At 66.0% G+C, this 114504-nt stretch carries 103 protein-coding genes, 1 pseudogene and 1 riboswitch (1 of these 105 only partly in view); of the genes and pseudogenes, 54 read left to right on the forward strand and 50 right to left on the reverse strand.

Going from position 1 to position 114504, the window contains the following annotated elements; all coding sequences use genetic code 11:
- A pseudogene (locus tag AC0KUR_RS14005) lies at positions 1-456 on the forward strand (helix-turn-helix domain-containing protein); the annotation flags it as partial.
- Positions 457-616: 160 nt separating this feature from the next.
- Here AC0KUR_RS14005 and AC0KUR_RS14010 read toward each other — a convergent pair.
- Positions 617-1486: a LysR family transcriptional regulator gene (locus AC0KUR_RS14010; protein ID WP_069704763.1), complete on the reverse strand. Its 870-nt coding sequence runs from the start codon at positions 1484-1486 to the stop codon at positions 617-619.
- Between the two features lie 138 nt (positions 1487-1624).
- Between AC0KUR_RS14010 and AC0KUR_RS14015 the strand changes: the two genes are divergently transcribed.
- Both AC0KUR_RS14015 and AC0KUR_RS14020 read left to right on the forward strand, forming a co-directional pair.
- Positions 1625-2371, forward strand: coding sequence for a glucose 1-dehydrogenase (locus tag AC0KUR_RS14015; RefSeq protein WP_226252153.1), 747 nt, complete (start codon positions 1625-1627; stop codon positions 2369-2371).
- Positions 2372-2513: 142 nt separating this feature from the next.
- Positions 2514-3344: an oxidoreductase gene (locus AC0KUR_RS14020; RefSeq protein WP_473376053.1), complete on the forward strand. Its 831-nt coding sequence runs from the start codon at positions 2514-2516 to the stop codon at positions 3342-3344.
- Positions 3345-3468: 124 nt separating this feature from the next.
- Here the strand turns inward: AC0KUR_RS14020 and AC0KUR_RS14025 are convergent, their stop codons facing one another.
- The 6 genes from AC0KUR_RS14025 to AC0KUR_RS14050 all read right to left on the reverse strand — a co-directional run bounded on the left by AC0KUR_RS14025 (position 3469) and on the right by AC0KUR_RS14050 (position 8457).
- The gene (locus AC0KUR_RS14025; RefSeq protein WP_473376054.1) at positions 3469-4083 is read right to left on the reverse strand and encodes a hypothetical protein; all 615 of its coding nucleotides are present in this window, start codon (positions 4081-4083) and stop codon (positions 3469-3471) included.
- A gap of 63 nt (positions 4084-4146) precedes the next feature.
- The gene (locus tag AC0KUR_RS14030; RefSeq protein ID WP_034191378.1) at positions 4147-4938 is read right to left on the reverse strand and encodes a molybdopterin-dependent oxidoreductase; all 792 of its coding nucleotides are present in this window, start codon (positions 4936-4938) and stop codon (positions 4147-4149) included.
- A 2-nt stretch (positions 4939-4940) separates the two neighbouring features.
- Positions 4941-5534: a cytochrome b/b6 domain-containing protein gene (locus AC0KUR_RS14035; protein WP_049031686.1), complete on the reverse strand. Its 594-nt coding sequence runs from the start codon at positions 5532-5534 to the stop codon at positions 4941-4943.
- 187 nt (positions 5535-5721) lie between these two features.
- Entirely contained in the window at positions 5722-5916 is a 195-nt protein-coding gene (locus tag AC0KUR_RS14040; RefSeq protein WP_473376055.1) for a hypothetical protein, read from the reverse strand.
- Positions 5917-6208: 292 nt separating this feature from the next.
- Positions 6209-6754, reverse strand: a complete 546-nt coding sequence (locus tag AC0KUR_RS14045) for a thioesterase family protein (RefSeq protein ID WP_473376056.1) — start codon at positions 6752-6754, stop codon at positions 6209-6211.
- Between the two features lie 218 nt (positions 6755-6972).
- Complete coding sequence (locus AC0KUR_RS14050) at positions 6973-8457, reverse strand: HD domain-containing phosphohydrolase (protein WP_473376147.1); 1485 nt, start codon at positions 8455-8457, stop codon at positions 6973-6975.
- 200 nt (positions 8458-8657) lie between these two features.
- Here AC0KUR_RS14050 and AC0KUR_RS14055 point away from each other — a divergent pair, with 200 nt between their 5' ends.
- The 8 genes from AC0KUR_RS14055 (at position 8658) to AC0KUR_RS14090 (ending at position 16888) form a co-directional block, all read left to right on the forward strand.
- Positions 8658-9254, forward strand: coding sequence for a helix-turn-helix domain-containing protein (locus AC0KUR_RS14055; protein WP_049029470.1), 597 nt, complete (start codon positions 8658-8660; stop codon positions 9252-9254).
- A gap of 49 nt (positions 9255-9303) precedes the next feature.
- On the forward strand, positions 9304-10785 hold the full coding sequence (locus AC0KUR_RS14060) for an MFS transporter (RefSeq protein WP_059556539.1): 1482 nt from the start codon (positions 9304-9306) through the stop codon (positions 10783-10785).
- Positions 10786-10835: 50 nt separating this feature from the next.
- Complete coding sequence (locus AC0KUR_RS14065) at positions 10836-11144, forward strand: EthD family reductase (protein ID WP_069704757.1); 309 nt, start codon at positions 10836-10838, stop codon at positions 11142-11144.
- Between the two features lie 131 nt (positions 11145-11275).
- Positions 11276-11554, forward strand: coding sequence for a hypothetical protein (locus AC0KUR_RS14070; RefSeq protein WP_473376057.1), 279 nt, complete (start codon positions 11276-11278; stop codon positions 11552-11554).
- A gap of 191 nt (positions 11555-11745) precedes the next feature.
- Entirely contained in the window at positions 11746-12321 is a 576-nt protein-coding gene (locus AC0KUR_RS14075; RefSeq protein WP_343727129.1) for a DUF308 domain-containing protein, read from the forward strand.
- 810 nt (positions 12322-13131) lie between these two features.
- Positions 13132-14547: a sugar porter family MFS transporter gene (locus AC0KUR_RS14080; RefSeq protein WP_473376058.1), complete on the forward strand. Its 1416-nt coding sequence runs from the start codon at positions 13132-13134 to the stop codon at positions 14545-14547.
- Between the two features lie 55 nt (positions 14548-14602).
- Positions 14603-15331 carry an HAD family hydrolase gene (locus AC0KUR_RS14085; RefSeq protein ID WP_124669314.1) on the forward strand — a complete coding sequence of 243 codons (729 nt, stop codon included), beginning with the start codon at positions 14603-14605 and terminating at the stop codon, positions 15329-15331.
- A 24-nt stretch (positions 15332-15355) separates the two neighbouring features.
- Positions 15356-16888: a mannitol dehydrogenase family protein gene (locus AC0KUR_RS14090; protein ID WP_473376059.1), complete on the forward strand. Its 1533-nt coding sequence runs from the start codon at positions 15356-15358 to the stop codon at positions 16886-16888.
- Positions 16889-17017: 129 nt separating this feature from the next.
- Here AC0KUR_RS14090 and AC0KUR_RS14095 read toward each other — a convergent pair whose 3' ends face one another.
- A complete protein-coding gene (locus tag AC0KUR_RS14095) occupies positions 17018-18979 on the reverse strand; it encodes an FUSC family protein (RefSeq protein WP_473376060.1) in 1962 nt (653 codons plus the stop codon).
- Between the two features lie 100 nt (positions 18980-19079).
- Positions 19080-20177, reverse strand: a complete 1098-nt coding sequence (locus tag AC0KUR_RS14100; RefSeq protein ID WP_049029464.1) for a branched-chain amino acid aminotransferase — start codon at positions 20175-20177, stop codon at positions 19080-19082.
- 183 nt (positions 20178-20360) lie between these two features.
- On the opposite strand from AC0KUR_RS14100, the gene AC0KUR_RS14105 reads away from it, so the two are divergent.
- Positions 20361-20819, forward strand: a complete 459-nt coding sequence (locus tag AC0KUR_RS14105) for an Lrp/AsnC family transcriptional regulator (RefSeq protein ID WP_034191669.1) — start codon at positions 20361-20363, stop codon at positions 20817-20819.
- 301 nt (positions 20820-21120) lie between these two features.
- On the opposite strand, the gene AC0KUR_RS14110 is transcribed toward AC0KUR_RS14105, so the two are convergent.
- The 7 genes from AC0KUR_RS14110 to AC0KUR_RS14140 form a co-directional block, all read right to left on the reverse strand.
- Positions 21121-22269 carry a porin gene (locus AC0KUR_RS14110; RefSeq protein WP_034191366.1) on the reverse strand — a complete coding sequence of 383 codons (1149 nt, stop codon included), beginning with the start codon at positions 22267-22269 and terminating at the stop codon, positions 21121-21123.
- Between the two features lie 389 nt (positions 22270-22658).
- Positions 22659-23426 carry a class II aldolase/adducin family protein gene (locus tag AC0KUR_RS14115; RefSeq protein ID WP_034191365.1) on the reverse strand — a complete coding sequence of 256 codons (768 nt, stop codon included), beginning with the start codon at positions 23424-23426 and terminating at the stop codon, positions 22659-22661.
- Positions 23427-23465: 39 nt separating this feature from the next.
- Positions 23466-24512 (reverse strand): ketopantoate reductase family protein, encoded by a 1047-nt coding sequence (locus tag AC0KUR_RS14120; protein ID WP_175027514.1) that lies wholly within the window; start codon positions 24510-24512, stop codon positions 23466-23468.
- A gap of 1 nt (position 24513) precedes the next feature.
- On the reverse strand, positions 24514-25236 hold the full coding sequence (locus tag AC0KUR_RS14125) for an ABC transporter ATP-binding protein (RefSeq protein WP_034191364.1): 723 nt from the start codon (positions 25234-25236) through the stop codon (positions 24514-24516).
- Positions 25237-27045, reverse strand: coding sequence for a branched-chain amino acid ABC transporter ATP-binding protein/permease (locus tag AC0KUR_RS14130; RefSeq protein WP_226252161.1), 1809 nt, complete (start codon positions 27043-27045; stop codon positions 25237-25239).
- Entirely contained in the window at positions 27042-28079 is a 1038-nt protein-coding gene (locus tag AC0KUR_RS14135) for a branched-chain amino acid ABC transporter permease (protein WP_034191362.1), read from the reverse strand. Before AC0KUR_RS14135 ends, AC0KUR_RS14130 begins: the two co-directional genes overlap by 4 nt.
- Before the next feature lie 19 nt (positions 28080-28098).
- Positions 28099-29250, reverse strand: coding sequence for an ABC transporter substrate-binding protein (locus tag AC0KUR_RS14140; RefSeq protein WP_473376061.1), 1152 nt, complete (start codon positions 29248-29250; stop codon positions 28099-28101).
- 814 nt (positions 29251-30064) lie between these two features.
- Between AC0KUR_RS14140 and AC0KUR_RS14145 the strand changes: the two genes are divergently transcribed.
- Together AC0KUR_RS14145 and AC0KUR_RS14150 are read left to right on the forward strand one after the other, a co-directional pair.
- Positions 30065-31159, forward strand: a complete 1095-nt coding sequence (locus tag AC0KUR_RS14145) for a porin (protein ID WP_473376062.1) — start codon at positions 30065-30067, stop codon at positions 31157-31159.
- Between the two features lie 108 nt (positions 31160-31267).
- Positions 31268-31912: a response regulator transcription factor gene (locus AC0KUR_RS14150; protein ID WP_034191359.1), complete on the forward strand. Its 645-nt coding sequence runs from the start codon at positions 31268-31270 to the stop codon at positions 31910-31912.
- A gap of 71 nt (positions 31913-31983) precedes the next feature.
- Here AC0KUR_RS14150 and AC0KUR_RS14155 read toward each other — a convergent pair whose 3' ends face one another.
- The gene (locus AC0KUR_RS14155) at positions 31984-33156 is read right to left on the reverse strand and encodes an alpha-hydroxy acid oxidase (protein ID WP_124669308.1); all 1173 of its coding nucleotides are present in this window, start codon (positions 33154-33156) and stop codon (positions 31984-31986) included.
- A 64-nt stretch (positions 33157-33220) separates the two neighbouring features.
- Entirely contained in the window at positions 33221-34720 is a 1500-nt protein-coding gene (locus AC0KUR_RS14160; protein ID WP_049032811.1) for a sensor histidine kinase, read from the reverse strand.
- Positions 34721-35294: 574 nt separating this feature from the next.
- Between AC0KUR_RS14160 and AC0KUR_RS14165 the strand changes: the two genes are divergently transcribed.
- Both AC0KUR_RS14165 and dctA read left to right on the forward strand, forming a co-directional pair.
- On the forward strand, positions 35295-36218 hold the full coding sequence (locus tag AC0KUR_RS14165) for a LysR family transcriptional regulator (protein WP_034191665.1): 924 nt from the start codon (positions 35295-35297) through the stop codon (positions 36216-36218).
- Positions 36219-36248: 30 nt separating this feature from the next.
- Positions 36249-37565 (forward strand): C4-dicarboxylate transporter DctA, encoded by a 1317-nt coding sequence (dctA, locus tag AC0KUR_RS14170; RefSeq protein WP_473376063.1) that lies wholly within the window; start codon positions 36249-36251, stop codon positions 37563-37565.
- Positions 37566-37605: 40 nt separating this feature from the next.
- On the opposite strand, the gene AC0KUR_RS14175 is transcribed toward dctA, so the two are convergent.
- The 3 genes from AC0KUR_RS14175 to AC0KUR_RS14185 all read right to left on the reverse strand — a co-directional run bounded on the left by AC0KUR_RS14175 (position 37606) and on the right by AC0KUR_RS14185 (position 40891).
- Positions 37606-38388: a substrate-binding domain-containing protein gene (locus AC0KUR_RS14175; RefSeq protein WP_034191663.1), complete on the reverse strand. Its 783-nt coding sequence runs from the start codon at positions 38386-38388 to the stop codon at positions 37606-37608.
- 52 nt (positions 38389-38440) lie between these two features.
- On the reverse strand, positions 38441-39736 hold the full coding sequence (gene tcuC / locus AC0KUR_RS14180; RefSeq protein ID WP_034191358.1) for an MFS transporter: 1296 nt from the start codon (positions 39734-39736) through the stop codon (positions 38441-38443).
- A gap of 255 nt (positions 39737-39991) precedes the next feature.
- Positions 39992-40891: a LysR family transcriptional regulator gene (locus tag AC0KUR_RS14185; protein WP_034191357.1), complete on the reverse strand. Its 900-nt coding sequence runs from the start codon at positions 40889-40891 to the stop codon at positions 39992-39994.
- Between the two features lie 111 nt (positions 40892-41002).
- Between AC0KUR_RS14185 and AC0KUR_RS14190 the strand changes: the two genes are divergently transcribed.
- The 3 genes from AC0KUR_RS14190 to AC0KUR_RS14200 all read left to right on the forward strand — a co-directional run bounded on the left by AC0KUR_RS14190 (position 41003) and on the right by AC0KUR_RS14200 (position 42926).
- A complete protein-coding gene (locus tag AC0KUR_RS14190) occupies positions 41003-41866 on the forward strand; it encodes an SDR family oxidoreductase (RefSeq protein ID WP_473376064.1) in 864 nt (287 codons plus the stop codon).
- Between the two features lie 244 nt (positions 41867-42110).
- The gene (locus AC0KUR_RS14195; RefSeq protein ID WP_034191355.1) at positions 42111-42425 is read left to right on the forward strand and encodes a hypothetical protein; all 315 of its coding nucleotides are present in this window, start codon (positions 42111-42113) and stop codon (positions 42423-42425) included.
- Positions 42426-42779: 354 nt separating this feature from the next.
- Complete coding sequence (locus AC0KUR_RS14200; RefSeq protein WP_473376065.1) at positions 42780-42926, forward strand: hypothetical protein; 147 nt, start codon at positions 42780-42782, stop codon at positions 42924-42926.
- Between the two features lie 31 nt (positions 42927-42957).
- Here the strand turns inward: AC0KUR_RS14200 and AC0KUR_RS14205 are convergent, their stop codons facing one another.
- The gene (locus tag AC0KUR_RS14205; protein WP_080288006.1) at positions 42958-43245 is read right to left on the reverse strand and encodes a hypothetical protein; all 288 of its coding nucleotides are present in this window, start codon (positions 43243-43245) and stop codon (positions 42958-42960) included.
- 738 nt (positions 43246-43983) lie between these two features.
- Between AC0KUR_RS14205 and AC0KUR_RS14210 the strand changes: the two genes are divergently transcribed.
- Positions 43984-44295, forward strand: a complete 312-nt coding sequence (locus tag AC0KUR_RS14210; RefSeq protein ID WP_034191353.1) for a hypothetical protein — start codon at positions 43984-43986, stop codon at positions 44293-44295.
- 231 nt (positions 44296-44526) lie between these two features.
- Here AC0KUR_RS14210 and AC0KUR_RS14215 read toward each other — a convergent pair whose 3' ends face one another.
- On the reverse strand, positions 44527-45234 hold the full coding sequence (locus AC0KUR_RS14215; protein ID WP_226252167.1) for a hypothetical protein: 708 nt from the start codon (positions 45232-45234) through the stop codon (positions 44527-44529).
- Between the two features lie 507 nt (positions 45235-45741).
- On the opposite strand from AC0KUR_RS14215, the gene AC0KUR_RS14220 reads away from it, so the two are divergent.
- The 4 genes from AC0KUR_RS14220 (at position 45742) to pal (ending at position 49116) form a co-directional block, all read left to right on the forward strand.
- A complete protein-coding gene (locus tag AC0KUR_RS14220; protein WP_083286486.1) occupies positions 45742-46233 on the forward strand; it encodes a DUF6597 domain-containing transcriptional factor in 492 nt (163 codons plus the stop codon).
- 32 nt (positions 46234-46265) lie between these two features.
- A complete protein-coding gene (locus AC0KUR_RS14225) occupies positions 46266-46844 on the forward strand; it encodes a hypothetical protein (protein ID WP_473376066.1) in 579 nt (192 codons plus the stop codon).
- Positions 46845-47083: 239 nt separating this feature from the next.
- Positions 47084-48295, forward strand: coding sequence for a porin (locus AC0KUR_RS14230; protein WP_082744611.1), 1212 nt, complete (start codon positions 47084-47086; stop codon positions 48293-48295).
- Between the two features lie 329 nt (positions 48296-48624).
- On the forward strand, positions 48625-49116 hold the full coding sequence (gene pal, locus AC0KUR_RS14235; protein ID WP_034191351.1) for a peptidoglycan-associated lipoprotein Pal: 492 nt from the start codon (positions 48625-48627) through the stop codon (positions 49114-49116).
- Positions 49117-49263: 147 nt separating this feature from the next.
- Here pal and AC0KUR_RS14240 read toward each other — a convergent pair whose 3' ends face one another.
- Positions 49264-49878 (reverse strand): hypothetical protein, encoded by a 615-nt coding sequence (locus AC0KUR_RS14240; protein WP_473376067.1) that lies wholly within the window; start codon positions 49876-49878, stop codon positions 49264-49266.
- Between the two features lie 65 nt (positions 49879-49943).
- Between AC0KUR_RS14240 and AC0KUR_RS14245 the strand changes: the two genes are divergently transcribed.
- The gene (locus AC0KUR_RS14245; RefSeq protein WP_034191349.1) at positions 49944-50099 is read left to right on the forward strand and encodes a hypothetical protein; all 156 of its coding nucleotides are present in this window, start codon (positions 49944-49946) and stop codon (positions 50097-50099) included.
- Between the two features lie 85 nt (positions 50100-50184).
- Here AC0KUR_RS14245 and AC0KUR_RS14250 read toward each other — a convergent pair whose 3' ends face one another.
- Genes AC0KUR_RS14250 through AC0KUR_RS14260 form a run of 3 tightly spaced genes read right to left on the reverse strand, consistent with a single transcriptional unit; the run spans position 50185 to position 55021 of the window.
- Complete coding sequence (locus AC0KUR_RS14250) at positions 50185-51444, reverse strand: cytochrome c (protein ID WP_069704749.1); 1260 nt, start codon at positions 51442-51444, stop codon at positions 50185-50187.
- Entirely contained in the window at positions 51441-52145 is a 705-nt protein-coding gene (locus AC0KUR_RS14255; protein WP_473376068.1) for a (2Fe-2S)-binding protein, read from the reverse strand. The genes AC0KUR_RS14250 and AC0KUR_RS14255 overlap by 4 nt, the downstream gene beginning before the upstream one ends.
- Complete coding sequence (locus AC0KUR_RS14260; RefSeq protein WP_473376069.1) at positions 52142-55021, reverse strand: xanthine dehydrogenase family protein molybdopterin-binding subunit; 2880 nt, start codon at positions 55019-55021, stop codon at positions 52142-52144. Before AC0KUR_RS14260 ends, AC0KUR_RS14255 begins: the two co-directional genes overlap by 4 nt.
- Positions 55022-55491: 470 nt before the next feature.
- Between AC0KUR_RS14260 and AC0KUR_RS14265 the strand changes: the two genes are divergently transcribed.
- Together AC0KUR_RS14265 and AC0KUR_RS14270 are read left to right on the forward strand one after the other, a co-directional pair.
- Entirely contained in the window at positions 55492-57039 is a 1548-nt protein-coding gene (locus AC0KUR_RS14265) for a sensor domain-containing diguanylate cyclase (RefSeq protein WP_034191345.1), read from the forward strand.
- Positions 57040-57302: 263 nt separating this feature from the next.
- Positions 57303-57578 (forward strand): hypothetical protein, encoded by a 276-nt coding sequence (locus tag AC0KUR_RS14270; RefSeq protein ID WP_034191344.1) that lies wholly within the window; start codon positions 57303-57305, stop codon positions 57576-57578.
- A 208-nt stretch (positions 57579-57786) separates the two neighbouring features.
- On the opposite strand, the gene AC0KUR_RS14275 is transcribed toward AC0KUR_RS14270, so the two are convergent.
- Positions 57787-58842 carry an aldo/keto reductase gene (locus AC0KUR_RS14275; RefSeq protein ID WP_034191343.1) on the reverse strand — a complete coding sequence of 352 codons (1056 nt, stop codon included), beginning with the start codon at positions 58840-58842 and terminating at the stop codon, positions 57787-57789.
- Between the two features lie 81 nt (positions 58843-58923).
- A complete protein-coding gene (locus AC0KUR_RS14280; RefSeq protein ID WP_034191342.1) occupies positions 58924-59505 on the reverse strand; it encodes a flavodoxin family protein in 582 nt (193 codons plus the stop codon).
- A 118-nt stretch (positions 59506-59623) separates the two neighbouring features.
- On the opposite strand from AC0KUR_RS14280, the gene AC0KUR_RS14285 reads away from it, so the two are divergent.
- Together AC0KUR_RS14285 and AC0KUR_RS14290 are read left to right on the forward strand one after the other, a co-directional pair.
- Complete coding sequence (locus AC0KUR_RS14285) at positions 59624-60529, forward strand: LysR family transcriptional regulator (RefSeq protein WP_034191341.1); 906 nt, start codon at positions 59624-59626, stop codon at positions 60527-60529.
- Positions 60530-60606: 77 nt separating this feature from the next.
- Positions 60607-61641: a succinylglutamate desuccinylase/aspartoacylase family protein gene (locus tag AC0KUR_RS14290; protein ID WP_034191340.1), complete on the forward strand. Its 1035-nt coding sequence runs from the start codon at positions 60607-60609 to the stop codon at positions 61639-61641.
- 117 nt (positions 61642-61758) lie between these two features.
- Here AC0KUR_RS14290 and AC0KUR_RS14295 read toward each other — a convergent pair whose 3' ends face one another.
- From AC0KUR_RS14295 to AC0KUR_RS14305, 3 genes are all read right to left on the reverse strand, one after another.
- Complete coding sequence (locus AC0KUR_RS14295; RefSeq protein WP_124609849.1) at positions 61759-62697, reverse strand: PLP-dependent cysteine synthase family protein; 939 nt, start codon at positions 62695-62697, stop codon at positions 61759-61761.
- 47 nt (positions 62698-62744) lie between these two features.
- Positions 62745-63152 (reverse strand): MAPEG family protein, encoded by a 408-nt coding sequence (locus tag AC0KUR_RS14300; RefSeq protein WP_124609827.1) that lies wholly within the window; start codon positions 63150-63152, stop codon positions 62745-62747.
- Positions 63153-63485: 333 nt separating this feature from the next.
- The gene (locus AC0KUR_RS14305) at positions 63486-64457 is read right to left on the reverse strand and encodes a GlxA family transcriptional regulator (protein ID WP_473376070.1); all 972 of its coding nucleotides are present in this window, start codon (positions 64455-64457) and stop codon (positions 63486-63488) included.
- 112 nt (positions 64458-64569) lie between these two features.
- On the opposite strand from AC0KUR_RS14305, the gene AC0KUR_RS14310 reads away from it, so the two are divergent.
- The 3 genes from AC0KUR_RS14310 (at position 64570) to AC0KUR_RS14320 (ending at position 67266) form a co-directional block, all read left to right on the forward strand.
- On the forward strand, positions 64570-65286 hold the full coding sequence (locus tag AC0KUR_RS14310; RefSeq protein ID WP_034191336.1) for a GNAT family N-acetyltransferase: 717 nt from the start codon (positions 64570-64572) through the stop codon (positions 65284-65286).
- Positions 65287-65307: 21 nt separating this feature from the next.
- On the forward strand, positions 65308-66186 hold the full coding sequence (locus tag AC0KUR_RS14315; RefSeq protein WP_185732937.1) for an SDR family oxidoreductase: 879 nt from the start codon (positions 65308-65310) through the stop codon (positions 66184-66186).
- Positions 66187-66342: 156 nt separating this feature from the next.
- Entirely contained in the window at positions 66343-67266 is a 924-nt protein-coding gene (locus AC0KUR_RS14320) for a recombination-associated protein RdgC (protein WP_049030612.1), read from the forward strand.
- A 96-nt stretch (positions 67267-67362) separates the two neighbouring features.
- Here AC0KUR_RS14320 and AC0KUR_RS14325 read toward each other — a convergent pair whose 3' ends face one another.
- Positions 67363-68433 (reverse strand): hypothetical protein, encoded by a 1071-nt coding sequence (locus AC0KUR_RS14325; protein ID WP_473376071.1) that lies wholly within the window; start codon positions 68431-68433, stop codon positions 67363-67365.
- Positions 68434-68689: 256 nt separating this feature from the next.
- Positions 68690-69091, reverse strand: coding sequence for a hypothetical protein (locus AC0KUR_RS14330; protein ID WP_049030614.1), 402 nt, complete (start codon positions 69089-69091; stop codon positions 68690-68692).
- 528 nt (positions 69092-69619) lie between these two features.
- Here AC0KUR_RS14330 and AC0KUR_RS14335 point away from each other — a divergent pair.
- Genes AC0KUR_RS14335 through AC0KUR_RS14360 form a run of 6 tightly spaced genes read left to right on the forward strand, consistent with a single transcriptional unit; the run spans position 69620 to position 76471 of the window.
- The gene (locus AC0KUR_RS14335; protein ID WP_034191332.1) at positions 69620-70180 is read left to right on the forward strand and encodes a GNAT family N-acetyltransferase; all 561 of its coding nucleotides are present in this window, start codon (positions 69620-69622) and stop codon (positions 70178-70180) included.
- A gap of 58 nt (positions 70181-70238) precedes the next feature.
- Positions 70239-71186: an ABC transporter substrate-binding protein gene (locus AC0KUR_RS14340; protein ID WP_473376072.1), complete on the forward strand. Its 948-nt coding sequence runs from the start codon at positions 70239-70241 to the stop codon at positions 71184-71186.
- A gap of 52 nt (positions 71187-71238) precedes the next feature.
- Positions 71239-72288, forward strand: a complete 1050-nt coding sequence (locus AC0KUR_RS14345) for an LLM class flavin-dependent oxidoreductase (RefSeq protein ID WP_473376073.1) — start codon at positions 71239-71241, stop codon at positions 72286-72288.
- Between the two features lie 7 nt (positions 72289-72295).
- The gene (locus tag AC0KUR_RS14350) at positions 72296-73648 is read left to right on the forward strand and encodes an LLM class flavin-dependent oxidoreductase (protein ID WP_034191329.1); all 1353 of its coding nucleotides are present in this window, start codon (positions 72296-72298) and stop codon (positions 73646-73648) included.
- Between the two features lie 59 nt (positions 73649-73707).
- On the forward strand, positions 73708-75504 hold the full coding sequence (locus AC0KUR_RS14355) for an amino acid ABC transporter permease/ATP-binding protein (protein ID WP_082744612.1): 1797 nt from the start codon (positions 73708-73710) through the stop codon (positions 75502-75504).
- A gap of 34 nt (positions 75505-75538) precedes the next feature.
- The gene (locus AC0KUR_RS14360) at positions 75539-76471 is read left to right on the forward strand and encodes an ABC transporter substrate-binding protein (RefSeq protein WP_059556561.1); all 933 of its coding nucleotides are present in this window, start codon (positions 75539-75541) and stop codon (positions 76469-76471) included.
- A 70-nt stretch (positions 76472-76541) separates the two neighbouring features.
- Here AC0KUR_RS14360 and AC0KUR_RS14365 read toward each other — a convergent pair whose 3' ends face one another.
- Both AC0KUR_RS14365 and AC0KUR_RS14370 read right to left on the reverse strand, forming a co-directional pair.
- Entirely contained in the window at positions 76542-77636 is a 1095-nt protein-coding gene (locus AC0KUR_RS14365; RefSeq protein WP_473376074.1) for an LLM class flavin-dependent oxidoreductase, read from the reverse strand.
- 61 nt (positions 77637-77697) lie between these two features.
- Complete coding sequence (locus AC0KUR_RS14370; RefSeq protein WP_034191326.1) at positions 77698-78645, reverse strand: ABC transporter substrate-binding protein; 948 nt, start codon at positions 78643-78645, stop codon at positions 77698-77700.
- A 333-nt stretch (positions 78646-78978) separates the two neighbouring features.
- On the opposite strand from AC0KUR_RS14370, the gene AC0KUR_RS14375 reads away from it, so the two are divergent.
- The 3 genes from AC0KUR_RS14375 (at position 78979) to AC0KUR_RS14385 (ending at position 82225) form a co-directional block, all read left to right on the forward strand.
- Positions 78979-79896, forward strand: a complete 918-nt coding sequence (locus AC0KUR_RS14375) for an alpha/beta hydrolase family protein (protein WP_069704738.1) — start codon at positions 78979-78981, stop codon at positions 79894-79896.
- On the forward strand, positions 79893-80324 hold the full coding sequence (locus AC0KUR_RS14380) for a MarR family winged helix-turn-helix transcriptional regulator (RefSeq protein WP_034191324.1): 432 nt from the start codon (positions 79893-79895) through the stop codon (positions 80322-80324). The genes AC0KUR_RS14375 and AC0KUR_RS14380 overlap by 4 nt, the downstream gene beginning before the upstream one ends.
- Positions 80325-80779: 455 nt before the next feature.
- Entirely contained in the window at positions 80780-82225 is a 1446-nt protein-coding gene (locus AC0KUR_RS14385; RefSeq protein WP_069704737.1) for a sialidase family protein, read from the forward strand.
- A gap of 69 nt (positions 82226-82294) precedes the next feature.
- On the opposite strand, the gene adhP is transcribed toward AC0KUR_RS14385, so the two are convergent.
- A complete protein-coding gene (adhP, locus tag AC0KUR_RS14390; RefSeq protein ID WP_059556564.1) occupies positions 82295-83323 on the reverse strand; it encodes an alcohol dehydrogenase AdhP in 1029 nt (342 codons plus the stop codon).
- Between the two features lie 401 nt (positions 83324-83724).
- Here adhP and AC0KUR_RS14395 point away from each other — a divergent pair, with 401 nt between their 5' ends.
- The 3 genes from AC0KUR_RS14395 to otsA all read left to right on the forward strand — a co-directional run bounded on the left by AC0KUR_RS14395 (position 83725) and on the right by otsA (position 89709).
- Positions 83725-85803, forward strand: coding sequence for a TonB-dependent receptor (locus tag AC0KUR_RS14395; protein WP_226227486.1), 2079 nt, complete (start codon positions 83725-83727; stop codon positions 85801-85803).
- Between the two features lie 459 nt (positions 85804-86262).
- Positions 86263-87882 (forward strand): methyl-accepting chemotaxis protein, encoded by a 1620-nt coding sequence (locus tag AC0KUR_RS14400; RefSeq protein ID WP_473376075.1) that lies wholly within the window; start codon positions 86263-86265, stop codon positions 87880-87882.
- Between the two features lie 420 nt (positions 87883-88302).
- The gene (gene otsA / locus AC0KUR_RS14405) at positions 88303-89709 is read left to right on the forward strand and encodes an alpha,alpha-trehalose-phosphate synthase (UDP-forming) (RefSeq protein WP_034191319.1); all 1407 of its coding nucleotides are present in this window, start codon (positions 88303-88305) and stop codon (positions 89707-89709) included.
- 15 nt (positions 89710-89724) lie between these two features.
- Here the strand turns inward: otsA and AC0KUR_RS14410 are convergent, their stop codons facing one another.
- Both AC0KUR_RS14410 and ftsH read right to left on the reverse strand, forming a co-directional pair.
- Entirely contained in the window at positions 89725-90192 is a 468-nt protein-coding gene (locus AC0KUR_RS14410) for an OsmC family protein (protein WP_301740963.1), read from the reverse strand.
- 85 nt (positions 90193-90277) lie between these two features.
- Positions 90278-92251 (reverse strand): ATP-dependent zinc metalloprotease FtsH, encoded by a 1974-nt coding sequence (gene ftsH, locus AC0KUR_RS14415; protein ID WP_226227483.1) that lies wholly within the window; start codon positions 92249-92251, stop codon positions 90278-90280.
- Positions 92252-92730: 479 nt separating this feature from the next.
- Between ftsH and AC0KUR_RS14420 the strand changes: the two genes are divergently transcribed.
- A complete protein-coding gene (locus tag AC0KUR_RS14420) occupies positions 92731-94395 on the forward strand; it encodes an acid phosphatase (RefSeq protein WP_069704732.1) in 1665 nt (554 codons plus the stop codon).
- 287 nt (positions 94396-94682) lie between these two features.
- On the opposite strand, the gene AC0KUR_RS14425 is transcribed toward AC0KUR_RS14420, so the two are convergent.
- From AC0KUR_RS14425 to AC0KUR_RS14435, 3 genes are all read right to left on the reverse strand, one after another.
- A complete protein-coding gene (locus AC0KUR_RS14425; RefSeq protein ID WP_059556571.1) occupies positions 94683-96548 on the reverse strand; it encodes a phosphoenolpyruvate carboxykinase (GTP) in 1866 nt (621 codons plus the stop codon).
- Between the two features lie 620 nt (positions 96549-97168).
- The gene (locus AC0KUR_RS14430) at positions 97169-97336 is read right to left on the reverse strand and encodes a hypothetical protein (RefSeq protein WP_226193956.1); all 168 of its coding nucleotides are present in this window, start codon (positions 97334-97336) and stop codon (positions 97169-97171) included.
- Positions 97337-97491: 155 nt separating this feature from the next.
- Positions 97492-99078 carry an isocitrate lyase gene (locus AC0KUR_RS14435; RefSeq protein WP_034191313.1) on the reverse strand — a complete coding sequence of 529 codons (1587 nt, stop codon included), beginning with the start codon at positions 99076-99078 and terminating at the stop codon, positions 97492-97494.
- 404 nt (positions 99079-99482) lie between these two features.
- Here AC0KUR_RS14435 and AC0KUR_RS14440 point away from each other — a divergent pair, with 404 nt between their 5' ends.
- The 8 genes from AC0KUR_RS14440 to AC0KUR_RS14475 all read left to right on the forward strand — a co-directional run bounded on the left by AC0KUR_RS14440 (position 99483) and on the right by AC0KUR_RS14475 (position 106930).
- On the forward strand, positions 99483-100004 hold the full coding sequence (locus AC0KUR_RS14440) for a YbaK/prolyl-tRNA synthetase associated domain-containing protein (RefSeq protein WP_049034883.1): 522 nt from the start codon (positions 99483-99485) through the stop codon (positions 100002-100004).
- Positions 100001-100639, forward strand: coding sequence for a helix-turn-helix transcriptional regulator (locus tag AC0KUR_RS14445; RefSeq protein ID WP_049034881.1), 639 nt, complete (start codon positions 100001-100003; stop codon positions 100637-100639). Before AC0KUR_RS14440 ends, AC0KUR_RS14445 begins: the two co-directional genes overlap by 4 nt.
- Before the next feature lie 50 nt (positions 100640-100689).
- Complete coding sequence (locus AC0KUR_RS14450) at positions 100690-101664, forward strand: threo-3-hydroxy-L-aspartate ammonia-lyase (RefSeq protein WP_473376076.1); 975 nt, start codon at positions 100690-100692, stop codon at positions 101662-101664.
- Positions 101665-101792: 128 nt separating this feature from the next.
- On the forward strand, positions 101793-102041 hold the full coding sequence (locus tag AC0KUR_RS14455; RefSeq protein WP_034191309.1) for a hypothetical protein: 249 nt from the start codon (positions 101793-101795) through the stop codon (positions 102039-102041).
- Positions 102042-102457: 416 nt separating this feature from the next.
- Positions 102458-102650: riboswitch (cobalamin riboswitch) on the forward strand.
- A 215-nt stretch (positions 102651-102865) separates the two neighbouring features.
- Positions 102866-104794 carry a TonB-dependent receptor domain-containing protein gene (locus AC0KUR_RS14460; RefSeq protein ID WP_473376077.1) on the forward strand — a complete coding sequence of 643 codons (1929 nt, stop codon included), beginning with the start codon at positions 102866-102868 and terminating at the stop codon, positions 104792-104794.
- Positions 104795-104924: 130 nt separating this feature from the next.
- Positions 104925-105497, forward strand: a complete 573-nt coding sequence (locus tag AC0KUR_RS14465) for a TetR/AcrR family transcriptional regulator (protein WP_473376078.1) — start codon at positions 104925-104927, stop codon at positions 105495-105497.
- 22 nt (positions 105498-105519) lie between these two features.
- Positions 105520-106515, forward strand: a complete 996-nt coding sequence (locus AC0KUR_RS14470) for an alpha/beta hydrolase (protein ID WP_473376079.1) — start codon at positions 105520-105522, stop codon at positions 106513-106515.
- A gap of 7 nt (positions 106516-106522) precedes the next feature.
- Entirely contained in the window at positions 106523-106930 is a 408-nt protein-coding gene (locus tag AC0KUR_RS14475; protein ID WP_473376080.1) for a DUF6331 family protein, read from the forward strand.
- Here the strand turns inward: AC0KUR_RS14475 and AC0KUR_RS14480 are convergent.
- Positions 106927-107559, reverse strand: coding sequence for a LysE family translocator (locus tag AC0KUR_RS14480; RefSeq protein ID WP_034191304.1), 633 nt, complete (start codon positions 107557-107559; stop codon positions 106927-106929). The two genes, AC0KUR_RS14475 and AC0KUR_RS14480, sit on opposite strands and share 4 nt — an antisense overlap.
- A gap of 114 nt (positions 107560-107673) precedes the next feature.
- Here AC0KUR_RS14480 and AC0KUR_RS14485 point away from each other — a divergent pair, with 114 nt between their 5' ends.
- Complete coding sequence (locus AC0KUR_RS14485; RefSeq protein WP_034191303.1) at positions 107674-108135, forward strand: Lrp/AsnC family transcriptional regulator; 462 nt, start codon at positions 107674-107676, stop codon at positions 108133-108135.
- Between the two features lie 120 nt (positions 108136-108255).
- Here the strand turns inward: AC0KUR_RS14485 and AC0KUR_RS14490 are convergent, their stop codons facing one another.
- The 7 genes from AC0KUR_RS14490 to AC0KUR_RS14520 all read right to left on the reverse strand — a co-directional run.
- Positions 108256-109557 carry a collagen-like triple helix repeat-containing protein gene (locus tag AC0KUR_RS14490; RefSeq protein WP_473376081.1) on the reverse strand — a complete coding sequence of 434 codons (1302 nt, stop codon included), beginning with the start codon at positions 109555-109557 and terminating at the stop codon, positions 108256-108258.
- Between the two features lie 280 nt (positions 109558-109837).
- Positions 109838-110185: a copper-binding protein gene (locus AC0KUR_RS14495; protein WP_124669953.1), complete on the reverse strand. Its 348-nt coding sequence runs from the start codon at positions 110183-110185 to the stop codon at positions 109838-109840.
- 85 nt (positions 110186-110270) lie between these two features.
- Entirely contained in the window at positions 110271-111062 is a 792-nt protein-coding gene (locus tag AC0KUR_RS14500; protein WP_034191299.1) for a DUF2182 domain-containing protein, read from the reverse strand.
- Positions 111059-111703: a DUF1326 domain-containing protein gene (locus AC0KUR_RS14505; RefSeq protein ID WP_049036321.1), complete on the reverse strand. Its 645-nt coding sequence runs from the start codon at positions 111701-111703 to the stop codon at positions 111059-111061. The genes AC0KUR_RS14500 and AC0KUR_RS14505 overlap by 4 nt, the downstream gene beginning before the upstream one ends.
- A 167-nt stretch (positions 111704-111870) precedes the next feature.
- Positions 111871-112170, reverse strand: coding sequence for a hypothetical protein (locus tag AC0KUR_RS14510; RefSeq protein ID WP_473376082.1), 300 nt, complete (start codon positions 112168-112170; stop codon positions 111871-111873).
- 216 nt (positions 112171-112386) lie between these two features.
- A complete protein-coding gene (locus tag AC0KUR_RS14515) occupies positions 112387-112635 on the reverse strand; it encodes a hypothetical protein (protein WP_049036319.1) in 249 nt (82 codons plus the stop codon).
- 424 nt (positions 112636-113059) lie between these two features.
- A protein-coding gene (locus AC0KUR_RS14520; RefSeq protein WP_080287998.1) for an efflux transporter outer membrane subunit crosses the window boundary here: on the reverse strand, positions 113060-114504 show its 3' portion. It continues 25 nt past the right edge of the window; only the last 1445 of its 1470 coding nucleotides appear in the window; its start codon lies beyond the right edge, outside the window; its stop codon occupies positions 113060-113062.

A 114504-nucleotide genomic window follows, 5' to 3' on the forward strand; every position in this document is an offset into this window, starting at 1 on the left:
ACGGAGCGGATCACGATGACGATGCGCGAGCTGGACCGATTCAAGGTCATTCAGGACGTGGCGGATGGCAAGCTCAAGCCGTGGCGTGCAGCGGAACGGCTGGAACTGACGACCCGGCAGATTCGCCGGCTGGTCGCCCGACTTCGGGAACATGGCGCGGCGGGTTTGGTATCGGGACACCGATCGAAGCCCGGCAACCGTCGGCTGGACCCAGGAGCCGCCGACCGGGCGCTATCGGTCATCCGTGATCGCCACGCCGATTTCGGACCGACACTGGCTTGCGAGAAGCGCTGGGAATGTCACGGCATTCGGCTGGCCAAGGAGACGGTCCGGAAGCTGATGACGGAGGCTGGCTTGTGGATTCCGCGCCGGCAGCGGCCGCCGAAGGTTTATCAGCCGAGAGCGCGTCGGGCGTGTCTGGGTGAACTGAGCCACGCCGTTTCAGGCGGCAGACATGGATGCCGCAATTCTGCAGGTTACATCTCGAGCGGAATCGAACCAGCGGTCCGCCAAGGCCCGTGGATAAACGCAAGCGCCCTGCTGCTTCAGGCTCGGTGCTTCAACGCTGAATGACGCAAAGGCCGATGAAACATGCGACATCTGTATTGAGTTGGCGCTACGACATCTGAATCCGGGATTCGCTCAGCATCGTATCGGCGATATCGAGCATCGCGCGCAAGCGATCCATATGCCGAAGGTCATGGTGATAACCCACCCATATGTCTCTGGACGGTGGCGGCTCCGGCGTTTCGATGCGCAGCAGTGCCGATGTCGCGTCGCCCAGCGGCCGTGGCAGGACCGCCATGCCCATGCCTGCCCCACACATCCTGGCCTGAACGGCGCGGCTCGTGCTGGTGAAGACACGCCGCGACCGAGGGAACCTGTCGAGCAGCCAGGCGACATCGGGGAAGTGAGATTGCGCCGTGTTCATCACGATCAACCCCACCGAAGCAGGATCATGCCGCAACGCACGTACGGTTTCGGCCGTGCCGTAAAGACCGTACGGAACGCTCATCAGGCGGCGCTGAACGATGTCCGGTTCGGTGAAAGGAACGATCCGGAAGGCCAGGTCGGCCTCGCGGCGTGACAGGCTCAGCAATCGGTAACTCGCGATCACTTCCGGCACCACGGCCGGATGACGGCGCGCCAGTTCCGCCAGAACCGGCGCGAGAACGTAGCCGGCGAACCACTCCGCGCATGATATACGCAAGATGCCTTCGAGGCGGTCTTGATTACCGGCCAGACGCCGTTCCATGGCCAGCGCCGCGTTTTCCATGGCTTCGGCCAGGCTCAGCACGGTATCCCCGGCGTCCGTGAGCACGAGCCCATCCGCGGTCCTGCGAAACAACGCCTGCCCGGCTTCATCCTCGAGTGCCTTGATCCGGCGGCCGATCGTCGGATGGCTCACGCCCAGGCTTCGGGCTGCCGCACCGAAAGATCCGCCCCGCTTGACCGCCAGAAAGACCCGGACATCACTCCATTCCATTGCGATGGATCGTCGTTCAAAAATGTACGCCAAATATACAAGAACGACCATTCACAAACAATTGTGTGAGCCTCACGATGGTGACTTTCATCAACCGAACCGCCCCGCCGGGGGCCAACGTCTGCGGAGCGTGAAGTCATGGACAAGTTGAAGGGCAAGGTCGCGATCGTGACGGGAGCATCGAAAGGAATCGGCGCAGGCATCGCGCGCCAGCTGGCGGCCGACGGTGCACAGGTCGTCGTCAACTACGCATCCAGCGCGAGCGGTGCCGAAAAGGTCGTCGCGGACATTCAGGCCGCCGGTGGGCAGGCATTGGCGGTGCGCGCCGACGTGACGAACAAGACGGAGGTCGAGGCGCTCGTCAACGTAGCCGTCGACCATTTCGGACGGTTGGATATCGTGGTGAATAACGCCGGCGTCTATCAGTTCGCCAGAATCGAGGAGACCACCGAGGCGTGCTACCGCGAGCAATTCGACATCAACGTTCTCGGCCCGCTGCTGGTCGTCGGGGCCGCGGCGCCGCATCTCGGCAAAGGCGGCAGCATCGTCAACATCGGTTCCAACGTGACGCGCGTCCTGCCGGCCGAAAGTGCCATCTACAGCGGCACGAAAGGCGCCATCGACGCCATCACCGGCGTGCTCTCGCGGGAGCTCGGCCCGCGCGGCATCCGGGTCAATGCCGTGAACCCCGGCCTGGTGGAAACGGAGGGCACCCATGCTGCCGCAGTGATCGGCTCGGACTTCGAAACATGGAACGCGGACCAGACACCGCTTGGCCGTATCGGCCAGGTGCGGGACATCGCGCCGATCGTTTCGTTTCTCGCGTCGGACGACTCGGGGTGGATGACGGGCGAGATCGTCCTTGCGTCGGGCGGCATGCGCTGACGCGGCCTGCTCGCGGGCATGCACGCCGTGCGCAACAGACATGAGCGCTTCCACGGGAAACATGTCGGTTCCGCATCGGCGCGCATGTTGGCATGCCCCGTCGAGCGAATCGAACCACAGCATCGAATGAAAGGAGAAACGCATGAACAAAACCTGGTTGATCACCGGCTGCTCCGGCGGCTTCGGCCTGCATCTCGCACGCATGGCGGCCGCGCGCGGCGACCACGTGGTGGCAACGGCGCGTGCGCCGGAAACGCTACGCGATCTCGCTCGGCATTACCCGGACACGCTGCGTGTTGCAGCGTTGGACGTGACGAAGCCGGAGACGATACAAGCGGCCATTGCCTTCACTGCCGAAACGTTCGGCAGGTTGGACGTGCTGGTCAATAACGCCGGGCATGGATTCATGGGGGCGATCGAAGAAGGCACCCCGGAGGAATACCGGCCGTTATTCGATGTGAACGTCTTCGGACTCGTCGAGACGACGCGTGCGGCATTGCCGCTGATGCGACGCACCGGAGGCGGCAGGATCGTAAACCTGTCGTCCGGTGCCGGTATCGCCGGTTCGGGTGGCCGCGGCTATTACAACGCGACGAAGTTTGCGGTCGAAGGCCTGTCGGAGGCACTCGCGCAGGAAGTCGAACCGATGGGCATTCGCGTGATCATCGTCGAGCCGGGTCCGTTTCGAACCGAATTCCTGGGGCGCTCGATCGCGGTCGCCAGGCAGCAGATCAGCGACTATGCGGCAACCGCCGGCTCCGCGCGCAGCTACCGCGACAGCAACGACGGACATCAGGCAGGCGATCCTGCCAAAGCCGCCGCGGTAATGATTCAGGCAATCGACTCGGACGATCCGCCCTTGCACCTGCCGATCGGGCCGAACGCTCATGCCATTGCGGAGCGCAAGCTGACGGCGTTCCGCCAGGACATCGACGCGTGGCGTGCGCTGTCCATCGCAACCGACTTCGATTGATGGCGCCGGGCCGACGTGATGGTCGGCCCGAACACGGAATCGCGGACGCGTCGCCCGGTCCTCGCACATCGGTTCGATCGGGTTGCACGCCGGCGAACGACGTGTCGCCCGCCGGGCGGCCGGCTTACATCGGAGGTGCGACGCCATCCTTCTCGACCACGATCTGGCGTCCGTCGTAGGCCCCGTCCTTGCCCGGCGTGGCCACGACGAAGATCTTCTTGCCCGTCGACAAATCGGCGCGCGTCGCCGGGACGAGCGTCACGACCGGTGCGTCGGGCGGCACCGTGATCGTGTTGCTGCCGCCCTTGTACGACAGCTTGAGATCGCGCCCGCTCGTGCCTTGAACGACCGTATCGACACTGGCGTTCGTCATCGTGCTGTTCGCGGCGAGATCCCATGCATAGTGGCCTTCACCCATGCCGCGCGCGGCTTCGGGGAACACGAGCACTTCCTTCGCGATCAACTTGCCGTTCTCGCCCGGCATGGCCGCCGCGCCGACATAGGAACCGGGTTTGATATCGGAAAGCTGAATCGCCTTCACCGCGTTCACGTTAGCCGACGGTGCGACATTGATGAGCACGGTCTCGCCGCTGCGGCGGTGTACCTTCAGGCTGCTGCCGGAAAACGAGACGATGTCGCCGCGAATGCGCTCGGGCTTGCTCGCAGCGGATTGCGCGAGCGCACTGCCGGCCAGCGTGGCCGCGACGACGGAAGCGACGAATTTGAGTCGAATGGACATGAATGCTCCTTTGAAGAGGTTGCGATCGAGAATGTCACCGGCGCGATATCCAGGGCCAAGGGCTCAGGAACCGCCAAACCAGTTGTATCCCTGGTTTTCCCAATAACCGCCCGGGAATGCGTTGGTCACCGTGATGGCGACGATATGTTTGGGATTCTTGTATCCGAGCTTGGTCGGCATGCGCAGCTTCATCGGGAAGCCGTACTTCGCCGGCAAGACGCTGCCGTCATAGGTGAGCGTCAGCAGCGTTTGCGGATGGAGCGCAGTCGGCATGTCGATGCTCGTCCAGTAGTTGTCGGCGCAATGCAGCGCGACGTACTTCGCGGTGGTGTCGGCGCCGGCGCGCAACAGGAAGTCCGAAAATCGCACGCCGCCCCACTTCCCGATCGCGCTCCACCCTTCGATGCAGATATGCCGCGTGACCTGGCTTTCCTGCGGCAGCGCACGGAGTTCGTCGAGCGTCCACGCACGCTTGCCTTTGACCAGTCCGCCGACCTGGAGCCGATATCTCGCCGCATCCACGTCCGGCACCTGATCGATGTCGTAATACGCATTGAACGGGAAAGGCCGCGCGATCATCGACTCCGGATACGTCGGCGCAAGCTTGCGCGGATCGAACAGCAACGCCTGCACGTCGTCGTTGAACGACGACACGCGGCGCAGCATCGTGTTCACTGACTGGTCGTCGGTCAGCTCGCAGCCGGAAAGCAGCATCAGTCCGCCGAGCGTGAGGATTCGCTTGCCGAACAGGCGGCGTTGCGTCGACTGGAGTGCGTTGCGCGCATCCTTGACGATCGCATCCGCATCGAGCTGCGAGACGCGATCGGCGTGAGGGGAACGTTTTGGCTCATGCATGATCAGCGCCCTCGAATCATCGTCAGCAGTGAGCGCGGAACGAGCGCGACCATCACGATGTGAACGGCAAAAAAACCGACGATCACGCTCATGGCGACGAAATGAACGACGCGCGCGTTGTCGAATCCACCCATCAATGTCCGCAGGACCGGGAACTGCACCGGTTTCCAGATAGCGAGCCCCGACAGCACGAGCAGCCCGATATCGAGGAGCACGCCGAGATACGCGAACTTCTGCACGGCGTTGTACCGTGCCGGATCGTCATGACCCAGCTTTCCGCGCAGCGCGGCGGCGAGGTCGGAAAAGACCGCCCGCATGCCGAGCGGCAGCAGCTTCCTGCGCAACCGCCCGGTTGCAATGCCGAGCACGAGATAGGCGAACAGATTGCCGGCCAGGATCCACATCGCCGCGAAGTGCCACAGGAGCGCACCGCCCAGCCAGCCGCCAAGCGTGATGGAAGGCGGAAACGTAACCGTCCTGAAAATCGGCGATGCGTTGTAGACCTGCCAGCCGCTCAGGCACAGGGCGATGACTGCGGCGGCATTGAGCCAGTGGAAAAGACGAACCCACAGCGGATGAATCGTCGAGCGCTTCAAAGCGAACTTCCTCGTAACCTTGCGGATGGTGCGCGGGCCATGCCGTGGTGACATGGGCGTGACGAGAAGGATCGCAATTGCCGCGACGCGCCGGTATCGGTCGAACGACCGACCCCGGTCGGACTCCTGCCGAGCCGATGTACAGGCGGCCGGCCGGAACAACGGCGGCAGGCCGCCGAGGGACGCGTCAGCGAGGGCCGACCAGCCGCAGGTACGCTTCGACGTCGAGCACGCTCAGCCCCTCGCGCGCATTGAAGGTGGCGGATTTATCCCGCCACATGCCGTCACCGTGCCCGAAAGCGACCCGATAGCGCGCCATCACGTCGTCGGGGGCGGCGGCCAGGTCGGCGTTCAGTGTGTCGAGACTCCATGCCGTCTTCACGAAGACGCGGCCGGTGACCCGCTCGACGGGCTCAGCCAGGCGGCGCCGGCACCTGGACGCCTTTGTTGACGCTCCGGGGTTCGTGAGCAGGACCCGGATGGTCAGCTTGTCCGCGTCTTTGGGGGCGTGGCGGTCACCCTCGTGTCCCAGCTGCCGAGCGCATGCACCGCGTCGCGACCGAACTGCCCTGCCCCCCCGGGACGATCATGTCGTCGGCCACGCCGACCGCCATACTGCCGGCGCCGACGAAGGCCATGGCGACCGCTGACAGCATGTCCGCGCCCGCGGTGCGTCAGGTCTGCAGGACCGATTCCGCACGCACCGTCATCCCGCCCTCGGCCCGGCTCCATTGCACGACCCATTCGGGCAGATCGGGCGATGGCTGGGTCACGCCGATCCGCGCCAGTAGTTCGTCGGTCGGCACGGTGCCGCCGCCGCGCTTCAGGAACCGCGCTCGCACGACGCCGAGCGCGACCTCGGTCTCGCCACGCCTGAACCCCTGCTCCAGAAACACATGCTTTTCGTCCCAACCGATCACACGCGTCGTGACGTCGTAACGCTCCCACAAATGCAGCGATCGATGAAATCGTATCGTCTCGAGCGTGACGACGGGATACCACTTTTGCGCATTGACGCGCGGCCACACGCGCGAGCGCAGCAACAGATCGACCCGCCCCAGATCGAGAATGGCGAAGTAGCGGCCATTCGTCATGTGGCGCAGCACATCGAGGTCATTGGGCCACACGCGGAACGGCGTGACGCAGGTGTCGAGGACATGCAGTCGCCGACGTCGCCGGCTCAGCAGGAACGTAACGCACAAACGCAACAGTAGATTCATGAATGGTGGGGGTTGACGGTGCCGTGGCAGCGCACGCGTCGCGGCATTCGTACCGAAGGGGAAGCCATCGAAGCGCCCCAGATTACGCGACGACCCATGCCACGCGTATCGGTCGAGCGACCGATACGGACCGCGTGACTGCCCGGCGCTGGCGGCCCGCTCGCGCGACGGCGACATCGCCGAATCACGATACGTTGCGACCGGGCAAGGCTCTATCGCTACAGCAGCCCCATCGCCGACGCCTTGAGTGTGGCTGCCGCGCGCGTCGAGCAATCGAGCTTGCGAAACATGCTTTCGACGTGGGTGCGCACGGTGCTCGGGCTCATCGCGAGCGCGCGCGCGGCTTCCTTGTTGCTCGCGCCGCGCGAGATCACGCGCAGCACGTCCATCTCCCGCGCCGACAGCCGCGCCCCCTGCGTGGCGCGTTTCGCGAACCGTCCGCCCGTGGGTGCCGGCTCCACGATCGCATCGACCGCTTCGTTGCTCAACCGGCCGCGCTCGACCTCTTCGCGCAACACCTGCCTGGCGGCTTCGGCCGACAGCGCGTCGCGCCAGGGCCGTGGCGAACGCAGCGCCACCCACGCTACCGAGGCGGCCAGCACACGCGCCTCGAGCGTCAACGCACGGCCGGCTGCCCCGCGGAAGTATCCCGATCCGTCCTGCCGCTCGTAAGCGTGGGAAGCGAGCTCGGCGGCCTCGGCGAGGGCCCCGGTTTGCCTGCCGGCGCGCGCCGTCCAGTACGGCACCAGCCGAATCTTTTCCCACGCGCTGGCCGGCAGCGTCTCGCGCTGATTCCACACCGCGTTGGGGACGGCGGCACGGCCTATACCGTGAATCAACGCAGCCTGGTAGACGCGCGCCTGCGCCGTTCGATCGAGTGCAAGCCGCTCGCAGCTTGCCGCCGCGGTCGTCGCGACCGCACGCGAAAAGCCCGTCATCCAGGGCAACTTGAGATCGATCACATCGGCGATCAGTTCGGCCGAGGTCATCCGTTGCATGTCGGGCGTGATCAGCGCGGCGTCGAAATCGTCGAGCGTCGCACGCCCGACCTCCTCCAGCCAGCCGCTTGCGTTCCTGACGGCCGTTCCGACGAGATGGGCCGGATATCGACTGTCGGAACGCTGCTCGATGAGCTCGAGCGCCCGCTCGATGCCATAGGTACGACCGAAAACCTCCAGGTCGCCCGCCAGCGCGACCACAAACACGGGCATCGGCACCGCGTCGCGAGCCATGTTCGCGGGAAACCCCGCGCCATCCCACGTTTCGAAGATGTGACGGAGCGACGTTGCCGTCATGCCGGACAGGCCCGACATGCTCGCAATCTCTCCCGATACCTCGCAGTGAGTCTGCGCGAGCGGCAACATGACGGACGCTGCGCCACCCAGCGCCTCCAGCGGCGCCGCCCAGTCGGATCGTCCCTCGAGCATCGCCAGCCTGATCGCGATGTCGTCGCCGAACACGTCGGCGAAGCCCGCCGCGTTCGCGGTGCAGCCCGACCAGCGCAGCAGCGCCACCTCGCGCACCGTATCGCAAGTCTGCGAATCGAGCCCGGCCGCGCGCGCGAGTCGCGCCGCCAGCCATCCGGTGCGCAATGAATGGTCGGTCGGCTGTCCCATGCTGAGGTCGCCGACGAACGCGAGCGCTCTTACCGAATCGAACACCCGCAGCGTGTTCTGGTTTGCATCGACGTCGAACGTGGGCATGGACACGGAAAATCGTGGAGATCACCGCAGATCATACGCGAGGCCTACGATGCGATGTACGCGGCGCTTCGCCCCCCGCGACGGTGCGCAGCGTCCGCGTGAACAGGCGCCCTGCCGTTACATGCACATTGACATCGGAACCGATCGGTCCATATAATGAAGGCCACTTTCAAGCACCGCATCATTTGCGATACTGACCGATGGCAAATCCGGCTGGCGTGGGCCGCCCCCGCGAATTCGAACTTGGCGATGCCGCGCGCGACGCGATGGAGGTTTTCTGGGACCACGGCTATGAAGGCGCGTCCCTGCCCGACCTGATGGCCGGCACCGGCTTGTCGCGCGGCAGTCTTTACAAGGCATTCGGCGACAAGAAGGCGCTGCTGCTGGCGGCGCTCGACCTGTACATGGCCGACGGGCTCAAGGCGACCGCGGACATCCTGTCGCAACCCGGCCCCGTGAAGGATGCGATTCGCGACTCGCTGCTGCGCTATGCGCACCTGTCCGTCGGCGAGGCGGGCCGGCGGGGGTGCCTCGCGGTCGCGATGACCACCGAACTGGCCGCGCGCGACGCGGATGTCGCGGAGCGCACGGGGCGCATGTTCCGGCGCCTGCAGCAGCTCTATGCGGGCGCGATCGTCCGCGGCCAGGCGAGCGGCGAGATCGCCGAGCAGGACGAACAGGTGTTGGCGCGTCTGCTCGTCTGCCAGATCGAAGGCATGCGCGTGCTGGGGAAAACCGGCGTACCCGAGCGCGACATGCTCGCGCTGGTCGACCGCACGATGCGCCTCCTTGACTGAATTTTTTTACCCAATTTGGAACCAATCGGTTCCGTATGGAGAGCCGTTGATGTCACAAAATGATCCCGTCTCGCCCGACCCGCGTCGCTGGGCGATGTTTTCGGTCCTGCTCGTCGGCGCGTTCCTGCCGCCGCTGGACTTCTTCATCATCAATGTCGCGCTGCCGTCGATCCGCGCGGAGCTGGGCGCCTCGTCGTCGGCCGAGCAACTCGTCATTTCGTCGTATGCCGGACTGTACGCGGTGACGCTGATCACCGGCGGGCGGTTGGGCGACCTGTTCGGCCGCGGTCGCATGTTCTTTCTCGGGTTGATCGGATTTGCGACGGCCTCGATGCTGTGCGGCCTCGCCAGCTCGCCGTGGACGCTCATCGTCGGTCGCGCATTGCAGGGCGTGACGGCCGCGATCATGGCGCCGCAGGCACTCGCCTCGATCCAGGCGATCTTCCCGGAAGCGGAGAAGCCGCTCGCGCTCAGCCTGTATGGCGCGGTGTTCGGCCTCGCCGCCGTGGTCGGGCAGGCGCTGGGCGGGATCCTGATCTCGCTGAACCTGCTGAACCTGGGTTGGCGCACGATCTTCCTCGTCAATCTGCCGCTGGCGATTCTGGTCGTGCTGTTCGGGATTCCGCTGTTGAAGGAAACGCGCGCGCAGCATGCGCGCAAGCTCGACCTCGGCGGCACCGCGCTGTCGATGCTGACGCTGGGCGCGCTGATCGTGCCGCTGATCGAGGGACGCGAAGCAGGCTGGCCCGTCTGGGCATGGGTGTCGCTGCTCGCGGTGCCGGCCCTCGCCGCGTGCTTCTGGCGCTACGAGCGCCGGCTGGGCAGCCGCGGCGGCGCACCGCTGCTCGATCCGGCCGCGCTGCGCGCGCCAGGGCTGGGACGGGCATTGCTGATCGCGCTGCTGCTGTATGCGATCGGTGGGTTTTTCCTGCTGTTTTCGGTGTATCTGCAAAACGCGTTGCACGTCGACGCGCTGAGCGCGGGCCTCGTGTTCTTGCCGTTCGGCGTGGGGTTCCTGCTCGGGCCATTGTCGACGCCTTTCTGCACACGTGTCATCGGCGCTTACGTCAATCCGTTCGGCATGGGGCTGGAGGTCGTCGGGCTCGTCGGCCTCGCGTGGTTGATCGATGCCACGCCGATCGGGATGCCGCTCGCGTCGGTCCCGCTCGCCGCCGCGCTGTTCGTCATCGGTTTCGGACAGGGGCTCGCGCTGCCCACGCTGATGCGCATGGTGACCGGGCGCGTCGCACCGGCGCTTTCCGGCATGATCGCCGGCATTGCCAGTTCGACGCTGCAGGTCAGCACGTCGCTCAGCGTCGCGATCATCGGCGGAATTTTCTATACGGTCCTCGGCACGCGCCAGGATCCGGCGGCCATTGCGCACGCGTTCATCGTCGCGCTTCTCTCGATTTCGTTGTTCCTCGCCGCCGGCGCCGCGCTGGGCATCTCGCTCGCCCGCGCGCCCGCCGCGCCGACCTCGGTGCGGGCGGCCGTCCGGCCGGGCTTCGGCCCTGAACGCAATCGGCCGTAGTCGCCCGTCTCGACATTCATCGTTGCATCAGTCCGACCTGGAGAGGCCTCATGTATTTCGTCGTTTCCTATCGCCGAGCCGCGGGCACCCGGTTCGATGTTCGCTACTACGTCGAGCAACACATTCCGCTGGTGGAAAAATCCTGGAAACGGTACGGGCTCGAATATGTCGATGCCTTCTTCCCCTCGAGAGAGGACAGCGAACTGATCGTCGTGGCGATGTGCCGCTTCGCGGATCGGGCCGCGCTGGACGCCGCGTTCGCGTCGGCGGAGGCGGCGGACGTCATGGCCGACATCGACGCGTTCACCGATATCGCGCCCGATCGGCACATCACGGATGTCGTCTCGTACGCGCAGTAACGGCGGTTGCGCGCCGCCATGCGTCAGTTCTGGCCGGCTCCATCGGTTATTTGTCCGATGGCCCCCGCGAACGGCCGGATGCCAGGATAGGCAACCGTCACGCGAGTGACCGAACCGTGAGGACGGCCGCCATGTCGGAACGTCAGCGCTTCATCGTTGCATTGGCGAGCGGCCTGCCCCGGGCGCTCGGCGTATTTGCCGTGCTGTCGGGGGTGCTGCGGATCGGCATCGCCGTGGCGCGCCGGCGAGATGCCGATACGTCATGGCGAACGATCTCGGCCGGCGCGCTGCTTTCCTGCGAAGCGATGGGTGCCGTCTACTTTGCGATCGCGGCGCTGGGCGACCGATGGGCGGACGCCGGCGCGCCTGCGCCAGATCGCCCGGCACGGGAGAACGACGGGCCGACCTGAACGGCACAACCGTCATTGTCGATACGCGAGATACCCTGCATCGGCCTGGGCAACCGCCGGACCTTCACCATCGGACATCCGACCGATAGCGGCAGCCCCCGACGATTGAGATACTCGGCGCATTGGAGATCCGGTCAGCTGCGCCCCTGCCCGCCGACCGGAGCGATGATTCGATATACAAAGGAGTGCAAATGGTTAACAGCCGCCCCGAATTCCATGCTCCAGCCGACGGTCGATGGCTGAAACGGTACTACTTTTCCAGGGCGATATTCTCGCTGATCTGGGTCGCGCTGGCATTTTCCGTCGGGCGGCAGAGCGCGGCCTGCGCAGCGATCCTGTTGGTCGTTTATCCGGCCTGGGACGCACTCGCCAATTTCGTCGACCTGGCTCGCAGCGGCGGGACGGCAGCAAATCGTACGCAGGCGGTCAACGTCGCGATCAGCGCCGTCGCGACCCTGGCGGTATTAGCGGCGTTGAATGCTGGCATGCACGCGGTACTCACGGTGTTCGGCATCTGGGCCATTCTCTCCGGTGCGCTTCAGCTCGGCACCGCCGTGCGTCGTTGGAAGCAAGTCGGCGCGCAGTGGGTGATGGTCCTGAGCGGTGCGCAATCAGCGCTGGCCGGTTTGTTCTTCATTGTCCAAAGCCACGCATCCATGCCGCCCGCGATCGTGAAGATCGCAGGCTACGCGGCGATCGGCGCCCTCTATTTCCTGATATCGGCCGTTTGGCTGCAGGTGCGGCGGATGCAGCGCAGCAAGTCGTGAGCACCGGATAAATCTCCGTGCACCCGCGGCGCCCTCCCATGCTCAACGCATGGATCAGCGGCGTCTGGAATGACCTCGGAGGCGCCGCGCGCGGATCGGTGCGATCAGATCCGCGAAGGTGGCGGTATCGACGGCCGCGAGCCGGGCAACGAGAAATGTGCCGCCCCGACTTTCACCCGCAACTTGCCGCCAGATTGCGGGCATGTGGCCAACATGATTTCGTAGACTTGATCTTTTGCTCCGTTTCTGGATAATTGTTCATGACTCGGGCGACAAGCTCCTTGTAGATTTCGCCACGAGACCCTAGCCCGCCAGCCTCTCTCGGCTGGCATCCCCTTTTTCGGCACCTCATTGTTGGGGCCGCCGAAATACCCTCACGACTCCAGCCGGCAACGGCGGAATCGTTCGCCTGCCACGCAGGCCGTGAAGCGCCAGAGGAGACACTGGCGCCTTGCTCCAAAGTGCGGCTCCAGATCGTGCTCAACCAGAGGAATCGTCACGCCCTCGATCCAAACCGGTTTGGATGGGCCGCGAACGGTTTCCACACTCGGTGACCGACATGACCAGGCAATCCCCCCGGGTACAAACCGGAAGTCCACCCTATCGGCTCGTTCCATTTGCCCGACGCGGCGGCATGCCGCCCGGCCACGTCCACGCGCTCACCTGAGCGTCCGTCTGCGCCGTCCTGCTCCGCGACTTCAATGAAGCGTTGCCACTCGTGCGGCGGCGCCTTTTACCGGAGCGGGCGCATGTCGTCACGTTACGCGTTCGTTCAACCCGCGCGACGCACGCATTACAAGGAAAACCGTCATGGCTTCTGATTCTGCCTTCCCCGGCACACCCGCGGCCCGCCCCCGGCCCACCCCGTCCGCCTACATGCGTACCGTCGCATCGATCGCGGCGATCGCCGGCGGGCTCTACGGATACGACACCGGCATCATTTCGGGCGCCCTGCCCCTCATCGCGCGTGAGTTCGAGCTCGACTACCGCGCTCAAGAGCTCGTCGCCGCGGCGATCCTGCTCGGCGCAGTGATCGGTGCACTGGCCGGCACCCGCATGTCGGCCGCACTCGGACGCCGCAAGACCATCACGATCGTCTCGGCGATCTATGCGGCCGGCGTGCTGGCTGCCGCACTATCGCCCGACGTGTGGTCCCTTGCCGCATCGCGGCTCGTGCTCGGATTCGCGGTCGGCGGCTCGACGCAGATCGTGCCGACCTACATCGCGGAGCTCGCGGAGCCGGACAAGCGAGGTCGCCTGGTGACCTACTTCAACGTATCGATCGGCATCGGCATCCTGCTCGCGGCATTGATCGGCGTCGCAGGCAACGACCTGTTTCCTTGGCGGGCGATGATCGGCATCGCCGTCGTCCCGTCGGTGATCCTGATGTATGGCATGACCAGACTGCCGCGCAGCCCGCGTTGGCTCGTCGAGCAGGATCGCATCGCCGACGCGCATGGCGAGTTGTCGAAGGTTCGGGAATCTCAAGCAGCCGTCCGGCACGAGATTGCCGATATCCGGGATGTGGTCGAGCGACAACAGCACGGCGCAACATCGGGCTGGCGCACGATGCGCGAGCCCTGGGTACGCCCCGCCCTCGTTGCCGGCCTCGGCGTCGCCGCGTTCACCCAGCTCAGCGGCATCGAGATGATGATCTATTACACGCCGACGTTCCTGCGCGACGCGGGATTCGGGGCGTCGGCATCGCTCTGGGCCGCACTCGGCGTCGCGGTCACCTATCTCGTGATGACCTTCATCGGCAAGCTGATCGTCGACCATGTCGGCCGCCGCACGCTCAGCCTCGCGACGCTGCCCGTCGCGGCAGCCAGCCTTGTCCTGCTTGGCTGCCTGCTGCGCGGCGACGTCGTTTCGCCCATGCAGCAACTGTGGATCGTCGCGTGCCTGATCGCGTTCATGGTGTTCAACGCCGGCGGTATCCAGGTGATCGGCTGGCTGACGGGCGCGGAAATCTATCCCGTCGCGATTCGCAACCAGGCCACCGGCGCGCACGCCGCGATGCTGTGGGGCTCGAACCTGCTGCTGACCGGAACTGCGCTGACCGTGACCAAATGGCTCGGTGTCGGCGGCGCGATGTGGGCATACGCGGGTCTCAACGCGCTCGCATGGGTGTTCATCTACTTGATGGTGCCGGAAACGCGCGGTCGCAGTCTCGAGGACATCGAGCGCGCATTGAAGCGCGGAACCTTCGGACCGCGCCATTCATGATCGACCCCAGTCAAGACAGTCGCATCGATCCCGTCCTCCCATCACGGAAACCGACATGAACGAACTCACTGCCACTCGTCGACTTTCGGACTATGCGCTCATCAGCGATTGCGATGGCGTGCTCGTCAACAGCGAGGCAATCGCCGAACACATCATCGTGACTCGCCTCGAGCACCGGTGGGCGCTCGCCGGCCTTCGCGACGTCGTGCGCCCCATGCTCGGCATGCGCGCCGAGCAACTGCTGCGCGCCGTCGCAACCATCGTCGATCGGCCTCTCGACGACGACACGGTCGAGGCGATTCGCATGGACGTCCACGCAAGCGCGGTGAATGCGCCGGCCATCGACGGCGTGCGCGACGCATTCGACGCCATTCCGCTCGTCAAGGCGTGCGCGAGCAACAGCGATCTTTCCTACGTGCGCAGCGTGGTCGACCGGATCGGCCTGGCCGACATTTTCGGCGAACGATTGTTGACGGCCGACCAGGTGCCCTCGCCGAAGCCCGCCCCCGATGTCTATTTGGCCGCCGCCGTTCGCATGCACGTCGCGCCCGAACGCTGCATCGTCATCGAAGACAGCGCGACGGGTACCGCAGCCGCGATCGCCGCCGGCATGACCGTACTCGGTTTCGTGGGCGCCGCGCATGCGGCACGAACGCAAACGGACAAATTGCGCGCTGCAGGTGCGTCCGTCGTTTTCGACGACATGGCCGCGCTGCCGTCCCTCGTCGAACGCTGGCTGCAACAGATGCACGAAGCGACGCCCGATTTGAGCGTGCGCGCCTGACCTCCCTCGACCAGGAAACACCCCATGATCATGAATGACAACGCTTCCACGCTGGAGCGCGAGGATGCCGCGCTCCAGCCACTCTCCCATGCCACCATCGGACGGGCCGCGCCGCACGTCGCCGTTCCTGGATACGATCATCATCGCCTGACGGCGGGCATCGCGCATATCGGTGTCGGCAATTTCCACCGCGCACATCAGGCGCGCTACATCGACCATTTGCTGCATCTGCCCGGTCACGAAAACTGGGCAATATGCGGAATCGGGCTGGGTAACAGCCGGTCCTCGATCGCAAAGGCCGATGCGCTCCGCGCACAGGATTGCCTCTATACGCTGACGGAGTTCTCGAGCGACGGCACGACAACCGTGCGCGTCATCGGTGCCATGATCGAGTATCTGCACGCACCGAGCGATCCCGAGGCGGTACTGGCCAGGCTTGCCGATCCAGCGATCCGGATCGTATCGCTGACGATCACGGAAGGTGGTTACAACCTCGACGAGACGACCGGCGCATTTCGGTTCGATGCGCCCGACGTCGCATACGATCTCCTGGGTGGGCCACCCCGTACCGCGTTCGGGTTTATCGTCGAAGCGCTCAGACGGCGCCGTGCCGCGAACGTACTGCCCTTCACCGTGATGTCCTGCGACAATCTGCGCGGTAACGGCGATACCGCACGACGCGCGGTGCTCGATTTCGCGCGTGCGGTCGACGTCGATCTCGCTGCCTGGATCGAGCGTTACGTCGCGTTCCCGAACAGCATGGTCGATCGGATCGCGCCGCAGGTGACGGACGCGGTTCGCCTGCGCGCCAACCGGTCGTCAGGCATTGACGATACGGCGCCCGTCGTTGCCGAAACGTTCTCGCAATGGGTGGTCGAGGACAGTTTCAGCGCTGGACGCCCTGCATTCGACGCCGCGGGTGTCGAATTGCGCGACGACGTCCATGCGTACGAGGCAATGAAGGGGCGCATGCTGAACGCTTCCCACATGTTGCTCGCTTATCCGGCGATTCTGTTGGGACATCGCTTCGTCCATGACGCAATGGCTGATCGCGATCTCGCCGCGCTGCTCGACACCTTCCTTACCCGGGACGTCGGCCCGATCCTCACGCTGCCGCACGGCGTGTCCGCGCGCGCCTATGCTCAAGATACGCTCGCGCGCTTCCGCAACGCCGCACTGGGCGACCAGTTGCTGCGCGTCGCGCACGACGGCACATCGAAAATCCCGGTGTTTCATGAAAAGACCATCGGGGCACTGATCGCGCGCAACGGCGACATGCGCCGTGAAGCACTGCTGCTGGCTTGCTTTCAGCATTACCTGAAGGGTATCGACGATCTCGGCCATCCGTTCGCCGTCAGCGAACCGCGGTTCGATGCAGCGGATCTCGATCGCGTGCGAAGCTGCGATCCGCTCGCGATCCTCAACTCGAAGCCGTTCGCCGCACTGGGCCTCGATGCCCACGCGAGATTCATCGAGCCATTCCGCACGATGCAGGCCGCCGTGGCACGAGGCAGGACTCGCGACGCGATCCGGCTGGCGCTCGATCCGGATGCTTGAACGACGTATCGCTACCGGAACATCGGTCGCGCGAATGCTCCCGTCCGGGCAATGCGCTGGACGATCGTCCGAATGACCTGCGGATAGCGGGTACCGCCGACGGCCTGTCGGCGGCCCGCCCCGGCGAGATCAGCCGGTTCCGGCCGCACCCGCACTCGCGTCGGCGAGCAAGGGGGGAGTGATGCGAGAGCCGCAGTTGTCCCGACCATCGTTCCTTGCCCGGCTCTTTCCGAACAGCGCGTCCTCGAATACCCGATTGAGTTCGATCAACTTCGCGTCGAGCCGGGCCAGGTCCCGCTGGGGCGGTAACGGATGATCACCGGACATTGAGAGCGGCCCGTGCGCGACGTGCGCGGCCGCATCGAGTCGAATCGAGCCGCTGCGATCCAGATCGCGCATCAACGCATCGATTCGCGTAACGATGACCGCGCGCGCATGCCGCTCGAATGCGACCACCGGGTCATCGGCATCAACAGGCAGGCGTGTCGCTACGATTCGGCCATACAGCCAGCAGTAGCGCAGCGTGTCCGACAACCGTCGCGCATCGCCGGATACACGGCGCATGCGCCACGCGGCCAGCGGCCTGATGGCCAGGCGCACCTCGTGAAAACGGCGATCGGCCGCGCGCGTCTGCGCCGCCCCCGGCCGCGTGCCGTCGTCGCGTTCGTGCACGAGTTCGCGCAGCGCCGCCAACAGGCTGTGCGAGCGCGTCGCAATGTGGCGCGACGCCGCCAGCGGCATCACCAGCATCGCCGCCGCGAGCGACACCGCACAGCCGATCAACACCTCGCCGATACGCAGTTCGGCAAGCGGGCCGATCTCGAACCCCAGTTGCGCATAGACGAGGCCGATCAGCACCGTGAGGAAAAAAACGCCGCGCCCATATGCATGCAGGATGTGGTACGCCCAGGCAAACACACAAACGCCCATTACGATGACCACGAGTGCATTCGCATGATGAATGGCACCAACGACGAGTACGCTCGCGAGCGCGCCGGCGAGCGTACCGGCGACACGTTGCGCGCCGCGATAGATCGTGTCCGCGCACGAATACGTGCCAAAGAACACGACGAATGTGCTGAGCACCGCCCACATCCACCGCTCCGACGACAGCGTCTCGCCGATCAACATCGCGGCGAACGCAGCCGCCGCGGCGCGGATCGCCGGCAACCATGCGAGCGTGCGCCATCCGGCGATCCACGGAACCACGGGCGCGCGCTGCGGCGTCACCGGCGGACGTGTGACGGTCATGCGCGCCACCACTTCGCCGGCTACGGTATCGAAGCGAGCAATCGCGGCGCGTAGCGCCGCGGCGGCAACGTCGGTCCGATCGTGGTTCAGCACGCGTCGAGCCGCCGCGATCTCCAATGCGACGAGCGCGGCGTGCAACGCGTGCGCGTCGCCTTCATCGAGTGTCGATGCGTGATGCTCGAGTGCGATGGCGGCCTCGTTCAGCGCCAGTAAATGCGCCATCGCGTCCAATGCGCCGGCGGCCGGCACGTCACTCCGTGCGATGCATGCCGCTTGCAGCGATACCGAGCGCGCGATGAGCCGGGGCGTGCGCGCCGCATGCATCGGCAACAGCGTCCGGCAGACGAATACGACACTCGCGAGGCCTGCGATCGACATCACCAGCATGCGGCCGACCTGCGGCGCGATCGGATGCAGATAGAGACCGAGGTAGTACATGGCAATCGCCAGGAACGCGCATCCGATCGTGCGCGGCCCCCGGGTCTGGCACAGCATCGAACAGAACAGGACGAACACGAAAACCGCCTTGCCAACGGCTGGCCAAGCGCTCACGAAGGCGGCCGCGGCGAAACTCGCGCAGGCGACGCCGTACTGCCATGCAAGCGATTCGTACCAGTCCAGCCGATGAGCGTCACGCAGGAAAAGCGGTGCGATCATCGCAAAAAGTATTCCAACGGCGCCGGTGGTGATCGCAAAACCGAGGTGAAGCGCCAGTGCAATGCCGAACGCGCCGGCGAGCAAGCTTGCCAGCGCGGCGCGCACACCGCCCAGCAGCCGATGAAGACCGGGGTCGACAATAAACAGGCGGTCAATGGCACGCGACAACGAAACAGCTGACATGATCGAAGAATTCCAAGAGGCAGCGCGGCTGCTTCCGGCCGAACGCCGGCCGCGGCTTTCATGACGGCCCTCGCGAGTCGTGAGGGCCGCGTTGCCGAACTCAAAACACGCGGTCCACCCAGCCGTGGCGGTCGGCTTCGCGCCCGTTCTGGATATCGAGCAGCGCCGCCTTCAGGCGCAATGTGACCGGCCCCGCGCCACCATCGCCGATCGTGAAGTCGTACGCACGGCCCTTCACCCGGCCGATCGCCGTCACGGCCGCCGCCGTGCCGCATGCGAACGCCTCGACCAGACGGCCGCTGCGTGCATCCGCCTGCCATTGCTCGATCGTGTAGCCCTCCTCCCGCACCGTGTAATTCATATCCCGGGCCAGCGTGATCAACGACGCGCGCGTGATGCCTGGCAGAATCGTCCCGTTCAGCGGCGGCGTCTGGATCGACCCGTCGTCGAACACGAAGAACACGTTCATCCCCCCCAGTTCCTCGATCCAGCGGCGTTCGACCGCATCCAGAAACACCACCTGCTCGCAGCCTTCGCGGATCGCCTCCGCCTGGGCAGCCAGGCTGGCTGCATAGTTGCCGCCGCATTTCGCGTCGCCCGTGCCGCCCGGTGCCGCCCGCGTGTAGTGTTCCGACACCCACAGCGTCACGCCCGACGCGCCGCTCTTGAAGTACGCGCCGACCGGCGTCGCGATCACGCAGTACAGGTACTCGGGCGACGGCTTCACGCCGAGCACCGCCTCCGTCGCGATCATGAACGGACGCAAATACAGGGCCGCCCCGTCGAACGCCGGAATCCAGTCACGATCGGCCCGGACCAGCGCGCGTACCGATTCGACGAACATCGCCTCCGGCAACGGTGCCATCGAGAGCCGTTCGGCCGAATGGCGAAAGCGCCGCGCATTCGCATCGGGACGGAATAAGGCCGCGCCGCCGTCCGGCAACCGGTAGGCCTTCAAGCCCTCGAAAATTTCTTGCGCGTAGTGCAGCACGAGCGTCGCCGGATCGAATCGAAACGACTCGCGCGGCCCGATTTTCGCGTGATGCCACCCTTGTTCCGCCGAGTACCGGATCGTCACCATGTGGTCCGTGAAGACCCGGCCGAAACCGGGATTGTCGAGCAGCGCGGTGCGCTCGGCGGCCTCGACAGGGTGAGGATTTCTTTCGAATTCGAAGTCCTGGACAGGACTGGCGCTCATCTTTTGCTCCTTGATCGGCAGCGGGACCGTTCCGGCTGCTACGGACAAAAATTTATCGTAGAAAAAATAATTTCCGGTTGCGTGTTCGACCTAAGATGAAACCGGTTTGGCAATTCAATGCTTCAAAAGTCGAGCATTCAGGCATCGTGTGCCTCAATCGAACAAGCTGGGTCAATGGCCGTGATCGAACTGGACGAAATGGACCGTCGCATTCTGAGAGTGCTTCAGGAAGATGGGCGAATCCAGAATGTGGAACTGGCGCAGAAGGTGGGCTTGTCGCCGTCGCCGTGCCTGCGTCGAGTCAAGCAGCTGGAACAGGCCGGCGTCATCGAGCGCTACTCGGCGCTGCTCGACGCATCGAAGATCGGTGCGGGGCTGACTGTCTTCGTCCGCATCTGGCTGACAAGCCAGGACGCGAAAACCGTCGACCATTTCACCGAGGTGGTCCAACGTCTTCCACAGGTTCTCGAATGCCACTTGATGGCGGGCGATTGCGATTGCCTGCTGCGCGTCGTGACCGCCAATATCGACGCCTATCGGAAATTCCAGATCGACCACCTGACCCGGATCGACGGCGTGCAGAGCGTGAAAACCGAGATTCCGATGCAGAAGATCAAGCAGACTTCCGTGCTGCCGCTTTGATCGCGCACGCCGCTGCGAAAGTGAATCGGTACCGCCCCGGGCCGGCAGTGCATGGAGATCCACGAAAGCGACGATCGATGGGGCGCGTCATGGCGAGGTCTTGGCCCGTGATGCGGACACCGTCAGGCAGTTTCGCGCGCGATGCGGCACGCGGCGGTTGGCGGTGTATCGCCGACGACAGCGGGTCGGTAACCCGCCGCAGCAAGATCGGTCGGTTCCTGTCGAACCGGGACTCGTGTCGGCGATTGAGGGGTGAGATGGGGGGCGCGGAGGCTGCATGACTCCGCGAACGGCATTGGTGTCAGAAATGATGCAGCAGCGCGATACGCGCGACATATTGATTCGGGCCTGACGAGATATCGGCGGCGCCCGGAATGTACGCGTAGTCGAAGTCGGTTCCGGTGTGCGCGTTCATCGCATGCTGATAGACGCCCTCCACAAATACCGATGTGCGTTTCGACAAGTCGTAATTCAACTTCGTGCTCAGTTGATGCCACTTCGGATTGAACGCGCCGACCGTCGACGCGACGCGGGCCTGAGTGTACGTATATGCCGCGCCGATGTAGAACGCGGTCGTGAAGTGATAGAGGCCGTTCACCTCGAAGTTGTCGAACTTCCACGATTTCCACGCACCGCCCGCCGGCTGCGTCGTACCGGTGAAATACGCGTTCGAAGTCGGATCGTAGACGTCGACGTGCGAATACGTGAATCCCACCAGCGCGTTCGAGAACGCATAATTCACGCCGATGCCGATGTTCTGCTGCGACGATGCGTCGAACGTATTGTCGCCGGTGATCGCGCCGGTCGAATCGGCATTGCTTGCGTGATTGATCTTCAAATACGACGCGCCGACCGTCAGCCCGCCCTGCTGGTATTGCAGCGCGGCGCCATACAGGCGGTTGTTCGCGAAGCCACCCGCCTGATTGCTGAATCCGTACATCGCCTCCGCGGTGACGCCGTGCCACACCGGCGACACGTACTTGACCGCGTTATTCACGCGAAACGAGTAGTCGGTGTTGTCGTTGTCGTACGGATGCGAGAACAGGTAGCCGGTCCAGTTGCCGTTGGCGGTGAGCGGCGAGAAGATGTCGACGCTCGGATCGTACTGGCGACCGAACGTCAGGGTGCCGTACCGATCCGACGCGATGCCGACGAAGGCTTGGCGGCCGAATTCCCGACCGCCTTGGTTCATTTTGCCGGTGTTGACGTCGAAACCGCTTTCGAGCGTGAAAATCGCTTGGTAGCCTCCGCCAAGATCTTCCGTGCCCTTGATACCCCAGCGGCTGCCGTAGTCATAGCCGCTTTGCAATTGCACGGTTCCGTGGCCGCGTGCGTTGCTCGTGTAGTTGATACCGTCCTCGATCTTGCCGTAGAGCGTCACGCTGCTCTGCGCATGCGCGGTGGCAGCAAGCAAGGTGGCGGGTGCGATGATCCCCCAACGCATTCTCATGACGATTTACCCCCAGGTCTTTCGTTTTCCGGTCGTAACGCTTCCGCGCTCCGTATGTGCCGCGTCGAGGCTGCTCGGCGATGCGACGGGCGCAGTGTAATGAGCCGATTTTTTTCTGTTAGCCCCTCGCGGTGGGAAGGTGCTCTCCAGAATGGGGGATATTTGTCGGCGCGAAATAGGGCTAGCGGGCTGGTGGAAAGTGGACCGGCCCCCGCCACGACAGCCGTGATCTCGTGAGAAGTGCGTCATCTATCAACCGCATACGATGCGTAGCCAGCCGCCGCGGAGACCCGAAGCGGCGGTGCGCCCGCAGCTGGCTCGAACGAGCGCTTGCCGCGGCCGCGCCACTTTCCGTGCGACCGCCTCGTTCTGCCGGCAACGCCTTGCCGTCACCTCCGTGGACCGTGCCGCATCTTCCTCACCATCGCATCGAACAGCTTGATCGCGAACCGGTCATGGCGGATCAACTGCGCCGCAAGCTCCGAACAGCGCGCCTTGATCGCATCCGCCAGCTGCACATCGCTGCCGCGCAGCGCAGCGGCCTGGCATTGAATTTCAGCGGCACGCTGCGCCGTCCACAGCAGCATGAAGGTTCCCGGAATGTCCTTCTCGCAAACGGCGATACCGTGATTACGCAGCACGAGCACATGTTTGTCGCCGAGGCTCGCGAGCATCCGTGTCTTCTCGTCAGCAAACAGCGTGATCCCTTCAAACGTGTGATAGGCCACCCGCCCGAACAGCTGCGCGCCGTAGAAGTCGTCGTGGCGAAAGCCCTCTTCCTTCAGGGCGATCGCCGAAATCGGCGTCGTATGGGTGTGGACGATGCAATGCACATCCTCCCGTGCGCCATGGATCGCACTGTGCAGCGCGAACCCGGCGGGATTGCCCGGATACGGTGATGGATCGATCAGATGCCCCTCGTGGTCGACCTTCAGCAAGTTCTCCGGCGTCACTTCGTAGTAGTTCAAACCGAATGGATTGACGAGGTAATGTGCATCTTCGCCCGGCAACCGCGCCGAGATATGGTTGAAGATCATTTCCGTCCAGCCCATGTAATCGATCAGATGATAGAACTCCGTCAGCTGAACACGCAGCGCCCATTCTGCGTCGGCAATGTGGCTCGGTTTTTGAATATCTGAAAGGGTGGCATATGTCATGACTATTCCCGTTTGAAATGCCCTTCTGTCGTACATGCTTTAACGAAGCGTGCGCTGCGTCGTTCGATAACGCGTGAGCGCGAGAATCGCGCGGGTAGTCGGCATTGGAATGCCATACCGGTCGGCAAGCTCGACCACGGCATCGCCAATCGCCGCCAGTTCCAGACGCTGTCCCTTCTCGTAGTCCTGCAGCATCGATGTGCGGAATGCCCCCATCTTTTCCCCCTGGACGAGAAATGCGTCCTGATTCAGCGCGATGCGTGCGCCGTAGCGCTCGGCCACGCTGATCACCTCGCCCATCATGTCGACCACCACCTCGCGCAATTCCGCTGCGCCATAAATGTCCTGCAAGGTCCCACCGGTGATGACGGAGAGCGGATTGGACGAGAGATTGGCAACCAGCTTGGTCCATACGTCATCGCGAATGCGCCCGCTGGCGCGCGTATCGATGCCCGCGTCCGAGAGCAGCGCACAGACTTGCTCCAGGCGCACGCTCGGACGGTTGTCCAGTTCGCCGAGAATCATCCGGTGCGGATTGGTTGCGACAACGCGCCCGGGTTCGCGCACTTCGGCGGTGATATACACGACGCACCCAAGGATCTGCCGTGACGGCAGCATCGCGGCAAGGCTGCCGTCCGGGTCCACCGCGCGTACCGATTCGTAGTCGGGGCCACTGCCGGCGCTTCCGTGCTCACGACCGCCCTCGCCGCCGAAATACCACCACGGCACCCCGTTCACCGCCGGAACGACTACCGTCTCCTTTCCGAGCATGGGCTTGATGGACGTCAGCAAACCCGGTAACGCGTGCGCCTTCGCACAAACGAATACGATGTCCTGTCTATCGAAATCGTCGGCTCGATCGCTGGCGGGGACATTCACCCGGATCGAACCGGACAGATCATCCAGTTCGATCCCTCGTCGGCGGATGGCCCCGAGTGTCGCGCCCCGCGCAAACACGCTGACCGCCCGACCACTGGCGGCAAGCCGTGCCGCCAGGGTGCTGCCGATCGCGCCGGCACCCGCCACGCAGATCTTCGTGCCCGATGGATTGCTGCCTCGACGGCCTTGTTCTTCCTTCCGCTCCATCTCAAGATAATCCCAGGTAAACGTCGACGATCCGCGAGTCCCGGGCGATCTCGTCCGCCGGTCCCTCCATCGTCAACGTGCCGGTTTCAAGCACGTACGCGTAGTCCGCGACTTTCAGCGCGGCACGTGCGTTCTGCTCGATCAGCAGGATCGACACGCCGCGCTCACGCAGCGCCGCGACAATACGGAACATTTCGCGCACGATCAGCGGCGCCAGCCCCAGACTCGGCTCGTCGAGCATCAGCAGCCTGGGCCGCGCCATCAACGCGCGTCCGACCGCAAGCATCTGGCGCTCGCCGCCGGACAGCGTGCCCGCGGCCTGGTTGCGACGCTGCCGCAAGCGAGGAAACAGGTCGTAGACCTCCTGCATCGTCTGCGGGTGATCGCGATGGCCTTGGCGAATCCGGCTGAATGCGCCTAGCAACAGGTTGTCCTCCACCGGCATTTCGGCAAACAACTCGCGCTTTTCGGGCACGAGATTCATCCCGGCCGCGACCCTGTCCTCGATCGGCGCATGCGGGTGATGACCGCCGCAGAATGCGATCTCGCCGTCCGACGGCAGCACACCCATGAGTGCCGACAGCAACGTGGTCTTGCCTGCGCCGTTCGGTCCGATCACGGTCACGATCTGCCCTTCGCCCACCCGCAGGCTGACGTCCGACAGCGCGCGCACCTTGCCATATGAGGCCGACAGATTGCGTACCTCCAGCAGTTCTCCGGCCATTCACTCCTCCCCGCCCAGATAGGCCTCAAGTACCGCTGGATGCTTTTGCACCTCGGCCGGCAGACCTTCGGCGATCTTCTTGCCAAAATCCATCACCACCACGCGATCGACCAGATTCATCACGAAGTCCATGTCGTGCTCGACCAGCAGAATCGCGAGGCCCTCTTCGCGCAGCTTGTTCAGCAACTCGGCGAGATCGCGCTTCTCCTGATAGCGCAAGCCGGCCGCGGGCTCGTCGAGCAACAGCAGGCAAGGATCGGACGCGAGTGCCCTGGCGATTTCCAGTACGCGTTGCTGTCCAAGAGCCAGCGATCCGGCTTCCTCGTTCAGATAGGCCCCAAGCCCGACGCGGTGGATCTGCCGTGCGGCTTCGGCAAGCAAACTGCGCTCTTCGTCGCGTTCGCACCGGAACGCGGCGCGCAGTTCGCCACTGCTTCCGCGCAGGTGCGCACCCAGCGCGACGTTGTCAAGCACGCTCATCCGGCTCAGCAACCGCACATGCTGAAACGTGCGACTCATCCCGCGCTGCGCGATCTTTCTCGAACCGATGCCGGTGATGCGTTCGCCGCGAAACACGACCTCGCCGGAGGTCGGCGTATCGACGCCGGAGATCTGATTGAACATCGTGCTCTTGCCCGCGCCGTTCGGCCCCAACAACGCAACAATCTCCGCTGCGCGCACGTTCAGGCTGACGGCATCGTTCGCCACCAGACCACCAAATCGGCGCGTGACCTCACGCACTTCCAGCAGGACGTCACGCCTCGGCGGCATGGCGCGCTTCGGCAACGCCGCGGCATTTGCATCCACACGGGCGCGCTTGCGGCTCGCATTTCGGCCGAGCATCGACAGCCGGCGCGCGAACAGCGGCCACAAACCGCCCCGCGCGTAATGCAGCAGGAACACCATGCCGAAGCCGAACACGATGATCTCGAAGTTGCCCGTTTCGCCGAGCAGCTTCGGCAGGATGTCCTGCAACCACTGCTTGGCGATGGTGAATACACCCGCCCCCAGCAGCGCACCCCACACTTGTCCCGCACCGCCGATAACGGCCATGAACACGTAGTCGATCCCCATCTGGATGCCGAACGGCACCGGGTTCACGAACTGCTGCATATGCGCATAGAGCCAACCGGACGCGCTCGCCTGCAATGCCGCGATGACGAAGATCACCATGCGCGCCCGCGCCGTATTCACCCCCATCGCTTCAGCCATAACCGTGCCGCCCTTGAGCGCCCGTATCGCACGGCCCGCGCGTGAATCGAGCAGATTGCCGGTACAGACGATCGCCACCAGCAGGAACAGCCAGATCAGGTAGTACATCCGGGCGCCGTCGCGCAGGCTGACGCCCGCCAGCGTCACCGGCGGAATATCGGCGATGCCCGTATTGCCGCCCAATCCGCCGATCGCGCCGAACGCGAAATAGAGACTCAGGCCCCATGCGATCGTCCCGAGCGGCAGGAAGTGGCCCGACAGGCGCAAAGTCAACGCACCGATCAGGCACGCGGCCACCAGCGTCAACACCAACCCCGCCACGAGCGTCAACCACGGCGATGTGCCCAGCCAGCCGATCCATGCCGGCAGCGTCGCGGCATGCGCGGTCAACACCGCGGTGGTGTAGGCGCCGATACCGACGAAGGCCGCCTGGCCGAAGCTGGTCATGCCGCCGACGCCCGTCAACAGCACGAGGCCGAGCGTCACGAGCGCGTACAACGCGATGTAGTTGAACAGCGTCACGTAGAACGGCGGCAGCACGACCGGGACAACCGCCAGCAACACCAGTGCACAAATGAAGATGCGGCGAGGCGTCATTCTTCCTCCTCAACAGGATGACTCTTCAGGGAGCGCCACAGGAGCACCGGGATGAGCAGCGTAAAAACGATGATCTCCTTGTAGGGGCTAGCCCAGAATGCCGAGAATGATTCAATCAGTCCCACCACGAACGCCCCTGCCGCCGCGACGGGATAGCTGACGAGCCCGCCGATGATCGAGCCGACGAAACCTTTCAGACTGATCAGAAAGCCCGAGTCGAAATACAGTGTTGTCAGTGGCGCAATCAGAATCCCGGACAGCACGCCGATTAGCGCGGCGATGAAAAACGTCGCCTTGCCCGCGAATACCGGCGAAATACCCATCAGCCGGGCACCGACCCGGTTGAACGCGACTGCACGCAACGCCTTGCCGTAAACGGTGCGTTCGAATGCCTGCCTCATCACGATCATCAGCAGTACGGACGTCGAAATGATCAGCAATGCCTGGCTGCTCAGGTTGATGGCGCCGAGCTGCAACGGCACGTCGACGAACGGCGTAATGCGCGCCCCCTCCGGGCCGAAGATCAGCAAACCCAAACCCACCAGCGCCATATGCACCGAAATCGACACGATCATCAGCACCAACACCGACGATCCAGCAAGCGGTTGATAGAACAGCCGATACAACTGGGGGCCGAGCGGCACGATCAGCGCAAAGGTCAGCAGGGCCTGCAGCGAGACAGGGAGTTGAGCCACCGGCAACACATGCACCAAGGCAGCGAGCACGCACGCATAAGCGAGCTTCGCGCCCCCGGTGGCGGACAGGCGAAGCACGCCGGTGCGCCGATAGCGCTCGGCGAGGTCCGCCGCCACTTCGGCCAACGAGAAAGCGACCAGCAACCACACGACGAGCAGTGACTTGCCCGACTGCATCGCGGCCATCGTCAATGCGCCGTAGACCACGAATTCACCCTGAGGGATGAACAGCACCCGGGTGACACTGAATACCAGCAGGATCGACAACGCCAGCAACGCATAAATTGCACCGTTGGTGAAGCCGTCCTGACCTAGGATCAAAACTATCTGAGCGTTCATCGGGACGTCTGGCTTTCGCTTATTTGATGAGCGCCCAATTGCCGTTCTTGACGGTAATCAGCACGCGGCCGCGATCGTCGAAACCGCTGTGATCGACGGAACTCATGTTGTAGACGCCCTGCGTGCCGACCAGATCGCGGGTCTGCTCGAGTGCGTCTCGCAATGCGCCGCGAAACGCAGGCGTACCGGGGCGCCCCGCCTTTTTTTCCGCGATCGGCACCGCACGTTCGAGCAGGAGGCCCGCATCGTAGACGTTCGCGCCGAAGGTGGCGGGCTTCGTGCCGTTCAGCTTCTGATAGGCATCGATGTAGGTGGTCGCGACTTTCTTCGACGGATTGCTATCGGGTATCTCGGGCAGCACGAGCATGAGACTCGCAGCCAGCACCGTGCCCTCGACCTTGCGGCCGCCAAGCTTCAGAAAATCCGGCAACGCCGCGCCGTGCGTCTGATAAAACCTGCCCTTGTAGCCGAGGTCGTACAGCGTCGATTCCGGTAGTACGCTCGCGCCGCCGGGTGCCGCGATCAGCACCGCATCCGGATGGCTCGCCATCACCTTGAGCGCCTGCCCCGTTACCGAACTGTCGGCGCGCTGATAGCGTTCATTCGCGGTAATCTGAATCCCGTGAGTCTTCGCGAGGCCCGAGAACACCCGATACCAGTTCTCGCCATAGGGGTCGTTCAAGCCGATGAAAGCCACGGTTTTTACACCGGTCCTGACCATATGGTCGACCAGCGCCTGAGCAATCAGGTCATCGTTTTGCGTGGTCTTGAACACCCACTTTTTCTGCTCGTTCATAGGCAGAACCACCGCGGCGGTCCCGACCGGGGCCAACATCGGCGTGCCGGATTCGGCGGCGAACTGGATCACCCCCATCGCGTTGGGTGAGCCGGTCGGTCCGATGATCGCGTCGACCTTGTTTTCGGAGATGAGCTTCTTGAAGTTGGTCACCGACGCGGTGGGGTCGCTCGCGTCATCCAGCGAAATATAGTCGACGCTCAGATCGCCGATTTTCTTCGGCAACAGCGGCACCGTATTTTTCTGCGGAATGCCGACAAGTGCCGTCGGCCCCGTCGACGAAGTAACCACACCGATCTTGAGCTGCGCGTGAGCCGGCAGCCAACAGGCGGCTAGTGCGACGAGCGCCACCGTCGAAATCTTCTTCAACAACATTGCAAACTCCCGAGGACAGGTTAGCGAACACCAGTGAGTTAATCGAGGATCGGCCATTCATTCGGTTCGACGGATTCGCGCACGCATCGCAGTCGATGAAACTGTCGGCCGTCGCAGTTCAGTGCGCCGGCGTCTTCTCGAGCCTTGATGTCGAGCGCATCGACGCACAACGTTCCGTTAACCGCAAACACGCCATGCCTGCCGCTTGATCGGTTCAGGCACACCAGCAATGTCGGCGGCGATTCAGGCGTGGGTGCTTTGCATCGCCTTATCGGACAAAGCCGAGCGGCACGCATCGGATGAGCCGACTCGTTAAACCGTGAAGGCAGTCTAAGAGAACTCTTTTTTGACGGTAACCCAACAAAACCACCTGACGACCTAGGAAAATCTTTAGTCGGCCGCCGAGTCGAAAACGGGTTCGTGTAATGAATCGACGGGTTCCACACTCCGTCGCTGCCACTGTCACACCGGCGAAGAATTCAGTAAAAACCTAAAGATTCTGCTGCTGCGATACGTGCATCCCTTGGCTTACCGCCAAAAAAGCGATCACCTAGACTGCGCTCGTCGTCGGGATATTTCAGCGTGCCGAAGTCGGTACCGGCGGCGCCTACCCCATCGCCCCAGCCTTCCTGCGCCTGGCATGGCCCAGCGAATTCACTGCGGCATGGTCGTTTTCTCGAAGGACACGATCGCCGGTCTTTTGGAAAGGGCTCCACCTTCCTTACCAATATGGACTACGAATCATGTCGTCGAATACCGGCTTCCAAAAACGACGAGACACGTAACGGACCTTCACTCCAGGGGAACCAACAGCATGACCAAGCGAATCATTCTCACCTCTGCATTGACGTTGTGCGCAACGCCAGTCCTTGCTCAATCGAGCATTACCCTGTATGGCCGGATCGACACGTCGATCGAATATTCGAACTTCGGTCCCAATCACGCAGTCCACATGGGCAGCGGCGACATAGCCGCCACCTCATGGGGACTCAAGGGCGTCGAAGACCTCGGGGGAGGACTGCGTGCCATTTTCAAGCTCGAGAATGGATTCAACTCCTTCAACGGCGTTGGCGGGCAGAACGGCGCACTGTTCGGCCGCGAATCGTGGGTCGGTCTCGCGGGATCGTTCGGCGCGTTTCAGGCCGGCGTCAACTACACCCCGATTCACACGATCCTCGTCACGTATTCGCTGCCCGCGTACGGCGCGGGCCTGGGCTGGGGCAATGCGGCCGACAATTTCGTCTACGGCCCTTCACTGCGCGTGAGTAACTCGTTGCGCTATGTATCGCCGCGCATCGGCGGGTTCGTCGTTCGTGCACTGGTGGCCAGAGGCAACAACGGCGCGTCGAACGGCGCCCCGGCGTCGCTTGGCGACACCTACAGCGGGGGCGTCAACTACGTGTACAACAATTTGTCTGTAGATATCGGCTATCAGCTTCAACGCTTCAGCCCGGTCAAGACGCTCACCGCGAGTAGCCCGGTGGAAGGCGGCAATTACGCACTGGCCGGCGTGTCGTACAACTTCGGCTTCGTAAAACCCGCCTTCGTTTTTGTGAGGCACCGCGGCGGCCAGGACGTTCCCAACATGGCCGGTTCGACCTACGCGAATCCGCATTCCGATTTTTTCGAAGCAAGCGCCGAAGTACCGATCAGCATCGGCAAACTACTGCTCAGCTACGGCCACTATCGCAAGATCGCCAATAGCGATGGCAACGCGGATTCGTTCGGTATCCGTTACGACTATCCGTTGTCGAAGCGCACCATCGTCTATGCCGGCGCCGCCGAGGTTCGCAACGGCGACGCCGCGGCGTTCTCGCTGAACAATGCGGGCGGTCCCGCTGCGCTCGCCGCCCCCAAGCCGGGCCAGAATTCGAACTCGGTCGTGATCGGCATGTTGCACTTGTTCTAGACGCGGAATCGCTCACCGAAATTTTTTTTGAACCGCTACGATGACAGCTGACCGGCTCGATGTTTCGGGGCGGCCAGCTATTCTCATTGCAGCGAACCGAAGCACGATATGGATGCACCGACTCAGCTCCCCCTTGTGTACGTCGTCGATGACGACGAGGATATGCGTACGTCGCTTTCCTGGCTGCTCGCCTCGGTGAAGATTCAAACCCGCTGCTTTCAGGGGCCAGTGGAATTCCTGGAACAGTTCGATCCTGGCGTACCGGGTTGCCTGGTGCTGGACGTGCGCATGCCTGGGGTCAGCGGCTTCGATCTGCAAGCGGAACTCAACCGTCGAGGTGTTTCGCTGCCGATCATTTTCGTTTCGGGTCATGGCGATATCCCGATGTCGGTACGTGCCCTGCAGAACGGCGCGATCGATTTCGTCGAGAAGCCCTACAACTCGCAACAGATGCTCGACCGCATCCAGAACGCGATGAAAATCGCCAGCGAAACGCATCGCGCGAATCAGCACCTCCAGGCGCTGATCCAGCGCATCCGAGCGCTTACGCCGCGTGAGCAGGAAGTACTGAATGGCGTGATCGAAGGAAAAGCGAGCAAGCTGATTGCGCGCGAGCTGGGTATCAGCGCCAAAACCGTCGACGTCTATCGCGCGAGCATCAAGGAGAAACTCGGCGCGACCTCATTTGCGAGCCTGCTCAAGGACGTAATCGAGGCGCGGCACGCAATGGCCGCGCCCCACCCGCGTGGCTAGCCTTCACGGGCAGACATTCAGCCGGCCACTTCGACCGATCAGCCTGCCCTGAATGGGCGCGCGGCCGGGCGTCACGCCGCACGCAGAAATTGCGGACCTAACGCCTCGATCGAGGGACAACCAAGCTGTCCCAGCGTACGGTCGATTTCGGCGCCCAGCAAGGATAGCGCATGCAGCGCACCCTGCTCTCCGCCCGCCGCGACCCCGTAAAGCACCGGTCGGCCGATCATCACCGCATGCGCACCAAGTGCGAGTGCCTTCACCACATCGGTACCGCGGCGAAAACCGCTATCCACGATCACCGTTGCTCGTCCCGCGCAGACGCGAACGATCTCGGCGAGCACGTCGATCGACGGCACGGTGCCGTCGAGCTGACGACCGCCGTGATTGGAAACGACCAAACCCTCCGCACCCGCCTGAATTGCGCGGGTGGCATCGTCGGCATCCAACACGCCCTTGACGATCAGCGTGCCCTTCCAGCGTTCGCGCAGCCATGCCACATCGTCCCACGTGATCGAAGCATCCATCTGGCTCGCCATATAGCCCATGCCGCTACGCACGCTTTGCTGACCGGCCGGCAGATATTCGGCAAGGTTTGCAAACGTCGGCGCACCGTTCGGCATCAGCACATTCCCGATCCAGCGCGGGTGGCACAGCGCATCGACCCGATTGCGCCAGTTCAATTTCATCGGTGCACGAAACGGCCGCTGCGCCCATTCCCGATTGCCGAGATGGGTCGCGTCCGTGGTCAGGACCAGCGTGTCGCAACCTGCCTGAGCCGCCCGATACATCAATCCCGAGGTTACCGCGCGATCCTTCAGCATGTAGAGCTGCATCCAGACGCGTCCGCCCGCATCGCGCGCCAGTTCGTCGACGCGCCGGTTCGACACCGTGCTGAGCGTGAACGGGATGCCCGTCCGCGCCGCGGCCCGAGCGAGCGACAGATCCGCGTGACGGTGGTAGATGCCGTTGAAACCGGTAGGCGCGACGATCAACGGCAACGCGACGCGCTTGCCGAACAGCGTGCTCGACAGGTCCCGCCGCTGGGTGTCGACGAGTGTCTTCGGCACGAAGCGCCAGCGCTCGAATGCGCTTCGGTTGGCTCGCATCGTCACCTCGTCCTCTGCGCCGCCATCCAGATATTCGAACGCGAAATTCGGCAGCCTGCGCCGAGCCAGCATCCGGAGTTCCTCGACATTGCAGGCATGGTTATATTGAGTCGGAACGGACAGACGTCTTTTCATCGGTGTTCGAGGCATGGATCAGGTGTGAACGAATTGCGGCGGTTAACTCGCGGCCATCCGTGAGTCATCCATTCGGCGCTTCCAGCGGAAGCGTGAAGCAGAAAGACGTGCCGCGGCCCGGATTGGCTTCGGCCCAGACATCGCCGCCATGCCTGGAAACGATGTTCTTGCAGAGCGAGAGCCCGATACCGTTACCCCCGAGCTTCGACGTGAAGAAGCCATCGAATACCTTCTCATGCTGGCCGAGATCGATTCCGACACCGGTATCCGACACGCGCAACACTGCGCGACCGTGCTCCGAACAGGTCCCGATGGTCAGGAAACGCGATGTCTCGGGCACGTCGAGCATGGCCTCGACCGCATTGAAGGCGAAATTGAGGATCACCTGCCCGATCAGAATCTTTTCACAGCGGACCCGTATCGGGCGATCGCTAAGCGCGAATTCGAACGCCACGCCAACCTCACGCGCCTTCAGGGCGATGAAATACTCGACATCGTGCACGATGTCGTTCAGGTCGATCGCCTCTTCAACCTGCTCGAGCTTCACGACGTAATCACGCACGCTCTTGATGATGACCGATGCGCGCTCGACCTGCTTGAGCACGCTCTCCAGCCCCCACATCACTTCGTCCGGCGTAACGGGCGACTCGTTGAGTCGCATCATGCCGCCCTCGAGAAAATTGCGCGCCGACGCAAGTGGCTGACTGAGTTCGTGCGAGAGCGTCATCGCCATCTCCCCCATCGCGTTGTAGCGTGCGAGGTATTCGAGCTTGCGTTCGCTTGCCCGACGCATTTCCTCCGCCTCGACTTGAGGCGTGACATCGCGAAAATGCAGCAGGATGCCGGTCAGATCGTCTTCCAGTTCGACGTGGCGGCAAAATGCGTCATGCCAGCGCAGCGATCCATCACCATTTCTGATCCGGTAGCGAAACGAAGTCGGCTCGTGATGCAGCTCCGCCTCGGCGAGCTGGGCAAGCACGACCCGCCGCGACGCGCCATCGCATAACGCGGTGAAATCGATCAGCGTCGACGCATCGGCCTGCAAGCCAAGCAGCCGGCATGACGACTCGCTCAGATATTTGATCTCGCCGTTTGCCGACAACACTGCAATCCCTTCGCTCAGGTCGTGCATGAACTCCCTGAGGCGGGTCTCGAATCGCTTCAGGTCCTTCTTGATCCGCTCCTCGGCGGCGATATCCCTGAACTGGACCATCAGCACGTCGCGATCGTGCAGCTTGACGCATGTCGCTACCGCTTCCGACAGGATCTCCGTGCCGTCTTTCGCGCGATAACACCACTCGATGATGCTCTCGCCGTTCTCCGCTGCATCCTTTAGCCACTGCAAGCCGATCTCGTGTCGGTATTTCTCCGCGTTGCGGCTCATATCGGGCGCCTTGAGCGGTCGCAATTCTTCGACGGTGAAGCCCAGTGCATTGCATGCGGCGGCGTTGGCCCAAAGAATGGCCTTGGTCTTTGCGTCGTGCAGGATCATGCACGTCTTCAGCGATTGAAGAAGCGCAAGGCGATCGGCATCCAGCAGTTCGAATCCGGAGGACGTTTCCATTCGCTCAGCCCCAACGATGAAGTGTGAAGGCCGTGCAACGAAGGCCTGACCAAAGCTTAGCGCATCGTCAATTTTGACTCATAGGGTTGAAATGGGGTCTCGCGCCAAAGGTTTCTTTATCGGGTCGGCCTCAAGAGCCGGCATTTTCCAACCAAGACCGGGACGAAAATTGGGCTGGTCGGTCCGGCCTCCCCCCGTTCTTCCAGGCACACCGGCCAAGCTGCTGTAATCCTCGGAGGGAAAAACGAGCGGAACAAGAAGGCACGCTCGGAGGTTTCGGGCGCCCATGGCATCGCACCCAATCATCTGAAACGTCCGTTTTCAGCCGCTGCACCGAATCGGAAATGGGTTGCAGACGCTTCACTGATGGCACGCTGGCGGCGCGGCCGATGCGAAAGCTCTGCCTGGGCGAAAGCGACACGGGACATCGGGAAGCGCCTCAAGGAAGATCGGTTCGCGGCGCGGCCGGGCAGAACGCCGCGCCGCGTTATCGTTGCCGCGTGGACAGCGGGACACGCATGGCGCGAGCGGAATCATGCACAATGCTCGCCATTAGCGTGGTGGAGACTTGTGCGTGGCGATCAACTTCGATTTAACCGACTTGCAGGCATTTCGCGCCGTCGTGGAAACGGGCAGCTTCCGAAAGGCCGCGGACGCCGTCAGTATTTCCCAGCCGGCCCTGAGCCGCCGGATCGACAAGCTCGAGGAAGCGCTCGGCGTGCGGCTCTTCGAGCGCACCACGCGCAGCGTCTCGCTCACCACCGTCGGTCGCGTGTTCGCGCAGAGTGCCGAACAACTGCTGGACGACCTCGATGCCGCGCTGCTCGGCATTCGCGACGTGTCATCGAGCCGCCTGGGTCATGTGACGATCGCCTGTGTGCCGTCGGTCGCCTACTACTTCCTGCCCGCCGTCATCGCGCGCTATCATCAGCGCTTTCCGCGCATCAGGGTGAAACTGCTCGATGCAAGCGCCAACGAGGTGCTCGGGGCCGTCATCAGCGGCGAGGCGGATTTCGGCGTGAGTTTCATCGGCAGCCAGGAGGCGGAGATCGAGTTCAAGGTGTTGCTCCAGGAGCGGTTCGTTGCCGCCTGTCGCCGCGACCACCCGCTCGCTCGCAAGAAGCGCGTGACCTGGAGCGAGCTTTACGAGCACGATTATGTGTCGGTCGACAAGACTTCCGGCAACCGTCTGCTGCTGGACCAGGCGCTGGCTGCCGTCGCGCCGCGCACGCCGAGCGTCTGCGAGACACGCCACGTGACGACCCTGCTCGGCTTGATCGAAGCCGGGCTCGGCGTCGCCGCAGTGCCTTCGATGGCGATGCCCGGGCATGACCACCCTATACTCACGAGCGTGCCGCTCGTCGAACCGGTCGTCAAACGACGCGTGGGCATCGTCAAGCGGCGCGGACGCCCCCTCACGCCGGCCGCCGAGGCATTCCATCAGATGGTCATCGAGGCCAGGCGTGGCGGTATCGCCAGCAGCGGCGCATCGGCATAACGACCACAGAGAGACACGAAGGAACGGATGGTGAGGTTGGCCAGACTGCTTGGATCGCTTTACGTGCAGGTTCTGCTCGCGATGTTGCTCGGCATCGGCATCGGTCACGCATGGCCGGCGGCGGGCGCGATGCTCAAGCCCCTCAGCGATGCATTCGTCGGCCTGGTGAAGATGACCATCGCCCCGATCGTCTTTTGCACGATCGTCTCGGGCATCACGTCGCTGGCGGACGGGAAGGCCATCGGCCGCACGATCGTGCGGGCGCTGGCGCTCTTCTATCTGTTGACCGCCGCCGCGCTCGCGTTCGGGCTCGTCACCGCATACGTGCTGCAACCGGGCGCCGGCATGCACATCGATGTCCACCACCTGGACGCGAGCATCCTCGCTCCGTATGCGAAGCATGCGGAGCCGCGCGACCTCGTGGCGTTCGGACTCGGCATGATTCCGGACACGATGCTCGGCGCGTTTGCCAAAGGCGAAGTGTTGCCGGTGCTGCTGCTGTCGCTGTTGTTCGGTTTCTCGCTGAATGCGCATCCGCGGGCCGGTCGGCCCGTGCTTGCGCTGATCGACGGTGTCGCCCAGGTCGTCTTTCGCGTGCTCGGGATGATCATGCGGCTCGCGCCGCTCGGCGCATTCGGCGCGATGGCGTTCACGGTCGGCCGATTCGGCATCGGGTCGGTCGGCTCGCTTGCGAAGCTGATGGCGTCCTTCTACGTGGCCTGCGTGCTGTTCGTCGTGCTGGTGCTCGCACCGCTCGCGCGACTGCACGGTTTCGCGCTGTGGCGGCTTCTGCGCTACATGCGCGAAGAGTTGCTCATCGTCCTCGCGACATCGTCCACGGAGCCGGTCCTGCCGCGTCTGATCGTCAAGCTGGAAGCGCTCGGCTGCGACAAAGGCGTCGTGGGACTCGTGCTGCCGGCGGGTTATTCGTTCAATCTGGACGGTACGGCGATCTATCTGACGCTCGCGGCATTGTTCATCGCGCAAGCGTGCGACGTGCCCCTCTCCGCGTCGCAGATCGCGACGATGCTCGCGATCATGCTGCTTACCTCCAAGGGAGCAGCCGGCGTATCCGGCAGCGGGCTCGTCGCGCTGGTCGCGACGCTCGCCGTCATGCCCGACCTGCCCGTCGCCGGCGTCGCGCTGCTGGTCGGCATCGATCGCTTCATGTCCGAGGCGCGAGCGCTGACGAGCGTGATCAGCAATGCCTGCGCGGTGATCTTCGTATCGTCGTGGGAAGGCGCGTGCGATCGGACACGCCTGGCGCAGCGGCTCGCCATGGCCGGGCCGGCCTCCCCTGGCGGGCCCGATCAAAACACGGCCACGCCAGATGCCGGCCGGCGGTGACGGGAAGGCGGTCTGACGCAGGCCTTCCCGCCGATCGGGCTCAATGAGCGGATGCGGAATCCAGCCCGGTCGATTTCACGTCGGCCTGCACGTCGGGCGACGCAAGATAGTCCAGCAGCGCCTTCGCTTCCTTCGGATGCTGCGCACCGACGGGGATGCCGGCAGCGAAGCGCGTGACCGACTGCAGCGATTCGGGAATCTTGCCGACGAAGGTCGCACCGGGGACGGGCAGCAGCTCGCTGACCTGCTGGAAGCCGATTTCATAGTCGCCGTTCGCGACGACCGACGCCACCGGAATCCGCGGGATCATCTTCGCCTTCGACTTCACCTGCTCCTCGATGCCGAGCTTCTTGAACAGTTCGCGTTCGATATACACGCCGCTCGCGCTGTCCGAATAGGCGATCGACTTCGCGTGCAGCAGCACCTGCTTGAGACCTTCTGCGGTGCTGATGTCCGGCTTTGCCGCGCCGTCGCGCACCACCATGCCGATGCGCGAGTCGGCCAGCTCGACGCGGGAGCCGGGGATGACCTTCCCTTGCTTGATCAGTTCGTCCAGCGCGTAGCCGACCATGATGACGGCGTCGGCCGGCTCGCCGCGCGCGAGCCGGTTCGGAATCGCCTGGGGCGCCTGGCCCATCGACGGGCCGAGCGCGGTGTCGAGCGTATTGCCGGTCGCGGCCGCGAAACGGGGGCCGAGCAGTTTGTAGGCGGCGGTGAAGCCACCCGAGCTCATCACGTGGAGCTCGGCCGCCTGTACGTTGGCAGCAAACGCCGAGGCGGCGACAAGCGCGGTGACGCAAAATTTCAGGAGCGGATTTCTCATGGTCGTGGTCATGCGAATTCGTGTGTGAGTGAAGTTCCGGATGGGCCGGACATCAATGCGCCGGCGTGAGCGTCGCCGTGCGGTGACGATAGAGCGCGAAAGTCGCAAGCAGCGCGCACACCGCGGCGAAGCTCATCCAGTAGCCCGGCGCGGCCTTGTCGCCAGTCATGTGGATGAGCGCGGTCGAGATGGCCGGCGTGAAGCCGCCGAATACGGCCGTCGCAAGGCTGTAGGCGAGCGAGAAGCCCGCGACGCGCACCTGCACCGGCATCACTTCGGTGAGCGCGACGACCATCGCACCGTTGTAGATCCCGTACATGAACGAGAGCCAGAGCAGGACGAGCAGCATGTTGACGAACGACGGCGCGTGAGCCAGCAGCGAGAGCGCCGGGTAGGCGGTCACGACGGTGAGCATCGTCATGCCGACCAGCAGCGGACGGCGGCCGATCCGGTCGGACAGCGCACCGCCGATCGGCAGCCATACGAAATTCGACACACCGACGCAAAGCGTCACAAGCAGGCTGTCGGCGGTGCTCAGATGCAGCACCGTCTTGCCGAAGGTCGGCGCGTACACCGTGATCAGGTAGAAGCTCGTGGTGGTCATCGCGACCAGCATCATGCCGGCGATCACGATGCCCCAGTTCTGGACCAGCGTACCGAACACTTCCTTCATGCCCGGACGATGCTTGCGAGCCTTGAACTCCTGGGTTTCCTCCAGGTTGCGGCGCAGCATGAAGATGAACGGGACGATCATGCAGCCGACGAAGAACGGCACGCGCCATCCCCACGATGCGATCGCCGATGCGCTCAGCCACTGGTTGAGCGCGAAGCCCAGGCCCGCCGCGACGACGATCGCGACCTGCTGGCTGGCCGACTGCCAGCTCGTGAAGAAGCCCTTGCGGCCGGGCGTTGCCAGCTCGGCGAGATAGACCGATACGCCGCCCAGCTCGGCACCCGCGGAGAAGCCCTGCAGCAGCCGCCCGATCAGCACGAGCGCGGGCGCCAGCAGGCCGATCGTCGCGTAGCCCGGCACGAACGCGATCAAGATGGTGCCGCTCGCCATGATCGACAGCGTGACGATCAGGCCCTTGCGGCGGCCGACCTCGTCGATGTACGCGCCCAGCACGATGGCGCCCAGCGGCCGCATCAGGAAGCCGGCGCCGAACACGGCGAAGGTCATCATCAACGACGCGAACTCGCTTTGCGCGGGAAAGAAGACATTGGCGATCTGCGTGGCGTAAAAGCCGAACAGGAAGAAGTCGAACTGCTCGAGAAAATTGCCGGCCGTGACGCGAAAGATCGCAGCGGCCTTCGAACGTTCGGCCGGAAGGCTGGACGAGGGGTGCATCTGGGTGTCTCCTGAAAAACCTGAAATACGCGGGAGGGGATGGTGGATTGTCGTTTTGTCGAATGTTCGCCCGGCATCGATCAAACGATAAGTGCGATTTTTGGAAGGATTGATGCAACAAGGTTATCAATCGGCGTGGCCTCGCCGGTTTCGGTCAGCGCCTGTCCGCCGAACGTCGCGCCGCACGGAGGCGGGACGTCACGATCCCTCGCTCGCCTCGTGCGGCAAGGCGTGCGAGCCGAGGCCGGCGCCGTTTCACCGCGCCGGTTCGGTATAGGCAGCCAGTTCTTCCGGCTTTCCGGACGGGAACGCATCCTTCAGGTGATCGAGAAATGCGGAAACGCGGACGCTCAGCAATCGCCGGGACGGATACAGCGCCCACAGCGCGATTTCGGGGCCCGGTACGTCGCCCCAGCTGACGAGCGTGCCGGCGGCCAGATCGCCGCTCACGAGCGATACCGGGAGGCAAGCCGCGCCCAGTCCCAGACGCACCGTGTCGCGCACCATGACCAGCGACGACAGCCGGGCCACGGGCTCGATCGCGATGCGTGATGCTCCGGCGGGCCCCGTGACGTCCCATGCGGTGCGCCGGCCGTCGCCCCCGCGCACGACGGCCGGTACGGGTGCCTCGCCGGTGGGCCGCGCCAGCTCGGGCCTCGCGACGACGACGAGCCGGTCGCGCAGGAACACGCGCCCGATCAGGCTTTCGTCGGGGTCCGGGTTCACGCGGATCACGAGGTCGTACCCTTCCTCGATCATGTCGACGGGCCGGTCTTCCGTCGTCACCTCGAGCCGGATCTCCGGGTATTTCAGCGCGAACGTCGCCACCAGCTTCCCCATCGCGAACTGGGAAAAAAGCATCGGCGCGCTGATGCGCAGCCGGCCGCGCGGCCGCTCGCTCCCCGACGCAATCGCCGACGCGCTGTCCGCGAGCTCCGCGAGCAGCGTGCCCGTCCGCTCGTAGAGCGCGCGCCCTTCCTGCGTGAGCTTCACGCCGCGCGAGCCGCGCTCGAACAGGCGCAGCGACAGACTGTTCTCCAGCTCCGCGACGCGGCGCGACAGCGTCGCCTTCGGGCGCCCCGCCACCCGCGCGGCTTCGCCGAAGCTGCCATGACGGGCGACGAGATTGAAATCGGCGAGCGCAAGGAGGTCCATGTGTTCCACCAGTGAGACGATACGTCTATTTACCACACCTTCCGGATCGTTTGTGGATCACCTACCTTACGTGGGCAGGTCAACCCAACCGAAATTCCAGGAGCGAACATCATGACCATTCTCGTAACCGGCGCCACCGGCCGTGTGGGCCGCCAGGTCGTCCGTCAACTCGTCGATCGCGGCGTCGACGTGCGCGTGCTGGTACGCGATCCGTCCCGAGCCGACTTCCCCGCCGCGGTAACCGTCGCGCAGGGCGACATGCTCGACATCGACGCGCTTCGCACGGCCTTCTCCGGCGTACGCACGCTGTTTCTGCTCAACGGCGTGGCGGGCGACGAATTCACACAGGCGCTGATCGCGCTGAACCTCGCGCGCGAATCGGGGATCGAGCGCGTCGTCTATCTGTCCGTCCTGCACGCCGACCGTTTCGTGAACGTGCCGCACTTCGCGGTGAAATCCGGCGCCGAGCGGATGATCGAGCAGATGGGCTTCAGCGCGACGATCCTGCGGCCGGCGTATTTCATGGATAACGAATCGATGGTCAAGGACGTGATCGTCGAGCACGGCATCTACCCGATCCCGATCGGCAGCAAGGGCCTCGCGATGGTCGACGTGCGCGACATCGCGGAAGTGGCGGCACTCGAACTGATCCGCCGCCACGACGCGCCCGGCAAGCTGCCGGTCGAGACGCTCAACCTGGTCGGGCCGGACACGCTGACGGGCCCGCAACTGGCGGCCGTCTGGTCGGACACGCTCGGCCGCCCGATTGCCTATGGCGGCGACGATCCCTCGCCGTTCGAACACAACTTCGCGCAGTTCATGCCGAAATGGATGGCCTACGAAATGCGGCTGATGGCCGAGCGGTACGTCAGCGACGGCATGGTGCCGGAAGCAGGCGATGTCGAGCGGCTGACCGCGATCCTCGGCCGCCCGCTGCGGACGTATCGCGACTTCGCGGCAGCCCTCGTCCGCTGAGCGCGATACCGGGCCTTCAAGCTCCGTGCGGCCGTGCGAGCTGTTGCACGCGGGGAACCGGTCGCCGTGCCGGGCCGGTTCCCCGCGACCGCCATGCTGTCGGCGCCTCGGCAGCGGGCCGCCTCGTCAGAAATCGCCTCTGCCGGACTGCCTCGCGGCACCCGCGGCCATCGCACGACATGACCGATCTTCGCCGGATCGTCGCGCGGCGTTAGAATAGCGCCCCTTCTCATGGGAGACGACAATGTCCTGGTTCGTTTACGAAGTGCCCGAATATCACGAAGACGCTGCGCGCGTCGAGCCCTTCAGCGATCTGCGCAGCCGTGTGCTGGAAGTCGGTGGCTTCCCCATGGCGGACGAACTGGAAAGCGTGCGCGAGAACGCCGCGGCGACAGCGGACACGCCCGAGCGTCCCCTGCGGACGCCGGAAAATCCGCAGGTCTTTCCGATTCCCTACGCCGAATCCATGATCCTGGTCGGGTTCATCTTCGATCTGAAACGCGAATTCCGGCAACTGGTCGTGTCGCCCGTCGAAATGCCCTGGCTGAAAGACGCCTAAAAGGCGGCCGGCGCGGAAACCGACGGGAGCGTCTTGTCTGCTCTGGCGCCCGGCCCGTCCGGATATCCAGCCAATGTTGCCGAATACCGCGCGTTGGGACGGGCGGCTTGCTCGTTGGCCTGAATCGACGTGCGATCGCGATGCCCGAAGACACCGGCGGAAGCGCCGGACGCGTACCCGAAATCAGTTCGACGATTGAGTGAGGCGATGACCGTTTGAATCCGCCCGGTACACCCGTCAAGGCTTCCGGTCGCTACTCGGGCAAGCGGCCATTACCTGTAGCACGAACCGTCGACGCGGTTGCCGCGGCAATGCCGCCGTGGGCAGTTTGTTAGCACTCCGAAGATCGGGCGCATGAACCGACGCGTCTATCGCGCGCGTGACGCAGCGCGTTCCGGTGTGTTCGACTACATCGAGCGCATCCGCCATCCGCACCGTCGACGGTCGACGCCGAACTTCGTCAGCCCGGCTCAGTTCGAGCGACGTATGACGGGCGAGTGAACCCGTCCGGGAGAACGGGGGAAGACCGCTTTCAGAAATCGACGACCGAAGCCCCGCTCACCTTCCCGTCGATGATGTCCTTGCCTTGCTGTCGTGCCGCACGCCTTGCCACTCCGAAATCGGAGAACGTGTGTGGCTGGTTCAGCCGGAAAACGCGGCTTGCGGGGGAGCTTGCTATCGAGGACGGACGGCATATGCGCACCGCAATGTCATACCCTTCGGCATAACGCGAATGCCTGTCGAAGCGGATGAACGTGCGGGCGAAGACAAGAGGATGAAGTTCGTACCCCTTGTAGAGAAGAAGCGGATATGTCGGCATGTTGGTGACTCCACAAGGGGAGACCCACTATACACGGAACAGGTAGCGCAGGGTGACGCAGATTTTCGAAGCGCGCCGACTGCAGGTACCCGCGCCCGCCGCGCGATGGTCGCGCTCTGGCGTGCCCGTGGCATCGAGCCGAAGCTGCCCGGTCGCCTCTCGGCGTGATGCGAAAACATCGAGCCCGCACGCCTCGTCGCGGCCGAAATAAAACGGTTGCGCGCCCGGCGATACGCGTATGATGGGTTCATCCGGGCCGTATGCGCGAACCGCCGACTCCCCCCTCCAGCTTGGGCCTTGCCATGGCTTGGGCACCGTATTTCCCAATCTCTTCAACTCGTCGCGCCGTGCGGCAGCTGCACCGCACAGAACCGGTTCTTGTACCGCTTTTCGGAATCCACGTGTTCTCGCCGGGCATCAAGTCGAGATGCAAATCTTAATCAAAAGGCGGCGAACATGAACGGGTACTGCGATGTGGAACGCGAGCTGGTCCATATCAGGCGAGCCATCGGGCTGCTTGAACGAGCACAGCACGCCTTCATCAACAAATCGTCTGTAAGCGATCCTGCATATTGGCGAGTCAGGCTCGACAAACTCCGCAGGCAATCTGATCGAAACAAGGTCCTTGAACTCCAAGTGGACGAGCTGCTAGGGCGCCTCGCGGGAATTCAAGGGGCGCGCTGCGGCAAATAGGCCCCTGTTTCGTCACCCGCCGACTTCAAACTCGGGAGCAACATCATGATCGACGCCAGCCCAAGCAACACGTTTCGACATCTCCCACTCTCGCCGGAGCAGGACACGGAAATCCGGCACTATATCAAGCGGAAAAAGCAAAGGGGCGAGCAATGGGATACCCCCGAGCTGGCAATGATGCTCGGAGACATGCTTGCCCCTCCGCCAAGCGACGATGATGCGCCGGAGCGTACCGTCGAGGAAACGAAACTGGCCTGCGAGTTTGCATTGGCATCGATCGACGAAGCCATGGAATCCGTTTCCGCAAGCGAGGAACGGCTCGCCGCGGTGGAAGCCGAGGAAATGAAGCACCGGTGACAGCGGTTTGCCGGCGCTCACGCGCAGTGCCAGCGGCTGGTCGATCACTCGCTGCGGCCCGAAGTCAGGTATGCCTTGATCCACGACGCCACGAGCGACGATTCGTGAAATCGCCCGGGCGTCGCCCTCCGGTGCGCGACCGGCGACTTTTGACCCATTTCGTCATCACCTCGAGCATGCGCGAGCTTGATCGATTCCAGTCGACCGCTCACATCCGCTTGTCCCCGCGCGTCAACACGGCACCCGCCCGCCAACGCCATTGCCCATCATCGTGCACCAGCGCTGGGTCTCTACCTGCGGCTGCGGATACGGCAATCCGGTCCGCGGATCGATCGAGTCGAGCGGATTCGGTCCCGGGGGATGGTTTGCCGCGTGCCTCGCGGCGGTCTCCGCCATCTGTTTCGCGGTCTCCGCACGTTGTCGAGCGAGGTCCGCCTTCTGCTCGGCATCCACTTTCTTCGTCATGGTCACCAGCCGTGCGAACTGCGGATCGCGAACATCCTGAAGCGGCGGGAAAGGCGGCGCAACCGGCATGAAGAGCACCGGACCGTCATATCTCGGCACCGCCAGTTTCGACGGCTTGCCGAAATCCGCGGCCATGCTGATCTCCCACATGCCGACGTTCATGCCGAGCGCATGCTCGTAGTGCCGGTTCACGTCCGCGATACCGAGCGGCCCGGACGGCGCGGGCAACGGCTGAAGAGCGGGCGGCAGCGTTTGCCGGGCGGCAGGATACATCGCGCGCACCCAGCTCACCGCGGCGACCGAGTATTGATAGAGCATCGCGTCGTACTTTTCCAGCACTTGCGCGCGACTATAGCCGCCGGGATTCTCGAACAACGGCTTGTACGCCGCGAGGCTATCGAGGTACCGCATGTTGTCGTTTCGCTGCTGGGCAACGAACTGCTGCTGAGGATCGGCCGGAGCGGACGAAGTCACGGCAGCGCATCCGGTGAGCAGGCTGGCGACGAATGCGACGCTCGCCGTCGTTCGTGGTGCCGACCGGGGTCGACGCAAGATATTGGGCATCGGGAACGCAGTGAAGAGTAGTGGAATTGTCGTGAACCGGCGATCTGCCGACGCCGGCGCGGCAGTCGCCGCGCTCGCCCTATTCTGCCCCGCCCCCTCGCCGTTCCCGGTGGATTTGCGTCTCGTCCTGGTGGATTCCGGCCTCGGGATCGCGGGCGCATGGGCATCCGCCGTTCGTCGAGCGGCACTGACATTCCCGCGAACGGTCTGGCATCAAGCCCGAACCCGCGGCTTCCTCCGTCCGCAGGCGCCGTCGCATCCGCGGCGCGCCTCCCGCCGATGGCGTCAATCCATGCCTCCCGGCAACGCCGACAACGTCGGCGTCCATCCGCCATCCGCAGTAGAATCCGCGTGATCAGCACCGAACGGCTTGGCCGCGCATCCCGCGCGCCGTGCCGCCGACGATCACGGGAACCCATGATCCTCAGCCGCCGCCCCGGCGGATATCTGCGGCGCTTCATCGACTCGGTGTGGGCCTCGTATCCGCCGTTTCCGATCCGAAACGAACATTGCCGCGAGCGCGTGCTGCCGACCGGCGCGGTCCACCTCGCGATCCGGCTCGACGCGGATCCGTTGCGCCTCTTCGATCACGCCGCCGACCAGACCGGCCGAACGATCGGCGTCGCCGTGATCGGCGGCCCACGGGCGGCCCCGTATATCAAGGACGTCGCCGTTCCGGTACCGACCGTCGGCGCGCTGATTCGGCCGGGCGCGGTCCGGCTCGTCACCGGTGTACCGGCATCGGCCCTCTACGGCTTGCACCTGTCGCTCGACGATTTGTGGGGCGCCGCCGCTTCCGGCCTACGCGACCCGTTCGGTTACGACTGGTTGATCGGACAGACGATCGAAGCGGTCGAATCCGATGAAATGCAGCGGCGTTACACCGCGCTGTTGTCGGGCGATCAGTAGCAGGTTTGCGCCGCCCCCGCCCGACATTCGCGATGCACTACTACCCCGACGACATCAGCCGGCTTTTCCTGTGCGCGCCGACGTTGCACTTGAACCGCCCTGCGCCGGCCGAATCGTTCCTGGCTGCTGCGGTCGATGCCGGCTACGAACTCGAGCATGTGCTGCGCGACTACCCGCGGGTTCGCTATCGGCCGCTCGACTTCCACTCCCTGTGCCAGCAAAGCCTGTCCGTGCTCGACGACACGCTGCCGGCCGACCTGACGGGCGACATGCCGCTCGGATGGCGCAGCGCACACTGGGCAGCCCTGCTGATCGCGCTATCGGGTGACGCGCGCTATCTGCCGCATCTGGACGAAGCCAGGCGCCATCGCGGTGTCGAATGGGCAGCCGAGCTTGCCGAGGCCGCGTCGTGCCCCGATGCGCGATCGTCGGCCTTCCGTTGCTGCCGATCGATCGTGCAGTTGCGCAACCAGCTCGCCGCGTTGCCGCGCGTCACCGTCCGGCTGCGACGCGGACTCACGCCCGACGCGCTCGAAGCCCGGGCGAGCGCCGTGCGGGCCGCGTATCGGAATGGCGGCCTCGACACCGCGCTGGCGATGGCCCGCCGTTAAGCGTTCGACGAACGATCACGCGACCCCGGCTCGAACCGCCGGACGCCGCGACACACGTCCCGCTCCCGCCTGAATCCCCGCAGTCGCCCTCGCGATTCCATTCGATTTCGCAGAGGACCTTTCCTGTGCAACGCCTTAATCGACGGCCGCACGATCTCCAATAATGGCCGCTCGATCCGTCGGCCGGTACGCCGATGCGACCCGCCGGCCATCGCGCCGGATCAACGATAAAAACTCCTATGCACTCCTACCAGATGAACAAGCATGCCGGCGCATGCGTCGCGGGGACCGTCATTGCCGCCTGCCTGACCGGCATCGCACCGGGCATCGCGCACGCCCAGAGCAGCGTGACGCTGTACGGCCTGATCGATACGTCGATCACCTACGCGACCAACCAGCGCACGCAGGGCGCGGGATCGCCCGGCAGCGGCACCGTCGCGCTGACGAGCGGCGCACTGAACGCATCGCGCTGGGGGCTGCGCGGCCGCGAGGACCTCGGCGGCGGGATGGCCGCGGTCTTCGCGCTCGAGAACGGCTTCTCGGGCACGAACGGCAAGCTGTCGCAGAAAGGCGTCGACCTGTTCGGCCGTCAGGCCTGGGTCGGCGTGAGTTCGAAGACGGCCGGCACGTTCACCTTCGGCCGCCAGTACGACCTGATTCTCGACTTCGTGACGCCGCTCGGCGCGTCCGGCCCCGGCTGGGGCGGCAACCTCGCGGTCCACCCGTACGACAACGACGATTCGAACCGCAACATCCGCATCAACAACGCGGTGAAGTACACGAGCCCGACGTATCGCGGGCTGACGTTCGGCGCGATGTTCGGCTTCTCGAACACGGCCGGCCAGTTCTCCAACAACGCGGCATGGAGCGCGGGTGTGTCGTATGCGAACGGGCCGTTGAAGCTCGGCGCCGGCTACCTGAAGATCAGCCGCGACCGCAATGCGCCGAACCCGGACGGCGCACTGAGCACGGCCGACGGCTCGGCGACGATCACGGGCGGCAACCAGCAGATCTGGGCGATGGCCGGACGTTATGCGTTCGGGCCGCACTCGGTCGGCGCCGCGTGGTCGCACTCGACCACCGACGGCGTGACGGGCGTGCTTCAGGGCAGCAACATCGCACCGCTGAAAGGAGAATCGCTGGTGTTCGACAACTTCACGGTCGACGGCCGCTACTTCGTCACGCGTGCGCTGAGCGTCGCCGCCGCATACACGTACACGATGGGCCGCTTCGACACACGCACGGGCCAGACGCGCCCGAAATGGAACCAGGTCGTCGCTCAGGCCGACTATGCGCTGTCGAAGCGCACGGACGCCTATCTCGAAGGCGTCTACCAGAGCGTGAGCGGCGGTAACGGCAATCCGGCGTTCAATGCGACCGTCTGGACGCTGACGCCGTCGGCGAACAGCAACCAGGTGGTCGTCGCGTTGGGGCTGCGGCACAAGTTCTGACGAGGCGGCGGCGGACGGTATCCCGCACGCCCGATCGCTGTGGCTCGGCTCACCGCGCGCGGCGGGCGGGAACAGGAATGCCGCCCGACTGTCGCGTTTGCGCAAAAAATGCGAAGAAACTGGTCACGATGTGACATTTTTCCTAATCTGTTTGCAGCGACGCCGTATTTCGGCGTTCCGGCCGCAACACTCTTTCATCTGGCGCACCACCGGCTTACGAACCTGCATCACGTCGACGAAGCCGACCCTTTCGCGCCATGGCGGCCGGACAGCTGCGTGCAGCCCGCACGCGCCGCGCTTTCAACGCAGTCAACCGCTGGAGACGAACGATGAGCAAAATGAACCGATTTGCGGTCCTGTCAATTTTCGTACTGCTGGCGGGTTGCCACAACGCGGCGAAAACGCCCGAGAATGCCGGCGCGGCGCCCACGCCTTCGAGCGAAGCCGTCGCGACGGTGTCTGCCGACGAGCTCGACAATCCGAACGGCCCGCTTGCCAAGCGCAGCATCTACTTCGATTTCGACCAGTACACCGTGAAGCCCGAGTTCCAGTCGCTGCTGCAGGCGCACGCCGACTACCTGCGCAGCCATCCCGCGCGCCGCGTGCTGATCCAGGGCAACACCGACGAACGCGGCACGTCCGAATACAACCTCGCGCTCGGCCAGCGCCGGTCGCAGGCCGTGTTCAGCGCGCTCCAGACGCTCGGCGTCCCGGCCACGCAACTCGAGGCCGTCAGCCTCGGCAAGGAAAAGCCGGTCGCGCTCGGTCACGACGAGGATGCGTGGGCGCAGAACCGCCGCGCCGATCTCGTCTATCGTTGATCCGTTGATCCACCGCCGCGCGGGCGGCGTTCGCGCCAAGGGAAGGCAACGCAGGCCGCCGGCCGCAGTCGCGGCGGCGCGGTGCCGTCCGGCTTGCCCGGCTCATGCGCGTCACCGCGCAGGCGCCCGTCGCGCGGCACGTCGCCTTCAACGCCGCCGTTCGAGCCGCCGGTGCAGCCAGTGCGACATCACCGCGGACGTCACGATCGCATCGAGCGTCGCGATCGCGTTGATGTCGCCCACCTTGTCGGCCTTGATCATCCAGGCCACGAGCAGGACATAACCGATCATCGCGCCGGCGCCCACGATCGTGCCCAGCAGCACGAACCAGCGCCGCCGGACCTGTGGGCCGATCGCGCCCATGATCCCGCCGGTCGCCATCGCCGGCAGGAAGTAGCCGAACACGAACGACGCGAAGAAAATCAGCGGCACCATGCCGGCGCTGACTGTCAGCACGTGCCATGACGGGCCGTCGATCAGCGACCATGCGATCAGCATCACCGCCGGCCAGACGAGCGACGCGACCAGCGGGCCGCCGATGGCAAACGACAGACAGCCGAGTACGGCACGGCGGGACAGGCGCGAGGAATGGCGCGGCGGGCGCTCGACGGTAGCACTCATGGTTCTTCTTGTAGTCGGAATCGGAATGGCGGCGTGCCGGAGTGTACCAAGGCGACGCCCGCCGCCGTCGATCCGGCCGCTTCGCGCAGGGCGATAGGCAAAAACCATGGAATAAACGCCCCGCCCGACGCGTTTCGTCATCGCGCAGACGCGCGGTTCATGCGAACCGGCCTGTCCGGCGGCCTGCGCGCTGCAAGGAGATCGCGATGAAATCGGCAACCTTGGCCGCGATGCTGATCGCGGCGCTGATGCTTGTCCTGTCGGCGGGATGTACGTCGTCGGGCAGCGGCGTGTCGCAAGGACCCGGCATGAGCCGCTATGGCGGCTCGGGAGGAAGCGGAGGCGGAGGCGGCGGTTACTGAAACGCCGCCGGAAAAGGGGCGGGGCATCGCGCGCGAGCGCCGGAAACCGGCTGCCTCGCGCACGATGCCCCGCCCCGGGCACGACTTAACGCATCGCCTTCACGTCGGCCGGCGTGACGCTCGCGGGCTGGCCGCCCCACGTCGCGCGCAGGTAGTTCGCGAGCTGCGCGAGCTCGTCGTCGCTGAGCGTACGCGCGAAGCCCGGCATCGCCTGCAGGTTTTCGAAGCCGGCGAACTTCTGCTCGTCGATGCCGTCGAGCATCGCGACCAGCAGGTTGCGCGGATCGCCCTGGCGCACCGTCGAGTTGCCGTTCATCGGCACCGCGACGTGCGGCTTGCCTTCGCCGTTGAAGCCGTGGCACCCCGCGCAGACCGCCAGATACACCGAGCGGCCCGCCGCAAGCTGCGCGGCATCGGCGGACACCGGCTTCACCGGTTGCGGCGCAGGCGGCGTATCGCCGAGCAGGTACACCGACAGCGCGCGCAGGTCGTCCTTCGTCATGTATTGCGTGCTCAGGTGCACGACCGGATACATCTCGCCGAACGCCGAGCCCTGCGGCGCGATGCCGACGCCGAAGAACGTCTGCAGGTCGGTGCCCGTCCAGCCGCGCGCGGCAAGGCCGGCCGGCGTGATGTCGGGCGCGGCCACGCGGCCGAGCGCCGCGCCGGCGAACGGCTTCGCACCGTCGAGCTGGCCCGTGAACGCACGCGGCGTATGGCATTCCGCGCAGTGGCCGAGCGCGCCCGCGAGATAGCGGCCGCGCTGCCAGTCGGCGGATTGCCCGACCGACGCGTCCGGCAGGCTGTCCTTCAGGAACACCATGTCCCAGAAGACCATGCCGAAGCGCAGGTTGTACGGGAACTTCAGGTCGTGCGCGCGGTTTTCCTGCGCGACGGGCTTGACCGTCATCAGGTACGCGTACATCGCATCGGCATCGGCGCGCGTGAGCTGACGGTACGACGTGTACGGCATCGACGGATACAGGCGCTTGCCGGGCGCCTTGCCGTCGTGCAGCGCGGCGTAGAAATCGTCCGCGCTCCAGCTGCCGATCCCGTGATCCTTGTCGGGCGTGATGTTCGAGCCGTAGAACGTGCCGAACGGCGATTCGAGCGCCGCGCCGCCGGCGAACGGCGCGCCGTCCTTCGCGGTGTGGCACGCCGCGCAGTCGGCGGCCTTGACGAGATAGCGGCCGCGCGCGACCTGGTCGGCGCCGGGCGCGCCGGTAGCCGCGCTCGGGACCGGCGTGTCGTGGCCGCCGCACGCCGCGAGCAGCAGCGCGCAGGCCGCCGCGAGCGCGGGCAGGCCCGCGGCCCGCGCGACACGAAAAGCGAATGTGCGTTTCATGCGGCGTCCTTCACGAGTCCCGGCGTCGCCAGCACCACGTCCTTGACGGCTTCGTAGTAACGGACATAGCCCGTGCAGCGGCAGATGTGCGCGTCGAGCGCCTCGGTGATCGTGCGCTCGACGTCGGCCTTCGCGATCGGCTCGCGCTTCAGGCGTTCGATCAGCACGGTCGCCGCGTTGACGAAGCCCGGCGTGCAGTAGCCGCACTGGAAGCTGAAGTGCTCCAGGAATTTCTGCTGGATCGGCGACAGCTCGACCACTTCGCCGGCTTCGTTGCGCTTCGCGTGGCCTTCGATCGTGCGGATCGAACGGCCGTGGAAGAAGTGCGCGCCGGTGATGCAGGTGCGCATCTCCTCGCTGGTGCCGTCCGGCTTGTCGACGATCACGACGCATGCGTGGCAAATGCCCTGCCCGCAGCCGAGCCGCGAACCGGTCAGACCCGCGTACTCGTGCAGGAACTCGATCATCATCAGCCCTTCCGGCACCTGCATCGGGCCGACGGACTTGCCGTTGATATTGACCGACAGCGGCTTCTGCTGGAACCGGACGAGCGGCCGCTCGACGGCGGCCGGTGCCGAGGCCGGCACAGCCGGCGCGGCGGCAACGGATGCCGGTGCGACCGAAGCCGCGGCCGGTGCGGAAGCGCCGGTCGCAGCCGCGCCGGCGCTCGCGGCCGAAGCCGCGGTTTGGGCGGTCGTCATGCGAGCACCTCCTGAATCTTTTGCGGGGTCACCGGCAGGTCGGTGAAACGATGGCCGATCGCGTGCGCGATGCCGTTCACGATCGCGCCGACGACGGGAATCATCACCACTTCCGCGACGCCCTTCGGCGGATCGGTCTCGGACAGCGGCGGCAGCACGTCGCCCGTTTGCGTCCACACGGCGACGTCCGACGCGCGCGGCAACTGATAGCGGTTGAAGTTCCACGTGCCGTTGCCGGGGCCGTCCTCGTAGAGCGGCAGGTACTCGTGCAGCGCATGGCCGATGCCCATCGCGAGGCCGCCCTGTAACTGGCCCGACACGAGCTGCGGCGAGATCTGGTTGCCGCATTCCATGATCGAGTGGTGCGTGAGCAGCTCGACCTTGCCGGTCGCTTCATGCACGGCCAGCTCGACGAGCGTGCCGACCGCCGTGTAGTACGTGACGGCCGCGTTATTGCGGCTCGTCGGCGGGATGAACACGCGCTTGCGGTCCAGCACGCGATAACCGTTCGTCGTCGGCGCCAGCGTGCCGTGCATCGCGGTCGCGCCGGCCGGCGCGGCGGTGCCCGGCACCGGGCCGCTGTCGGCGCCCGTCTTCGGCGCGCCGACACGCAGCGACAGCCCGTCGATCGGCAGACGTTCGACCGTGCCGCCCACTTCGAACTCGGCATCGGTCCACTGCCAGCGGTTGAACACGTGCACGACGGCGCCGGTCGGCAGGCCGAGCGCATGCGCCTGCTTCGCGAGCTGTTCGAACGTCAGCGGCTCGAGGCCGTCGGCGGTCAGCTTGCCGTCGACCCAGCGCGCGTCCTCGATACGAATCGTGTACGGCGCGGCCTGGCCGCCGCCGAGGCCGCGCGTCCAGATCGACATCGCGGCCGGCCACAGGCCGTAGCGGAACACCGCACGTGCGGCTTCGCGCGTGCTGTGCGTGAAGTAGTACGCCGAGTTCGTCGCGCTCGACGGCGACGCGTAGCCCGGCGACCAGCGCGGGTTCGCGCTCAGGCGATCCTGGTCGGCCTGCGACATCAGGTACGGATCGCCGCTCGTCTCGACCGGCAGGTCCGGCCATTCGGTCACGGCCACACGCACGTCCGTCGCCGGACGACCGAGCCATTTCGCGACCGCGACGGCCTGCGACGTCGACATCCCGGTGCCGATCTCGGCCGCCGTGTGCTGCAGCGACACCTTGCCGTTCTCGTCGAACTCGACCTTCGCGAACGACGCTTCCGCGCCCGTGCCGAAATCCTTCTGCACGCATGCGAAGCCGACGCCGTAGCGCTGGCCCGGGTGCGCCGCCTCGAATTCGGCCTTGCGCGCGACGCGACGCGTCCACAGCGGATGCTGCCTCGCGCGCTCCAGCACCTCGTCGACGCGCAGCGCGCCGGCGGGAATCGCCCCCTGCGTGTTCTTCATCCCCGAACGCAGCGCGTTGCGCAGACGAAAATCGATCGGATCGATGTTCAGCTGCGCGGCGATCTCGTCGACGGCCATCTCGGTCGCGGCCATGCTCTGCAGCGTGCCGTAGCCGCGTGCGGAGCCGGCGTCGATCGCGCGCGACGCGATCGCGACGGCGGCGAGGTCGCTCTTCGGGAAGTAGTAGATCGATTGCGCGGCCGTGGCGCCGACCATCGCGACCGACGGCGAGAAGTTCGAGCGCCCGCCGCCGTTCGCCTCGAAGTCGCCCTTGAACGACTGCAGCAGGCCCGTGTTGCGGTCGACCGCGATCCGGTAGCGCATCTTGAACGCGTGACGCTTCAGCGACGTCTGGAACTGCTCGTAGCGATCGTTCGCGAAACGCACCGGACGCCCGTCCGCGTACAGCGCGCAGACAAGGCCGTAGAACGGCACGTTGAAGTGATCCTTCGAGCCGTAGCCGACCGTGTAGCACGGATGCACGAACAGCTTCTTCACCGGGAAGCGGCATTTCGCGACCATCGCGGCCGCGTTCTCCGACACTTCGAGCGGCGACTGCGTCGGCACGACGAGGTGCAGCGCCTGCGTCGCGGCGTCGTACCAGCAGTTCGCGTTGTCGGGTTCGAGCGCGGCCGTGTCGACCGACTGCGTGTTGTATTCGCGCTCGAACACGAGCCAGTCGGCCGACGGATGGTCGAGCTCGCCGGCGATCTGCCCGGCCAGGAACATGCCCTGCTCGTCGAGCTTGCCGTGCTCCTTGCCGTCCGGCCACACCGGCAGGTGCTTGCGCATCATGCTCGGGAAGATCGGCGCGTCCTTCAGGCTCGAATAGACATCGTCGTCATAGGCCGTCTTGCCGCCCACGCGCACGTAGCGGAAGGTCCCCCACGGGTCGCGCTCGAGCGGGCCCGTGACCGCGCCGTAGCGGATCACGTCGTCGCGGAACTTGAGCGCGTTCTTCGCGAAACGGAAGCGCGCGAAGTCGTGATAGATGAGGATCGCGACCGCATGACCGAGGTACGCGGGCGTCTTGCCGGCCGGCAACAGCATGTCGTCGCCGTAGAACGCCGGGAACGCGACGCCGTCGCGCGCGAGATCGTCGGCCGTGACCACGCGGTCCGGCTTCAGGTCGTCGCCGAGCAGCGACAGGTCGAAACCCTCGTACGCACGGTCGGCCTGCGTGACGCGCAGGATCAGCGCATGCGACTGCTGCTGCGGCCAGTGCGGCATGTCGGCGGCGCGCACGTCGCGGGCGAACACTTTCGCGCCCGTGACCTTCGCGATGCCGTCGATGCGGAATTGGGGGATGCCGGTGACGCTATCCCATTTGACAGGGGTGAGGAGTTTTTCTTCGAAGAGCGCCGCGAATGCGCGGCTGCCGAGGGGCGCGACATACACCGCGACGCCCGCCAGCACGCTGGCTTTCAGAAAACCCCGCCGTGACAGGCCGTGGTTTTTCATTGGGGGGAACCTCCTGATGCGGCTCGGACGGCGATCGGGTGTCGCGACGTTCGGAGCGGCGCGCATTCTGGCATTGTTTTAGATATATCGCCTATAGTATTTCCCGCATGAAATACTTATTGAATTTCTTATAATGGGATTCAGCCGGGCTGTGGCGGGCGGTCGCGGCGCACATTCGTCCGCGTCGACCGCGGGTTCGCTCCGGCCCCGGCCATCCTGGCGGCATGCGGCAAGCATGCGCGATGCATCGTTCCGCTCGCAGCGATGCGGCCCGCGCGCCGGCGAATGCGCAAGACTTTCGCAGGCAGCGCTGACGCCCCACCTCCGACGCGGTGCGCGGTGCTGCCGGCCGGCCCGCATCGCGCATTTTTCATGGTAATGTCGTGCGCATCCGGCACCGGCCGGTGCTTCCGCCACGTGCCGTGCGGGCACCGCCAGCCATCGCGACATCGTGTCGAGGTAAAAAGACCATGGCAGTCAGGACATCCCTCCTGAACTCCGTTCTCGCCACTCCTCCCTCCGGCAACCACCGCGTGACGGCCGCGCTGCGCCCGTCGATGCTCGTGACGTTGTTCGAGGACGTGCGCCCGATGGCGCTGTCCGGGCTCGCGAGCAGCTTCGTCGCGGCCGTCGCCCTGCTTCGGCTGCAGCAGCTCTGGTGCGTCGCCTGGCTCGTCGCCGACTTCGGCCTGCTCATCGCGCGGCTCGCGATCGCACGCGCGTACGCCGTGCGGCGCGATGCCGGCGACGACCGCGCCGAATACTGGGCGATGCGCTACGCGCCCGTCTCGCTCGTCGCGTGCTTCGTGCTCGGCCTCGGCGTGATGGGCTGCGTGCAGGCCGTCGACGTCGAGCTCGGCACGCTGTCGGTGATGGTCGCCGGCGGCGTGTTCGGCGGGATCGCGTCGCGCAATTCGGCGCTGCCGCGGCTCGCGATGACGCAGGTCACGCTCGGCGTGCTGCCGATCGGCGTCGGCGCCCTGCTCGCCCACCGGTCGGGCGCCTGGCTGCTGGTGCCGCCGCTCGTGATCTACCTCGCCGCGATGCGCACGGTCGTCCAGCGACACTACCGCGTGCTCGTCGCGCTGATCGCCGCACGCCAGCGCAACGCCGAACTCGTCGCGCGCTTCGACGCCGCGCTCACCTATATGCCGCACGGCCTGTGCATGATCGACGGCGACAGCCGCGTGATCGTCGCGAACCGGCGCACCGCGCAGCTGTTCGGATCGCCGCGCGAGATCATGCTCGATGCGCCGTTGCCCGACGTCGTTGCCGCGCTCGGCGCGAACGCCGTGGCCGATTCCGGCGCCGGCCTCGCCGCGCAGTGCAACGCGTGGCTGCGCCGCGCCGAACCGGAGCCGTTCGACATCGCGCTGGCCGATGGCCGCCAGCTCGAACTGACGCGCCATCGCGTGCCGGACGGCAATGCGGTGATCATCGTGGAGGATGTCACCGCGCGCCGCCAGACCGAACAACATATCCGCCACCTCGCGCGGCACGATGCGCTGACGGGTTTGCCGAACCGCCACGAACTGCATGCGGAGCTCACGCGGCGGCTCGCACGCCGGCCGCGCCTGCCGGGCCCTGCCTTCGCCGTCATGTATCTCGATCTCGACGGCTTCAAGGCGATCAACGACCGCTTCGGCCACCAGGCCGGCGACGAAGTGCTCACGCAGGTCGCCGAGCGGCTCGGCAAGACGCTGCCGCCCGGCGAGCTCGCGGCGCGCATCGGCGGCGACGAGTTCATCGTCGCGATCGACGACACGACGATGCAGGCGTGCTCGGTCCTCGCCGCGCGCATCATCCGGCAGGTCTCGGCGCCGTACGCGCTGTCGATCGGCGAGACCGTCTGCATCGGCATCAGCATCGGCATCGCGCTCGACGACGGGCACGGCTCGCCCGACGAACTGATCCGGCAAGCCGACAGCGCGCTGTACGACGCGAAGTCCGCCGGCAAGGGCATCTACTGCTTCTACTCGAGCGGCAGCCGCCGCGTGGTGCCGGCCGCCGCGAGCTGACCGGGCAGCGCCTGCGCCGCCCGCCGCCTCGCCGTCCTTTCCCTGCCCGTCGTATCGTCCCGATGAGTCAATTCCGAAACGCATGACGGGTTCGCGCGTGACGTCGCGCATTCGCGTGTCACGTGACATGTTCCGTAACATCGCCGCGTGCCGCGCATCACGTTGACGGCAGAAGCCGGCACGTTCGACGCAGTGCAAGGCTTTTCATGGTTGGCACCCTTATTGCTCCCTGTCAGGGAAACAGGTTGTCAGGGAGACCCAACATGAATACCGTCGAAGTCCTCAGCCGCAGCGAAACCATCGACGAACTGGATGTGATCGACGGCGCATCGCTGATCCGCCGACTCGTGTCCGAGCGCCGCATGCCGGCCGCGCGCGAAGCCGCCTGCGTCGACAATCCGCCGCTGACGCTGTACGGCGCGTTTCGCCAGGGCATCGCCGATCACGGCACGCGACGCGCGAATCCGTATCGCGCCGGCAGCCGTTTCTGGGCACTGTGGGAAGAAGGACGTCTCGAAGCTGAAACATCGGGCCGGTAAGCCGGTCGCACGCGCCGGCCCCTGTCGCGACAAGGGACCGGCGCGAAATTCGATGCCCGGATGCGGCCCGCCACGCGCCGCATGCATTCAACGCTGCAACATCCGCGCGATCTCGCGTTGCCGTTCTCGTCGATCGAAATGAACCTGTCGCGGTTGACGAAGCAACGAGGTCGCCTCGCCCGCTCGAACGCCCGCGAGGCGTGCCGGCTTATTTCGACGCGACGCCCGTAAAAGGCCGCGGCACCCTGCCCGCGTCCTGACGATCGATCATCCAGCCCGGATAGGCGGGCGGCAACGCGCTCACGGCGTCCAGGCCGGCCAGTTCATCCTCGGTCAGGACGACGTCGACCGCGCCGAGATTGTCTTCGAGCTGCTCGATCCGTTTGGCGCCGACGATGACGCTCGTGACATGCGGCTTCGCCAGCAACCAGGCCAGCGCGATCCGCGCGACCGAGACCCCGTGCGCGTCGGCGATCGAGCGCATCGCGGCGACGCACGGCCACGCGCGCTCGAGGTCGACCGGCGGAAAGTCGAAATGACTGCGTCGCGAGCCGTCCTCGGCGGACGCACCGGGACCGAACTTCCCCGACAGCAACCCGCCGGCAAGCGGCGACCAGACCAGCAACCCCATCTGCTCGTCGATCGCGAGCGGCACCAGTTCGCGCTCCACGTCGCGTCCGGCGATGGAATAGTAGGCCTGCAGCGTCTCGAAGCGCGTCGCATGGAGCCCCTGGCTCAGGCCAAGCGCCTTGCCGATTTTTCCCGCGCGCCAGTTGGAGACACCGACATGGCGAACCAGTCCCTGGCGCGTCAGATCGTCGAGCGCGCGCAACGTCTCCTCGACCGGCGTGACGGAATCGCTGGCGTGTATCTGGTAAAGATCGATGTGGTCGACCTGGAGGCGTTCCAGGCTGCGCTGCACGGCGTCCATGATGTGGCCGCGCGACGCGCCCTGGTCGTTGGGCTTCGGGCTCATCGCGCCGGCCGTCTTGGTCGCCAGCACGATCTCGTTGCGCGGGACGCCGATGTCCCGCAGCGCCTGTCCGACGAGGCGTTCGGACTGGCCGAACGAGTAGACGTCGGCGGTATCGATGAAGTTGATTCCCGCGTCCAGCCCACGGGCAATCAGCCGGGTCGCGTCGCGTTGATCCAGTGCGCCGATCGCCGCCCACATGCCGGCATCCGCATTGCCGCCCAGCGTCATCGTGCCGAGACACAGCTCCGAGACATACAGGCCGGTGCGGCCCAGTCGCTTGTATTTCATGGTCGTTTTCCTTCAGGATCGGCTGAAAAAACGCGGCGGCGTCCTGCCGGACGCACCGCGCATGCAAGGACTTCGGATGACTCAGCGCTGCCCGGTCCGAAACCGTCCGGCGATCGTCGCGACGCGCGCGCCGTAGCGGCGGGCGGTCTCGAGATCCCCCGGCGACATCTCGTCGGGCGACGCGTCGGCCGGCGTCTGCGCCATCGGCGCGATATAGGAGCCCATGCGGTTCAGGTCGTCACGTGCCGATGCCTTCAGGTTCGCCGGCTTGATGTCCATGCTCACCCAGATGCCGCCGTGCTGCCCGGCCAGCAGAACGAAGTATTCGAGCGTATTGAGCTTGTCGCCGTTGATGCTCGCGCTGTTGGTGAAGCCGCCGAAAATCTTGTCGCGCCACGCCCCGTCGAACCAGGCCTTCGACGACGCATCGGCGAACTTCTTGAACTGCCAGCTGGGGCCGCCCATGTAGGTCGGCGAGCCGAACAGGATCGCGTCGGCACCGGCCAGCGTGTCCCACGCGTCCTCCGCGATGTTGCCGTCGGCGTCGATCGCGACGAGTACGGCACCGGCGCCCTCGGCGACCGCCGCGGCCAGCCGTCGAGTATGGCCATAGCCGGAGTGGTAGACCACGGCCGTCCTGGCCGGAGAAACGTGTTGCGTCATGGTGGTGCCCTTCCATCGAGGTCGTCGTCGGGTGACGACGTCGGAAAGCACTCTACTGAGTCGCAACTGAGTTATAAATGATGGCCGATTGAACGTTCTGTTACTCCGTGAGTGAACAATGCAAAACCTCGATGCGCTGTTGATCTTTGCGCGTGTCGCCGAAATGACGAGCTTCACGCGGGCGGCCGAAAGTCTCGGCATCCAGAAAGGCCGTGTCTCGATGGTGATCCGTCAACTCGAGCGCGACGTCGGCGTGGCGCTGCTGCATCGAACCACGCGCAGCGTGCAGCTGACCGACGACGGCCGCGCGTTCTATTCGCGCGCACGGGACCTGCTGGCCGACGTCCAGGAGCTGCAATCGATGTTCGCCGCCGACGGCGCCCGCCTGCGGGGAAGGTTGCGCGTCGACATGCCGACCGAGCTGGCGCGCAGCGTCGTGGTTCCCGCGCTCCCGCAACTGATGGCGGCACACCCGGAGCTGGAACTGGAGCTGTCGAGCACCGATCGGCGCGTCGATCTCGTGCAGGAAGGATTCGATTGCGTGATCCGCCTGGGTCCGATCGTCGACGAGACGCTGATCGCCCGTCCGTTGGGCCGGCTGCGCATGATCAATGCGGCAAGTCCCGGTTATCTGGCGCGGTATGGCGTACCGCATACGCTCGACGACCTGCTCCGCGACGGCCACCGGATGGTCCAGTACTCACTGACGCTCGGCGCCCGGCATGCCGGCTGGGAATATCCGAGCGGCGACGGTTATGCGACGCTTGCGCTGCCGAGCGCGATGCAGGTCAACAACGTGCAGACCTATCATGCGGCCGGGCTTGCCGGCATCGGGTTGATCCAGGCCGGTTATTCAGGGGTCGCGACTCACGTCGCCAGCGGCGCGCTGGTGGAAGTGCTGCCCGACCTGCGGCCGGAACCGCTCGCCGCGTCGCTCGTCGTGGCCCATCGGCGCAATCTGTCGCCGCGCGTCCGGGCGTTCATGGATTGGATCGAACGGGTACTGGCGCCGTATTTCGATTGAGGGCACGTGGAGGTTCGGCGCGGCACACCGCCGTTTCCCGATAAGATGGCAGATTCCGTTCATCGAACGAAGCTGCCATGACCGCCTCCTCTTCACACCGCAATCCCATTCACTGCGAAATCGATCTCGACGCGCAAGGCAAGCACGCGGGCTACCTGCGGCTGCCGCATTCCGTGCACCGCTCGGCATACGGCTGGCTGCCGATCCCGATCGCGTCGATCCGCAACGGCGACGGCCCGGTCGCGCTCGTGATGGCCGGCAATCACGGCGATGAATACGAAGGCCAGATCATCGTGTCGCAACTGATGCGCGAGATCGAACCCGAGATGGTGAGCGGGCAACTGATCCTGCTGCCGATGGCGAATTTCCCGGCGGCCGATGCCGGCCTGCGCGTGTCGCCGCTCGACGAAGGCAACCTGAACCGCAGCTTCCCCGGCGACCCGACCGGCACGCCGACGCAGATGATCGCCCACTACATCGAGCATGCGCTGCTGTCGCGCGCGCAGTACCTGGTCGACCTGCATTCGGGCGGCAGCTCGCTGCTGTACCAGGGCGGCAACATGCTCGCGATCGATCCGCTCGACGCCGACGAGGCCGCGAAGCTCAACGGGCTGCTGGTCGCGTTCGGGTTGCAGAATGCGCTGCTGCATGCGCCGAATCCCGTGCATTCGGCGTCGGCCGCGCGCCGGCAAGGCGCGATCTCGATCGTGACCGAACTCGGCGGCGCCGGCATGGCCGATCCGTCGCTGATCCGGCTCGGCCGCCACGGGCTGCTGCATTACCTCGGTTATATCGGCCTGCTGCACGGCGCGCTCGTGCCCGACGCGCCGCCGACCGTCACGCGCTTCATGCGTGTCGACGGCGATCGTCATTTCGTCTATGCGTACGAGCGCGGGCTGTATGAGCCGCTCGTCGAACTCGGCGACCAGGTGAAGGCCGGGCAGCCGGCGGCATGGGTGCATTTCCCCGATACGCCGTTGCGCGAACCGGTGCTGCACCGGTTCAAGGGCGATGGCGAGGTGGTGTGCAAGCGCGTGCCCGCACAGGTGCAGCGGGGGGATTGCATGTTTCAGCTGGCGGAGTTGTCGACGCCGCCGCGTGTCGTCGAGTGATCGACGCGACGGGCGCCCGGGGAAGTCGCGGATACCGGATGGCCTGCCCGCGACCCGCGCCGCGAATGCGGGCGGTTGCCGCCCGGTGCAAAACGATGCGGCGCCGATGCATGGCCGTCAGGCGAGCGTTTGCGCGAACGACTTCAGGTACTTCATGCCCGTGTCGCACATGATCGTCACGATCGTGGCGTCCGGGCCGAGCCGTTCGGCAACGCGCAATGCGCCGGTTACGTTGGCGCCGGTCGACGTACCGCAGAACAGCCCCTCCTCGGCGGCCAGCCGGAACGCCATCGCTTTCGCGTCCTCCGTGGACACCCGCTCGAGTTCGTCGGCGATGCCGTCGCGCCAAAGCGGCACGACATAACCCGCGCCGATCCCGTCGATCTTGTGCGCCCCGGTCGCCCCGCCCGACAGCACCGCGGATTCGGCCGGCTCCACGCCGGCGATCCGAATGCGTGCATCGTGTTCGCGCAAGCGCCGCGAAATCCCGCGCAGCGACGCAGCCGTACCGACACTCTGGACGAAGCCGTCGAGACGCCCGCCGGTCTGTTCCCAGATCTCGTCGGCCATCTTCGTATAGGCATCGAGCTGATCGGTATTTTCCATCTGCGCAGTGATGTATGCGCCCGTCTCGCCGGCAATTCGATGCGCTTCGCGAATCATGTCCTTCGTCAACTTCTCGGTTTGCCTGCCGTTGTCGCTGGGAACGAGCGTCAGCTTCGCGCCGAGCAGACGCATGTGATCCAGTTTCTCCCTCGAGAACGCGTCCGATGACACCAGATGGAGCGGATGCCGCTTGACGGCGCACACCAGCGCAAGCGATACGCCCGTGCTGCCGCCGGTGTATTCGACCACCGCGCCGCCGGGCTTCAAGCGCCCATCGCGTTCGGGCGCTTCGATCATCTCGAGCGCGATCCGGTCCTTCATGCTGCCGGTCGGATTCTGACTTTCCAGCTTGACGAAAAGGCGCGCGCCGTTCTTTGGAACAACGTTGCGCAACGGGACGAGTGACGTGTTGCCAATCGTGTCGAGGAGATTGCTCGGCGTCGATTTCATGGTGACCTCTGAAAGAAGCGAACGGGTAAAACGCAAACAGGCGGCGGTTAGCTCGCGTGTCCGAGCAACACCACGGCGAACGTGAGCGTCGCCGCGAAGCCGGCCAGGAAAGCGATCGTGCGCACGACAGGAATGCCTGCGGCGTAGACGACGTAATGAATCAGCCGAGCGCCCAGATAGAGCCTGGCCGAGAACACCGTCGCCGGGCTGCTCGCCCCCGTCATCGCGCACATCAGCACGAGCGGGGCGAACACGGCGAGATTCTCGATCGCGTTCGCATGCGCGCGCCGTGCACGTTCTGCCCACGGCGGACCGGGCGGAGCGGACGGGTCGGGATTGTTCAAGGCCGCCATCAGGCCATGCGTCGTGATTCTGGCCAGCATGTAGGGGATCCACATCAGCAGCGTCGCGATCGCAGTAAGCGTCAGCAGGTGGAGTTCGGGCGAGCGTGTCATCGGATGGGCCCTGTCGGACTGAAGGTGCAGGACAGATCTGCGGTTGCCGGAAATGCTTCGCAGTCTAGACGCGCGACGAGGCCCTCGCCATAGTCATAAATGACATTAATAGCGACAATCGCGACATCCCGTCGATATGGAATTCACCCGTCTTTTTGATCGGGACGATGCATCGGCGAAACGTCGCGCAAACGGCCACGCGTCGCCCATCGGATTCATTCAGGCCGTACGCGACACCAGCTTGCCCGGGACCGGGCCCAGTGCGACATGACCGCGCAGGATTTATTCAGGATTGCTTTCGAGATTGATCCAGCCTTCGTCGACGCCTCACGGTCAACGACCCAGCCGGCTGTTGGCCCGGATCTCCCGCACCCCACGGCCGAGCCTGCGGCGCAACAACGCCCGCAACGTCGCCGCATCCGCATAGCCGACCTCGCTTGCGATCCTTTCCAGGTCGTAACCCATCGACACGAGATGCTGCGCCCGTTCGATCCGGAGATCCTGGAAAAACGCCAGGGGCGACTTCCCGAGTACCGCCTCGGTACGGCGCTGCAACGTGCGCGGCCCGACGGCCAGGGCGGCGGCGGCCGTCTGAAGCGAAAAACCCACGGAAAGATTCTCGCGAGCCCATCGCTCGAATCGAGCGACCAGCGGATCCGCGTGCGCAAGGTAATCCGGAATGACGTATTCGGCCTGTGACGAACGCTTGTCGATCAGCATGAAACGCGCAACGAGCGTGGCCAGTTCGGGACTCGCTTGACGCAGCAACCACAGCGCAAGGTCGAGATGCCCCATTGCCGATCCTGCCGTCACCAGACGATCCGCAGCGACGACCATGCGCGAATCGTTCAGGTCCACGGCCGGATAACGTTGACGAAAGAACGGCGAGAGCGACCAGGTGGTCGTCGCCTCGCGATGATCCAGAAGCCCGGCTTCCGCCAGCACGAACGTACCGATGCAAGCGGCGGCGACGCCGACGCCATCGGCATGCCACGCCCGAAGGTGCGCCATTGCATCGCGCACATCCGGACGCTCCAGTGCCTCGATCAGGCGCTCCGGCTGTCTGATGCCAGGCGCGGGCACGACCACCCAGTCGACGTGGCGTACGCTGCTTGCCGGCTCCGCCAGCATGGACAGTCCGTGCGCGGTCCGGACGCGTCTGCGTACGCCCACTACCCCGACGTCGAAGGGCGGCACGGCAAAGCCCCGGGCAGCAGCCAGTTCATTGGCCATCGCGAAGGTATCCAGCAGCACCGTAAGGCCGGTGTCGAATAGCCCTTCAAGGGCCAGAATGGATAATCTCATGTCGTAAACACATCCATTAATGTCATTTACGACTATAGCCCGCTTTCCGGGGAAAACCTAGACTGCACAGCATTGCAGCGAAGATTCCAGCTGCCTGGCAAAGGGGAAAAGCATGAGCGGTTCGGAACCTGTCGGCCTCGACCATCCCGTCTGGTTGGCCCTCACGACGAAGCAGGCGCACCTCGGACAAGGTGACGCGCTCGCGCGTCGATACCATCCCGATGTGGCGCCTTTTGCCGCGCTGGCCGCCGAAACGCCCGCCGCATACCGGGCGCTCCAAGCCCTCTTACGGCCTCGCGAGCAACTCGCCTTGCTATCCGTCGAACCGATTGGCCCGGTCGACGGACTTCAAACAGAGCAGGCGGGCGTGATCCATCAAATGGTCGCCTCGCCTCTCGATGCGGGAATGAGCGATAACGAGGCAATCGTTCGGTTAGGCGCCGCCGACGCGAACGATATGCTCGAACTGGCCCGGAGAACCAAGCCGGGACCTTTCGGCAAGCGGACCGTCGCAACGGGCAATTACATCGGCATTCGCGAACGGGGGCGTCTTGTTGCAATGGCCGGCGAACGCATGCGCATCGACGGATACGTCGAGATCAGCGCCGTTTGCGTGGATGACGCGCATCGCGGCAACGGACATGCCGGGCGGCTCGTGAACGTCTTGCGACGGGAAATCGGGCAGCGCGGCGAAACACCGTTTCTGCACGTATTCAGCGACAACGTTTCCGCGATTCGGCTGTATGAGGGCCTGGGGTTCCAATTACGTCGCACGTTTCATCTCAACCGCATCGGACAGGCTCACGCCGATTCGGTTGCGGCTCTCTAACCTTGCTGGAAAACACTCGACATGTCCAAAACCATTCTGATCACCGGCGCCAGCAGCGGCTTCGGCCGCGATACGGCGGAGACGCTCTCGGCGGCCGGGCACCGCGTATTCGCGTCGATGCGCGACATCGCCGGCCGCAATCGGCCGCATGCCGACGCCCTTCGGGCAACAGGCGTGCACGTCGTCGAACTCGACGTGACGGACGACGCGTCCGTCGAGCGCGCCGTCGCTTCCGTGCTGGACGATGCCGGGCATCTCGACGTCCTGGTCAACAACGCCGGTATCGGATCGGCGGGTATTTCCGAGGCGTTCACGACGAAGCAGGTACAGGCACTCTTCGACGTGAATGTATTCGGCATCCAGCGAACGTCGCGGGCAGTACTTCCGACTTTCAGGAAACAGGGCGAAGGCCTGATCGTGAACATCGGCTCGATACTCGGCCGCGTGACGTTTCCGTTCTTCGGTCTCTATGGCGCATCGAAGTTCGCGCTTGAAGCGCTGACCGACAGCTATCGTTACGAGTTGTCGACGTTGGGCATCGACGTCGTTCTCGTTCAACCCAGCAACTATCCGACGAATATCTTCGCGAGCGCGCAACGGCCCTCCGACGCCGCGCGCGCCCCCGGCTACGGTGAAGTCGGTGCGATTCCGGACAAGATGGTGGAGACCCTGATGACGCTGTTCGCGAGCGACGACGCGCCGAATCCGCACGACGTCGCCGAAGCGATCGTGCAGTTGGTCGAACAAGCAAACGGTACGCGCCCACCGCGTTGGGTCGTCGGACAGTCATTCGGTACGGACGCCCTCAATGCCCAATCGGCCTCGATTCAGGCGCAGGTGCTCGACGGCCTCGGACTGGCGCACCTCGCCGAGCCGAAAAGACGATCCGCGGCGGCTTGAGGGTGCGGCCGACGCAGAAGCCCATATCGCCCAGCGGCACTGCCCCCGTCAGCTTCGCGCCGGCCGACGGCCGTCATTTCCGTCGAGGGCGATGACGGCTACTCACTGCTGAAGCCGTCCCTGTCATATAGAATGACGCGCTTTGCCCGTACACCTATGTGGTTCAAGAACCTTCAGCTTCATCGTCTTCCGGCGCCCTGGGCCGTTACCCCCGATCAGATGGAAAAATGGCTGGCGCCCCACGCGTTCCAGCCGGCCAACAGCCTCGAGATGCAGCGCCACGGCTGGGCGTCGCCGCGTGACGACGGCGCGCTCGTGTATTCGATCAACCGGCAGATGCTGCTGGTGTTTCGCGCCGAAAAGAAGCTGCTCCCGGCATCCGTCGTCAACCAGGTGACCAAGGCGCGGGCGCTTGAAGTCGAGGAACAGCAGGGCTTCAAGGTCGGGCGAAAGCAGATGCGCGAACTCAAGGAGCAGGTCACCGACGAGCTGCTGCCGCGCGCGTTCACCATTCGCCGCGACACCCGCGTGTGGATCGATACGGCGAACGGCTGGCTCGTCATCGATGCGGCAGCACAGGCGCTCGCCGACGACGTGCGCGGCCTGCTCGTCAAATCGATCGATCAGTTGCCGCTCGCCGGCGTTCAGGTGGCGCTGTCGCCGGTCGCCGCGATGACGGATTGGCTGCTGTCGGGGGACGCGCCGGGCGGATTCACCGTGGACCAGGACGCCGAGCTGCGCTCGACCGGCGAAGGCGGCGCCACCGTGCGATACGTCGGCCACGCGCTGGAAACGAACGACATGCGCCGGCACATCGAGGCCGGCAAGCAGTGCATGCGCCTCGCGATGACCTGGAACGACAGGATCTCGTTCGTGCTGACACCGTCGCTGACGATCAAGCGTGTCACGCCGCTCGACGTGATCAAGGAAGCCGCGGATCCCACTGCCCAGAACGACGACGAACGCTTCGACTCGGACGTCGCGCTGATGACCGGTGAACTCGCGCGGATGTTGACCGATCTCGTCGATATCCTGGGTGGCGATCAGCAGGACGCGATTCAGCGGGCGGCCGCGGCCTGAACGCCGTCGCGGGGCGACGCTCGTCGGCCGCGCGCCGAAGCAGCCGCCGGCCGGCGTCGGCGCCGCTGCGATTGCGGGTTGCCCGCACGCCGGCCGTCAATCGGACGACGCCGGCGACGTGTTTCCCTGCGGCGCACCGCACTGATGACAATGCGGGAAGAAATAGAAATTCCGGCCGCCGCATCCGCATACGTTGAAGAGCCGCAATCCGCAATGCACGCAGAACGTGGCATCGTCGCCGCCGAGATTCCATTGCTTGTCGCATGACGGGCAGCGCTTTTTCTCGAGCGAGCGAACGGCCTTTTCGTATCCGATCGTCCGTGCACGTTCCCCCTGGTCCTGCTGCAGTTCGAGCCGCTTGCGTTCGGCATAACGCTGAAAGGCCTTCATCATGTAGAGACCGGCGAATACCGTGAGCACAATGCCGACCAGGACCCGGACGTAGTCACCGAAATTCGGCAGGTACGGGACCAGTTCGATGAAAAACGCGCTCAGCGCGAACAGGCCGAAACCATAGACGAAAGGCCAATAGCGCGCGTTGCGGTAGCGGATGAACAACCCGATCGCGATCAGCAGGATCGGCAGCGTCAGCGCCAGCCGCAGTCCGAACACCTGCAACTCGTAATGCCGGGTCGCCGCGTCGAAGCGCTTTTCGGCGGCGGCGTCCGCGTCGGCGATCTGCGTGTCGACTTCAGTCTGCCGCGATGCCAGTGCCCGTTGCTGGTCGCCGATCGCGTCGATCTGATGCTGCCAGTTGGTCACCACCGCCTGGAGCGTATCGAGCTTGCGGGTTCTCGCCAGAATGTCCGGGTCCCTCGCACTGTCTCCCGTCGCCGAGCGGGTTGCCAGCCAGTTGCGGAAGCTTTCCTTCTCGGCCGCGTACGCCTTCGCGGCGCGGCCGCGCGCCACTTCCATCGTGCTCGCCTGCTCGGCGAGCGCGTCGCGCCGGGCCTGCAGATCGCGCCGCGCCGCGTCCAGTCGCGCTTTCGTCGGCGCATCGGCGAATTGCTCGATGACGGGCGGCCCGCCGCTCGGGGCGAACGCCATGTCGCGAATCACGAGACTGCCGAGCATGTTCAGAAAAACGGCGAAGACGATTGCAATCACCCATGAAGCGAGTCGCAGCAGCCGCGCTGGACGGGTCAGGCCATCGCTCGAAATCCTCATTGTTTTGCCCTTGTTGGAATGGTCATGACCGGATTTGAGTCAGCCCTTTCGGCTGCGCCGGTATTGCCGCCACGTCTTGACAGGGACGGACGGCACGCGCGCTGGCCGATCATCCGCGCGCGACGGCCATTGAAGAATATCGCATGTTCAAGCGGCCCCTGAACGCCGTTCGGACCGGCACGGCAGCCAGGTACCCGTGTCGTCAGGTCGGCGCCGCTCCGCTCGACCGGGCAGGTTCGGCATGCCGGCGCGCAAGCTATCCGAAAACGCGCGCCCAAATCGCACGAAGGCGTCGCGCGCGGTCTTCGAGGAGATAGGAGGCTGCCAGCGCCAAGAGCCCTGAAATGACGCCCGTCAGGATGTGCTCGACATAGGGGATGCGGTAGTGACTCGTGTGCGAATACGCGTCGCCCAGCGTCGTCAGGATGCCGACGACCAGCGCGTTGCCGAATCGGTGCGCGTAGAGTTTCGCCGCGGGCGTGAAAGTCAGGAGGACGGCCAGGAGTCCGGTAAGCAGGCCGGTATGAAAGGCAATGGTCCAGTGGGCAACGCTCATGATATTGCCCCAGCTTCCCGGCATGCAGGTCATGCATGCGCTGGTCGGCTGCCAGAAACGCTGCGCAAACAGTCTGACGCGGTGCTTCCACTCGGATGCCATGATGCATTCCCGTCAATGCCGTTGTCCCGGCCCACGCCAACACACGTATCGTCGAAACGGTTTGTTGACCTTCAAAGAGCTTGCCGCCCTCGTCACGGATGGGTTGGCCGTGCGCCGTAGAAGCCGGGCGATAGCGGGAGCATGGGGCAATACTACCGGCAAGATCGGCGCCCGGAAAGCCGATCGCGGCGAAACGCCACCTGCTCCTGTCGGCAAATCCCCCGCTTTCCTGTTCGTCGGTCACCCGCCAAACGGGCGTGGCTTCGCGCAGTACCCGGTTGCCCCACCCCACGCCGGTTGCGAGCCTTCTGACGCCGCCTGCGAAATCCTTATCGAAATTGCTTCGTTCGCCTTTGCCCGTCCCGCCGCTAACGTGTTCGAAACGGCGGCGGCGCGCCCCCGGCATCGCAGGATGCGCAGCAACCGCCGCCATCACGACAACCGCGCCGCGATAACGGAACAGACCGGACGGGCCGCGTGCCCGCACCCCGCCAGGAACGTCCGCATCGCGCGCCCTTCGCGATGCCCATGGCCACGAACGACCGCATCATCGACACGACGCCGCTCGACGTCCGCGCGCAACCGCTGATCGACGCGCTGATCGACGAGTATTCGACCCGTTACGACGCATACCGCCCGGACAGCCGCGCGTCCGCGCGCGACGAACTCGCGCGCTACCCGGCCGACCTGTTCGCGCCGCCCGAAGGCGCATTCGTCCTGCTGCTGCGCGACGGCGAGACGATCGGCGGCGGCGCGTTCAAGCGCTACGACGCGCAGACCGCCGAACTCAAACGCATCTGGACGCGCACCGACCTGCGCCGCCAAGGCCTCGCGCGACGCATCGTCGAAGCGCTCGAACTGCGCGCCGCGCGGCAGGGCTACCGCCGCCTCTACCTGACCACCGGCTTTCGCCAGCCCGAAGCGTGGGCGCTGTACGACCGCACCGGCTATACGCGGCTGTTCGATGCGTCGATCGACCCGGAAGCGTATTTCCACCTGCGCTTCGGCAAGGATCTCGTCGATCCGTCGCGCACCTCGACGCTCGCCGACCTGTGGGCGCCCGTGCCCGAACCGGTGCTGCCGCGCTGACGGCGCCGCGCCGGACACCTCATTTCTCGCCTTCCGCCTTCCACCACAGGACGTTTTCATGCACCGAGCCGTACCGCTTTCTTCCCGCACCGTGCGCACGCTGGCCGCCGCGCTGATCGGCCTCACCGCCTTCGCTGCCGCGGCAGCCGCCGCGACGTTCGACCTGAGCCCCGAGCAGCGCGGCCGTCCGCGCGGCACGGCCGACGCGGCGGTCGAGCGCGCGGTGCCCGCGTCGTTCAAGTTCGCGGAGCCCGGCACGCTGACGATCGGCATCGCGCCGAGCCTGCCGCCGATCAGCTCGTATGCGACCGACGCGCGCACGGTGATCGGCTTCGACGCCGACATCGGCCAGCTCGTGTCCGACAGCCTCGGCCGCAAGCTGAAGATCGTCGCGCTGGCGTGGGCCGACTGGCCGCTCGCGCTCGAATCGGGGAAAGTCGACGCGGTGATCTCGAACGTGACCGTCACCGAGGAACGCAAGCAGAAGCTCGATTTCTCGACGTATCGCAAGGATCAGGTCGGCTTCTGCGTGCGCAACGACAGCAAGATCCAGGCGATCCGCGAGCCGAAGGACGTCGCCGGCCTGCGCATCGTGACCGACGCCGGCACCAACCAGGAAAAGATCCTGCTCGCCTGGGATCGCGAGAACGTCGCGCACGGGCTGAAACCGGTGCAGATCCAGTACTACGACGACCAGGCGATGCGCATCGTCGCCGTGCAGTCGGGCCGGGCCGATGCGGTGTTCAGCGTGAACTCGGTGCTCGCGTACCAGAGCGCGCAGCAAGGCAAGACGCGGCTCGTCGGCGCGATCAGCGGCGGCTGGCCGCGTACGGCCGACATCGCGATCGCGACGCGTCGCGGCAGCGGCCTCGCCGATCCGCTGACCGTCGCGCTGAACGGGCTGATCAAGAACGGCCGCTACCAGCAGGTGCTCGACCGCTGGAACCTCGCGTCCGAAGCGATCGATCAGTCACGCACGAATCCGCCGGGGCTGCCGAAGAGCTGAACGCCGCGCGCCACCGTCGCCCATCCACGCTCACGCAGGAACGCCGCCCATCATGTCTTATTCGCTTTCGCTGCTGGACAAGAGTCCGATCGCCGACGGCGCGACCGCCGCCGACGCGCTGCGCTTCACCACCACACTCGCGCGGCGCGCCGAACAGCTCGGCTACGCGCGTTTCTGGGTCGCCGAGCATCACGGCACACCGGGCTTCGCGAGCTCGGCACCGGAAATCGTCGTCGCGCACCTGCTCGCGCATACGTCCCGGATCCGGATCGGCTCGGGCGGCGTGATGCTGCAGCACTACAGCCCGTTCAAGGTCGCCGAGACGTTCAAGCTGCTGGCCGCGCTCGCGCCCGGCCGCGTCGATCTCGGCATCGGCAAGGCGCCTGGTGGCCTGCCGCTGACCACACGCGCGCTGCAGTGGTTTCACGACAAGGCGCGCAAGCCCGACTTCGCGGGCCAGCTCGCGGAGCTCGACGCGTTTCTCGGCTGGGGCGTCGCCGAAGATCATCCGCTCGCCGGCGCGGTCGCGATGCCGGTGGCGCCGCAGCCGCCCGAGCGCATCCTGCTCGGCGGTTCGCCGGAAAGCGGTGCGCTTGCCGCGCGCAATGGCTGGCGCTTCTGCTACGCGGGCCATTTCAAGGGCGACGATGCGAATCTCGAACGCTCGCTCGACGCATACCGCGGCGCGGGCGGCACGAAGCCGCTCGTCGCGCTGTATGCGGTCGCCGCGTCGACGCGCGACGAAGCCGAGCAACTGATCGGGCCGCTGAAGATCTTCAAGCTGCAGTTCGCGGGCGGGCAGAGCTTCAACCTCGCCAGCGCGCAGGCGGCCGCCGAATTCGCGCGGCAAAGCGGCGCGTCCGACTACCGGATCGACGAACTGCGCCCGACCGTGCTGGCCGATACGCCCGAGCGCATCCACCGCGCGCTCGACGCGTTGAGCCGGCGGCTCGACGTCGATGCATTCGTGATCGATTCGCCGGTGACCGACTACGCGGCGCGGCTCGCGTCGGCCGAATGGCTCGGCGGCGCGCTGTCGGCCACCCCGTTGCAGGCGGCCCTCGCGGCCGACCGCGACCTCTCCCCTGACCAGAACGCGTGACGCTCCCATGACGACCCGACGATCGATCCCCTTCGGCCTGATGCTGCAAGGCGCAGGCAGCCACATGAACGCATGGCGGCATCCGAGCAACCCGCCGGACGCGAGCATCAACCTCGACTTCGCGATCGGCGTCGCGCGCAAGGCGGAAGCCGCCGGCATCGCGTTCGCGTTCGTCGCGGACGGCCTCTACATCAACGAAAAGTCGATCCCGCACTTCCTGAACCGCTTCGAGCCGCTGACCGTGTTGTCGGCGCTGGCGGTCGCGACGAAGAAGATCGGGCTCGCGGGCACGATCTCGACGTCGTACAGCGAGCCGTTCACGGTCGCGCGCCAGCTCGCGTCGCTCGATGCGATCAGCGGCGGCCGCGCGGGCTGGAACGTCGTGACGACGCCGCTCGAAGGCACCGCGAGGAATTTCGGCAAGGCGCATCCCGATCACGAACTGCGCTACGAGATCGCCGACGAATACCTCGACGTCGTGCAGGGCCTGTGGGACAGCTGGGACGACGACGCATTCGTGCGCGACCGCGCGACCGGCCGTTTCTTCGATCGCGACAAGCTCCACACGCTCAACCACCACGGCCGCTTCTTCCAGGTCGCGGGGCCGCTGAACATCCAGCGCTCGCCACAGGGGCAGCCGGTGATCTTCCAGGCCGGCTCGTCCGACACCGGGATCGGACTCGCGGGCAAGTACGCGGACGCCGTGTTCACGCATTCGCCGTCGATCGAGGAAACGGCCGCGTTCACGCGGCGCGTGAAGCAGAGCGCGATCGAGCACGGGCGGCAAGCCGGCGACGTGAAGATCTTCCCCGGCGTCGGGCCGATCGTCGGCCGCACGGCCGCCGAGGCGGAAGACAAATACCAGGCGATCCGCGACCTGCTGACGATCGACGAGGCGCTCGCGTACCTCGGCCGCTATTTCGATCACCACGACTTCACGCAGTACGCGCTCGACGCGCCGTTCCCGGAACTCGGCGACCTCGGCCGCAACAGCTTCCGCTCGACCACCGACCGGATCAAGGCCGACGCGAAGCGGAAAGGCCTGTCGCTGCGCGAAACCGCGCTCGCGGTCGCCACGCCGCGCCCGAACTTCATCGGCACGGCCGAGCATGTCGCCGACGAACTGATCCGCTGGCACGATGCGGGCGCCGGCGACGGCTTCATCCTCGGTTTTCCGGTGCAGGCGCAGGGCGTCGACGATTTCGTCGAACTCGTGATTCCGGTGCTCGAGGCGCGCGGCCGCTACAGCCGCGACCTGCCCGGCGCGACGCTGCGCGACCACCTCGGCCTGCCGCGCAAGGCTAGCCGCCATGCGGCGCCCGGCGCGCCGCACGAAACGGCGGCCGAAGCGCACGCCTGACGCCGCCGCGCCGCCCGTGCGCGGCGCGCCTGCCCAACGACTCGAGGATTTCCAACGACATGAGCGACACGACCCATCTCGGCGGCGCACTGCCGCCGCTCTCTTCCCCCGGCGCGCGCGACGCCGGCACGCGTTTGCGGATCGTGCCCGCGCGCCACCGGTCGCGCACGGCCGGCACCGTGCTCGCGCTGGTGCTGATCGCGATCGCGCTGCATTCGATACTCGGCAATCCGCAATGGGGCTGGCCGGTGTTCGCCGAATGGTTCCTGTCGCCGCCGGTGCTGTCGGGGCTCGCGCGCACGCTGCTGCTGACGCTGCTGGGTGCGGTGTTCGGCTTCGCGCTCGGCGCGTTCGTCGCGCTGGCCCGGCTGTCGCGTTCGCGCCTGCTGTCCGCCAGCGCCTGGACCTTCGTGTGGCTGTTCCGCTCGATTCCGCTGATCGTGCTGCTGCTGATCCTGAACAACCTCGGCTACCTGTACGAACACGTGCGGCTCGGCGTGCCGTTCACCGACATCGTGTGGTTCGAGGCGCCGACCACCGACCTGATCAGCCCGTTCCTCGCGGCCGTGCTCGGCCTCACGCTGAACCACGCGGCCTTTTCCGCGGAAGTGATACGCGGCGGCATTCTCGCGGTCGACCAGGGGCAGCTCGAGGCAGCGGCCGCGCTCGGGCTGCCGCGCGGCCGCCAGACCACACGGATCGTGCTGCCGCAGGCGATGCGCGCGATCCTGCCGACCGCGTTCAACGACCTGATCTCGCTCGCGAAAGGCACGTCGATGGTGTACGTGCTCGCGATGCCGGAGCTGTTCTACACGGTGCAGGTGATCTACCGCCGCAATCTCGAAGTGATTCCGCTGCTGATGGTCGCGACCGTCTGGTACCTGATCATCCTGACCGTGCTGTCGGCGATCCAGGTGCAGGTCGAGCGGCACTATGCGCGCGGTGCGCTGCGCAATCCGCCGCCGTCCGTGCTCACGTTCGCGCTCGCGCGCATCGGCGTGCTGTGGCGGCGTGCCGCGGCGCGCCGCGCGGCGGCGATCGCGCCGGCCGCAAGCGATACCCGCGACGATGCCGCTGCCGACGCCGCGCCGCGCACCGGCGGCGAAGTGGCCGTGCACGGTGTATCGAAGCAGTTCGGCATGCAGCGCGTGCTCGACAACGTGTCGTTCGTCGCGCCGCGCGGCAGCGTGACCGCGATCGTCGGGCCGTCCGGCTCAGGCAAGTCGACGCTGTTGCGCACGATCAACCATCTCGAACGCGTCGACGACGGCTACATCGACATCGACGGCGAACTGATCGGCTATCGCCGCGACGGCGACGTGCTCCACGAGCTGAAGGAGCGCGATGTGCTGAAGCGGCGCACGGCCGTCGGCATGGTGTTCCAGAACTTCAACCTGTTCCCGCACCTGACGGTGCTCGAGAACCTGATCGAAGCGCCGGTTGCTGTCGGCGGCGTCACGCGCGACGATGCCGAACGCACCGCGCGCACGCTGCTCGCGCGCGTCGGCCTCGCCGACAAGGCCGACGCGTACCCGCGCCAGTTGTCGGGCGGCCAGCAGCAGCGCGTCGCGATCGCGCGGGCGCTCGCGTTGCGTCCGAAGGTGCTGCTGTTCGACGAACCGACGTCGGCGCTCGATCCCGAACTCGTCAACGAAGTGCTCGACGTGATCAAGGAACTCGCACGCTCGGGCACGACGCTCGTGATCGTCACGCACGAGATCGGCTTCGCGCGCGAAGTCGCCGACAACGTGCTGTTCATGGAGCGCGGGCGCATCGTCGAGGCCGGACCGCCGGCCGCCGTGCTCGATGCGCCGGCCCATCCGCGCACACGCGCGTTCCTGTCGCGGGTGCTGTGATGCGCGCCGCGTCCCCCCTGCAAGGAGCCGCACGATGACCGACCGGCGCCAGTTCATCACCGCCGCGCTGGCCGCGGCGACCGTCCTGCCGTGGCAGGCCGCGCACGCGGCGGCGGCCACCGCCGATCTCGACCCGCGCCAGGCCGGCCGCCTGCGCGCGGACCGCGACGACGCGGCGATCCGCGCGGCGGCCGCCTACCGCTGGGTGCGCGACGGCGCATTCACGGTCGCGATTTCGCCGCACGCGCCGCCCGTGTCGACCTACGCGACCGACGCGCGCACCGTGGTCGGCGCCGATCCCGATTACGCGCAGCTCGTCGCCGACGCGCTCGGCCGCACGCTCGTGCTGGTGCCGATCGCCTGGGCCGACTGGCCGCTCGGGCTGACGTCCGGCAAGTACGACGCGGTGATCTCGAATGTGGGCGTGACCGAGAAGCGCAAGGAGAAATACGACTTCACGACCTACCGGCTCGGGCTGCACGGCTTCTACGTGCGCACCGGCAGCCCGATCGCGAAGATCGCCGAGCCGAAGGACGTCGCGGGCCTGCGGATCATCACCGGCGCCGGCACGAGCCAGGAGCGCATCCTGCTCGAATGGAGCAAGCGCAACGTCGCGCAGGGGCTGAAGCCGGCCGAACTGCTCTACTTCGACGACGATGCGACGGCGCGCGTCGCGCTGCTGTCGGGCCGCGCCGATGCGGAGCTGAACCCGAACGCGTCGCTCGCGTACGAGGCCGCGCGCAGCGGCAAGATCCGCCGCGTCGGCGTTGTCAATGCGGGCTGGCCGGCCAATGCCGATGTCGCGATCGCGACGCGTCGCGGCAGCGGGCTCGCACCGGCGCTGACGCTCGCGACGAATGCGCTGATCGGCAGCGGTCGTTACGGGCAGGCGCTCGCGCGTTGGGGGTTGCAGAGCGAGGCGATCGCGCGCGCGGAAACCAATCCGCCGGGGTTGCCGTCGTTCTGAACCGCCCATGCAATCGCCCCGGCATGCCGCGAGGGACCTGCCGGGGCGATTCGACGTGCGGGCTGTTCGTCTATGCCGGCACGGCTGCCTGATGCCGGTCGAGTTCCGCAACATGCGCGTGAATCGCCGGAATCAGGTCGCGCCCGTAGGCCAGCGCATCGTCGAGCGGATCGAACCCGCGAATCAGGAACGTCGACACGCCGAGCCGGTAATACGCGCCCAGCGCCCGCGCGACCTGTTCCGGCGTGCCGACCAGCGCGGTCGAATTCCAGCGCGCGCCGGTCAGGTTCGCGACCCCCATCCACAACCGCTCGTCGAGCACGTCGCCCTGTGCGGCCGCTGCCATCAGCCGCTGCGAGCCCGCATTCTGCGGCGCATGCCCGGCAATCGGCTGGCCGTTCGCGACCCGCGCCGCGCGCACGCGCGCGCGGATCGCCTCGGCCTTCTCCCAGGCGGCCGCCTCGGTATCGGCAACGATCGGCCGGAACGACACGCTGATACGCGGCGCACGCCCGAACGGCGCGGCGGCGGCCCGCACGCGCGCGATCTGCTCGCGCACCGCTTCGAGCGGCTCGCCCCAGGTCATGTAGACGTCCGCATGCTCGCCCGCGACCGCCAGCGCGGCCGGCGACGACCCGCCGAAATAGATCGGCACATGCGGCCGCTGCGTGCCCTTCACGAGCGGCGACGCGCCGCGCAGCCGGTAGAACGTGCCGTCGTGATCGACCGGCGCGTCGGCCAGCCAGATCCGCTTCAGCACGTCGAGATATTCGCCGGTGCGGCGGTAGCGCGCATCGTGCGGCACGAAATCGCCGTCGCGCTGCAGGTCCGCGTCGTCGCCGCCCGACACGACATTCAGCGCCAGCCGGCCGCCGCTGAACACGTCGAGCGTCGCGATCTGCCGCGCGGCGGCCGACGGCACGATCACGCCCGGCCGATGCGCGAGCAGGATGCGGATGCGCTCGGTCGCGGCGGCCGCGAACGACGCGACGACGAAGCCGTCCGCCGCGTTGCTGAAATGGCCGACCAGGATCTGGTCGAAGCCGGCCGCCTCGTGCGCCTGCGCGAAGCGGCGCACGTAATCGGGCTGGACGGCCGCGCCGCCCGGTACGTCGACCTCCGCGCCGGGCGTCGCGGTGATCATGCCGATGATGTCGACTGGCATGTCGGAATGTCCTTGGGTGGATCGATCGGGAATCGGGAAAATCGCCGGAATGGCCGCACGGTCACTGCGCGGCGGCCGTCTTCTGCGCGGGCACCGCGAATGCGCCCGCATACGAGCGGTCGAGCAGTTTCGACGTGTCGTACGCGACCGGAATCACGCCGGCCTTGTGCAGGAAGTCGGCGGTATTCTGCGCGTCCTTCGCGGCCGTTTCGTCGACCGGGCCGACGCGCTGCTTCGCGTTGTTCAGCCAGCGGTACGCGACGTCCGGTTCGAGCTTCGCGCGCTTGGCCCACAGGTCCGCGTACTCGCGCGGATGGCTGTCGACCCACTGACGCGCGGCCACCACGCGCCGCAGGAAGTCGGTGATCTCGGCGCGCTTGCCCGATGCGGCCTGCTCGTTCGCGGCGACGAAACTCAGCGCGGGCATCAACCCCTGCGCGGTCGTCACCGTCCGCGCGCCTTGCCGCAGCGCGAGGGTGCTGACGAACGGCTCCCACAGCGACACGGCGTCGACCGAGCCGTTCGCGAGCGCGTTGGTCGCATCGATCGGCATCAGGTACGCGTACTTGACCGAATCGGCGCGCAGGCCCGCGTGTTCGAGCGCGCGCAGCACGAGCTGCTGGCTCCACGCGCCGCGCCAGACGGCGATGGTCTTGCCCTGCAGGTCGGCCACGGTGCGCACGGGCGAATCCTTCGGCACGAGGATCGCGACGCCGTCGAGGCTTTGCCGCGATACCGCGACGACCTTGACCGGCGCGCCGCGCGCGGCCAGCGTCAGCAGCGCGGAATCGCCGAGGAAGCCGACGTCGATCGCATTGCCGTTCAGGCTTTCGGCGACGGGAGCGGCGGCCTGGAAGTGCTTCCACTCGATCGTGTAAGGCAGGTCCTTCAGCACGCCGGACGCCTCCATCGACGCCTGGATGTTGAAGTAGTTCTGTTCACCGACGCGCAGCGTGACGGTGTCCTTGGCAAAGCCCGGCTGGGCGGCAAGCGCCAGCAAGAGCGCCATGACGATTCGGCTCGACAACGTGATCTCCCGGAAGGTTGGCAGGCGGCCCCGCGAAGGCGGCGCCGCGTCGTCCGCCGAGTGCAACGACAGGCGGACCGGATGAAACCGGTGACGATACGTCGATCTGCTTTATGAGACAAACGCAATATTCTGCTTTGTAAAGATGCAAATATTTTATGAAGCGAGCGCAATCGCACCGGGCTCGCCACGGACCGGCGCCGTCCGCCGTCCGCCGTCCGCAGTTCGAATGATTACTCGATAGATATTTCGTGCGCGAAATAAATCCAGGACTATATTTCGTATGCGAAACAACTACCCGGAACGAGCACGGCCATGACCTCCCAACCCATCGAGTTTTCCGCCGCCGACGGCTACACGCTGCGCGGCACGCTGTGGTCGCCGGACGCCGCGCCGCGCGCGCTGGTGCTGATCCATCCGGCAACGGCCGTGCCCGAACGGCTGTATGCGGGCTTCGCGCGCTTCCTGACCGAACGCGGCTTCGCGGCGCTGACCTACAACTACCGCGGCATCGGCGCGTCGCGGCCCGCGCGCCTGGCCGCGCTGCGCTCGCGCATGCGCGACTGGATGGAGCTCGACGTCGGCGCCGCGACCGCATGGGCGCGGCAGGCGTACGAAGGTCTGCCGCTGCTGGCGGTCGGCCACAGTGTCGGCGGGCATGCGATCGGACTGTCCGCCGCGACGCCGCACCTGCGCGCGGCGGTGCTCGTCGCCGCGCATGCGGGCAGCACGCGGCTGATCGCGCGGGCGGCCGAACGCGTGAAGGTGCGGCTGATCCTGCGCGTGCTCGGCCCGCTGACGTCCATGTTGCTCGGCTACGTACCCGGCAAGCGGCTCGGGCTCGGCGAGGATCTGCCGGCCGGCGTGTTCCGCGAATGGAGCCGCTGGACGACGCTGCCGCATTATTTCTTCGACGATCCGACGCTCGGCGCGGCCGAGCGCTTCTCGAAGCAACGGTTGCCGATTCTCGCGCTCGGCTTCGACGACGATCCGTGGGCGAACCCGGCCGCGATCGGCCTGCTGGTAAGCTATCTGACCCGCGCACAGGTCGAACGCCGCCAGATCGATCCGCACGCGGCGGGCAGCGGCCCGGTCGGGCACATGGGCTTCTTTCGCAGCCGGCCCGGCACCGTGCTGTGGCCCGACGTGGCCGACTGGCTCGCGCGGGCACTCGACATGCCGCGCACCGCGGGCCGTCCCTCCCTTTCCATTGCAGCCGGGAACCCAGCTTGAGCGAAGACCGACGACTCTTTTTCATGTTGAACATCGGCCAGCGGCGCGTGCAGCGCTGGATCGACCGCAAGGCCGAAACCGAGACGCGCGCGAGCGCCGCGCAGGCCGGCGCGCTGTTCTGTCTCGCGAAGCAGGACGGCGCGCTGATCGGCGAAGTCGGCGCCGCGCTGCAACTCGCGCCGTCCGCGATGACGGGCCTCGCCGACCGCATGGCAAAGGCCGGCCTCATCGCGCGTCACGCCGACTCGGACGACGGCCGCGCAACGCGGCTGTACCTGACCGACGACGGCCACGCAGCGCTCAAGCGCGCGCGCGTGCTGCTGCGCGAACTGAACGGCAAGCTGTGCGACGGGTTTTCCGACGACGAACTCGATGTCGTCGCCCGCTGGCTGCACGCGTTGCAGGACCGGTTTCCGGCCGAGCGCTGAACGGCGCGCTCCCCGTCCGTCACCGGGCCGCACCGGCATCAATCGAAGCAATTGCGATTCGCGTTATCGATTCGATTTCCATGCCGTCGCGACGGCAAATTTTGCGTGGCCGGCACACACCGCCGGCAACGCTTTCCGGCTACTTACTGTTACAAAAAACTGCCTGTCGGGCGGCATTCGAATCACCTACATTGCAATCCACCTCGACACATTCGTCGCATGCCCGGACCGGCCTTCCCGCCGAGTCGACCTCCCAGGCACACCCGACAAGCAATGAAAATGAAGAGGAGTCTTAACCGATGTGCTGGCGGATTCCAGCGCACGCGGATCGCGATGACTGAAGCGGCATCCTGAACGGCACGCAGCGGCGGGCGCGGCACGATTCGCCGCGCCCCGGCACGCGTGGCCGTGCGCGCGCCATCTCGTCGCCACCGCCCGTCAACGAGGAGCAGTCCATGCGACGCACGATCGTGTCCCCTTCGCTTGTCACCCGCCTGTCCGCCGCGATGGCGATGGCCGCCGCTGCCGCGGCGCACGCCGAGCCTGTCGTCGTGTCCGGCCCGAGCCCGTTCGTCGCGTGCACCATCGGCGGCCCCGGCACCAACTACGTGAATGCCGAAGTCGAGCCGTGGCTCGCGGTCAACCCCGCGAACCCGACGAACATGATCGGCGTGTGGCAGCAGGACCGCTGGTCGAACGGCGGCGCCCACGGGCTCGTCGCCGGCTACACGTTCGACGCGGGCGCGACCTGGGCCCGCACGCCTCAGCCGTTCAGCGCATGCGCGCCGGGCGGGCTGAAGTACGAGCGCGCGTCCGATCCGTGGGTATCGTTCGGGCCGGACGGCACCGCGTATTCGGTATCGATCTCGTTCAACCAGTCGAACAACGCCAACGCGGTGGCCGCGTCGGTATCGACCGACGGCGGACAGACGTGGAGCAGCCCGGCCGTGCTGATCGCGAACGACGAGCCGACGACGCAGTTCTTCAACGACAAGGAATCGGTGACGGCGAACCCCTTGAAGGCCGGCACCGCCTATGCGGTGTGGGACCGCCTCGAGTTGCCGAACGGCAACCCGTACGCGAACCTGCATACGCAAGCGTTCCGCGGACCGACGCTGTTCTCAAAGACGACCGACGGCGGCAAGACATGGAGCGCCGCGAAAGTCATCGTCAACGTGCCGTCGCGTCAGCAGACGATCGGCAACCAGATCGTCGTCGATCCGAAGAGCGGCACGCTCTACGACTTCTTCGACCTGATCCAGCCGCCGTTCAGCAAGGCCGCCGGCAAGGTCGCGTTCATCCAGTCGAGCGACGACGGCGCGACGTGGACGAAGCCACGGGTGATCGCGGGGCTGCAGACGGTCGGCGTCACCGACCCGAACACCGGCGAGCCCGTGCGCACCGGCGACATCATTCCGGAACCCGCGATCGATCCGGCCTCGGGGCAGCTCTACGTGGTGTGGCAGGACAGCCGCTTCAACGGCGGCAAGTACGACGAGATCGCCGTCTCGACGTCGAAGGACGGCGGCGCGACGTGGAGCACGCCGCAGCAGTTGAACACGCCGACCGGGCGCCCCGCGTTCAATCCGTCGGTGCGCGTCGACAACACGGGCGCCGTGATGGTCACCTACTACGACTTCCGCGATCTGCAGGCCGGCAACACGACGACGCTGCCGACCGGCTTCTGGCGCAAGATCTCACATGACGGCGGCACGACGTTCGCCGACGAGCGGCGCGTCGGCGGCCCGTTCGACATGAAGCTCGCCCCCAACGCCGAAGGATTCTTCATCGGCGACTACCAGGGGCTCGACGTGCTCCCGTCATCGTCGTTCCACCCGTTCTTCGTGCAGACCAACGCGGGCAACCTGACGAACCGCACCGACGTGTTCTTCGCACCGTGATGCGAGGCTGACCGCCGCGCCGCCGCACGATGCCGGTCGGCGCGCGGCGGCACGCGCAGGGTCACGGCCTCACTGCATGTCGGTCAGCACGATGCGTCCGTCGACCTTTCCTTCCCGCAGCTTCGCGAATACGTCGTTGATGTTGGCGAGCCGGTCGCGGTGGATGTGCGCGCGCACCAGGCCATCCGCCGCGAAATCGAGCGACTCCTGCAGATCGCGCCGCGTGCCGACGATCGACCCGCGCACGGTGATGCCGTTCAGCACGGTCGAGAAGATCGGCAACGGGAAATCGCCCGGCGGCAACCCGTTGAGCGCCACCGTGCCGCCGCGCCGGACCATCCCCAGCGCCTGCGCGAACGCGCTGCGCGACACGGCCGTGACGAGCACGCCGTGCGCGCCGCCGATTTCCTTCTGGATCACTTTCGCGGGGTCGTCGACCGACGCATCGATCGTCAGCTGCGCGCCCAGTTGCCGTGCCAGCGCGAGCTTGTCGGGCGAGATGTCGACGGCCGCGACGTGCAGGCCCATCGCACGCGCGTATTGCACGGCCACGTGCCCGAGACCGCCGATGCCGGAGATCGCCAGCCACTGGCCCGGGCGCGTATCGGTGACGCGAATGCCCTTGTAGACCGTGACGCCTGCGCACAGGATCGGCGCGATCTCGTCGAATGCCACCTGCGCGGGCAACTGGCCGACGTAATCGGGATCGGCCAGCACGTATTCCGCGTAGCTGCCGTTCACCGAATAACCGGTGTTCTGCTGGCCGTGGCACAGCGTTTCCCAGCCCGTGCAGCAGTACTCGCAATGGCCGCATGCCGTGTAGAGCCACGGTACGCCGACGCGGTCGCCCTCGCGCACGTGCGTGACGCCCGCGCCGACCGCGGCAACGATGCCCACGCCTTCATGGCCCGGAATGAACGGCAGCGACGGCTTGACCGGCCAGTCGCCGTCCGCCGCGTGCAGATCGGTATGGCAGACACCCGACGCCTTGATGTTGACGAGAATCCGGCCGGGCCCCGGCGCAGGGATCGGGACTTCCTCGATGCGCAACGGCTCGCCGAACGCGTGTACCACGGCCGCTTTCATGGTCTGGGTCATGCGTTGCTCCTGTCTGGTCGATGAGCGACCCAGTATCCGGTTTCGGCGTCGGAGCACGTTGATACGGGTCAACGCATCGGGACGGATGCGTCGACCGGCGCGGATTCGCCACGGTCGCAGCGGGGACGAGGCTCGCAGTGGCGGACACCGCCCGCTCGCCGCCGCCCTCCCGGCGATCGGGCTGAAGCCCCGCGACGACAGCCGTTCAGCTTGGATTTTGTAATGATATAACATATCATTTCGCGAACTCGTCCGCCCGACGCCATCCGGCGTTGAGCGACCGGGCCTCGTCGAGCCATGTTTCAACGGGTCACTGCGCGTCATTGACGCAACAATATATCGTATCCAGCCGTGATCCGCATCGCTCGTTATCCGATCCGATTCCAACCGATTCACCGACCATGCGCGACCTCCCTCGCTTACCGCTTCGCCCGCTCTCGTCCCTGTCGCTGATGGTGTTCGCCGCCGTCGCCCACGCGCAGACCGATGCGCCCGCTTCGTCCGGCACGCCCGCCGCCGCCCCGCTCGCGCCGATCTTCGTGACCGCGAACCCGCTCGGCGACACCGAACTGATCGCGCCCACCGTCCAGCTTTCCGGCGATGCGCTGACGCGCCGCCAGGCCGATTCGCTCGGCGAAACGCTCAACGGGCTGCCCGGCGTGTCGACCACGACTTACGGCCCGATGGTCGGCCGCCCGATCATCCGCGGGATGGACGGCGACCGGATCCGGCTGCTGCAGAACGGCGTCGCGGCCTACGATGCGTCGTCGCTGTCGTACGACCATGCGGTGCCGCAGGATCCGCTGTCGATCGAACGCGTCGAAATCGTGCGCGGCCCGGCCGCGCTCCTGTACGGCGGCAACGCGGTGGGCGGCGTCGTTAACACGATCGACAACCGCATTCCGCGCGAAGCGATCCAGGGCGTGACGGGTGCGCTCGACGCGCGCTACGGCGGCGCGAATTCCGTGCGCGCGGGCGCCGCGCAAGTCGAAGGCGGCAACGGCCGCTTCGCGTTCCACGTCGACGCGTTCGACCGAGAAACCAGCAAGCTGCGGATTCCCGGCTACGCGCGCAGCAGCCAGCAACGCGCGATCGACGGCCCCGACACGCCGCAGCCGGAAGGCAGCGTGCCGAACAGCGACGGCCGCGTGCACGGCGGCGCGGTCGGCGCGTCGTACACGTGGGCCGACGGCTTCGCGGGCCTGTCCTATAGCGGCTACGAATCGAACTACGGTTCCGTCGCGGAAAGCGACGTGCGGCTGCGCATGCGCCAGGAACGCCTGGCGCTCGCATCCGAGGTGCGCAACCTGAGCGGGCCGTTTACGAAGCTGAAGTTCGATTTCGCGTACACCGACTATCGCCACAAGGAAGTCGACAACGGCGAGACGGCGACCACCTTCCGCAATCGCGGCTACGAGGCGCGCATCGAGGCGCGGCATCGCAAGATCGGCCCGTTCGAAGGCGCGATCGGCGTGCAGTTCGGCCAGAACACGTTCTCCGCGCTCGGCGACGAAATGCTCGTGCCGTCCACGCGCACCAACAGCGTCGCGCTGTTCGGCCTCGAGGAATGGCAGGTCGTCCCCGCGCTGAAGCTGAGCCTCGGCGGGCGCTTCGAGCACGTGAAGGTCGATCCCGATCCGGCCGGCGTCGAGAAATTCGCGGGCGCGCAACCGCGCGACTTCAACGCGGGCAGCCTGTCCGCCGGCGCGCTGTTCTCGCTGACGCCGGTATGGTCGGTCGCGGCCAACGTCGCGTACACCGAACGCGCGCCGACCTTCTACGAGCTGTATTCGAACGGCCCGCACGATGCGACCGGCCAGTTCCTGATCGGCAACCCGAATGCGTCGAAGGAAAAAGCCGTGTCGACCGACCTGTCGCTGCGCTACGCGAGCGGCCCGAACCGCGGCAGTGTCGGCGTGTTCTACAACCGCTTCTCGAACTACCTGACCGAGTACAACACCGGCCGCGTCGTGGACGACGACGGCGACCCCGTCGCGCCCGGCACCGACGGCTCGCTCAACGAGGCGATCTATCGCGGCGTGCGCGCCGAGTTCTACGGCGTCGAGCTGGACGGCAAGTGGCGCGCGTTCTCGCGGCGCGGCCACACGGTCGACCTCGAACTGACGGCCGACTACACCCACGCGCGCAACGTCGACACGGGCCAGCCGCTGCCGCGCATCGCACCGCTGCGCGCGACGCTCGCGGCCGACTACGGCTACGGGCCGTTCGGCGCGCGCGCGCAGGTCACGCACGCGTGGTCGCAGCATCGCGTGCCGGACAACGATTTTTCGACGGACGGCTATACCTCGCTCGGCGTGATGCTGACCTACAAGTTCCGCGTCGGCCCGACGCACTGGCTCGCGTACCTGCGCGGCGACAACCTGACGAACCAGGACATCCGCTATTCGACGTCGGTCGTGCGCGGCTTCGCGCCCGAAGGCGGGCGCAGCGTGATGGCCGGATTGCGCACCACGTTCTGACCCTCCCAAGGCTCGCGGCGTCCGCCGCGGGCCGCTCCGGCGCGTCTGCAGGGCGCGCCCGTTTCCGTTCACCCGTCCATTGCGCCAATCAAGCGACGCACACCCGGATCGGCGCTCTCCCCGATTTTCCTAAAACGAAATTCCGTTATTCACCCGTAAATCGAATCAAAATCGTCAGACGATTGCAAATAAAATAGAAGTTTCTTGTTTCACCAATAAAACCGGTTTCAAATTCCATGTATAAACCCTTGAATCACGGGCGATCCGCGTTTTTTTGATCTGGATCAAGAATCCCCTCCGGACAACGCTTCCAGCGCTAAAAAAACGAATATCAGGGTTTTCGAAGGGTAAAGAATCATCCGGTATACCCGTTAATGCCGGCACGAGCCCGTATCTGGTCGAACAATAAATTCCATTTGCCAACTACTCACGCAGGGGCACAACGTGAAAATCGCCAGAATGAGCATCAAGACAAAACTCCTTGGCGGCTTCGGCCTGCTCGCCGCGGTCGTCGTGATCGTGTCGGGCATGGCCCTCAAGGCACTGTCCGATACGAACGCCGAGTTCTCCCGCTACATGAACGGCATCAGCGCGCGGGCGAACCTGTCCGCGCAAATCCGCACCGCGGTCGACCGTCGCGCGATCGCCGCGCGTAACCTCGTGCTCGTGACCAAGCCGTCGGACGTCGAAGCCGAACTCGCCGAAGTGAACCAGGCGCACAAGGACGTCCAGGAACGTCTCGCGAAGCTCAAGGACATGATGGCGAACGCAACCGATACCTCCGATCGCGCACGCGAACTGGTGGGCGACATCGTGCGCATCGAGGGCAATTACGGGCCCGTCGCGCTGCGCATCGTCGGGCTCGCGCAGGCCGGCAAGAAGGACGAGGCGACCGCCGACATCGACGACAACTGCCGCCCGCTGCTCGCGCAGCTGGTGCGCGCGACCGATGCGTATGCAACCTATACGCATGAACGCGAACTCGCGCTCGCGCAGCAGTTCGCGGACCGCTACGCGATGGAGCGCAACCTGCTGGCCGGCATCTGCCTGATCGCGGTTGCGGTCGCCGTGGCCGGCGGTCTGTGGCTCACGCGCAAGATCACGCTGCCGATCGGCTCGGCGGTGGACGTCGCACGCACGGTCGCGAACGGCGATCTCGGCAGCCGCATCGAGGTCAGCGGCAACGACGAAACGCGCGACCTGCTCGACGCGCTGCGAACGATGAACGAGCGGCTGATCGGCATCGTCGGGCGCGTGCGCGATTCGTCGAACAGCATCGCGCACGCGGTGAGCGAGATCGCGTCGGGCAACCTCGACCTGAGCCAGCGCACCGAGGAACAGGCCGCGTCGCTGCAGGAAACCGCCGCGACGATGGAGGAATTCACGTCGACGGTGCGGCTGAACGCGGAGAATGCGCAACAGGCAAGCACGCTCGCCGCGAATGCATCGGACGTCGCTCAGCGCGGCAGTTCGGTGGTCGGCCGCGTGGTCGACACGATGACGGAAATCGGCCAAAGCTCGTCGAAGATCGCCGACATCACGGGCATCATCGAGGGCATCGCCTTCCAGACCAACATCCTTGCGCTGAACGCGGCTGTCGAAGCCGCACGCGCGGGCGAACAGGGGCGCGGCTTCGCGGTCGTCGCGAGCGAGGTGCGCAGTCTCGCGCAACGCTCGTCGACGGCAGCGAAGGAAATCAAGGAGCTGATCTCCGCGTCGGTGCAGACGATCCAGGACGGCTCGGCGCTCGCGGGCGAAGCCGGCAAGACGATGTCCGACGTCACGCAGGCCGTCGCGCGCGTGACGGACATCATGGGCGAGATCGCGGCCGCCTCGGCCGAGCAGAGCCGCGGCATCGACCAGGTGAACCTGACGATCACGCAGATGGACGAGACGACGCAGCAGAACGCGGCGCTCGTCGAGCAGGCCGCGGCCGCATCGAAGTCGCTCGAGGCGCAGGGCCGCGAACTGTCCGAAACGGTCGCCGCATTCCGGGTGCCGTCCGGTGCGCATGTGACGTCGCACGGCGTACATGCGCACGAGGCCGACATGCGTCACTGGCAACCGGCCGCCGTGTAACCCGCCGTATAGCCGATCCGCCCGGGAGACGACGACGCGCACGCCGTTTCGCGCGTCGCCGGTCCGCGCCGCGCGTTCACGGCACGCATGCGGACGGACGCTCCGCATGGCATGACGCGCGCCGCACGGGCCGTGTCGCGCAAGTTTCGATCCCGCCCGCCTGGTGCGCATGGCCATTCCGCCATCATGGAAATCGCGCTGCATTGCCTCCCGCGCCGCTCGTCGATGGAGACTTTTAAAACGAGCGAATGACGAGTATCCTAAAAAGAGCACCCTCGACCGGACGGCGAATCGCATGCCCTGACTCCCGCCCGATCGCACTGCGGCCCCATCGCATCGCGCACGGCGCGTCGATGGCGGCGTCAGCTTCTCGCGCCTCGGCCGCACGAACCTTTCCCCCAACAATCGTCAGGAGAGCTGGTGAGCCGACTCGTCGTCGTATCCAATCGCATCGCAGATCCCCGTAAAGCCGCGGCCGGCGGCCTCGCCGTCGCCGTGAAAGACAGCCTGCAGGAAACCGGCGGCGTATGGTTCGGCTGGAGCGGCAGGCTACGCGGCGACGAGGATCAGCCGGCGCACGGCGACGACGTGCAGATCCAGAACGTCGGCGGCATCCAGCTCGCGACGATCGATCTCGATCCGCAGGATTACGACGCTTACTACCTCGGCTACTCGAACAACGTGCTGTGGCCGGTGTTTCACTACCGGCTCGATCTCGCGCAGTTCGACCGGCGCTTCGCCGACGGTTACCGGCGCGTGAACCAGTTGTTCGCGCGCAAGCTGCGCACGCTGCTGCGGCCCGACGACACCATCTGGGTCCACGACTACCAGCTGATTCCGCTCGCGGCCGAGCTGCGCGCGATGGGCTGCACGAATCCGATCGGCTTCTTCCTGCACATCCCGATGCCGCCGCCGCCGATCATGGCCGCGATCCCGGAACACGAATGGCTGATGCGCTCGCTGTTCGCGTACGACCTCGTCGGCTTCCAGACCGAATCGGATCTGCTGCACTTCGAGCATTACGTCGAAGCGGAAGCCGGTGCCGCGCGGCTGCCGGACGGCCGCCTGCGCGCGTTCGGCCGCACGTTGTCGGCCGGGGCATTCCCGATCGGCATCAACGTCGACGAATTCGAATCGCTCGCACGCGATCGCGACGGCCTCGACATGTTCGACCGGATGCGCGACGAATATTCGCGCCGCCAGTTGCTCGTCGGCGTCGACCGGCTCGATTACACGAAGGGATTGCCGCAGCGCGTGCATGCGTTCCGCCAGTTGCTCGAACGATATCCGGAGAACCGCGATCGCGCGACGCTGATCCAGATCGCCGCGCCGAGCCGCGAGAATCTCGGCGCCTACGACGACCTGCGGCGCGAAATGGACAGCCTGTGCGGCGCGATCAACGGCGACTACGGCGAACTCGAATGGATGCCGATGCGCTACATTCACCGCACGGTTGCGCGCAAGCGCCTGCCGGGCCTCTATCGCGCGAGCCGCGTCGCGCTCGTCACGCCGCTGCGCGACGGCATGAACCTCGTCGCGAAGGAGTTCCTCGCCGCACAGGACGCAACCGATCCGGGCGTGCTCGTGCTGTCGCGCTTCGCCGGCGCGGCCGAGCAGCTGAAGCCGGCGCTGCTCGTCAATCCGTACGACACGCAAGGCACCGCGCAGGCGATCCAGCGCGCGCTCACGATGCCGCTCGAAGAGCGCCGCCAGCGTCACTCGGCGCTGATGGCGATCGTGCGCCAGACCGACGTGCACTGGTGGCGCACCCGCTTTCTCGACGCGCTCGCCGAAGCGGCCGAAGTCGCGGCCGCGACCGAATCGTGACGCACTGACACACCGTCACGCCTTGGTCGCCGCGCATTCCAGCGTCGTACCGTTCGCGTCGCACACGTCGACCGAAATCGGAATGCCCGCGCGCATGCGCTCGGTCACCACGCAATACGCATCGAACTGATCGAGCTCGCGCGTCGCCGCCGCGAGATCGGCCCATGTCCTGCCGATCGACAGCCGCACGTTCATCGCGCCCACGCGCACGCGCCCTGCTTCGTTCCGCACCATGGCGACGTCGATATGCGCGGCAATCGGCTGCGGGTCGACGTGCTGCTTGTTCAGCGCGAACAGCAGGCTCGCCGCGAGACAGCTCGCGACCGCCGTGGCCAGCAGCCGGACCGGGTTCGGCCCGCGCCCGTCGCCGAGCGGGGGCGGCTCGTCGGTGAGCACCGGCAACAGCGTCGTGCCGGCAAACCTGACTTCGAAGCAAAAGCGCGCCTGCTGCGCGACATCGACCGATACGTGCGCCTCGCTCATGGCGGCTCCGTGTCTGGAAAGGGGAACAGGAAGGCCGGCGCATCGCCGCAGCGGCATGCACCGTTCGCGGGCCCGCGACGCGCATTCAGCGTTCGTGTTCGCGCGGCGGCCCGCACGCGACGAAATCGCGCTCGACCGCCGACGCCTGCTCCGGCGCGAGCGCATCGCCGCGCGGTCCGGCGGTGCCGTCGGGCGCCGCTGCCGGCGGCGGCGGTTCGCTGCGCCCGTCGATCAGCGCCTGCAGCGCGTCGCGCTCGAGCACCTCGCATTGCAGCAGCCGTCGCGCGATACGCTCGAGCGCGTCGCGGCGCTCGCCGAGCGTCGCGACCACCCGCGCATGTGCGTCGGCCAGCAACATGCGCACCTCGTCGTCGATCATCCGTGCCGTATGCTCGCTGCAGCGACCCGCGCCTGTCTGCCACGCACCGGGCATGCCCTGGCGCGCCTCGCCGTCGTCGAACGTCGCGAGCCCGATCTTCTCGCTCATCCCGTACTGCATGACCATGTGGCGTGCCATCGCGGTCGCGCGTTCGAGATCGTTCTGCGCGCCGGTCGAGACATCGCCGAACACGAGCTCTTCCGCGACACGCCCGCCGAGCAGCGCGTCGATCCGGTCGAGCAGCTCGCTCCGACGCAGCACGTAGCGATCCTCGGTCGGCACTTGCTGCGTGTAGCCCAGCGCGGCGACACCGCGCGGAATGATCGACACCTTCTTCACCGGGTCGCAATGCGCGCGGCTTTCCGCGACGAGCGCATGACCGGCTTCGTGATACGCGATGGTCAGCTTCTCCTGCGCGTTCATCACGCGGCTCTTGCGCTCGAGTCCGGTCAGCGCGCGGTCGATCGCCTCGTCGAAATCGGCCATGCCGATTGCCGGCTTGCCGAGTTCGGCCGCGTGCAGCGCGGCCTCGTTGACGACGTTCGCGAGATCGGCGCCGACGAAGCCCGGCGTGCGCGACGCGAGTTCGCCGAGGTCGACGTCGGCCGCGAGCTTCACGCGCTTCACGTGCACGCCGAGAATCTGCCGGCGGCCGTTCACGTCGGGCCGGTCGATCGCGATGTGGCGATCGAAGCGGCCCGGCCGCAGCAGCGCGGGATCGAGGATCTCGGGGCGGTTCGTCGCGGCCATGATGATCACGCCCGAGCCTGCCTGGAAGCCGTCCATCTCGACGAGCAGCTGGTTGAGCGTCTGCTCGCGCTCGTCGTTGCCCGACATCGGGCCGACGCCGCGCACCTTGCCGAGCGCATCGAGCTCGTCGACGAATACGATGCACGGCGCCTTCTGCTGCGCCTGCTCGAACAGGTCGCGCACGCGCGCCGCGCCCACGCCGACGAACATCTCGACGAATGCCGACCCGCTGATCGAGAAGAACGGCACGGCCGCCTCGCCGGCCACCGCGCGCGCAAGCAGCGTCTTGCCCGTGCCCGGCGCGCCGACGATCAGCACGCCCTTCGGGATCTTGCCGCCGAGCCGCTGGTAGCGATCGGGATTGCGCAGGAACGCGACGAGCTGCTGCAGCTCGGCCTTCGCCTCGTCGATGCCCGCGATATCGTCGAACGTGATGCCGGTTTCCTGCTGCACGTACACGCGCGCGCGGCTCTTGCCCATCCCCGTGAAGTCCTGCAGCCCGCCGCGCCTGCGCAGCATCATGTTCCACACGAACACGAGCAGCACGAGCGGCAGCAGCCAAGACGCGAGCGCGGCGATCCAGCCCGTGTCGGGCGTGCCGTGATAGCGGATGCCGGCGGCGGTCAGCGTGTCGGTCAGGTGCTCGTCGGTCACGCGGTTGGTCGTGAAGCGCCACGGCGCGCCGGCCTGCTGCACGGCCGCGGCTTCGGATGCCGGCAGCATCGCGCCGGCCCGCGGCATCTTCAGCGTGCCCGAGATCGACGCGGGGCCGACCTCGAGATCGTCGACGAGCCGCGCGGCGACGAGCTTGTGGAAATCGCTGTATGCAATCGGCGCCGACGCCGGATGCAGCATCAGCAACTGCGCAGCGAACAGCACGAAGAAGCCCGCCGCGATCAGCAATCCCGGATAGTCGAATTTCCTGTCCATGACATCGGGCCGGCCTCGTGCGTTGCGCGGCGATCGCTCACGCGGACACGCGCGCGCAACCGGCACGCGGCATCGGCAGCCGTGCGAACACGACGGCCATTCGCACCATCATCGCCTCGCTGGGTCGCCTCGCTGCATCGGATCGACGACGCCGCGACGACGCCGTCGGCCGGCGCCGCCGGGCGATCGTCACCCGGGCGGCACGCCGCGCCACGACGCGCCGCCCCTGAATCCAGTCTAGCTCGCGCGCGGGCGTCCCGCATCGCCTGCCGCGCGCGTCGACGCGTCCGACAAACGGCTTTCATTCGCGGCACTCGGCGCGGTATAGTCGCATTCGTGACATTTTTATGACAATTCGGTCACCCGCGCTTTCCGCGCCACGACCGGCAATTGCCTCCCGTCACGCATCGCGGCAGCCCGAGCGACGCCGCCGCGCATAGAACGACACCGCCCACCCGCCCAATCGAGGAGCCCACGACGTGACCGATACCCCCGATCGCCCCGACGACCTTCCCGCCGACCCCGACCGCCGCCGCTTGCTCGGCGGCCTCGCCGCGCTCGGCGCCGGTGTCGCGCTCGGCGGCTGCGAAACCACCGCGGGCACCGCGCCGCGTTCGGCCGCCGACCTGCGCATCGACGAGGCGTTGCGTCAGCGCGTGCGCCACATCGTCGTGATCTACGCGGAAAACCGCAGCTTCGCGAACCTGTACGGCGATTTCCCCGGCGTCCAGTACCCGCTCGGCGACGTGCGGCCCGAACACGCGCAGCAGCTCGATCGCGACGGCAAGACGCCGCTGCCGGTGCTGCCGAAGATCTGGGGCGGGCTCGTGCCGCAGGCGCAGGAAGTGGACGGCAAGCGCTATGCGATCGCCGAGCGCGACATCGACCGGCTGCCGAACGCGCCGTTCCGGATCGCCGACGCGCAGGGCCGGCCGCTGCCGAACGGCGTGATCACGCGCGACCTGTGGCACCGTTTCTACCAGAACCAGATGCAGATCGCGGCCGGCCGCAACAACCAGTTCGCCGCGTGGGCCGATTCGGGCGGCCTCGTGATGGGTCATTACCGCAACTCGGCCGATTCGTTGCGGCTGTGGAATCTGGCGCGGCAATACACGCTGTGCGACAACTTCTTCATGGCGGCCTTCGGCGGTTCGTGGATGAACCACATGTTCCTGATCTCCGCGCAGCCGCCGCTGTATCCGGACGCGCACAAGCACCCGCATGCGGCAAAACTGCTGTCGAAGGTCGAAGGCGACGATCCGGCCGGCACGCGCCTGAAGCTCGCCGACGATTCGCCCGCGTCCGCGCTCGACGGCCCGCCGAAGTTCGCGGCCGACGGCCCGCTGACGCCGGACGGCTACGGCGTGAACACGATGGCGCCGCCGTACCAGCCGAGCTACGTGCCGCCGCCCGACCCGGGCAACGCCGCGTATGCGGACCCGGCCGACCATCGCGTGATGCCGCCGCAGGGCTATGCGACGATCGGCGACCGCCTGTCGGAGAAGAACGTCGACTGGGCGTGGTACAGCGGCGCGTGGCAGTACGCGCTCGAGCATCGCGACACGGGCACCGTGCCCGATTTCCAGTACCACCACCAGCCGTTCAACTACTTCGCGAACTATGCGCCGGGCACCGAAGCCCGCCGCCGGCATCTGCGCGACGCGGGGCTCGGCGACGATCCGTCGACCAATCACTTCATCGCCGACATCGACGCGGGCCGCCTGCCGGCCGTCACGTTCTACAAGCCGCAAGGCAACCTGAACATGCATGCGGGTTACGCGGACATCGAATCGGGCGACCGTCACATCGCGACCGTGATCGACCATATCCGGCGCGGTCCGCAATGGGAAAACACGGTGATCGTGATGACGCACGACGAGAACGGCGGCTGGTGGGATCATGTCGCGCCGCCGGTCGGCGACCGCTGGGGCCCCGGTTCGCGGATTCCGGCGCTCGTGATCTCGCCGTTCGCGAAGCAGGGCTTCGTCGATCACACGCTGTACGACACAAACTCGATCCTGCGTTTCATCAGCCGCGTGCACGGGCTCGCACCGCTCGACGGCGTGGTCCTGCGCAACAACGCGTTCGCCGCACGCGGCGCGACGCCGCCGGGCGACCTGACGAACGCGCTCGACCTCGGCTGAAGGCTGGCGATAGTCTGCGACGAGAACGTGGGCGTCGCCGACTGTTTCGCGGCGATCGTTCACAGAGCCGGCAACCCGCGGGACGTACCCCGCTCGACCGCGAGCATCCGCGGTTGCCCGATGTCGCGATCTACACGGGGCGCGGCGACGTGCAACGCGCGGTCGACGAAGTCGTCGCGCATTGCAGCGCGCAGCAAGCGACGCGGATGCAAAAACGTCCCGCCGCCGGCGAGGCATGCCGGCGGCGGGACGTCAGCGCTGGTACGTCGATACGACGATCCGGATCGTTACACGCCGAGGCGCGCCTCGATCTTCTTCATCGTGTCGGTCATTTCAGCGGGCAAACGCAGCTTCAGCGTGTCGAACAGCGCCGCATGCAGCTTCAGTTCCTCGCGCCATTCGTCCGCGTTCATCGACGTCACCGCGTCGAACTGTTCGCGCGTGAAATCGAGGCCGTCCCAATGCAGGTCTTCATACGCCGGCGAGACGCCGAACGCGTGCTCGCCTCCGCCGCCCGTGCCTTCGAGACGATCGAGCATCCACTTCAGCACGCGCATGTTTTCGCCGAAGCCCGGCCACACGAACTTGCCGTTCGCGTCCTTGCGGAACCAGTTCACGCAGTAGATCTTCGGCAACGTGGCGCCCGCGGCTTCGAGCTGCTTGCCGAGCTTGAGCCAGTGCGCGAAATAATCGCTGACGTTGTAGCCGCAGAACGGCAGCATCGCGAACGGATCGCGACGCACGATGCCCTGCTGGCCGACCGCGGCGGCGGTCGTCTCCGAGCCCATCGTCGCGGCCATGTACACACCTTCGATCCAGTCGCGCGCCTCGGTCACGAGGGGCACCGTGGTCGAGCGTCGGCCACCGAAGATGAACGCGTCGATCGGTACGCCGGCCGGGTTCTCCCAGTCGTCGTCGATCGACGGGCACTGCGCGGCCGGCGCCGTGAAGCGCGAATTCGGATGCGCGGCCTTGCGGCCCGTCTCCTTGCCGATCTCCGGCGTCCACGGATTGCCCTGCCAGTCGGTCAGCTTCGCGGGCGGCGTATCGGTCAGCCCTTCCCACCACACATCGCCGTCCTCCGTCAGCGCGACGTTCGTGAAGATCACGTTCTTCGTCAGCGTCGCGATCGCGTTCGGATTCGTCTTCACGCCGGTGCCCGGCGCGACGCCGAAGAAGCCGGCTTCCGGATTGATCGCATACAGGCGGCCGTCGCGGCCGGGCTTCAGCCACGCGATGTCGTCGCCGATCGTCGTGACCTTCCAGCCGTTGAAGCCCTGCGGCGGAATCAGCATCGCGAAGTTGGTCTTGCCGCACGCGGACGGGAATGCGGCCGCGACGTGATACTTCCTGCCGGCCGGCGACGTCACGCCGAGGATCAGCATGTGTTCCGCGAGCCAGCCCTGGTCGCGGCCCATCGTCGACGCGATGCGCAATGCGAAGCATTTCTTGCCGAGCAGCGCGTTGCCGCCGTAGCCCGAGCCGAAGCTCCAGATTTCGCGCGTTTCCGGGAAATGCACGATGTACTTGACCGGGTTGCACGGCCACGGCACATCCTGCTGGCCCGCTTCGAGCGGATGACCGACGCTGTGCACGCACGGCACGAATTCGCCGTCCTCGCCGAGCACGTCGTATACGTCGCGGCCCATGCGCGTCATGATCCGCATGTTCACCGCCACGTACGGGCTGTCGGACAGTTCGACGCCGACGTGCGCGATCGGCGAGCCGAGCGGGCCCATCGAGAACGGCACGACGTACAGCGTGCGGCCGCGCATCGAGCCGCGGAACAGCCCGTTGAGCGTCTCGCGCATTTCGGCCGGCTCGATCCAGTTGTTGGTCGGGCCGACGTCGTCGCGCGAGGCCGCGCAGATGAACGTGCGATCCTCGACGCGCGCAACGTCCGACGGATCCGACTGCGCGAGATACGAGTTCGGGCGCTTCGCCGGGTTCAGGCGCGTGAGCGTGCCCTGGTCGACCATCGCCTGGCACAGCGCGTCGTATTCTTCCTGCGAACCGTCACACCACACGACGCGTTCGGGCTCCGTGAGCGCCGCGATGCGCGACACCCAGTCGATCAGCTTGCGATGTTTGACGAAAGCCGGTGGAGCGATCAGCGGCCCGTGCGTCGCTTCGGCCATGGTGTTTTGCGACATGGAAATGTCTCCAGATTATTGGGCGAGGATGGGGGATGCGGGCGAGCCTGCGAGATGGGGGATGCGATCGGCGCGCAGGTCGCAGCAACGCGCGACGCGGAGCACGCGCGCGGGGCGCGTGTCGATGCCGCGAGGCGGGCGAGAGGATGTGATGTCTCGTTAGAAGATGCGAACGCGAGTTTCGCCATGCATGCAACCTGCCTTACAACTTCCATGCCGGTCAGCATACCATCGCCGATATTGGGCGGGCGTTGCGTTGCAACAAGAAACAATTGTGACGATGCGCGGGTACATGCGTTGCCGGCAGGTCATGTCGGCTGCGCCGGTCCGAGCGCGGCCGGGGACGAATCGCACGAAACGTCCGTCGGGCAAGGGTTTGGTGAAAACGGAACAAATGGCCCGCTGGCCGCGCACATGAAAAACGCGCATGCAGGCCCGGCGAATTCGCGTTTTCGCTACTCAGGCAAACCCTGAATTAGGTTGCGCACACAAACATCCCGGTCGAATGCCCGGCGCACGCCCCTGCTCAAAACGGCGCGCCCGGCAATCCGGGGTAATACGCGCCCGCCGCCATCCCGTCGTCGACGGCCAGTCCGGCGCCGTTGCGATACGACACGTCATCACGCGCGAGGAACAGCGTCGCGCGCGATTTCGTCCGGCAAGCCGACACGCTGCAGCGGCACGTTCGCGACGTGTGGCACGGTCATCACGCGCGCGTCGCGATCGATACGCCGGACAATTTCCGCTACGTGCGGAACGTCGCCGTTCCAGCGCAACGTGGCTGACATGATGGACAGCTGCGGACGCTTCGTCGATTTCGACCAGATCGATGTAGTGGACGAGCCAGTACGTCTTGAAGGCCGTGCGCGGCCAAGGCGCGGGAATCGAGCGAATAAAAAAAAGCCAGCCCCGAAGGGCTGGCGTCGTGCTGCGGGACCGGCGATTACGAGAACTGGTTCATCGTGTTGTCCTTGCCTGCCGCCTTCAGCGCCGCTTCGCCGCTGAAGTATTCCTTGTGGTCGTCGCCGATGTCCGAACCGGACATGTTCTGATGCTTCACGCAGGCGATGCCCTGGCGGATTTCCTTGCGCTGCACGCCGGCCACGTAGCCGAGCATGCCCTGGTCGCCGAAGTATTCCTTGGCCAGGTTGTCGGTCGACAGTGCGGCCGTGTGGTACGTCGGCAGCGTGATCAGGTGATGGAAGATGCCGGCTTCACGCGACGCGTCGGCCTGGAACGTGCGGATCTTCTCGTCGGCGAGCTTGGCCAGTTCGGTCTCGTCGTACTCGACGCTCATCAGCTGCGCACGGTCGTAGGCCGACACGTCCTTGCCTTCGGCCTTCATCGCGTCGTACGCCTGCTGACGGAAGTTCAGCGTCCAGTTGAACGACGGGCTGTTGTTGTACACCAGCTTCGCGTTCGGGATCACCTTGCGGATCTCGCTGACCATGCCGCCGATCTGCGCGATATGCGGTTTTTCGGTTTCGATCCACAGCAGGTCGGCGCCGTTCTGCAGCGACGTGATGCAATCGAGCACGCAACGCGCTTCGCCCGTGCCGGCGCGGAACTGGAACAGGTTGCTCGGCAGGCGCTTCGGACGCAGCAGCTTGCCGTCGCGCTTGATGACGACGTCGCCGTTACCCAGTTGATCCGCCGACAGCTCTTCGCAATCGAGGAACGCATTGTATTGGTCGCCCAGGTCGCCCGGCGTGGTCGTCACGGCGATCTGCTTGGTCAGGCCGGCGCCCAGCGAGTCGGTACGCGCGACGATGACGCCGTCGTCCACGCCCAGTTCCAGGAACGCGTAGCGGATCGCGCGGATCTTCGCGAGGAAATCCTCATGCGGCACCGTGACCTTGCCGTCCTGGTGGCCGCACTGCTTCTCGTCGGACACCTGGTTTTCGATCTGGATGCAGCAGGCGCCGGCTTCGATGAACTGCTTGGCCAGCAGGTAGGTCGCTTCCGCGTTGCCGAAGCCCGCGTCGATGTCGGCGATGATCGGCACGACGTGCGTCACGTGGTTGTCGATCTTTTCCTGGATCGCGGCCTTGGCAGTCGCGTCCTTCGCCGCATCCAGCTCGCGGAACAGGCCGCCCAGCTCACGGGCGTCGGCCTGGCGCAGGAACGTGTACAGCTCGCGGATCAGCGCGCTGACCGAGGTCTTTTCGTGCATCGACTGGTCCGGCAGCGGGCCGAACTCCGAGCGCAGCGCGGCGACCATCCAGCCCGACAGATACAGGTAGCGGCGTTCGGTGCTGTTGAAGTGCTTCTTGATGGAGATCATCTTCTGCTGGCCGATGAAACCGTGCCAGCAGCCCAGCGACTGCGTGTACTTGGCCGGGTCGGCATCGTACGCGGCCATGTCGGCGCGCATGATCTTCGCGGTGTACTTCGCGATGTCCAGGCCGGTCTTGAACTTGTTCTGGGCACGCATGCGGGCGGCATACTCGGGACTGATGGCGTTCCACGCGCTGCCGTGGTTCTCCTTCAAGCCAGCCACTGCCTTGATGTCGTCTTGATATTGGGACATGTCTATCTCCTGGGAACGAAGCGCATTTGAGTAAAGGGTTCAGCGTGCCCGCTTCGTGTGACGAAGCGAACTGCATGGACTCAATATTAATCCTGTCCGGCGCGCTTTCGGCCAACTCTTATATAAGACATAAGATATAAATTTTCCTTGTTTTTCAATGAGATAGCAGATCGATTTTGCGATGCAAAACAAGTTTTCAAGCGGCGGAAAGGCGGCGCGACGGGAACTTCGCGGAGATTTCGCAATACGAAACGGCCTTTCGCAGTTGGAGAAAGACCCCGCACGGGCGCACCCGCTGTTGCCCTATCTCATGACAAAACGTCTATACTTGGACAATCCATCGATAGCGAGCGGCACGCTCGCTCCCCGCGCGCCGCGATGCGCGCCTTCCCGCCCGAAGCGACATGAACGACTCTCCCGTTTTCGACACGCTGTGCGATCTGCTGAATACGTCCGGTGCACGTTTCCGCGTGCTCGAACATCCGGCGGAAGGTAAATCCGACGTGATCGCCGCGATCCGCGGCACACGCCCCGAACAGGGGGCGAAGGCCATGCTCTGCACGTTCAAGGACGGCGGCGACGCGACCGCGCTCGCCGTGATCCCGGGCCACCTGAAGATCGACTTCCGCAAGGTTGCCGAGGCGGTTGGCCGCCGCAAGGCGACGCTCGCGTCGCCCGATGTCGCGGCCGCCGTCACGCGCTGCGTGATGGGCGCCGTGCCGCCGTTCGTATTCGACGCGAACGTCACGCTCGTCGTCGATCCCGCGCTGGTCGAACGCAACGCGGAGATCGCCTTCAACGCGGGCCGCCTCGACCGCTCGGTCGTGCTCGACTCGGCCGACTACGTGCGGATCGCCCGGCCGCTGCTGGCCGACATCACGCGGCCGGAAACGGCCGACGCCCCGTCGCCCCGGGAAAACGCATGAGCACGCGCCGCACGCCACCGTCGTCCGAACAGGCGTCGCTGATCGAACAGGTGCAGCGCATCGCCGAAGGGCTCGGCGAGATGTTCGCGCCGTTCACCGAGGTCGTCGTGCACGACCTGCGCACGCCGGAACACGCGATCCTCGCGATCCACAACAACCTGTCCGGGCGCGCGGTCGGCGATCCCGCGACCGAACTCGGCCTCGCCCGCATCGCCGACGACGATTTCCCGCAGGTGCTCGCGAACTACCCGAACCGCTTCGCGGACGGCCGCACCGCGAAAAGCACGTCGATCGGCATCAAGGATTCGACCGGGCGCTACGTGGCCGCGCTGTGCCTGAATGCGGATGTCACGCTGTTCCGCGGCTTCCAGGGCATGCTGAACCAGTTCTGCCGCACGGACGGCGAGGCCGTTGTCGACACGCTCGATCCGGCCGGGGCGGACGCGATCCGGCAGCGCATCGACGCGTTCGCGACGCGCCTCGCGACGACGCCGCGCGAGTTGAAGACCGACCAGCGCCGCGAGCTGCTGCAGACGCTGAAGGCCGACGGCTTCCTCGAGGTGCGCCGCGCGATGGAGATCGTGTCGCAGCATCTCGGCGTCTCGCGCGCGACCGTCTACAACGACGCGAAGTGACGCGGGGCCCTGCTTTCCAGTTGACTGACCTTTCCGACTCTCGAGCAACCATGAACTCTCCGACCCTCCCCACGTACGACGACGTCGCCGCGGCCGCGGCCCGGCTCGAAGGCCATGCGCACCGCACGCCGGTGATGACGTCGCGAACGATCGACGAAGCGCTCGGCGCGCAGGTGTTCTTCAAGTGCGAGAACCTGCAGCGCATGGGCGCCTTCAAGTTCCGCGGCGCGTTCAATGCGTTGTCGCGTTTCAACGCCGAACAGCGCCACCACGGCGTCGTCGCGTTCTCGTCCGGCAACCATGCCCAGGCGATCGCGCTGTCGGCGCGCATCCTCGGTATTCCCGCGACGATCGTGATGCCGCAGGATGCGCCGGCCGCGAAGATGGCCGCGACGCGCGGCTATGGCGGCAACGTCGTGACCTACGATCGCTACACCGAGGACCGCGAGCAGATCGGGCGCGATCTTGCCGAACGGCACGGGCTCACGCTGGTGCCGCCCTACGACCATCCGGACGTGATCGCCGGCCAGGGCACGGCGGCCAAGGAACTGTTCGACGAAGTCGGCCCGCTCGACGCGGTGTTCGCGCCGCTCGGCGGCGGCGGGCTGCTGTCGGGCACCGCGCTGTCGACCCGCGCGCTGTCGCCGCACGCGAAGTTGTACGGTGTGGAACCCGAAGCCGGCAACGACGGCCAGCAATCGTTCCGGTCCGGCGCGATCGTGCGGATCGACACGCCGCGCACGATCGCCGACGGCGCGCAGACGCAATACCTCGGCAACCTGACGTTCCCGATCCTCCGCCGCGACGTCGACGACATCCTGACCGCGACCGACGCGGAGCTGATCGACTGCATGCGCTTCTTCGCCACCCGTATGAAGATTGTCGTCGAGCCGACCGGCTGCCTGGCGTTCGCCGCCGCGCGACGGATGAAGGACGCGCTGCAGGGCAAGCGCGTGGGCGTCGTGATCAGCGGCGGCAACGTCGATCTCGAGAACTTCTGCGCACTGGTGTCGACGCCGGCCTGAGCGTCGCGGCGCACATGAACATCCTGTCATCCGTGCGCCATGGCACCTTCACGACGCGTTAAGTTTCGCGCCCTAGACTGATGACGTTGCCCGCAGTCAGTCGCGCAGTCAGTCGTGAAGGAGCCACCATGAACACGCACGCGATCGTCGCCGCCGCCCTGGCGGTCGCCTCCCTTCCGGCGTTCGCCCAACCGGGCGCGACGTCATCCGGTTTCCCCGCCGCATCGCCGCACGACGTCGTCGCGCAGGCGATGCACCGCTCGCCCGGCGCGTTGCCGCACGCCGGCTTCGTGCTCGCGAAGATCGATCAGAACAATACGCCGCCCGATCGGGGCGGCGACCCGGGCGGCCGCGCGCACGCCGGCACGCACATGTAACGGCGCGCGCCGGGCGCCGCTGCCGCGCCCGGCCCCGCCGGCAATCAGAACGCCGGCAGCGACGGATCGCGTGCGGCGAGGATGTCGTCGGTGCGGGCTGTTCCGCGATCTGCAGCTGTTCGGCTGGCCGATCGTGCAACCGCGGCGACCGACCGGCATGCGGCTCGGCGATCCGCGCCGCGACAACGCTGTGCCGCTGCCCGGGCTGCTCAACGCGCCGGCTGACGTCGACCGGACAACCTACGGTTTCGCGTTCGATACGACGCGGCTCGCATGCCGCTTGCTCCTCCCGATTCATCAGACGAGAAACGCGACACCAACACACAAGCGAAAGGATTCGGAAAGCGCTTGCCGGAGAATGACGTTTTTTCGCACCCTCGCGCGGCGCGGCAATTGACGTGCGGGAGCGCACGCCATTACCCTTGCGCGCTGATGGTTCCCAGCGATGGGATCAAAAGGGAACGCAGGACGGGCAACGACTCGAATCTGCGGCTGCCCCCGCAACTGTGAGCGGCGAATCCGTGCCACTGCGCGCCACTGGGAAACCGGGAAGGTCCGCACGGATGACGACCCGCGAGCCAGGAGACCTGCCATCGACCCGAGGTCCAGCAGCCGCACCGGGCGGGGTGTCCCGATGCGCAAGCGCCGCCGTTGGCGGTCGCCCGTTGCATGGACGACCCGACCTCAGGATCCGTCAGATGTCCTTCGTTCCCGAATCCGCTTCCCTGCCGGAAGCGTCGCGTCGACACGCCGTCGGCATGCGCAACCTGCCCGCCCTTCGCTCGCGACCGCCCTACGCGCCACACGCTTTCTCTCGCTGTCTGATGAACCTTCGTTACCTGCTCGCCACATCCGCCGCCACCGCGCTGCTCACCCCGCTCGCCCATGCCGCCGGCGATACCGCGCTCCAGCCGCCCGCCCAGCCCGCGGAAGGCGCCGATCTGCCGACGATCAGCGTGACCGACACGCGGCACCTGCCCGAATCGTTCGACCGGCGCTATGCGTCGACGCAGGTGCTTACGCGAGAAGATCTCGACCGGCTGTCGTCGACCGACCCGAGCATCACGCAGGCGCTCGCGACGCTGCCGGGCGTGACCGTCTCGCAGAGCGGCGGCCCCGGCTCGTCCGCGTCGGTCAGCATCCGCGGCTCGTCGGCCAGCCAGGTCGCCGTGTTCATCGACGGGATCCGGATCGGCTCGCCGACCACCGGCATCGCGCCGTGGGCCGACCTGCCGACCGACGCGTTCGAACGCGTGGAAGTGATTTCGGGCCCGGCCGCCGCATCGTTCGGCAGCAACGCGATGGGCGGCGTCGTGCAGCTCTTCACGCGCCGCGCCGCCAACCGGCCGAACCAGACCACCGTGTCGTTCGGCGGCGGATCGAACAAGACGTTCGACACGCAGTTCCGCACGTCGGGCACCCTGCCGTCGACAGGGCCGCTGGCCGCGCTCGGCGGTGTCACCTACTCGCTGGGGCTGCACGACTACAACACGGCCGGCATCGATGCGACGCGGCCCTTCTTCTACGGTCACGAAGCCGGCCGCAATCCGTATCACGCGCAGGATCTCGATGCGCGGCTCGGCTATGCGCGCGACAACTGGTCGATCTCGACGTTCGCGCTGTATCACCGCTCCGACCTGTCCTACGACAACAGCGGCTATGCGAATCGCGAGCTCGATCACCAGCTGACGACCGGCATCGCATTTCATCTCGACATCACGCCCGATACGCAGTTCGACCAGTCGTTCGGTTATGCGAACGACCGCCAGTTCATCTACGCGGACAACCCGGCCCTCGCGACCGACCAGATCAATTCGCAGCGCATCAGCACGTCGACGTCGCTGACCCATCAGGCGCACGGGTTCCGCCTGTTCGGCCTGCCGCTGTCGGGCGAAACGAAGCTCGCCTACGATTTCACGCGCGAACAGGCATTCCTGCCGATCGACGCGCCCGGCGGCATACCGACGCGCAACGACTCGGCGTTTTCGCTGCATCAGTCGGCCACGCTCGGCAGCGTGACGCTGTTCCTCGCGGGGCGTCGCGAGATCATCGCCGGGCAAGGCGTGAACACCGGCAACGCCGCGCTGTCGTGGGCGATCACGCCGGTCTACACCGCGCGCGTGTCGTACGGCAACGCATTCCGCCTGCCGAGTTTCAACGACCTGTACTACCCCGGCTACGGCAATCCGAACCTCAGCCCGGAACGCAGCACGTCGGTCGAGGCCGCGCTCGACGCGAACACGTCGTACGGCACGTTCTCGGCGGCGGTCTACGACACGCACGTCAACAACCTGATCGCGTACAACCCGGCAACGTTCTCGCCGATGAACATCGGCCGCTCGCACATCCGCGGCATCGACCTGTCGTACAAGGGGACGATCGGCCGCTCGACGCCGGTGAGTCTGGCCGTCGGCCTCCTGAATCCGCAGGACGAGACCAACCAGACCTGGCTCAACCGCCGGCCGCGCCAGACGGTCAGCCTCAGCGTCGACCACACGTGGGACGAACTGAAGCTCCACGCGCTGAGCACGGGCGCATCGCTGCTCTACGGCGGCACGACGTTCGACGATCCGGCCAACACGACGTATCTGCCGTCGTACCTGACGGTGAGCCTGCGCGCGTCGTACCGGATCAATTCGCACCTGACGGTGTCGGCGTCGCTGTCGAACCTGTTCGACCGGCAATACATGACCGCGTACGGCTACAACACGCTCGGCCGCACCGCGTTCGGCAAGGTCACCTACACGTTCTGACGACCGGTCGCCCCGGCGCCTGCGTCGCGGGCGCCGGGGCGGATCGGCGTGGCCGGCGGCGTACGGGAAATTGACTTCGCGGCAAAAACTAATAGAATTAGTTTTTTGACTAATTTCCATAGTATTCGTCATGACGCGTGCCGGCATTACCGTAGACAAACTCGTCGAAGCCGGCGCACGGCTCGCCGACGAAACCGGCTTCGAGCCGCTCACCGGCGCGGCGCTCGCGCGGCATTTCGGCGTCAAGCTGGCCAGCCTGTATTCCCATGTCCCGAGTTTCGACGATCTCAAGAGCCGGATCGCGCTGTTCGCGCTGCAGGAGCTGGCCGATCGCGCCGCCGATGCGCTGGCCGGCCGCACCGGCAAGGATGCGCTGACCGCGCTCGCGAACGTCTATCGCGACTATGCGCGCGCACACCCCGGTCGCTTTGCGGCCGCGCGCCATCCGGTGAGCCCCGAGCGCGCCGCCGAAAGCGCGGGCGGGCGGCTCGTCAGGATGACCTCGGCCGTGCTGCGCAGCTACGACCTGCCGGAAGCCGAGCTGGCCCATGCGATCCGCCTGCTCGGCGGCTTCTTCATGGGCTACGTGACGCTCGAAGGCGCCGGCGGTTTCTCGCACGGCACACCGGATTCCGACGCATCGTGGTCGCGCAGCCTCGATGCGCTCGACGTGATGCTGCGCCACTGGCCTTCAGCCGCATGACGGGCCTGATGGAATTCAAGCGATGAACGACAAACCCGATGGCGTCGTGCTGCCGAGCCGCGTCGTGCCCTTCCCCACCTCGATCAGCGACGAAGCGCGAGCCGCGTTGCAACGCCTGGTCGGCGACGACGGCGTGCCGCTGAATGCGCTGCACGTGATGCCCGCGCCGGACGATGTCGACGCGTGGATGCGCGTGAAGGCGGCCGCCGACGCGCATTACACGGCCGCGGTCGGGCAACTGGCTGGCCATCTGCGTTCGAGCGTCGAGACGATCCGGGCCGGCGATGCGGACCTGCACGTCGCGACGCCCGAAGCGGCCGCTTCCGACGAATGCGCGTACATCGACCTGCACGGCGGCGCGCTGATCGTCGGCGGCGCCGCCGCATGCCGCGCCGGCGCGCAGATGCATGCCGACCGCCTGGGCGTTCGCTGCTACGGCGTCGATTACCGCATGCCGCCCGAACATCCGTATCCGGCCGCGCTCGACGATTGCATCGCGGCCTATGCGTTCGTGCTGGCGCGCCACGCGCCGGAAAACATCGTCATCGGCGGCCGCTCGGCCGGCGGCAATCTCGCGGCCGCGATGGTGCTGCGTGCCCGCGACGAAGGCTTGCCGCTGCCGGCCGCGCTCGTCCTGCTGTCGCCGGAAGCCGATCTGACCGAATCCGGCGACAGCTTCGAGACCAACCGGCTCGTCGACGTCGTGCTGCCGGCGTCGCTGATGCCGAACAACCTGCTCTACGCGAACGGCGCCGATCTCGCGCATCCGTATCTGTCGCCGCTGTTCGGCGATTTCTCGGCCGGCTTCCCGCCGACGTTCATCCAGAGCGGTACGCGCGACCTGTTCCTGTCGAACGCGGTTCGCCTGCACCGCGCGTTGCGGCGCGCGCAAGTGCCGACCGAACTGCATGTGTTCGAAGGCATGCCGCACGGCGGGTTCATGGGCGCGCCGGAGGATATCGAACTCACCCGGGAGATCGCACGCTTCATGCATGCCCATTTCCGGGCCCTGAATTGAGCCGGCGATGAACGGAAAACCGCACAAGGACGACATCAGCATCGGCAAGGATCGCTGGATCGAAGTCGGCGATCTGGCGGGCGGCCAGGGGCGCGTGGTCGAAATCGACCCGTATCTGACCGCGGTCATGCCGTTGCTCGATGCGCTGGAGACGAACTGCGTCGCCGGATGCTGCGGCATCGACGCGTTCGGTTTCTGGCCGGACGAAATCGCCACGGCGCTCGACCGGTGGCCGCCCGATGCGCCGGCTCGGCTCGCCGACGATCTGTTGTCGGTCCAGCGTGCGATCGACGCGTTGCCGGCCGATGTCGCCGTCAGCACGCGCATGAACCAGTACTTTCGGAAAACGGTGATGCTCGAACTGCTCGCCCATATCCGGACGACGATCGACGCCATCCGGTCGAACGACGCCTAGATCATCGCGCGCGCGCCTGCGACCAGTTGGACCGCGCCGAATACCGCGATGACGGCCGCCGATACGCGCGACAGCCCGTGCATGAACGCGAGCGACAGCTTCGTGCGCAGCGCGGCGGTCGCGCTGCTCAGGCACAGCCACCACGCGGCGGAGCCGACGAACACACCGGCGACCATCCACGCCACGGCAGGCCCGACCGAGCTGCCGGGCGTGCCCGACAGCGGGCCGAGCGCCGCGAAAATCCCGACGAACGACAGGATCGTCATCGGGTTCGATAGCGTGAGGCCGAACGTCGTCAGGAAATCCCGCAGCACGGTCGTGCGCGGCAGGTCGCGCTGCAGCGCCGCCTCGGCCGGCGGCTGACGCAAGATGGTCCACGCGAGCCAGACGAGAAATGCGCCGCCGCCGATTTTCAGGCCGACGGTCAGCATCGGGAACGCGGTAACGATGCCTGCGATGCCCAGCGCGCCGAGCAGGCCGTAGATCGCATCGGCGCACGCGGCGCCGATGCCCGTCGCGAACCCCGCCCGAAAACCCCGGCTCAAGCTGCGCTGAATGCACAGCATGCCGATCGGGCCGACCGGCACCGCGATCGACAGCCCCATCACGACGGACTTGATGAACAGCATCGCCTGCTCCTTGTGGCATCCACGGGTTGAACAGGCATCGTAGGGAAAGTCCGGTCACCGCTGAATGCGGTTTTTAAGGAAAAATGGCAGCTCTACCTTAAAAACTCCGCCGCGATGGACGATCTGGACTGGAAGGTACTGTCGCTGCTGCAGGCCAACGGCCGCATCAGCTATACGGAACTGGCGCGCCAGGTACACCTGTCGGTGCCGGCGGTGACGGAGCGCGTGAAGCGCCTCGAATCGGCCGGCGTCATCGAGGGTTATACGGCGCGGATCAATCCGGCCGCGGCCGGCTATCCGGTGAGCGCGCTGATCGGCATCACGGTGCCGCAGCCGGCGAAAGCGAAGTTCCTCAAGCTGCTGGAGACGATTCCCGAAGTCGTCGAGTGCCATCACGTGACGGGCGCGGATTCGTATGTGATGCGGCTCGTCGCGATCGGCATGACCCATCTCGAACAATTGATCGAACGCATCAACCTGTACGGCGAAACGCGCACGTCGATCATGATGTCGACGCCGCTGCCGGCGCGCGGGCTCGCACGACCGCCATCGAAGCTCGGTGACACGCGCGGATGATGCGTCGATCAGGGTCAGACGACCGGCCGCGCGTCGAACGCCATCGACCGGTCACGCGTGGCGCCAGCCGGCCCGTCAATGACAGGCCGGCTGTCCGCCGCCGCGATCGACGCACACCGGCTACTTGCCGGCCAGGCCGCCAAGCAGGCCTCCGACCAGCGACGTCACCGGCGCAAGCGGATTGGCGAGACCACCCGCCGGTGTGCCGGTCGCGGGACCATCGTGCACGGTCGCCGGGATGCCGCCGACCACGCTCGTCACCAGCCCGGAGATCGGCACCGCACCGTTCGCGCCGCCCGGATTCACGAGGCCGCCCACGTTGGTAACCGTGTTGCCGACCGCCCGGACAAGGGTGCCGACGCCGCCGACGAGCGGCTGAGGCGACGCGGCGCTCACCTTCCATCCGGCCGACGTGACCGCCGCGCCGACCTGCCCGAGCAGGCCGGCCACCGGCTGCCCGAGGCCGGTGGCGGTGCCGACCTGCTGCGTGAGCTGGCCCGCCGTCGTCACGAGCGGCGTGATCGCCGTGCTGATCGCCTGCGTCGCCTGCTGGACCGGGCCCGACGACAACGCCGCGCCGAGCGTCGTGCCGCCCGTTCTCAAACCGCTGGACACCGTGTCGAGCAGCCCGCTGATCGGTGTCGTAAGCGGTGAAAGCGGCGAGAGCGGGCCGGTACCGAGCGCCTTGACGGTTTCGCTGAGGCCGCTGACGGGGTTGCTGGTCGACGCAACGATGTTGCCGAGGCCGGCGACCGTCGTGCCGACCGGGTTCGGTACGATGCCGATCTGGCCGAGACCGGCACTCACGACGTTCGACGTCTGGCTGATGATCGTGCCGACACCGGTCACCGTGTCGGCAGGCCCGACGGTGACGCCCCTGCTGACGCCGGGGAGAGTCACGCCGGCAAGCGTGGTGCCCACGTCCATCACGATCCCGCCGACGGAGCTGATGATGCCGTTCGTGCCTGGCGCGCCGCTCGTGCCGCTACTGCTCGTGCCGCTACTGCTTGTGCCGCTACTGCTCGTGCCACTGCTGCTCGTACCACTGCTGCTTGTGCCGCTGCTGCTCGTACCACTGCTGCTCGTACCACTGCTGCTCGTACCACTGCTGCTCGTACCACTGCTGCTCGTACCACTGCTGCTCGTACCACTGCTGCTTGTGCCGCTGCTGCTCGTACCACTGCTGCTCGTGCCGCTCGACCCGCTGGTACCGCCGCTGCTCGAACCGCTCGACCCGCTGGTACCACCGCTGCTCGAACCGCTCGACCCACTGGTACCGCTGGTCGTCCCGCTGGTACTCGTCCCGATGGTGTTGCCGGCCAGCGGCGGTGCCGTGATGTCTCCGCCACCACACGCAGCCAGCGTGCATGCCGCGGCAATGGCGGCGAACGCGACATTCGCCTTGATGAATGGATGTTGCATGGAAGCCCCCGTCTGCTATTCAGCGCGATCCTTCCATCAAGCATCTACCGTGCCATTTCCGTCGGCCCCGTTAACAGTCTTTCGATCGGGACGCGATGACCTGCCGGCGGCGCGTTCGGGTACGGCGCATCGCTTCGGCGCCGGCTCGACCTTGCCGATCCGCACCTGCGTCCCGGCAACGCGGACGTAACATCGGCCTTGCGTTACGTAGCATGAATGGCGAAAGCATGCCGGGCCGCGCATCGTCGGCCCGCGGCGAACCTGTCCGCACCGCCCGTCGTCACGGACCCTTCACCAGCTTCACGATCGTGAGCACGCCGTCCACGCGCTCGATCCGGACCCTGACCTTGTCGCCGGCGCGCAGCGCCCCGATCGTCACCGCATCGCCGGCCTTGAACGCCATCGTCATCGCCGGCATCCCGACGTTGTCGAGCGCGCCGTGCCGAAGCGTGACCATCCCGCGCCCGGTGTCGACCTTCTTCACCTCGGCATCGGTCAGCGCGGCGTCCGGTGCCGCCATCTTCCTGCCGCCCATGTCCATGCCGGCCATGTCGCCGGCGGCCAATACCGGCATCGCAACGGTTGCCACCGCACACAAGACGGCAGCGGCATGAAAGCGGATCTTCATCGATCGTCTCCCGTTGACATGGCTGCGTTGCCGGTGCGAGCACCATCACGGCCGGTGCACGGCCGCTGGCGCCAGCCGCGGACGATCAGACCAGCAACGTCGCGCCGGCCCACACGATCAGCACGACGCCGAGCGCGCGGCCGACACGTTCTCCGCCTGGCAGGATCTTTTCCGCAAACACGAACAGCGACAACGCGGCAATCCACACGACGTTCATCACGCCGCCGACGAACAGCAGCGCCATCAGGAGCCAGCAGCAGCCCACGCAGTACGCCCCATGGCGCGCACCGAGCAGGAAACTGCCGGCGACGCCCGGACGCCAGTGCGCGACCAGGAACGCGGCCGGCGCGCGGCATTGCCGCAGACACGCGCGCTTGAGCGGCGAGAACTGATAGAGCCCGGCCAGCGCCAGCACGAACGCGGAAAGGGCCGCGCTCTTCGACCACAGCATCATCGCGGAGATCAACCCCGCCGGCTGCAGCAGTGCCTGAAGCCACGCCGCGCCGATCGAAAACGCGAGCCAGGCCGTCAGATAACCGGCCAGCAGCGACACCGACGTGAACGCCGAGCCCGCTTCCCCGTTACCGCGATGCCGCAACACGCGCCGGTACAGCATCACGAGCGGCGCCGCACCGGGCGTCATCATCGCGATCATCATCACCCACCACATCACGATCACGGTCGGCAGCGACGGCTCCATGCTGCCCGGGTCGTCCGCGAGCCGATGCGGAAAGAGCGCGACCGTCGTCATCTCCAGCGCCGACATGCCGGTACCCGCGCCCGTCCACAGGTAGAACCAGCACACGGCGACGAGCGCGGCCATGCCGAGCAGCGTGATGACGCGCTCGCGCCCGAGCCAGATGCCGAGCGGAGTCATGCCGCGACGCGATGCCGGATCAGTCCGTGATTGTTCAGGTGCAGCCGCGCGAACTGCGCATAGGTGCCGTCGAGATTCAGCGCGAGGTTGCCGTGCGAGCGCCCCGTGCCCGAACCGATCTCGGCCAGTTCGTATTCGAAACCGTGCGGCAGGTCGATTCGCACGCGATGCGCGTCGCCCGTCACCGGATTGCGGATCGGGTCGCCCGCGAGGTCGAACACGCCATCGACGTGAATCCGGCCGCGCCGGGCATCGACATCCACGTCGAAATCGATCTTCGCGAAGATCGGATCGAACGCGTGCTCCAGCGTCGACGCGTACACCGAGAACATCGTCGCGAACGGATCGGTATCCTGACCGGTCATGATCTTCAGCACGGCATCGCGCTGCGCCAGGCTGGCGCGTTCGTCGACGATCGGCTGGCACTTTCCGTGACCTTCGTGGACGGCGCCCGGCCAATGGAACACGACCGCGATCCGGACGCCGTCGAGCACCACGTCGCCGTAGTGACCGCTGTCGATCGAAATCGCGCCCATCGCCTCGCAGTTGCCGTTGGTCGGCAGCGCATTGAACTGGCATGGGCAACCGTATGAGCAATTGCAGCTGATCATTTCGGTGCCCTGAATCTCCCACGGCGTCATGGCTCCACCTCGCGCTCTGTGACACATGAACGCTTCGAATCTAGTGCACGCTATCGGGGAAATCAAAGCAGGAATGCCCGCGTTAAATCGGTGTTTCCGCGCCTCATATATGACTTATCGAACCGCGTGCGCATCGGCATTCCGGTCGCTGTCTCCGCCCCGTCGCGTCACACGAGCAACGACGCGACGATCGCACACCACACCGCGCTCGCGCCGCCCAGAAACGCGCGCCGTGCGACGAGCATCCGAGATTCGTCACCGGAGGTCTTCATCGGCGAGGTGGCGAGAAACGGCACACACGCGAGACAGGCGAAGCCCGCCAGCGCGAGCACCACGACGACATAGTCGCCGAACCGCCAGGGCAGCGGTTCGTGCAATCCCCAGTAACCGAGAAACAGCATGCCCATCGAGAACATCGTCGCGGAGGCCGAGCTGAGCGCGACCACCGATCCCGTCGGAAACTGCATGGGAACCTCCCTTCGCGCAGCGCGCGATGCAACGCTTCTCGCCAGGGATCGCCACGATCGCGCCGGCTATCGACCGGTCACGGATTCATGACCCGCTCGAAAGGACAAAGCGCGCCCCCGCTGCCGCTCGACGAATACGCGTTGTCACGGATTGACAGATTCAGCCAGACAAGCCGACATTTCGTACCGATCCAATCGGGCACGTACGTCACGCCGCTACTCCGGCTTCTTCGCGACCTGCGCGACGGAAATCCAGCCCACCACCGCCGCGGCGACCCAGCAGCACGTGACCAGCAAGTCGAGATTCATCCAGCCTTCGAAATTCGCACTGTTTTCGAAACTGCAGCGCTGACGGCCCCTGACCCACATGCAGCCGCTGATCAGCTGGTCGATGTGCATGTAGACGCTGTATACCGCAACAGCCGAGGCGATGACGGCGACCCGCAGGCTCATGCTTTTTTTCATTGGTGCTGGACGCGTGTGGTGAACTCCCGTCGATCTTAAGCCAATGGCGATGCGTGACGCAATCGCCCGGGTATCGTCCCGATTGACCGGTACGCGTGAAACAGTGTCGACCGGGTAACCACAACGGGGAACGCTCATGACGAAACAGAACACGATCGCGCTGATCGTCGATCCCGGAAGCGGCGAGCGGATTCGCGACGTCGCCGCGCAAGCCCGGCATACGTGGGTCGTCACGAGCGACATCGAGGATCTCGTCGTGCCGATCATGGACGCGCCGATCCGCCCCGACCGCGATGCGCTGACGCGGGGGGATGGTGTAACGGAGGTTCTTGCCCTGTCTCGCCTCGGCATTGACGCGGGACGGAACCGCCCGGCCTGCATCCCGGCGGTCACCCACTCCGACGCCCGCTCGGCGCACGGGCAGTCAATCCCGACGATACGCATCGCCACCGACGGCGGCAAAGAAGGAAACCGTACTGGCCATCCTGGCCGCACGAACGCGAATCATCTCGAGCCGCGCCAGATCATATGCATACTCGTCGCGCAGCACATGAAGCCGATCCGAACTGCCGTTCTCGAACTGACGCCGGGTCATCTCCAGAACGGTCCGTTGCCGTTGCGCGACCGCTCGACGCGCTTGCAGCGCGATCGCGTCGCGATCGATTTCGGTCATCGCATCGGCGACGCTCTGCAACGCGCCCAGCACGACCGTCCGATAGTCCTCGAACGTGGCATCGTAGGCGGCGATCGCCGCATCCCGTGCGGCACGCAATTCTCCACCGCGAAAAACCGGTGCGCCAAGCTGGGCACCGATATTCCAGATCGTCGCGCCGCCGGCAAACAACTGACCGAGCGCCAGCGGCGACGACCCGATGCTCGCCCCCAGTTCGATCCGCGGGTAAAGATTGGCCGTGGCGATGCCGGCCAGTTCGCCGGCAATATGCAGGCGCGCCTCCGCTGCGAGAATGTCGGGCCGTTGCCGCACGAGCCCCGACGGCACCGTCGACGGCAAGTCTTGCGGCAATTGCAAGTCGTCCAGGCGAAACCGAGGCAGCGACTCGGGCGATGGAACACCGGCATAGGCCGCGAGTTGAAACCGGATTTTCAGCAGTTCCGCATGCAATGCCGCCCGTTCCGCTTCGATTCGATCGACGTCCGAATCGCCATCGATCGTTTCCCGATGCGCGACGCTGCCGATTTCATGCCGTTCGCGCAGCATCTTCCCAACGGCTCGCCGGTTCCGCAACACTGCGTCGTTCACGTCTATTTCGTCACGCAGCCGCCCTTCCCGGACCACCGCAGCGATGATATTGCTGACCAGTGTCAAGCGCGCGGCGTCGGCCTGATGCCTTCTCAGCGCTGCTTCATACCGTTTCGCCTCGACCCGATGGCGCTGTGCGCCGAAGAAATCGAAATCGTATCGAACGCTCACGTTCGTGTTGTACAGCATGAACGGGGACGGGTTGGGAATCATCGGCAGACCGGCGGCCGCAGTATTCAACTGCTCCCTTTTGGCTGACGCGCCGACGTCGACCTGCGGATAGCGACTGGCACCCTGTTGTCCCGCAAGATACTTCGTCGCCTCGATCAACCGCGACTCCGCGCTCCGTATCGACGGACTGTCCCGCATCGCCTGCTCGACGAGCGCATCCAGCGCCGACGAACCAAAGTGCCGCCACCAGCGCGGGTCGCGTTCGACAGGCATGCCGGCCTCGTCGCGATCGGTCGAGCGGACGCTCATCCCCATGAAGGTGGCCGGCAATGCCAGGTCGCTCGTGGATCGGGGGACAAACGCAGGATGGCTGCACCCCTGCCCCGCGACGATGACGACCGCGATCGACAGAACCGCAATCGCGCGGCAGGCACGGC

It is taken from the genome of Burkholderia sp. YHN3-13 (genome assembly GCF_055810675.1).

Coding starts and splice junctions, on each gene's coding strand:
- AC0KUR_RS14010 (WP_069704763.1), bottom strand. CDS start 1,486: ATGGAATGGAGTGATGTCCGGGTCTTTCTGGCGGTCAAGCGGGGCGGA.
- AC0KUR_RS14015 (WP_226252153.1), top strand. CDS start 1,625: ATGGACAAGTTGAAGGGCAAGGTCGCGATCGTGACGGGAGCATCGAAA.
- AC0KUR_RS14020 (WP_473376053.1), top strand. CDS start 2,514: ATGAACAAAACCTGGTTGATCACCGGCTGCTCCGGCGGCTTCGGCCTG.
- AC0KUR_RS14025 (WP_473376054.1), bottom strand. CDS start 4,083: ATGTCCATTCGACTCAAATTCGTCGCTTCCGTCGTCGCGGCCACGCTG.
- AC0KUR_RS14030 (WP_034191378.1), bottom strand. CDS start 4,938: ATGCATGAGCCAAAACGTTCCCCTCACGCCGATCGCGTCTCGCAGCTC.
- AC0KUR_RS14045 (WP_473376056.1), bottom strand. CDS start 6,754: ATGAATCTACTGTTGCGTTTGTGCGTTACGTTCCTGCTGAGCCGGCGA.
- AC0KUR_RS14050 (WP_473376147.1), bottom strand. CDS start 8,457: ATGCCCACGTTCGACGTCGATGCAAACCAGAACACGCTGCGGGTGTTC.
- AC0KUR_RS14055 (WP_049029470.1), top strand. CDS start 8,658: ATGGCAAATCCGGCTGGCGTGGGCCGCCCCCGCGAATTCGAACTTGGC.
- AC0KUR_RS14060 (WP_059556539.1), top strand. CDS start 9,304: ATGTCACAAAATGATCCCGTCTCGCCCGACCCGCGTCGCTGGGCGATG.
- AC0KUR_RS14065 (WP_069704757.1), top strand. CDS start 10,836: ATGTATTTCGTCGTTTCCTATCGCCGAGCCGCGGGCACCCGGTTCGAT.
- AC0KUR_RS14070 (WP_473376057.1), top strand. CDS start 11,276: ATGTCGGAACGTCAGCGCTTCATCGTTGCATTGGCGAGCGGCCTGCCC.
- AC0KUR_RS14075 (WP_343727129.1), top strand. CDS start 11,746: ATGGTTAACAGCCGCCCCGAATTCCATGCTCCAGCCGACGGTCGATGG.
- AC0KUR_RS14080 (WP_473376058.1), top strand. CDS start 13,132: ATGGCTTCTGATTCTGCCTTCCCCGGCACACCCGCGGCCCGCCCCCGG.
- AC0KUR_RS14085 (WP_124669314.1), top strand. CDS start 14,603: ATGAACGAACTCACTGCCACTCGTCGACTTTCGGACTATGCGCTCATC.
- AC0KUR_RS14090 (WP_473376059.1), top strand. CDS start 15,356: ATGATCATGAATGACAACGCTTCCACGCTGGAGCGCGAGGATGCCGCG.
- AC0KUR_RS14095 (WP_473376060.1), bottom strand. CDS start 18,979: ATGTCAGCTGTTTCGTTGTCGCGTGCCATTGACCGCCTGTTTATTGTC.
- AC0KUR_RS14100 (WP_049029464.1), bottom strand. CDS start 20,177: ATGAGCGCCAGTCCTGTCCAGGACTTCGAATTCGAAAGAAATCCTCAC.
- AC0KUR_RS14110 (WP_034191366.1), bottom strand. CDS start 22,269: ATGAGAATGCGTTGGGGGATCATCGCACCCGCCACCTTGCTTGCTGCC.
- AC0KUR_RS14115 (WP_034191365.1), bottom strand. CDS start 23,426: ATGACATATGCCACCCTTTCAGATATTCAAAAACCGAGCCACATTGCC.
- AC0KUR_RS14120 (WP_175027514.1), bottom strand. CDS start 24,512: ATGGAGCGGAAGGAAGAACAAGGCCGTCGAGGCAGCAATCCATCGGGC.
- AC0KUR_RS14125 (WP_034191364.1), bottom strand. CDS start 25,236: ATGGCCGGAGAACTGCTGGAGGTACGCAATCTGTCGGCCTCATATGGC.
- AC0KUR_RS14130 (WP_226252161.1), bottom strand. CDS start 27,045: ATGACGCCTCGCCGCATCTTCATTTGTGCACTGGTGTTGCTGGCGGTT.
- AC0KUR_RS14135 (WP_034191362.1), bottom strand. CDS start 28,079: ATGAACGCTCAGATAGTTTTGATCCTAGGTCAGGACGGCTTCACCAAC.
- AC0KUR_RS14140 (WP_473376061.1), bottom strand. CDS start 29,250: ATGTTGTTGAAGAAGATTTCGACGGTGGCGCTCGTCGCACTAGCCGCC.
- AC0KUR_RS14145 (WP_473376062.1), top strand. CDS start 30,065: ATGACCAAGCGAATCATTCTCACCTCTGCATTGACGTTGTGCGCAACG.
- AC0KUR_RS14150 (WP_034191359.1), top strand. CDS start 31,268: ATGGATGCACCGACTCAGCTCCCCCTTGTGTACGTCGTCGATGACGAC.
- AC0KUR_RS14155 (WP_124669308.1), bottom strand. CDS start 33,156: ATGAAAAGACGTCTGTCCGTTCCGACTCAATATAACCATGCCTGCAAT.
- AC0KUR_RS14160 (WP_049032811.1), bottom strand. CDS start 34,720: ATGGAAACGTCCTCCGGATTCGAACTGCTGGATGCCGATCGCCTTGCG.
- AC0KUR_RS14175 (WP_034191663.1), bottom strand. CDS start 38,388: ATGAGAAATCCGCTCCTGAAATTTTGCGTCACCGCGCTTGTCGCCGCC.
- tcuC (WP_034191358.1), bottom strand. CDS start 39,736: ATGCACCCCTCGTCCAGCCTTCCGGCCGAACGTTCGAAGGCCGCTGCG.
- AC0KUR_RS14185 (WP_034191357.1), bottom strand. CDS start 40,891: ATGGACCTCCTTGCGCTCGCCGATTTCAATCTCGTCGCCCGTCATGGC.
- AC0KUR_RS14190 (WP_473376064.1), top strand. CDS start 41,003: ATGACCATTCTCGTAACCGGCGCCACCGGCCGTGTGGGCCGCCAGGTC.
- AC0KUR_RS14195 (WP_034191355.1), top strand. CDS start 42,111: ATGTCCTGGTTCGTTTACGAAGTGCCCGAATATCACGAAGACGCTGCG.
- AC0KUR_RS14200 (WP_473376065.1), top strand. CDS start 42,780: ATGAACCGACGCGTCTATCGCGCGCGTGACGCAGCGCGTTCCGGTGTG.
- AC0KUR_RS14205 (WP_080288006.1), bottom strand. CDS start 43,245: ATGCCGACATATCCGCTTCTTCTCTACAAGGGGTACGAACTTCATCCT.
- AC0KUR_RS14210 (WP_034191353.1), top strand. CDS start 43,984: ATGATCGACGCCAGCCCAAGCAACACGTTTCGACATCTCCCACTCTCG.
- AC0KUR_RS14220 (WP_083286486.1), top strand. CDS start 45,742: ATGATCCTCAGCCGCCGCCCCGGCGGATATCTGCGGCGCTTCATCGAC.
- AC0KUR_RS14225 (WP_473376066.1), top strand. CDS start 46,266: ATGCACTACTACCCCGACGACATCAGCCGGCTTTTCCTGTGCGCGCCG.
- AC0KUR_RS14230 (WP_082744611.1), top strand. CDS start 47,084: ATGCACTCCTACCAGATGAACAAGCATGCCGGCGCATGCGTCGCGGGG.
- pal (WP_034191351.1), top strand. CDS start 48,625: ATGAGCAAAATGAACCGATTTGCGGTCCTGTCAATTTTCGTACTGCTG.
- AC0KUR_RS14240 (WP_473376067.1), bottom strand. CDS start 49,878: ATGACGAAACGCGTCGGGCGGGGCGTTTATTCCATGGTTTTTGCCTAT.
- AC0KUR_RS14245 (WP_034191349.1), top strand. CDS start 49,944: ATGAAATCGGCAACCTTGGCCGCGATGCTGATCGCGGCGCTGATGCTT.
- AC0KUR_RS14250 (WP_069704749.1), bottom strand. CDS start 51,444: ATGAAACGCACATTCGCTTTTCGTGTCGCGCGGGCCGCGGGCCTGCCC.
- AC0KUR_RS14255 (WP_473376068.1), bottom strand. CDS start 52,145: ATGACGACCGCCCAAACCGCGGCTTCGGCCGCGAGCGCCGGCGCGGCT.
- AC0KUR_RS14260 (WP_473376069.1), bottom strand. CDS start 55,021: ATGAAAAACCACGGCCTGTCACGGCGGGGTTTTCTGAAAGCCAGCGTG.
- AC0KUR_RS14265 (WP_034191345.1), top strand. CDS start 55,492: ATGGCAGTCAGGACATCCCTCCTGAACTCCGTTCTCGCCACTCCTCCC.
- AC0KUR_RS14270 (WP_034191344.1), top strand. CDS start 57,303: ATGAATACCGTCGAAGTCCTCAGCCGCAGCGAAACCATCGACGAACTG.
- AC0KUR_RS14275 (WP_034191343.1), bottom strand. CDS start 58,842: ATGAAATACAAGCGACTGGGCCGCACCGGCCTGTATGTCTCGGAGCTG.
- AC0KUR_RS14280 (WP_034191342.1), bottom strand. CDS start 59,505: ATGACGCAACACGTTTCTCCGGCCAGGACGGCCGTGGTCTACCACTCC.
- AC0KUR_RS14285 (WP_034191341.1), top strand. CDS start 59,624: ATGCAAAACCTCGATGCGCTGTTGATCTTTGCGCGTGTCGCCGAAATG.
- AC0KUR_RS14290 (WP_034191340.1), top strand. CDS start 60,607: ATGACCGCCTCCTCTTCACACCGCAATCCCATTCACTGCGAAATCGAT.
- AC0KUR_RS14295 (WP_124609849.1), bottom strand. CDS start 62,697: ATGAAATCGACGCCGAGCAATCTCCTCGACACGATTGGCAACACGTCA.
- AC0KUR_RS14300 (WP_124609827.1), bottom strand. CDS start 63,152: ATGACACGCTCGCCCGAACTCCACCTGCTGACGCTTACTGCGATCGCG.
- AC0KUR_RS14305 (WP_473376070.1), bottom strand. CDS start 64,457: ATGAGATTATCCATTCTGGCCCTTGAAGGGCTATTCGACACCGGCCTT.
- AC0KUR_RS14310 (WP_034191336.1), top strand. CDS start 64,570: ATGAGCGGTTCGGAACCTGTCGGCCTCGACCATCCCGTCTGGTTGGCC.
- AC0KUR_RS14315 (WP_185732937.1), top strand. CDS start 65,308: ATGTCCAAAACCATTCTGATCACCGGCGCCAGCAGCGGCTTCGGCCGC.
- AC0KUR_RS14320 (WP_049030612.1), top strand. CDS start 66,343: ATGTGGTTCAAGAACCTTCAGCTTCATCGTCTTCCGGCGCCCTGGGCC.
- AC0KUR_RS14325 (WP_473376071.1), bottom strand. CDS start 68,433: ATGAGGATTTCGAGCGATGGCCTGACCCGTCCAGCGCGGCTGCTGCGA.
- AC0KUR_RS14330 (WP_049030614.1), bottom strand. CDS start 69,091: ATGGCATCCGAGTGGAAGCACCGCGTCAGACTGTTTGCGCAGCGTTTC.
- AC0KUR_RS14335 (WP_034191332.1), top strand. CDS start 69,620: ATGGCCACGAACGACCGCATCATCGACACGACGCCGCTCGACGTCCGC.
- AC0KUR_RS14340 (WP_473376072.1), top strand. CDS start 70,239: ATGCACCGAGCCGTACCGCTTTCTTCCCGCACCGTGCGCACGCTGGCC.
- AC0KUR_RS14345 (WP_473376073.1), top strand. CDS start 71,239: ATGTCTTATTCGCTTTCGCTGCTGGACAAGAGTCCGATCGCCGACGGC.
- AC0KUR_RS14350 (WP_034191329.1), top strand. CDS start 72,296: ATGACGACCCGACGATCGATCCCCTTCGGCCTGATGCTGCAAGGCGCA.
- AC0KUR_RS14355 (WP_082744612.1), top strand. CDS start 73,708: ATGAGCGACACGACCCATCTCGGCGGCGCACTGCCGCCGCTCTCTTCC.
- AC0KUR_RS14360 (WP_059556561.1), top strand. CDS start 75,539: ATGACCGACCGGCGCCAGTTCATCACCGCCGCGCTGGCCGCGGCGACC.
- AC0KUR_RS14365 (WP_473376074.1), bottom strand. CDS start 77,636: ATGCCAGTCGACATCATCGGCATGATCACCGCGACGCCCGGCGCGGAG.
- AC0KUR_RS14370 (WP_034191326.1), bottom strand. CDS start 78,645: ATGGCGCTCTTGCTGGCGCTTGCCGCCCAGCCGGGCTTTGCCAAGGAC.
- AC0KUR_RS14375 (WP_069704738.1), top strand. CDS start 78,979: ATGACCTCCCAACCCATCGAGTTTTCCGCCGCCGACGGCTACACGCTG.
- AC0KUR_RS14385 (WP_069704737.1), top strand. CDS start 80,780: ATGCGACGCACGATCGTGTCCCCTTCGCTTGTCACCCGCCTGTCCGCC.
- adhP (WP_059556564.1), bottom strand. CDS start 83,323: ATGACCCAGACCATGAAAGCGGCCGTGGTACACGCGTTCGGCGAGCCG.
- AC0KUR_RS14395 (WP_226227486.1), top strand. CDS start 83,725: ATGCGCGACCTCCCTCGCTTACCGCTTCGCCCGCTCTCGTCCCTGTCG.
- AC0KUR_RS14400 (WP_473376075.1), top strand. CDS start 86,263: ATGAGCATCAAGACAAAACTCCTTGGCGGCTTCGGCCTGCTCGCCGCG.
- AC0KUR_RS14410 (WP_301740963.1), bottom strand. CDS start 90,192: ATGAGCGAGGCGCACGTATCGGTCGATGTCGCGCAGCAGGCGCGCTTT.
- ftsH (WP_226227483.1), bottom strand. CDS start 92,251: ATGGACAGGAAATTCGACTATCCGGGATTGCTGATCGCGGCGGGCTTC.
- AC0KUR_RS14425 (WP_059556571.1), bottom strand. CDS start 96,548: ATGTCGCAAAACACCATGGCCGAAGCGACGCACGGGCCGCTGATCGCT.
- AC0KUR_RS14430 (WP_226193956.1), bottom strand. CDS start 97,336: ATGTCAGCCACGTTGCGCTGGAACGGCGACGTTCCGCACGTAGCGGAA.
- AC0KUR_RS14435 (WP_034191313.1), bottom strand. CDS start 99,078: ATGTCCCAATATCAAGACGACATCAAGGCAGTGGCTGGCTTGAAGGAG.
- AC0KUR_RS14440 (WP_049034883.1), top strand. CDS start 99,483: ATGAACGACTCTCCCGTTTTCGACACGCTGTGCGATCTGCTGAATACG.
- AC0KUR_RS14445 (WP_049034881.1), top strand. CDS start 100,001: ATGAGCACGCGCCGCACGCCACCGTCGTCCGAACAGGCGTCGCTGATC.
- AC0KUR_RS14450 (WP_473376076.1), top strand. CDS start 100,690: ATGAACTCTCCGACCCTCCCCACGTACGACGACGTCGCCGCGGCCGCG.
- AC0KUR_RS14455 (WP_034191309.1), top strand. CDS start 101,793: ATGAACACGCACGCGATCGTCGCCGCCGCCCTGGCGGTCGCCTCCCTT.
- AC0KUR_RS14460 (WP_473376077.1), top strand. CDS start 102,866: ATGAACCTTCGTTACCTGCTCGCCACATCCGCCGCCACCGCGCTGCTC.
- AC0KUR_RS14465 (WP_473376078.1), top strand. CDS start 104,925: ATGACGCGTGCCGGCATTACCGTAGACAAACTCGTCGAAGCCGGCGCA.
- AC0KUR_RS14470 (WP_473376079.1), top strand. CDS start 105,520: ATGAACGACAAACCCGATGGCGTCGTGCTGCCGAGCCGCGTCGTGCCC.
- AC0KUR_RS14475 (WP_473376080.1), top strand. CDS start 106,523: ATGAACGGAAAACCGCACAAGGACGACATCAGCATCGGCAAGGATCGC.
- AC0KUR_RS14480 (WP_034191304.1), bottom strand. CDS start 107,559: ATGCTGTTCATCAAGTCCGTCGTGATGGGGCTGTCGATCGCGGTGCCG.
- AC0KUR_RS14485 (WP_034191303.1), top strand. CDS start 107,674: ATGGACGATCTGGACTGGAAGGTACTGTCGCTGCTGCAGGCCAACGGC.
- AC0KUR_RS14490 (WP_473376081.1), bottom strand. CDS start 109,557: ATGCAACATCCATTCATCAAGGCGAATGTCGCGTTCGCCGCCATTGCC.
- AC0KUR_RS14495 (WP_124669953.1), bottom strand. CDS start 110,185: ATGAAGATCCGCTTTCATGCCGCTGCCGTCTTGTGTGCGGTGGCAACC.
- AC0KUR_RS14500 (WP_034191299.1), bottom strand. CDS start 111,062: ATGACTCCGCTCGGCATCTGGCTCGGGCGCGAGCGCGTCATCACGCTG.
- AC0KUR_RS14505 (WP_049036321.1), bottom strand. CDS start 111,703: ATGACGCCGTGGGAGATTCAGGGCACCGAAATGATCAGCTGCAATTGC.
- AC0KUR_RS14510 (WP_473376082.1), bottom strand. CDS start 112,170: ATGCAGTTTCCGACGGGATCGGTGGTCGCGCTCAGCTCGGCCTCCGCG.
- AC0KUR_RS14515 (WP_049036319.1), bottom strand. CDS start 112,635: ATGAAAAAAAGCATGAGCCTGCGGGTCGCCGTCATCGCCTCGGCTGTT.